We start from the raw sequence: 111,884 nt of genomic DNA on the forward strand, positions 1-111,884 counted from the left end.
GGCCTCCGCGGCCTCGGCCCGCATCCGGCCCACGCTCGCGCTCCCCAGTCCGCCCGGCGCCACGTCCCCCGGCTCCACCCGTCCACCGTCGAGCACTTCGACACGCCCCACGCCCGCCCCCGCCAGGACCGCCGCGACCACGGCTCCCACCCGGCCGCTCCCGCGCACCCGGACCCGTATCGCCCGGCGGGCGGCGATCCCCCGCAGGTCCCCACCGGGCTCCCGGTGGACCAGCGAAAGCGAACCCAGGTCCGGGCCCAGCCGCTCCAGGACCTCCGGATGGCTGCGCAGGGCCTGCGCCCGCGGGCCGCCCGCCGAGGCGTCGTCGAGCAGACCGGCCCCCGCCAGCCGTCTGACCAAGGCGTCGGCCAGGCCGTCCGGCAAGCCCATCCGCGCCGCCTCGCCGCGCAGCAGCTCCATCCCCCGCGTCCCGTCGATCCGGTCGATGAGCGCACCCGTCGCCGTGTCCACGGGACCCAGCACCACCGCATGCGCCGGTGTCACCCCGAACTGCACCGTCTGCAGATCCCGCCAGGCCCGCGCCAACGCCGGCTTCACCCTCGGAAACATGTCCGACCCCCTGCCTGTCCGTCCCTGTGAGTCCGCGAGCCGCGGCTTCACAACCGCCGCTCCTCCCGCTCCGGCCACAGTGCCCGTCCGCCGCGATCCGTGCAGGAGTTTGTCCACAGGTGGGAGGTATTCGGCATATGAGATGAAGAGTGATGCCGCGTCGGGACGGGCCGCGAACCGCCCGGGCCGGAAGCCCCGGCGCGCGGGACTTCCGCCACCGGCACCGGGTAACGTCGTGGCGTGTCCGCCGACCCCACGCAGCGCGCCGTCGAAGTCCGCCGGAGCGCGCGCCGCCGCAGGACCGTATCCGCCTACCGCGAGGGTGACCGTACGGTCGTCCTCATCCCTGCCCGGATGTCCGAGGCCGAGGAGCAGCGCTGGGTGGGCGTCATGCTGGAGAAGCTGGCCGCCCAGGAGAGCAGACGCACCCTCGGAGACGCGGAACTCACCGAACGCGCCGAGCGTTTGTCCGAGCAGTACTTCGACGGCCGCGCCCGCCCCCGCTCGGTCCGCTGGGTCACCAATCAGAACACCCGCTGGGGCTCCTGCACCCCGGCCGAAGGCAGCATCCGGCTCTCACACCGTCTGCAGGGCATGCCGGAGTACGTCGTCGACTACGTCCTCCTGCACGAGCTGGCCCACCTCCTCGTTCCCGGCCACGGACCCCGCTTCTGGGAACTGCTGGAGGCGTACCCGCGCACCGAGCGGGCCCGGGGCTACCTGGAGGGAGTGGTGGCCGCCGAGCGCCTGCCGCAGGTGCCCGCCGCCCGCGAGGAATGACCACGCCAACCGGCCTGGCCGGGCCGCCCCGGCCCGGCCCGCCGCCCGATGTATCACACAGCGTGATGTGTACCGGCTTGGTACCGGCTTGGCCGGATGTCGGCAGATGCCGTTAGCCTGTGCGGCACGAATGCTCAGTCGGGATGGGGGACGTCGTTACGCATGGCAAGGGAATTCCAACGCGGCCACAAGGCCAAGGTCAGTGATCTCACGGCGGGCACCGATCTGTACGTAGGCGTCCAGATCGCCGCCCCCGGGCTCACCTTCGACATCAGCTGTTTCGGCCTCGACGCCAACGAGCAGCTCTCGGACGACCGCTACTTCGTCTTCTTCAACCAGCCGAAGTCGCCGGAGGAGTCCATCCAGCTACTCGGCCCGCAGGCCGGTGACACGGAATCCTTCCGGGTGACCCTGGACCGCGTTCCGCCGTCCATCCACAAGCTGTCCTTCACCGCCACCATCGACGGCGCCGGACAGATGTCGCAGATCGGCCCGGGCCACATCCGAATCGTGGCCGGCGGCGAAGAGGTCGTCCGCTACGCCTTCACCGGCGCGGAGTTCAGCACCGAGCGGGCCGTCATGCTCGGCGACTTCTACCTGAAGGACGTATGGCGCTTCGCCGCCGTCGGCCAGGGCTTCGACGGAGGCCTCGACGCCCTCCTGAAGAACTTCGGCGGCGAGGTCGCCGAGGAGGAGCAGCCGCAGCAGCAGGCCCCGGCGGCCGGCGCCCCCGGCTTCGCCCCGCCGCCGCAGGCGGCCGCCCCGGCCCCGTCCTTCGGTGCCCCCGCGCCCGCCCCGCAGGCGGCCGCCCCGGCCCCGTCCTTCGGTGCCCCCGCGCCCGCCCCGCAGGCCCCGGCCCCCGCCCCGTCCTTCGGCGCGCCTGCTCCGGCACCCGCGCCGGCCGCCCCCCAGCCGCAGTACCAGCAGCCCGCGCCGGCCGCCCCGGTGCACGCCGCGCCCACCATGGCGGCGCCCCTGGCCCCGCAGGCCCCCGCGCCCTACGGCCAGCCGCCGCAGCAGCCCTCCTACGGCCAGGTCCCCGGGCAGTACCCGGGCCAGGTGCCGCCGCCCGCCCCCGGCGGCTACGGGCAGCAGACCCCCTTCGGGCAGGTCCCGGGCCAGATGCCGGGGCAGGCCCCCGGCCAGCAGCCCGGCTACGCCCCGCAGGCCGCGGCCCCCGCGGCCGGCCTCGCCGCGGCCCTCCAGCCGTACAAGGAGGCCCCGACCGGCTCCCGCTGGACCCCGCAGAACCAGCAGCTCATGCGGGTCGACCTGGCGATGGGCGGCCAGGCCGTCCTCGCCCGCCAGGGCAGCATGGTCCTGTACCAGGGCAAGGTCGACTTCAGCTACAAGGGCGCCGGCTTCGCCGGCCGCATCGTCGGCAACGCCACCGGCCAGGAGATGCAGCTCATGCGCTGCACCGGACGCGGCCAGGTCTTCCTCGCGGAGAACGGCGCGCACCTGCACGCCATCGAGCTCCAGGGCGACGCCATCTGCGTCTCCGCGGAGAACGTCCTCGCCTTCGACGAGTCCCTCCAGCACGAGGTCCGCCGGATCGAGGGCCACGGCATCCCCGGCGGCGCCCTGTTCACCATGCAGTTCCAGGGAACCGGCACGGTGATCGTCAAGACCCACGGCGTCCCGGTCGTGCTGCCCGTCACCCCGACGACCTTCGCGGACAGCAATGCCATCGTGGCGTGGTCCGCCGCCTCGCAGGTGATCCTTTCCAGCCAGGTCCGACTGCGGCGCAACGCCTACCCCGGCCACAGCGGGGAGACCGTGAACCTCCAGTTCCGCGGCGCCCCCGGCAACTTCATCGTCGTCCAGCCGTACGAGGTCTGAGGGAGCCCGACATGAACGCAATGAACCAGCAGCTCGCGGGCTTCGCCCCGACCCCCGTCACGGCCCGCATGGAGAACCACGGGCGGTCCATGCTCAAGGTCGCCATGCAGAGCGGCCAGGACCTCTTCGCCCGCACCGGCTCGATGGTCGCCTACGAGGGCTTCGTGCAGTACGAGCCCAACCCGCCGGCCGTCCGCCAGATGGCCTCGCAGTGGGCCACGGGCGAGGGCGCACCCCTGATGAAGTGCACCGGCGACGGCCTCCTGTACCTCGCCGACTACGGCGCCGATGTCGTCGTCATCAACCTCAACAACGACTCGCTGTCGGTCAACGGCACCAACCTCCTCGCCTTCGACGCGCACCTCCAGTGGGGCGTCGAGCGGGTCAAGGGCCTGGCGAAGTTCGCCGGCCAGGGCCTGTTCAACGTCCAGGTCGCGGGCACCGGCTGGGTCGCCCTGACCTCGCGCGGCACCCCGATCGTGGTCGACTGCGGCCGCGGCGAGGACGAGACGTACGTCGACCCCGACGCGCTCGTCGCCTGGTCGCCGAACCTGAAGGTCAAGGGCAAGCGCAGCTTCAAGGCCTCGTCGATGCTCGGCCGGGGCAGCGGGGAGGCCTACCAGATGGCCTTCTCCGGCCAGGGCATCGTCGTCGTACAGCCCAGCGAGGACAGCACCGACCGGCTCCGGGTCCGGGGCTGAGGGGGAGCGGACACATCATGCAGAGCGCACTTTTCGCCTACGCCGAGGCGCAGTCCCAGGACCGGTACACCGTCCAGAACCCGCAGCTGCTGCGGGTCTCGCTGACGGGCTCCGACGACGTACTCGCCCGCAAGGGCGCGATGGTCGCCTACCAGGGGATCATCGACTTCGACGGCGAGTACCAGACCACGAGCCAGCGCAACGCCCGCCGCCGCACCGGCGAGGGCCTGGACCTCATGCGCTGCTCCGGGCAGGGCACGGTCTACTTCGCCAACCTGGCCCAGTACGTCCACGTGGTGGACGTGGACCAGGAGGGCCTCACCGTCGACAGCAGCTACGTCCTGGCCCTGGACTCCACCCTGCACACCGAGGTCATCGCGGTGGACAGCCAGTACGGGATCTCCGGCTCCGGCAAGTACCAGCTCAACATCTCCGGCCGCGGCAAGGTCGCCCTGATGACCTCCGGGCAGCCGCTGATGATGCACGTCACGCCCGACAAGTACGTCAACGTCGACGCGGACGCCATCGTCGCCTGGTCCACCTCGCTGCGAGTGCAGATGCAGGCCCAGACGCACTCCACCGGCGTCTGGCGGCGGCGCGGCAACACCGGCGAGGGCTGGGAGCTGAGCTTCCTCGGCACCGGTATCGCGCTGGTGCAGCCCAGCGAGGCACTGCCGCCGCAGAACGCCCAGATCGGACAGGGCGTCGCCGCGCAGTTCGGCGTGGGACAGCACGGCGCCCACGCCCAGAACCAGAACAACGCCTGGAACTGATCCGGCACGGCGAAGGGGCGGCCCCGCGAGGGACCGCCCCTTCGTCATGCACTTCCGTCACGCCCCCGCGCTGCCCCTCGCCGACGCAGCCAGAGGCGCCTCAGCCCGCAGCGGCGAGCCGCGCCAGGGTCGCCTCCAGCAGCAGGACCACCGAGGTGTCGGCCACCGAGGACACCTCCTCGTACGGGAACCAGCGCAGGTCCAGGGACTCGTCGCTGATCGCCGCCACGGCCCCGGCCGGGGCCAGCGCGGCGTACTGCACGTCCAGGTGCCAGTTGCAGGGTGCCGGAATGGGATGCCGGTCCAGGCGCACCGGGCCGCCGGGCAGCAGGGTCAGCCCCTCCTCGATCCCCGACTCCTCGCGGCCCTCGCGCAGGGCCACCTCCGCCAGCGTCGCGTCACCGTCCTCGCAGTGCCCGCCCATCTGCAGCCACATGCCCAGCTTCCGGTGCAGGGTCAGCAGGACCCGCTCCCGCACCGGGTCGATCACCAGCGCGCTCGCCGTCAGGTGGCCCGCCTCGCACGGCTTGTAGACCCCGTCCGGGTGGGAGGCCAGGTGCTCCAGGTACAGATCGCGCAGCTCGGCCTGGTCCTCGTAGCCCTTCAGGACCAGGGCCGCGTCGTCGTGCAGGCTCACTTCGTCCCGTCGCCTTCGTCGTCGCCCTGCTGCTCCCGCTTCTGGGCGGCTTCGCCGAGCATCTTGTCGATCTCGGAGAAGTCCAGCTGCTCGCGGTGCACGAAGCCGTCCGGGTCGTCCAGGTCGGAAGCCGTCGGCAGCATGTCCGGGTGCTCCCACAGCCCGTCGCGCCCGTCCACACCGCGCGCGTCGGTGAGCGAGGCCCACAGCCGCGAGGCGTCCCGCAGCCTGCGCGGACGCAGCTCCAGGCCGATCAGCGTCGCGAAGGTCTGCTCCGCCGGGCCGCCCGAGGCGCGCCGCCGGCGCATGGTCTCGCGCATGGCGTCCGCCGAGGTCAGCCGCGGCTTGGCGGCCTCGTGCACCACCGCGTCGACCCAGCCCTCGACCAGCGCGAGCGCCGTCTCCAGACGGGCCAGGGCCGCCTTCTGCTCGGGGGTGTCCTCCGGCTGGAACATGCCGCCCTGAAGGGCCTCCTGGAGCTGCTCCGGGTTGGACGGGTCCAGCTGCCCGACCACGTCCTCCAGCTTCGAGGTGTCCACCTTGATGCCGCGGGCATAACCCTCGACGGCCCCGAACAGGTGCGAGCGCAGCCACGGGACGTGCGCGAACAGCCGGGCGTGGGCGGCCTCGCGCAGCGCCAGGTACAGCCGAACCTCGTCCGAGGGAACGCCCAGGTCCTTGCCGAAGCCCGCGATGTTCAGCGGGAGCAGCGCGGCCTTGCCCGCCGGACCCAGCGGCAGGCCGATGTCGGTCGAGCCGACGACCTCGCCGGCGAGCGTGCCCACGGCCTGGCCGATCTGCTGGCCGAACATGGCACCGCCCATGGAGCGCATCATGCCGAGCAGCGGGCCCGCCATGGCCTGCATCTCCTCGGGCAGGACACCGCCCATGGCCGCGCCGACGCGCTCGGCGACCGGGTCCACGAGCTCCTTCCACACCGGGAGGGTGGCCTCCACCCACTCGGCGCGGCTCCACGCCACCGCCGTGGTGGCACCCGAGGGCAGCGAGGTCACGCCGTCCAGCCAGTGGTCGGCCAGGCGCACGGCCTCCTCGACGGCCGACTTCTCGGCGATGCCGACGCTGGTGTCCTTCACACCGTCCGCCGTGCCCTGCGCGACGGTCTGGCGGGCGATGTTCTTGGCCATGTCCCAGTTCACGGGACCGCCCTCGTAGCTGAGCATCTGGCCGAGCTGCTGGAAGGCGGCACCGAGGTCGTTGGGGTTCATCGAACCGAACATCGCGGCGAACGGATTGTCCGCACCGCCGGGGCCGCCCGCGCCCGGCAGCCCCATGCCCGGGAACCCGAAGGGATTCGCGGGGCCGCCCTGACCGCCCGCGCCCTGGTCGCCCTTCTTCCTGCCTTCGTCGCCGTTGTCCGGCTCCTCGGGCGGAAGGCCGAATCCGAATGGGGTGTCGCTCACGGGTTTCCTCGGCTCTTAGGGCCGCCGGCGGGCGCCGGCGGGCAACGGTCGGACATCACCACCCAGCCTAGACACCGCAGCCCGCATCCGGGCTCGGTGCTCCGCCCGCTCCTGGGCTGCGGCAGGATGGACATCACCTGGTGGGGTACGCGTCACGGCGCGTCCCTACTGAAGACAACCGCTGGAGACGCCCGGTGAGTTCCCCAGATCCGCACGTTTCGGATAAGCGCAGCCGCGCGACGCAGGACGCAGACCGCCCCGAGCACGGTGACGGCGCCCCCGGCGTTCGCCAGCCGCGAAACCCCGAAGGCCCCCGCCGGCCCAGCCCCGTGATCGCCGTGACCGGCGCCGCCACGGGCGTCGGCGCCGCCCTCGTGAGCCGGCTCGCCGCCTCCGACGAGGTCAGGCAGGTCGTCGCCATCGACGAGCGGCGTGGGGACTGCGCCGCCGCACAGTGGCACGTCCTCGACGTACGCGACCCCGCGATCGCCGAGAAGCTGCGCGGGGCGGACGTCGTGGTCCACCTCGCCCTCGACCTCGACCTGGAGACGGACCCGGCGGCCCGCACCGCCTACAACGTGCGCGGGACCCAGACCGTCCTCACGGCGGCCGCCGCGGCCGGCGTGCACCGGGTCGTGCTCTGTACCTCCGCGATGGTCTACGGGGCCCTGGCCGACAACGACATCCCGCTGTCGGAGGACTCCGAGCTGCGGGCCACCGCCGAGGCGACCGGCGTCGGCGACCTCCTGGAGATCGAACGGCTCGGCCGCAGGGCCCCCCGCGCCCACCCGGGCCTGAACGTCACCGTGGTGCGCCCCGCGGTCCTGGTCGGCGGCACCGACACCGCCCTGACCCGGTACTTCGAGTCCCCGCGCCTGCTCGTGGTCGCCGGCTCCCGCCCCACCTGGCAGTTCTGCCACGTGGAGGACCTGGTCAGCGCCCTGGAGTACGCGGCGCTGGAGAAGGCGGAGGGCGAGCTGGCCGTCGGCTGCGAGGGGTGGCTGGAGCAGGAGGAGGTCGAGGAGCTGAGCGGCATCCGCCGCATGGAGCTGCCCTCGGCCGTGGCGCTCGGCGCCGCGGCCCGCCTGCACCGCATCGGCCTGACCCCGTCCCCGGCCGGCGACCTCGCGTACACGATGCACCCCTGGGTGGTGAGCGTCAGCGGGCTGCACGCGGCGGGCTGGCGGCCGCGCTGGACCAACGAGGAGGTCCTGGCCGAGCTCCTGCAGGAGGTCGCGGGCCGCCACACGGTCGCGGGCCGCCGGCTCGGGCGCAGGGACGCCGCCACGGCCGCCGGCGCGGCGGGCGCGACCGTCGCCCTGCTGGGCGCGGCCGCCGCGGTACGCCTCGCCCGGAAGCGGCGCGGCCTCTGAGCCCGGCCGTGTGCCGGGGCGGTCCGATCCTGTAGGAGGCTCCCAAGGCGGGGGCCGCGGGCCGGGCGAATCAGCTATTTCGCCGTGTCGGCGGCTAGGGCACGATGGACGGTATGGCACCGCACTTCGACCACCCCGGCGAGCAGGCCGCCCAGGACCCCGTCCGGCTGCTCGAAATCCGTGACACCCCGCTCTCGATCGACGAGGTCTTCAAGGCCGTCGGCGACGACGCCACGGGCGGCACGACGCTGTTCGTCGGCACGGTGCGCAACCACGACGGCGGGGCGGACGTCGACTCGCTCGGCTACTCCTGCCACCCCACGGCCGAGGCCGAGATGCGCAGGATCGCCGAACGCGTCGTGGCCAAGTACCCGGTCCGCGCCCTGGCCGCCGTGCACCGCGTGGGCGACCTCGCCGTCGGCGACCTGGCCGTGGTCGTGGCCGTCTCCTGCCCGCACCGCGGGGAGGCCTTCGAGGCGTGCCGGATGCTGATCGACGACCTCAAGCACGAGGTCCCCATCTGGAAGCACCAGACGTTCTCCGACGGCTCCGAGGAGTGGGTCGGCGCCTGCTGAGCCCGCGGCCACGACCGGCCGGCGGACGGAGTCCGACGCAGTCCCGCGCGGCCTGTGAGGCGCCCCGGCGCCGAGCAGTGCAAGGGGGACCATGGGGGAGGTGACGTTCTCCGACGGCTCCGAGGAGTGGGTCGGCGCCTGCTGACCCCGGCTGCGGGGCGGCGGCGGCCGACGGGTAGCCTCACACCCGTTCGGCCGCGCAACACGCCCTCGATTTGCGTAACCCCCCCACGGGCACGAGCGTTGAAGCCACCAACGAAACGCACTTCGGGGTAGGGAGGCGCGCCCATGGCATCTCTGGCGTGGTTGCTGATTCCGCTGTTCGCCGCGATCGGAGCGGCGATATGGGGCAGCTGGGCGGCTCGCGACCGCACGCAGGGCGACATATCCGAGCTCGCGGGCTACGCACGGTTCCGCGAGGCCATGGGCAACGGCCAGGGTCTCGGCCCTGCCGACCGGACGGGCGCGAAGGCCGAGGCGGCCTCCGCCTCCGACGCCGTCTGAGATTCCGCTGAGTTTCCGCTGAGAGTTTCGCGTACGAACCCCGTACGGACCGGCCCCGAGGGCCGCGCGCCGGGGCAGTCCCGTACTGTCGGAACCATGCCACGCCGCACCGCGACGATGCTCGCCTCCACCCTGGTGCTGTTCGCGCTGCTCTGCGCAGGGGTGTTCATCAAGGTCCCGTACTCCGAGATGAGCCCCGGCCCGACCGTGAACACGCTCGGTGACTCGCACGGCGAGCCCGTTCTGAACATCTCGGGACGCAAGACGTACCCGACCAGCGGCCACCTCAACATGACGACGGTCCGCGTCACGGGCGCCGACTACGAGATGAACCTGGTGGAGGCCGTCTACGGATGGCTGGCCGGCGACAACATCGTCGTCCCCCACGAGAACCTCTACCCCAACGGCAAGACCGACGCGGAGTCCACCCAGGAGAACGCCGAGGAGTTCAGCCAGTCGCAGCAGAGCGCCAAGGTCGCGGCCCTCAAGCAGATCGGCATCCCGGTCACCGCCCGCGTGATCGTCTCCACGGTCGTCAAGGGAAGCCCCTCCGAGGGCAAGCTGCACGCCGGTGACGTGGTCAAGGCCGTCGACGGCGCTCCCGTGACCGCCCCCGAGGACGTGGCCAAGCTCGTCACCAAGCACAAGCCCGGCGAACCGGTCGAGTTCACCGTCGTGCCCGCGGCCGACGCCGCCGCGGCGGCGAAGGCCGGCCGGGAGCCCGCCGGCACCTCCAAGGTCACGATCACCGCGGGCAAGGCGGAGGGCGACGGCCGTGCCATCGTCGGCATCCGGGCCGGCAGCGACCACACCTTCCCGTTCGCGATCGACATCAAGCTCGCCGACGTCGGCGGCCCGAGCGCGGGGCTGATGTTCGCCCTCGGCATCGTCGACAAGCTCACACCGGAGGACCTGACCGGCGGGAAGTTCGTCGCGGGCACCGGAACCATCGACGACGCCGGCAAGGTCGGCCCGATCGGCGGCATCCAGATGAAGACCATAGGCGCCCGCAAGGCCGGCGCCGAGTACTTCCTGACGCCCGCCGACAACTGCGCCTCCGCCGCCTCCAACGTGCCCGACGGGCTGACGCTGGTGAAGGTCTCCACCATCGACGACGCCATGGAGTCGCTGCAGAAGATCAGCAAGGGGGACACGGCCGGGCTGCCGCAGTGCAGCGCCAAGCCCTGACCGGTCCGCCCGGGACAGCCCTCAGGCGAAGGTCGCGGCCAGCGCCTCGGCCAGGCCGGGCACCAGGCCCCCGCCGGTCAGGACCTCCGTCGAGGAGTCCTTCTCGCGCAGCCGTACGGCCGACTCGCGCGAACCGTCGCGCAGCACCGCCACGGTGATGCGGACCTCCTGCCGCTCCGGGTGTCCGGCGACCCACTTCGCCAGCTGCTTGTCGCTCAGACCCTCCGGTACGGAGGCCTCCGCGGACGGCGGCAGCATCAGGCGCTCCACGGTCAGGGCGCACCCCGCGACGGCGTCGGGCCAGGCGATGGTGCCGAGGAACTTGTCGAGCGGGGTCCCCGCCGGGACGGTGTCCTGCTCGATGGGGGTGAAGGAGCTCTTGCCGGCGTCGTCCTGGTCGAGGCCGAGCTGCGAGGCGAGGCGTGGCTCCTGCTTCTTGAGCCGGGCGGTGTCGACCAGCGCGAACAGCCGCGCGGGCTTGTCCCAGCCGAGGCCTGCCGCGTACTCGTCGATCTCAAGGCAGGCGCGGGTCAGCGGGCTGGCCGCCATGGGGCCCGCCGACGGAGTCGGCTTGTCGGGCGGCGTGGGGGAAGGCGAAACGTTGGACATGGACAACATCCTGCCTCCTTTCCCCCGCATACCGGGAACTGACCGGAGCCTCAGTAAGTTGCATGAATGGGCTCTACGATCGGGGGTCCGTTCAATACCAGTACTCAGCGACTTTCGAGGTGCGCACCTTGGCTTTCCAGATGCCGGACCGCGGCGGAGGCCCTTCCGGGCCACGGATGAGAGTCGGACGCCCCTCCCGGCGTGCACGCACTCTCCTTATGACTTTGGGCGTGCTGGCCGTCCTGGGCATGCTCTTCATCATGTTCGCCGGCTTCTGGACGGACTGGCTCTGGTTCCGCTCCGTGAAGTACTCCACGGTCTTCACCACCACACTGTGGACCAAGATCGGTCTCTTCGCCGTCTTCGGCCTGCTGATGACGGGCGCCGTCGGGCTGAACATCTGGCTGGCGCACCGGCTGCGGCCGCCGCTCAGCGCGATGTCGATGGAGCAGCAGAGCCTCGACCGCTACCGGATGAGCATCGCCCCGTACAAGAAGTGGCTGCTGCTGGGCATCTCGGTGCTCGTCGGCCTGATCGCCGGAGCCTCGGCGGCGGGCCAGTGGAAGACCTGGCTCATGTACGTGAACGGGGTGCCCTTCGGCACGAAGGACCCCCAGTTCCACATGGACGTGTCCTTCTACACCTTCGACCTGCCCTGGTACCGCTTCCTGCTCGGCTTCGGCTTCGCCGCCGTCGTCCTGTCGGTGATCGCCGCGACCGTCGTGCACTACCTGTACGGCGGACTGCGCGTGACCAGCCCGGGCGCCCGGGCCACCGCCGCCGCGACCGGGCACCTCTCGGTGCTGCTCGGCCTCTTCGTGACGCTCAAGGCGGTCGCGTACTGGCTCGACCGGTACGGGCTGGCCGTCAAGTCCAGCGACTTCAAGGCCGCCGACAACTGGACGGGCCTGCGGTACGTCGACGCCAACGCCTACCTGCCGGCGAAGACGATCCTCGTGGCCATCGCCGCGATCTGCGCCGTGCTGTTCTTCGCGACGCTGTGGCGCCGCACCTGGCAGCTGCCGGTGATCGGCTTCGGCCTGATGGTGCTCTCCGCGATCCTGATCGGCGGGCTCTACCCGGCGATCGTGCAGAAGTTCCAGGTCCAGCCGAACGAGCAGGCCAAGGAATCCCCGTACGTCCAGAAGAACATCAAGGCCACGCGTGACGCCTACGGGATCGCCGGCTCCGAGGTCACGGACTACCCGGGGGCCCCGCAGACGGAGGACCGGAGCAAGCTGCGGCCGCAGGCCGACACCACGGCCAGCATCCGCATCCTCGACCCCAACATCGTCTCGCCGGCCTTCCAGCAGCTCCAGCAGGTCAAGGGCTACTACGCCTTCCCGTCCACGCTCGCCGTGGACCGGTACAGCGGCCAGGACACGGTGATCGGGCTGCGCGAGCTGAACATCGGCGGCATCCCGAAGAACAACTGGATCAACGACCACTTCAAGTACACGCACGGCTACGGCGTGGTCGCGGCCAAGGGCACCACGGTCAAGGACGGCGCCCCCGACTTCACCCAGTCCGACCTCCCCTCCAAGGGGATGTTCGGCACGGACTTCGAGCAGCGCATCTACTACGGCGAGCAGACGAAGCAGTACTCGATCGTCGGCGGCCCGCAGAAGGAGCTCGACTACTCCGACGACAAGGGCGAGAAGGAGACCAGCTACCAGGGCAACTCCGGCGTCAACCTCGCCAACCCGGTCAACCGGGCCGCCTACGCGCTGACCTTCAGCGAGCCGCAGATCCTCTACTCGGGCGCCATCGGCGACGGCTCGCGGATCCTCTACAACCGCACGCCCAAGCAGCGCGTCGAGGCCGTCGCGCCGTGGCTGACGATCGACGGGGCTCCGTACCCGGCCGTGGTCGACGGGCGGATCAAGTGGATCGTCGACGCCTACACGACCACCAACGGCTACCCGTACGCCTCGCGCACCACGCTGGGCCAGAGCACCGCGGACTCGCTGACCAACAGCCAGCGCGCGGTGGTCGCCCAGGAGAACCAGGTCAACTACATCCGCAACTCGGTGAAGGCCACCGTCGACGCCTACGACGGCTCGGTCGACCTGTACCAGTGGGACACCCAGGACCCGGTCCTGAAGACCTGGATGAAGGCGTTCCCGGGCACGGTGAAGCCCAAGAGCGAGATCGCCAAGCCGCTCATGGACCACCTCCGCTACCCGCAGGACCTCTTCAAGGTCCAGCGCGAGCTGCTGACCCGGTACCACGTCACCGACCCGCAGACCTTCCTCAGCGGCAGCGAGGCCTGGGCCGTCCCCGACGACCCGACGACCAAGGCCGGTACGGCCGTTCCGCCGTACTACCTGTCGATGAAGATGCCGGGCCAGAAGGAGAAGGACCAGGTCTTCTCCCTCACCACGACGTTCACGCCGAACGAGCGGCCCAACCTCAGCGCCTTCATGTCGGTCAACGCCGATCCGGGCACCGCGGACTACGGCAAGATCAGAATCCTGAAGATGCCGACCAGCAAGCCGCCGGACGGCCCGGGCCAGGTGCAGAGCAAGTTCCAGTCCGAACCGAAGATCGCCGAGTCCATCCGCCTGCTCCGCGGCGGCGACTCGGAGATCGAGTACGGCAACCTGCTCGCCGTGCCGCTCGACGGCGGGATGCTCTACGTCGAGCCGGTGTACGTCCGCAGCTCCGGGCTGAAGTACCCGCTGCTGCGCAAGGTGCTGGTGACCTACGGCAACCAGACCGCCTTCGAGGACACCCTGGAGAAGGCGCTGAACGTGGTCTTCGGAGCCGAGGCCCCGACCACGCCGGTGCCGCCGGCGCAGCCGCCGGGCGAAGGCACCGTCACGCCGCCGACCAACCAGGATCCGACGGTCAAGGCGGCCCTCGCCGACGCGCAGAAGGCCGTCGAGGACGCCGAGAAGGCCCGGCAGTCCGGCGACTGGGCGGCCTACGGCAAGGCACAGGACGAGATCAAGGCCGCGCTGAAGCGGGCGATCGAGGCCGAGGCGAAGGCCACGCCCCCTCCGTCGGGCGGCTGATGATCAATCCGTGAGGGCTCCGTCCCGCGTCGTGATACTGTGGTTTCACCGACGCGGGGTGGAGCAGCTCGGTAGCTCGCTGGGCTCATAACCCAGAGGTCGCAGGTTCAAATCCTGTCCCCGCTACTGAAGACGAAGGCCCGGATCCATGGGATCCGGGCCTTCGTCATGTCCGAACCGGACACGCGGTAGCTGGGGAGGGTGAGTTGGGGTAGGAGCGTGTTTGACTTACCTCACTGTGGGCATGTCGACAAAACGCTGTAGTGACCTCACTGACTGCGACATACCAGGTGTACGCGGGTAGCAGGTGATGCGACGATGGGATTTATGGGGGACAGGTCAACTCTGCTGGAGACAGGGCGGTTTGTGAGGGCGCAGGCCGAAGCGGGCACAGGAGCCAACGAGTCGGCACCGGTTGCCGACACGCAGACCGCACTGACCGATGCGGATTTCGCGCAGGAGATGTTCGCCGAGACCGACGCGGCGAGCGACGCCGAACTGGAGGCCCGGCACCGGGTGGCCGCCGACAAGGGCGACCCCGGTGCCATGAGCGTGCTCGGCGCGCTCCTGCTGCGCCGCGGGGACCTGGACGGCGCCGAGCCGTACCTGCGAGGGGCCACCGCCGAGGGTGACCGCGCCGCCGCCAACAACCTGGGCGTCCTGCTGCTCCAGCGCGGCTACCCCGAGGAGGCCGCGGGCTGGTGGCGGGTCGCCGCCGTGGCCGGGTCCGCCCCCGCCGCGCACGCCCTGGGCCGCCACTTCCGCGAGCGCGGAGACGAGCCGGCCGCCGAGTACTGGCTGCGCCAGGCGGCGGAGTCCGGCCATGCACTGGGCGCCTTCGGACTGGCCGACCTGCTGGAACACCGCGGGGACAAGGGAGTGGAGCGGTGGTTCCGGGCCGCCGCCGAACAGGGCCACCGCGAGGCCGCCTACCGGCTGGCACGGCACCTGCGCAAGGGCGACCCCGCCGAGGCCGAGCAGTGGTACCGGCAGGCCGCCGCGCGCGGGCACCGGCGCGCCGCCCTGCACCTGGGCGCGCTGCTGGAGGCGCGCGGGGAGCTGAAGGAGGCGGGGCGCTGGTACCTGACCTCCGCCAAGCAGGGCGAGGCGCGGGCCGCGTGCGCGCTCGGCTTCCTGCTGCGCGACGCCGGCGACGAGGACAGCGCGGCCGCGTGGTGGCACAGAGCGGCGCAGGACGGCGACGGCAACGCCGCGAACGCCCTGGGCGCGCTGCACGCCGCGCGGGGCGAGACCCAGACCGCCGAGCGCTGGTACCGGACCGCCATGGACGCCGGCGATCAAAACGGGGCGTACAACCTTGCTCTGCTGTGTGCGGCACAGGACCGGACCGCGCAGGCCGAGCAGTGGTACCGGCGCGCCGCCTACGCCGGACACCGCGAGGCGGCCAACGCGCTGGCCATCATGCTGCTCCAGGTCGGGGACGCTGCGGGCGCCGAGCCGTGGTTCTCGAAGGCCGCCGAGGCGGGCAGCGTGGACGCCGCGTTCAACCTCGGGATCCTCTTCGCCAGCCGCGACGAGGACCGTACGGCGCTGAAGTGGTACGAGCGGGCCGCCTCGGCCGGACACACCGACGCGGCGCTCCAGGTCGGGATCGCCCTGGTCCGGGACGGGGAGGAGCGGGCCGCCGAGCGACACCTGCGCTGTGCGGCGGGCGGGGGCAGTGCGGAGGCGGCGTTCCGCCTGGCCGCGCTGCTGGAGTCCCTGGCTCCGCCGCCGGAGCCGCCGGCGCTGGGCGAGCCGGTGGGCAGCGCCCCCCGTACCGAGAGCGAGGAGTGGTACGAGCGGGCTGCCGAGCTGGGGCACCGCCGGGCCCAGGTGCGCGTCGGGATGCTGGCCGCCGCCCGCGGTGACATGGAGGCGGCCGCCCGCTGGTACCGGGAGGCGGCGGAGGCCGGCTCCCGCAACGGCGCGTTCAACCTGGGGCTGCTGCTGGCCCGCGAGGGCAGCGAGCCGGAGGCCGCCCTGTGGTGGACCCGCGCCGCGGTGGCCGGCCACGGCCGCGCCGCCCTGCGCCTGGGCCTGCTGGCGGCCCGCCACGGCGACCTCGCGGAGGGCCAGAAGTGGTGCGCCCGCGCCATGGAGCTGGGCCCGGCGGAGGTCTCGGAGCGTGCCGCCCGGCTGCGCGAGGCGCTGGCTGAGGAACTTTCGGCGTGACCGTGGCCCGGGGGCTGTGGCCCCGGGCCACGGCCACGGGCCGCGCTCAGGCGATTTGCATCTGCCGGGGGCGTTCACGTAACGTTGGGTTCACCGACGCGGGGTGGAGCAGCTCGGTAGCTCGCTGGGCTCATAACCCAGAGGTCGCAGGTTCAAATCCTGTCCCCGCTACTGAAGGCTCAGGGCCCGGATCCAGTGGATCCGGGCCCTGAGTCGTTTCCGGGGTCGTTTCCACCGGCGAAGCGTCCCGATACGCGCAGCGGCCCGGACCCCGAAGGGTCCGGGCCGCTCCCGTTGTCCGGGCCTCAGGCGCAGGCGAGCAGGTGCTCAGGCGCCCGCGCAGGTCGGGCAGACGCCGCGGTAGGTCACCTCGACCGCCGAGACGGAGAAGCCGAAGCGCTCCGAGTCCGGCAGGTCGGCCAGCGGGTTGCCCGCCGGGTGCACGTCCCGGATGGCGCCGCACCGGGCGCAGACCAGGTGCTGGTGGGGCCGGTGGGCGTTGGGGTCGTACCGCTTGGCGCGCCGGTCCGTGGCGACTTCCAGGACCTCGCCGAGGGAGACGAGCTCGCCCAGGGTGTTGTAGACGGTCGCGCGCGAGATCTCGGGCAGCTTGGCCACGGCGCGTGCGTGCACCTCGTCGGCTGTCAGGTGCACGTGGTCACCGTCGAGCACCTCGGCCACGACGCGCCGCTGGGCCGTCATGCGCCAGCCGCGTCCGCGAAGTCGTTCCAGCAGGTCACTCATGGACACCAGCCTAACAGTGAGGGGATTCGGTGTAACTCCCGAACAGGTGTGGACTTGGATGCTTGCTTGACTTGGACTAAGTCCATTGTAGGATCGAGTACGGCGAAGGCCGAGGCAGGACACAGCACAGGACGCAGCGATGACGCAGGAGGCGCACGTGACGCAGGGACCGCTCACCACGGAGGCCGGAGCGCCGGTGGCCGACAACCAGAACAGCGAGACGGCCGGTATCGGCGGTCCCGTTCTGGTCCAGGACCAGCTCCTGCTGGAGAAGCTCGCGCACTTCAACCGCGAGCGCATCCCGGAGCGCGTGGTCCACGCCCGCGGCGCCGGTGCGTACGGCACCTTCACCCTGACCCGCGACGTCTCGCAGTGGACGCGCGCCAAGTTCCTCTCCGAGGTCGGCAAGCAGACCGAGACCTTCCTGCGCTTCTCGACCGTCGCGGGCAGCCTCGGCAGCGCAGACGCGGTGCGCGACCCCCGCGGCTGGGCGCTGAAGTTCTACACCGAGGAGGGCAACTACGACCTCGTCGGCAACAACACCCCGGTGTTCTTCATCAGGGACGCCGTCAAGTTCCCCGACTTCATCCACACCCAGAAGCGCGACCCGTACACCGGCTCGCAGGAGGCGGACAACGTCTGGGACTTCTGGGGCCTGTCGCCCGAGTCCACCCACCAGGTGACCTGGCTGTTCGGCGACCGTGGCATCCCGGCCTCCTACCGCCACATGAACGGCTACGGCTCGCACACGTTCCAGTGGAACAACGAGGCCGGCGAGGTCTTCTGGGTCAAGTACCACTTCAAGACCGACCAGGGCATCAGGAACCTCACCCAGGCCGAGGCCAACCGGCTCGCCGGCGAGGACCCCGACAGCCACCAGCGCGACCTGCGCGAGGCCATCGAGCGCGGCGACTTCCCCACCTGGACCGTGCAGGTCCAGATCATGCCGGCGGCCGAGGCGGCGACCTACCGCTTCAACCCGTTCGACCTCACCAAGGTGTGGCCGCACGCGGACTACCCGCCGATCGAGATCGGCAAGCTGGAGCTCAACCGCAACCCCGAGAACGTCTTCGCCGAGGTCGAGCAGAGCATCTTCTCCCCGGCCCACTTCGTCCCCGGCATAGGCCCCTCCCCGGACAAGATGCTCCAGGGCCGCCTCTTCGGCTACGGCGACGCCCACCGCTACCGCGTCGGCATCAACGCCGACCACCTGCCGGTCAACCGTCCGCACGCCACCGAGGCGCGCACCAACTCCCGTGACGGCCACCTGTACGACGGCCGCCACAAGGGCGCGAAGAACTACGAGCCGAACAGCTTCGGCGGCCCGCACGAGACCGGCCGCCCGCTGTGGCAGCCGATCCCCGTCACCGGGGGCACGGGCAACCACGCCGCCGCGGTGCACAGCGAGGACAACGACTTCGTCCAGGCCGGCAACCTCTACCGCCTCTACTCCGAGGACGAGAAGGCCCGCCTGATCGAGAACCTGTCCGGCTTCATCGCCAAGGTCTCCCGCGACGACATCGTCGAGCGCGCGATCGACAACTTCCGCCAGGCGGACGGCGACTTCGGCAAGCGGCTCGACGCCGCGGTCCAGGCCCTCCGCGGCTGACGGACACCGCCTGCCGGAGCGGGGCGCCGGGCCGCAGTCCTCTCGGGAGGACCGCGGCCCGGCGCCGTCTCACGCGGGCACGCTGCGCCGCGCGGGAACCCAGCAGCGGATGACGTCGCGCACGGACACGATGCCCACCGGCCCGCCGTGCTCCAGCACGATCAGGTGCCGGAAGCCGCCGTGCGCCATGGCCTCGGCGGCTTCCTGCAGCGTGGCGTCGGGCGTGCAGAAGACGACGTTGTTGGTGGTGTGCGCGCCCACCGACTCCCGGTCGGGATCGTGGCCGGCGCCGACCGAGTTGAGTATGTCGCGCTCGGTCAGGATGCCGATTCCGCTGTGGTCGGGGTCGAGGACGACGGCCGCGCCGACGCGCCGGCCGGACATCAGGCAGGCCGCCTGCCGGAGGGTGTGTGCGGGTCCGAGGGTGAGGATCACGGTGCTCATTGCGTCACGGACGAGCATGAAGAGAGCCACCTCCTGGGGTGATTCCGCCCGCTTGGGTGGGTGCGCAGCGCGAAGCCGCCTCCAGTGAAACGCTTCACAAGGGCACAAGCGGGGGGATTCTCAGATTCCCACGGACCGGGAGGGCCAGCAAGGAGGCGTACGAAAGGAGCGTGCCCGGCGCCCCCGGCAACGCCCCGCGCGCCCCGGGCATCCGGTGCGTCAGGCGCGCGGGCGGAGCAGGTCCAGCATCTCCTCGTGGAGCAGGCCGTTGGACGCCGCCGCGTTCCCGCCGTGCACGCCGTCGACCCCGTCCAGGCTGGTGAAGCGGCCGCCCGCCTCCTGGACGACCACCGCGATGGCCGCCATGTCCCACAGGTTCAGCTCCGGCTCCGCGCACAGGTCCACAGAGCCCTCCGCCACCATCATGTACGGCCAGAAGTCGCCGTAGCCGCGGGTGCGCCAGCACGCCCGCGTCAGGTCCAGGAAGCCCGGCAGCCGCCCCTGCTCCTCCCAGCCGCTCAGCGAGGAGTACGCGAACGAGGCGTCGCCCAGCCCCGATACGCGGGACACGCCGATCGTGGTGGTCTCGCCGAGCGCGCCGCCCGAGTACGCGCCGCCGCCCTGCGAAGCCCACCAGCGGCGGCCCAGCGCCGGCGCGGACACCACGCCGACCACGGGCCGGAACACGCCGTCCTCGCCCTCGGCCATCAGCGAGATCAGGGTCGCCCAGACGGGGACCCCGCGCACGTAGTTCTTCGTACCGTCGATCGGGTCCACGACCCAGCGGCGCGGCCCGCTGCCCTTGAGCCCGTACTCCTCGCCCAGGATCGCGTCGTCGGGCCGGGCCGCCGTGATGCCCGCCCGGACGACCTCCTCCGCGGCCTGGTCCGCCTCGCTCACCGGGGTCATGTCCGGCTTCGTCTCGACCTTCAGGTCGAGGGCGCGGAACCGCTCCATCGTGGTGGCGTCCGCCGCGTCGGCGAGTTCGAGGGCGAGGCGCAGGTCATCGTCATACTCGGGCATGCCCGAACAGTATCGGGGCCCCCGGACCCCGGCCAACGGCGTCCACAGTGCGGCCGGACCCGCCCCTTGACGGCGGACGCGCCCTTGACAGCGCCTGTCGCCCCGTCAACTCTGGCCGGAGAGCCGAGCGGGGAGGCGCGGATGCCGGCAGCCCGGGATTCCTTGCTGGACGCGGCGGCAGCGGCGCTGGCGGCGCGCCCCTGGCCCGACGTGCGGATGGTCGACGTGGCCGCCGCGGCCGGTGTGTCCCGGCAGACCCTCTACAACGAGTTCGGCGGCAAGGCGGGTCTGGGCCGCGCCCTCGTGCGGAGCGCGGCCGACCGGTACCTGGAGGGGGTGGACCGGGCCCTGTCCGCCCCGGCCCGCGCCCCCGAGCGGCTCGCCGCGGTCGCGGAGTGGACCGTACGGGCGGCCCGCGCGTACCCCCTCGTACGGGCCCTGCTCACCGGCAGCTGGGAACCGGGCCTGCCCGCCGCGGGCCGGCGCGAACCGGGCCCCGGCGAACTCGCCCGGGCCGTGCGCGACCGGGCGGCCGCCGCGCTCACCCCGGGGGAGGGTCCGCAGCGGTGCGAGCTGGCGGTACGGCTCGCCCTCTCCTACGTGATCGCCCCGGGGGAGGAGCCGGGGCCGGGGGAGCTGATCGGGCTGCTCAGTGCGCCGACCCCGACAGCTGGAGCCCGACGACCCCCAGGATCACCAGCGTGATCGAGACGATTTTGAGCGTGGAGACCAGGTCGCCGAGGAAGACCATGCCGTAGATCGCCGTACCGGCCGCGCCGATGCCCGTCCAGACCGCGTACGCCGGACCCACGTCCAGCTTCTTCAGGGCCAGCGTCAGCAGACCGAAGCTGCCGAGCGCGAAGCACGCGAAGGCGATGGTCGGCCACAGCCGGGTGAATCCGTGGGAGAGCTTGAGGCAGACCGCGAAACCGGTCTCCAGGATTCCCGCGACCACGACCAGCAGCCACGCCATGGCGATGCCTCCCCGCGTCATGTGACATCACGTCACTTGGTGCGATTATGCACTTGTCCAGACAGGTCCTCCGACAAACACGGCAAACCCGCCGGGGCGGTCAGTCGCCCTCGCGGCGCTCCCGGGTCTGCAGCAGCCGTCGCAGCGAGTACAGCCGCGCCGGATCCGCGTGGCCCTCCTCCACCCACCTGTCGAGTGCGCAGTCCTGCTCGTCGTGGCTGCACGCGCGCGGGCAGTCCTCCGTGCCGGGCACCAGGTCCGGGAAGGCCAGGATCACCCGGGACGGGTCCACGTGGTGCAGGCCGAAGGAGCGCACACCGGGAGTGTCGATGACCCAGCCGTCGCCCGAGGGCAGCGGCAGCGCCAGCGCGGAGGTGGTCGTGTGCCGGCCGCGGCCGGTGACCGCGTTCACGTGCCCCGTGGCGCGCTGGCGGCCCTCGGCGACCAGCGAGTTCACCAGGGTGGTCTTGCCGACGCCGGAGTGGCCCACGAAGGCGGTGATCCGGCCGGTCAGGCGCTCGCGCACCCGGTCGGCCGCGCCGCCGGCGGCCAGCTCCTCGCGGTTGGTCACCACGTAGTCCAGGCCGAAGGTGGAGTAGATCTCCAGGATCTTGTCCGCCGAGGTGAGATCCGACTTGGTGAGCACCAGCAGCGGCTCCAGCCCGGCGTCGTACGCCGCCACCAGGCAGCGGTCGATCATCCGGGGCCGCGGCTCCGGATCGGCCAGGGCCGTGACGATCGCCAGCTGGTCGGCGTTGGCGACGACCACCCGTTCGTACGGGTCGTCGTCGTCCGCGGTGCGCCGCAGGACGGACTTGCGCTCCTCGATCCGCACGATCCGCGCCAGGGTGTCCTTCCTGCCGGAGAGGTCACCGACGATCCAGACCCGGTCGCCCACGACCGCGGCCTTGCGGCCCAGCTCCCGGGACTTCATCGCGGTGATCGTGCGGCCGTCGACCAGGCAGGTCAGCCGGCCGCGGTCGACGGTCAGGACGAAGCCCTCGGAAGCGTCCTCGTGCTTGGGCCGGATGTTCGTCCGCGGCCGGTTGCCCTTGGGGTTCGGGCGCTGGCGGATGTCGTCCTCGTCGGTGTGCTTGCCGTACCTGCGCATGACGGGCCCTACGCTCCCGCACCCGCTTCGGGTCCCGCGTCCCCGGCCAGCATGTCCGTCCACATCTTCGGGAAGTCCGGCAGGGTCTTCGCGGTCGTGGCCACGTTCTCGATCTGAACGCCCTCCACCGCCAGGCCGATCACCGCGCCCGCGGTGGCCATCCGGTGGTCCTCGTACGTGTGGAACACCCCGCCGTGCATCCGGCGCGGCCGGATGCGCAGGCCGTCCTCGGTCTCGGTGACGTCACCGCCGAGCGCGTTGATCTCCTTGGTCAGCGCGGCCAGCCGGTCCGTCTCGTGCAGCCGCAGGTGGGCGACACCGCGCAGCACGGACTCCGAGTCGGCCAGGGCCGCCACCGCCGCGATGCCCGGCGTGAGCTCGCCGACCTCGCTCAGGTCCACGTCGATGCCGTGGATCTTGCCGGTGCCGGTGAAGACCAGGCCCGCGTCCGTCAGCTCGCAGGACCCGCCCATCTCCGTGAAGATCCGGCGCAGCGCGTCTCCGGGCTGCGTGGTGCGGCGCGGCCAGTCCGGGACGGTGACCGTGCCGCCGGTGATCAGGGCCGCGGCCAGGAACGGCTGCGCGTTGGACAGGTCGGGCTCCACGATCATGTCGCGGCCCAGCAGGGCGCCGGGGGCGACCCGCCACACGTTCTTCTCGCCGCCGGCCTCGGGGGTGTCCACCTGGGCGCCCGCCGCACGCAGCATCTCCACCGTCATCCGGATGTGCGGCATCGACGGCAGCTTGCCGCCCACGTGCCGGACCTCGACACCCTGGTTGAAGCGCGGGGCGGAGAGCAGCAGCGCGGAGACGAACTGCGAGGAGTTGCCGGCGTCGATCTCGACCGTGCCGCCCTCCAGCGCCCCGCCGCCCTGGACGGTCATGGGCAGCGCGCCGCGGCCGTCGTCGTCGATGCGGGCGCCGAGCGTGCGCAGGGCGGTGATGACCTGGCCGAGCGGGCGCTCGTAGGAGCGCGGGTCGCCGTCGAAGCGGATGTCGCCGTCGGCGAGGGTGGCGACGGGCGGCAGGAAGCGCATGACCGTACCCGCGTTGCCGACGTCCACCGTCGTCGGGCCGTGCAGGGCCGCCGGGATGACCCGCCAGGCCTCACCGCTCGCGGCGGCGCCGGCGGAGCTGGAGGAGACGGTCTCCTCGATGCCCACGCCCATCGCGCGCAGCGCGTCCGACATCAGCTGGGAGTCGCGCGAGCGCAGCGGGCGCCGCACCCAGCCGGGCTCGGAGGCGAGCGCGGCGAGTACCAGGGCGCGGTTGGTGACCGATTTGGACCCCGGCACCGTGACGGTGGCGTGGACGGTCCCATCGGCGAGCGGAGCGGGCCAGAGGGCAGTGGCGGGGGTCTCGGTCATGGCCACCACTTTAGTGGCTTCCTCCGGACCCGGATCTTGATCGCTGTCCGGTCTCAGAGGGTGGTCACAGGCCGAGCAGCCAGCGGCCGCCGCCGACCAGCGAGCAGAGCGCGACCACGTGGAAGAAGAGCAGCCACACCACGGGGTGCAAGTGGGTGAGGCGCCCCAGCTGGTCGGCGTCGGAATCGGGCGCCCCGCCGTTCCTGCGCTTGGCGCCCAGCTCGAACACCGGCCGGACGCCGCCGAGCAGCAGGAACCACACGACGAGGTAGGCGAAGCCCGCCTGGACCTCCGCCGAGGTCAGCCACGACACCAGCAGGAAGGTTCCGCCGGTCAGGATCACCGTCAGCGCCCCGTACGCGTTCCGGATCATCACGAGCATCACCACCAGCAGGGCCGTGGCCGCCCACAGCAGCAGCGTGATCCGGTGCGCCGACAGCAGGGCCGCCCCGCCGAGCCCGAGCAGCGAGGGCGCCGTGTACCCGCCGGCCGCGGTCAGGATCATCCCCAGGCCCGTCGGCCTGCCCCGGCTGACGGTGACCCCGCTGGTGTCCGAGTGCAGCCGTATCCCGCTCAGCCGCCGCCCGGTGAGCAGCGCCAGCAGGCCGTGCCCGCCCTCGTGCGCGATGGTGATGGCGTTGCGCGAGAGCCGCCACAGCGGGCGGGGTCCCACGGCGGCCAGCGCCACCAGACCGGTCGCGATCACCAGCCACCGGTCCGGTGCGGTCTGTATGCCCGTGAGCCGGTCCCACAGGCCGGCCGTCGTGCTGCTGTCCATGAGGTGGCGGACTCCTTGCGGTGGTTTGCGGTGGACATGGCAGTGTGACAGCCATGTGCGGACGGTATGCAGCGAGTCGTGGACCGCAGGACCTCGTGGAGGCCTTCGGCATCGAGAAGTGGGAACCCGAGGAGGCCCTGGCACCCGACTTCAACGTGGCGCCGACCAAGGAGGTCCACGTCGTCCTCGACCGCCCCCTGAAGGACGCTCCGGATCCGCGTCCGGTTCGCCAGCTGCGCGTCCTGAAATGGGGGCTCGTGCCCTCGTGGGCAAAGAACCCCGACGGCGCCGCCCGGATGATCAACGCCCGGTCGGAGACCCTGCACGAGAAGCCGTCCTTCCGCCGGGCCTTCGCCCAGCGCCGCTGCATCATCCCCGCCGACGGGTACTACGAGTGGGTCACCGCGCACGACGAGCGGCAGCTGGAGGTGGAGGGCAGGAAGAAGCGGGCCCGCAAGCAGCCCTACTTCGTGCTTCCCTCCGACGGCTCCCCCTTCGCCATGGCCGGCATATACGAGTTCTGGCGCGACCGGACCCTGCCCGACGAGCACCCCCTCGCCTGGTGGGTGACCTGCTCGGTGATCACCACCGAGGCCGAGACCGGGCCCCTGGGCGTGGCCCCCGCCGAAGGGCCGCGCTCCCTCGCCGACATCCACCCGCGGATGCCGCTGATGCTCACCCCCGACCGCTGGGACGCCTGGCTGGACCCCGCGAACACCGACACCGAGGGCTCCCTGCGGGAGCTGCTGGCACCCCCGCCGGGCGGCCTGATGCGCGCCTACCCGGTCTCGACCGCCGTGAGCAACGTACGCAACAACGGGCCCGAGCTGCTGACGGAGCTGGCCGCCCCGGAGGAGGGCACGCTCTTCTGAGGCCTGCCGCCGGTGGCGGGGACGGCACGATGGACCCATGACCACGCGCACCGAGAGTGTCGACACCCCCGCGGGCGAGGCCCGCGTCACCTGGCACACCGCGCCCCGGGCCCGGCTCGTCCTCGCCCTGGGCCACGGCGCGGGCGGCGGCATCGAGGCCCGGGACCTCCAGGCACTGGCCGCCGCGCTCCCCGCCCGCCGGATCACGGTGGCGCTCGTCGAACAGCCCTGGCGGGTCGCCGGGAAGAAGGTCGCCGCCGCGCCCAAGACGCTGGACGAGGGCTGGCGCGGGCTGTGGCCGGCCCTGACCCGGCCCGGACTGCCGGTCGTCGCCGGCGGGCGCAGCGCCGGCGCCCGCGTGGCCTGCCGCACCGCCGGGGAACTGGACGCCGCCGGGGTGCTGGCCCTCGCCTTCCCGCTGCACCCGCCCGGCCGGCCCGAGAAGTCCCGGGCCTCGGAGCTCACCGGAGCCGGACGGCCGGCCCTCGTGGTCCAGGGCGGCCGTGACCCCTTCGGCCGCCCCGACGAGTTCCCGCCGCCGGCCGGGCGGCACCCGTACGAACTCGTCGAGGTGGCCCACGGCGATCACGGCTTCGCGGTGCCGAAGAAGGCCGCCACCACCCAGGAGGAGGCACTGCGGACGATCACCGAGGCGGTCGGCGGATGGCTCGACCGGCTCCCCGCGTGAGCCCGGCCACACCCCGCCCCCCACGGCTCGGAAAAGGCCGAAAACCCTTGGCGCAGGGGGAATGCGCCGCCCCGCCCCCGGCGTTGTCCCGGATGTCGGTACACACGGAACGTCGGAGGAGAGGGAGCGAATGACCCAGGTCATCAGCCAGAACCGTCCGCAGGCCGCTGACCTGGACTGGACGGTGCTGCCCGCGCCCAAGCGCAGCCCGCTTCGGGCGGCGGGGGGCCGGGAAGGTCGACTATTCTCCGATTCGAGCGGATCCGCTTTCGGAGCCGCCACGCAGTCGGAGGAGGTGGGTCCTGTCGCTGGGACCGACGAAGGCCACGCGGAGGAGACGACCCTGGAGCGCAACGCGCGCTTCGAACGGGACGCCCTCGGCTACCTCGACCAGATGTACTCGGCCGCGCTGCGTATGACGCGCAATCCGGCCGACGCCGAGGACCTGGTCCAGGAGACGTACGCGAAGGCGTACGCGTCCTTCCACCAGTTCCGCGAGGGCACCAACCTGAAGGCGTGGCTGTACCGCATCCTGACCAACACGTTCATCAACTCCTACCGCAAGAAGCAGCGCGAGCCCCAGCGCAGTGCCGCGGAGGAGATCGAGGACTGGCAGCTGGCCCGCGCCGAGTCGCACATGTCGACCGGACTGCGCTCGGCCGAGTCGCAGGCGCTCGACCACCTGCCCGACTCGGATGTGAAGGAAGCCCTGCAGGCCATTCCGGAAGAGTTCCGTATCGCGGTCTATCTTGCCGACGTAGAGGGCTTTGCGTACAAGGAGATCGCGGACATCATGGGTACACCCATCGGAACGGTCATGTCGCGACTGCACCGTGGCCGCCGTCAACTCCGCGGAATGCTGGAGGACTACGCCCGTGAGCGCGGGCTGGTTCCCGCGGGCGCTGGCGAGGCGAACGACCGGAAAGGCTCGGGCTCATGAGTTGCGGAGAGCCGCACGAGACAGAGTGCTCTGAGGTCCTGGACCACCTGTACGAGTTCCTCGACCATGAGATGCCCGACAGCGACTGCACGAAGTTCGAGACCCACTTCGGCGAGTGCAATCCCTGTCTGGAGAAGTACGGGCTGGAACAGGCCGTGAAGAAGCTGGTCAAGCGGTGCTGCGGGTCGGACGACGTGCCGAGCGACCTGCGGTCGAAGGTGATGGGCCGGATCGAGCTGATCCGGTCCGGTCAGGCGGTCCCCGACCACGACGTCACCGCCGACAATCCCGCTCCCGGCTGACCACTCCGAAAACAGTCGAACAGCTGAACAACCGCCCCCGGAAGATCAGTTCATTCACCCGAATGTGCTAATCCGGGGGCGTCCGCATGGCGCAATACGAAAATGTGGCCCGCCCCGCTCGGAGCCCCACCTATTCTCCCCAGTCGGTACCGATCGGATTCGGCACCCGGCTTGCCCGGCCCAGGGGGAGGAGAGCGCCATGCGGGACCTTCCGCCGGCCGCGCGCGGATTCGTCCTCTGCGCCGTCCTGGCCACGCTCGCCTGCACCGCCCCTGCCCTCACGGATTCCGCTTCCCGGCCGGCCGTGATCCTGCTCGCCGGGCTCTACCTCGGCTGCGAGCTGGCGAAGAGCTGTCCCCTGCCGGGCCTGCGGGTGCCCGAGGGCACCGGCCCCTTCCTCCCCGTGGTGCTCGCCGCCGTCTACCTGCTGCCTCCCGCGGCCGCCGCCCTCGTCGCGCTGCCCGGAGCCTTCGCCGCCCCCGCGGCCCGGCCGGCCGCCCTGCTCCGGCGGATGTGGCACGCCGCCCAGCAGTCCATCGGAGCCTGGACCGCAGGACAGGTCTTCGCACTGCTCGCCGGCCCGGACGCACTCGGCGCGGGGGCCTCCGGCGGACCAGGAGCCGCAGCCGGCGCCGGGCCCTCCGCATGGCCGGCCGACTTCCCCTACGCGCTGCTCCCCGCCACGGCGGCGGCCGCCGCCCTCTGCCTTGTGGTCACCGCGCTCGACGGGGCCATCCTGGCCGCCGCCGAGGCCAGGCTCCTCTCTTTCAGGCTCGGTTCGCCTGCGGGGCGCTTGTTGCCGGCTCGTGGGGTCGTGCGTGCTCGTAAACCGCTCGTTCCTCGCGGTTTCCTCCGCGCGCTCGCCCCCACTCCCCGGCGCGCCCCTTCGGCTCACTCGCGCTTTCTTTCGTGGCTCGGTTCGCCTGCGGGGCGCTTGTTGCCGGCTCGTGGGGTCGTGCGTGCTCGTAAACCGCTCGTTCCTCGCGGTTTCCTCCGCGCGCTCGCCCCCGCTCCCCGGCGCGCCCCTTCGGCTCACTCGCCCGTGACCCGCGCCCTCGGCCCGTACTGCGTCCACGGGCTCGCCGGTCTGATGACGGCCGTCATGTGGCGCAGCCCGTACGGACTGCCGGCCGCGCTGCTCGTCCTGCTGCCGACGTACGTCTCCTGCCGGGTCTTCGCCCAGTACCACCGCGAGCGCGCCGCCCACCAGGCCACCATCCGCGCCCTCGTCCAGGCCGTCGACATCAAGGACCGCTACACGCGCGGCCACAGCGAACGCGTCGGCCAGGCCTCCACGATGATCGCCCGCGAGCTGGGCATGGCCGAGGAGCGGCTGGAGGTGGTGCGCATGGCCGGCGTCCTCCACGATGTCGGCAAACTCGGCGTCCCGACCCGGCTGCTGCGCAAGGACGGCCCCCTGACCCCGCAGGAGCGCCGGATCATCGAGCTGCACCCCGAGTACGGGCACGAGATGGTGCGCGGCATCGGCTTCCTGGGAGAGGCCAGGTCCGCGATCCTGCACCACCACGAACGGGTCGACGGCTCCGGCTACCCCTACGGGCTGACCGGCGAGCAGATCCCGGTGCTGGCCCGGGTGGTGGCGGTGGCCGACGCCTTCGACGCGATGACCTCCACCCGCTCCTACAGCCGGGCCCGGCCGGTGCCCACCGCCCTCGCCGAGCTGAACCGGTGCGCGGGCGCCCAGTTCGACCCGGCGATGGTACGGGCCCTCGCCGACGCCATCGCCCGGCACGGCTGGCATCCCGCTGCCACCACCGACGACGACCTCCAGGTGATCAGCGCGGAGGCCCCCGCCCCTGCCACCGCCCCCGCCGCGGTACCGACGGGCCGGGGCCCGGTCGCACCGCCGCCTCCGCCCGGCAACGGCGGCCTCCTGCCCGAGGGGGCCCGCACCGGCGGCGGGAGGCAGGCACCGCACGTCGACGCCCGGCGCGGCCAGGGCGCGGACGGCGCCGGGGCGGGCGGATGAGGGGCGCAGCCGGGTGGGCGGTGCGGGCAACCGCTGCCGTGCTGACCGCCGTGGCCCTCGCCCACACCCTGTGGCACGGACTGGCCGAGCCCGGCGCCGCCCTGGCCTTCGGCACCCTCGTCGCCGTAGGCGAACTCGCCCGCGCGGACGGGCCGGACACCCCCGGGGAGCAGCCCGCACCGCTCGGCTCGGCCGGCGCCCTCGCCTACGCCCTGTTCGGCCAGAACGCAGGCCACCCGACCCACCACGGCGCGCTGGAGACCGTCGCCGTCGTCGTCGCGGCCGCCCTCGCGGGGATCGTCCCGCACGTCGCCCGCGGCCGCGGCCCCGCCCTGGACCACCTCGCCCGCCGGGTGCTCACCGTCGCCTTCGCCGCGGCCTGCTTCCGGCCGCTCCACCACCCCGGAGGACTGGAAGAGCGGTTCGGTCAGGGCCCCTACCTCGTCGTCCTCCTGCTGCTCCTGCTGGTCCTCACCACCCTGTGCGACGCCGTCCTCGCCGCCACCCTCGCCCGCGCCCGCACGGGCTCGGCGTACGGGCCCCTGTTGCGCGACGGGATGCACGCCCAGCTCGGCATCGGCTCCGCGGTGTGCGCCACCGGCGTCGTCATGGCGCTCGGCACAGCCGCCGCTGGCCTGTGGGCCGTCCCCGTCCTCGGCGTGCCCCTGCTGCTGACCCAGCTCTCCTGCCACCGGATCACCGCGATCCGCACCACCTGCCGCGAGACGGTCACCTCCCTGGCCCGGGCCACCGAGATCGCCGGGTACACGCGGCCGGGCCACTCCCGCCGGGTCGCGGCCCTGAGCTGCGCCGTCGGCCGGGAGCTGGGTCTGTCCGAGCGGGACCTCACCGTGCTGGAGTACGCCGCCCTGATGCACGACATCGGCCAGCTCTCCCTGGTCGACCCGGTGCCCGGCGGGGCGACCGCCGAGCTGCCCGCCGCCGAGGCCCGCCGGATCGCCGGGCTGGGCGGCGAGGTGGCCCGGCAGGCCGGGGTGCCCGCCGAGGTCGCCGTGGTGGTGGAACGGCAGGCGGACCCGTACCGGGAGCAGCCGCCACTGGCCCGGATCGTGCGCGCGGTGAACGCCTACGACGACCTGGCGGGCGGCGGCCGTCACCCGGGCGGCGCACTGGCCGCCCTGGAACAGCTGCGCCTGGGCACCGGGAAGGATTACCAGCCGGAGGTCGTGGAATGCCTGGCGAGGGTTCTGGCCAGGGGCGGACGTGGCAGAGTGGTGCCCGTTCCACCTGGGTAACCCATGGGTAATGAGCGGCCGTCCGAGTGGGCATGGTTGGATGCCAGTAAGAGTGTCCGCAAGGCTGCACCGTAGTCCCCAGCCACCCGCTGGGAGGTGCCCCCAGGCAGGCGGGAATCGTGAGGATCTTCGGGAAGGTACGGCATCGGCCCTCCGCCTCGTGGCGGCAGGCCACCGACCGCGCGTTCACGCTGATCGGCGACGGGCGGTACGAGGACGCGGGCGCGCTGCTGACCAGAGCCGCCGACCTGGAGCCGTGGCTCTCCGAGTCCTGGTTCAACCTGGCCCTGCTGCACAAGTTCCGGCACGACTGGGAGCAGGCGCGGGCCGCCGGGCTGCGCGCCGTGGCCCTGCTCGACCGCGAGACCGGGGCGCCCGACTGGTGGAACGTAGGGATCGCCGCCACCGCGCTCCAGGACTGGCCGCTCGCCCGGCGGGCCTGGCAGGCGTACGGGCTGAAGGTGCCCGGGGACTCCCACGGGGCCAACGGCGCCGGCGGGAACGGCGAGCCGGTCGGCATGGAGCTGGGCAGCGCCGCCGTGCGGCTGTCGCCCGAGGGCGAGGCTGAGGTGGTCTGGGGCCGCCGGCTCGATCCGGCCAGGCTGGAGGTCCTGTCGATCCCCCTGCCCTCCTCGGGACGGCGCTGGGGCGAGGTCGTCCTCCACGACGGTGTCCCGCACGGCGAACGGGTGACCGCGGCCGGACCCTCGTACCCGGTGTTCGACGAGATCGAGCTGTGGGCGCCGTCGCCCGTGCCGACCTGGGTGGTGCTGCTGGAGGCGGCCTCCGAGGCCGACCGCGACGCGCTGGAGCAGCTGGCCTCGGACGCCGGCTTCGCCGCCGAGGACTGGTCCTCGTCGGTACGGCTGCTGTGCCGGACCTGCTCGGAGAGCGAGATGCCGAGCGACGAGGGCGACGGGGAGCACCTGGACCCGCACGACCACAGCGAGCCGGGGCACCCCGGACCGCTGGGGCACCGGACGGCGGGCTCCGGCTCCCTGTGGGTGCCCGAGCGCGAGTGCGGCATCGCGGCACCGGCCGGGCTGGTGCGCGGGCTCCTCGACGGGTGGGTCGCCGACAGCCCTGACAGCCGCGAGTGGCGGGATCTCGAAGAAGTCTGCTGAGCCGGGGCCGTAGGCTGTACGGGCACATCGGTGGCCATCGGCGACCACCGGTGACCGGGACTTACGGAAGGCGTACGGCGGACATGGCGCAGCAGGAGAACCAGGTTGTCGATGGCGGCGAGGTCGTGAACGACGGTTACGTCGTGGACACCGAGGACTGTGAGGCGCGCGAGCTGGCCCACCGGGAGCGCGGCACCGCCCGCCCCATCACGGTCGTCGGCAACCCGGTCCTGCACAGTGAGTGCAAGGACGTCACCGAGTTCGGTGACGAGCTGGCCCAGCTGATCGACGACATGTTCGCCAGCCAGAAGGCGGCCGAGGGCGTGGGCCTGGCCGCGAACCAGATCGGCGTGGACGCCAAGGTCTTCGTCTACGACTGCCCGGACGACGAGGGCGTGCGCCACACCGGTGTCGTGGTCAACCCCAGGCTCGTCGAGCTCCCGGCCGGCTCGCGGGTGCTGGACGACTCCAACGAGGGCTGCCTGTCCGTCCCGACGGCGTACGCCTCGCTGGCCCGCCCGGACTACGCCGAGGTCGAGGGCCAGGACGCCCAGGGCAACCCGATCAAGGTCCGTGGCACCGGCTACTTCGCCCGCTGCCTGCAGCACGAGACCGACCACCTGTACGGCTACCTGTACATCGACCGGCTCTCGAAGCGGGACCGCAAGGACGCCCTGCGCCAGATGGCGGAGGGCACCCCGCGCTACGAGACCGTCCCGAACGACTGACCCGCGACCCCGGTCACGCCTCACGCCTCACGCCTACGCCGCCTGCGGGCCCCGGAAGGCACGCCTGAAGGAGTTCGGCGTGGTGCCCAGGGTCCGCAGGAAGTGGTGGCGCAGCGCGGCCGCGTTGCCGAAGCCGGAGCGGCCCGCGATCGCGTCGACCGTGTCGTCGGTGGACTCCAGCAACTCCTGCGCCAGCATCACCCGCTGGCGCAGCACCCACTTGTACGGCGTCGTGCCGGTCTCCTGGAGGAAGCGGCGGGCGAACGTGCGCGGTGACATGTGCGCGCGCTCCGCGAGTTGCTCGACGGTGATCTCCTCCGCCAGGTGGCGGGCCATCCACTCGATCACCTCACCCACCGTGTCGCAGGACGTGCGCGGCAGCGGCCGCTGGATGTACTGCGCCTGCCCGCCGTCCCGGTGCGGCGGGACGACCATCCGCCGCGCGATCGCGTTGGCCACCTCCGCGCCGTGCTCCTGGCGGACCACGTGCAGGCAGGCGTCGATGCCCGAGGCGGTGCCGGCCGAGGTGATCACCGGGCCCTCGTCGACGTAGAGCACGTCCGGGTCGACCAGCGCCCGCGGGAAGCGCCGCGTCAGGGCCTGGGCGTGCATCCAGTGGGTGGTGCAGCGCCGGCCGTCCAGCAGACCCGCCGCGCCGAGCACGTAGGCCCCGCTGCACACGCTGAGCACCCGCGCGCCGCGCTCCACCCCGCGCCGCAGGGCAGCCAGGAGCGGCTCCGGGAAATCGCGCTCGGAGGCGTTGCGGAAGGCGGGCACGCAGATCAGGTCGGCGCTCTCCAGCCGCTCCGGCCCGTGGGCCGGGGTGAACCCGAAACCGGTGCCGGACATGGCCAGCGGCCCGTCCTGCCCCGCGCAGACGGCGAAGTCGTACACCGGCAGTCCGTGGTCGCTGCGGTCGATCCCGAAGACCTCGCAGAAGATCCCGAACTCGAAGGGGGCCACGTCGTCGAGGAGGGCCACGGCCACATTGGTCAACATGCACCCAGTGTGGCAGTAATTCGCTCTTCCATGGCAGTCCTGCCAGTGGCCGGGTCGTGTGAACGGAGCGACAGTGGATACATGAACACGTTCCTGAGCTACCTCGCCGTCCTCGCCGTCGCCGCCCTGCTGCTCGCCCCCAGCCTCTACGGGGCCCTGCGCGAACGGCGGATCGACCGGCAGATCCGGGCCGTCGAGACCCGGCTCGTGTGGCTGCCCCGGCAGAAGGCGGGCGGCATGCCGCCCACCCCGCGCCGCCGGCACGGCCCGCAGCCCGCCGGCGCGCGCCCGGGACGCCTCGCCCACTGAGCCGCGACGGCGCCCGCCACCGCCCCGGGACGCGAAGAGCCGGGACGCGATTCGTTCGCGTCCCGGCTCTCGGTGCTTTCCGGCCTAGAAGTCCTCGTCCAGGTCGACCGTGCCCTCGACCGCGACCTGGTAGGCCGACGGACGGCGCTCGAAGAAGTTCGTCAGCTCCTGGACGCCCTGCAGCTCCATGAACGAGAACGGGTTCTGCGAGCCGTACACCGGCGGGAAGCCGAGGCGGACCAGGCGCTGGTCCGCGACGCACTCCAGGTACTCGCGCATCGACTCGGTGTTCATGCCCGGCAGGCCGTCACCACACAGGTCGCGGCCGAACTGCAGCTCCGCCTCCACGGCCTCCTTCAGCATGTCGGTGACCTGCTGCTGGAGCTCGTCGTCGAAGAGCTCGGGCTCCTCCTTGCGGACGGTGTCCACGACCTCGAAGGCGAAGTTCATGTGCATCGTCTCGTCACGGAACACCCAGTTGGTGCCGGTGGCCAGACCGTGCAGCAGACCGCGGGAGCGGAACCAGTACACGTACGCGAAGGCGCCGTAGAAGAAGAGGCCCTCGATGCACGCGGCGAAGCAGATCAGGTTCAGCAGGAAGCGGCGGCGGTCGGCCTGCGTCTCCAGCCGCTCGATCTTCTCGACCGAGTCCATCCACTTGAAGCAGAACTGCGCCTTCTCACGGATGGAGGGGATCTCCTCCACCGCGTCGAACGCCGCCGCGCGGTCGTCCGGGTCGGGCAGGTAGGTGTCGAGCAGCGTCAGATAGAACTGGACGTGCACGGCCTCCTCGAACAGCTGGCGCGACAGGTACAGACGCGCCTCAGGGGAGTTGATGTGCTTGTAGAGCGTCAGCACCAGGTTGTTCGAGACGATCGAGTCGCCCGTCGCGAAGAACGCGACCAGCCGGCCGATCATGTGCTGCTCGGCGGGCGTCAGCTTCGCGAGGTCCGCGACGTCCGAGTGGAGGTCGACCTCCTCCACCGTCCACGTGTTCTTGATCGCGTCCCGGTAGCGCTCGTAGAAGTCCGGGTAGCGCATCGGACGGAGCGTGAGCTCGAAGCCCGGGTCCAGGAGGTTCTTGACTTCGGAGGTGTCGGCACGAAGTGCCGTCGTTGAGGGGCGGTGGTCGGGTGACGGGTGGGGGGAGCTCATTACTGGCACGCCTCGCAGGACTCGGGGTTCTCAAGGGAGCAGGCCAGCGCCTCGGCGTCGACGGCCTGCGGGAGGGCCACCGGAGCGGCGGTGGCGGCCTGGGCGGCGCGGGCGATCTTCGTCGCCGGGCGCGAGCGCAGGTAGTAGGTGGTCTTCAGGCCCTGCTTCCAGGCGTACGCGTACATCGAGCTGAGCTTGCCGATGGTCGGCGTCTCCAGGAACAGGTTCAGCGACTGCGACTGGTCCAGGAACGGCGTGCGGGCCGCCGCCATGTCGATCAGACCGCGCTGCGGGATCTCCCACGCCGTGCGGTACAGCTCGCGCACCTCGGCCGGGATCCAGCCGAAGCCCTGCACCGAGCCCGAGGAGTCGCGCAGCGCCTCACGGGTCTGGGCGTCCCACACGCCGAGCTGCTTCAGCTCCTCCACCAGATAGCCGTTGACCTGGAGGAACTCGCCCGACAGCGTCTCGCGCTTGAACAGGTTGGAGACCTGCGGCTCGATGCACTCGTACACGCCGGCGATCGAGGCGATCGTCGCAGTCGGCGCGATGGCCAGCAGCAGGGAGTTGCGCATGCCGGTCTCGGCGACCCGGGCGCGCAGCGCGTCCCAGCGCTCCGGCCAGTTCAGCTCGGTGTCGTAGTGGTCCGGGTGCAGGACGCCACGCGCGGTACGGGTCTGCTCCCAGGCCGGCAGCGGGCCGCTGCGCTCGGCGAGGTCGCAGGAGGCCTCGTACGCGGCCAGCATGATGCGCTCGGAGAGCTTGGTCGACAGGGCCTTCGCCTCGGGGGAGTCGAAGGGCAGCTTCAGCTTGAAGAAGACGTCCTGGAGGCCCATCGCGCCCAGGCCCACCGGACGCCAGCGGGCGTTGGAGCGGCCGGCCTGCTCGGTCGGGTAGAAGTTGATGTCCACCACGCGGTCGAGGAAGGTCACCGCCGTGCGGACGGTCTCGTCCAGGCGCTCCCAGTCGATCTCGCCGGTCTCCGGGAGCACGAAGGCGCCCAGGTTGACCGAGCCGAGGTTGCAGACGGCCGTCTCTCCGTCGTTGGTGACCTCGATGATCTCGGTGCACAGGTTCGAGGAGTGGACGACGGTGCCCGGCTCGGCGGTCTGGTTGGCCGTGCGGTTGGACGCGTCCTTGAAGGTCATCCAGCCCTGGCCGGTCTGCGCGAGGGTGCGCATCATCCGGCCGTACAGGTCGCGGGCGGGCATGGTCTTGCGGGCCAGGCCGTCGGCCTCGGCCTTGCGGTAGGCGGCGTCGAACTCGTCGCCCCACAGGTCGACCAGCTCGGGCACGTCGGCCGGGGAGAACAGCGACCACTCGGCGTCGGCGTTCACGCGGCGCATGAACTCGTCCGGCACCCAGTGGGCCAGGTTCAGGTTGTGGGTGCGGCGCTGGTCCTCACCGGTGTTGTCGCGGAGCTCCAGGAACTCCTCGATGTCCGCGTGCCAGGTCTCCAGGTAGACGGCGGCGGCGCCCTTGCGGCGGCCGCCCTGGTTCACGGCGGCGACGGAGGCGTCGAGGGTCTTCAGGAACGGCACGATGCCGTTGGAGTGGCCGTTGGTGCCGCGGATCAGCGAACCGCGGGCGCGGATGCGGGAGTACGACAGGCCGATGCCGCCCGCGTGCTTCGACAGGCGCGCGACCTGGTGGTAGCGGTCGTAGATCGAGTCCAGCTCGTCCAGCGGGGAGTCCAGCAGGTAGCAGGAGGACATCTGCGGGTGCCGGGTGCCGGAGTTGAAGAGCGTGGGGGAGGACGGCAGGTAGTCGAGGCGGCTCATCAGCCGGTACAGCGAGGCCACCTCCTCGACGGCCTGGACGCTCTCGTCCGCGGCGAGGCCGCAGGCCACGCGCAGCATGAAGTACTGCGGGGTCTCGATGACCTGACGGGTGATGGGGTGGCGCAGCAGGTAGCGGCTGTGCAGGGTGCGCAGGCCGAAGAAGCCGAAGCGGTCGTCGGCGCCCTCGGCGAGGGTGTGCTCGACCAGTGCGTCCAGGCGGCTCGCGTGCGCGCGTACGAACTCGGCGGTGCGGTCGGCGATGAGGCCCTCGCGGTGGCCGACCTCGACGGAGGCGGAGAAGGAGGTGGATCCCTGGCTCGCGGCCTCGTCCCGCACGGCCAGCGTCAGCAGGCGGGCGGCGAGCTTCGAGTAGGCGGGGTCCTCGGAGATCAGACCGGCGGCGGACTCGGTGGCCAGACCCCGCAGTTCGGCGTCGTCGGCGGCGGAGCTGCGGCCGCGGAGCGCGGCGGCGGCGACGCGGCCCGGGTCGGTGTCGGGGAGGTCCGCCGTCAGTTCGGTGAGGGTACGCAGCAGCGTGGCCCCCGGGCCCTCGGTGTTGTCGCCAGAAACGGACTCGGCGCGCGGTGCGGAAGGCGCGATGGTCACGGCGGGAGCTCTCCCTCGCTCGGCCCGGTCAACGGCGGGCGGGCGCGGGCGCATGCGGGCGTGGCAGGAACGGGCACACCGCATGGCGTCCACCGGCCCAACCGCGAGGCCCGGACGTGTCGGCACCCGGGTCGGTCGATCCGGGCGCGCTGACGGCAGGTCATCGGACTTGGCGTCCGGATGTCGGACACTTCATACCGTTGCGGGACAGTTCCGGATTCCCACCGGATTCCCCTGCGGCGACAGCAGGCATGAGCATACATGTGGGGGCGGCCTCATGCGGCAGCCCCCACATGTAGTGTCGGCGCGGCTACAGCTTGAGTCGGTACGTCAGGAGTTTCAGGCCCTCGATGGGCGCCCAGTCCCGCTCCGGAGTGCGTACGAAACCCAGCCGTACGTAGATCCGGTGGGCCCCGGCCATGCTGCGCTGGGTGGAGAGCACCAGGCCCGTGACGCCCTCGATCGCCCGCGCCCGCTCGACGCACGCCCGCACCAGGGCCTCGCCGGCGCCCTGGCCCCGGGCCGCGTGGGCCACCGCCAGCATCCGGAACTCCGCCTCGTCCGGGCCGGCTATGTCGGCGAGCGGGCTGCCGGGTGCGGCGAAGGTCACCCCGCCGAGCACCCGCCCGTCACGCTCGGCGACGAGCACCTCGGCCCGGGCGGCCCGGCCGGCCACGTCGCGCAGCACGTGCAGGTACGCGTCGTCCTCGTTGAAGTCCAGGTGCCCGTCGGCGAGGTAGGCCTGCGCCGTCATCTCGCCCAGCTCGGCGTGGTCGGCGTCCCGTACCGCTCTGATCGTGATGTCCATGCGGTCGAGTGTGCAGGACGCCTGTCGGCGCCCGGCGCTATCGTCGGAGACAGCACCGTCGAGGAAGGTGAGCGAGGCATGACCGTGATGACCGACAGGCCCCACATGCTGACCGAGGACTTCGAGGCTGTCGCGCGTATAGCCGCCAGAGAGGTCGAAGGTCTGCGGCTGGAGTTCATCGACGGGGTCATCAGGAGCAAGGCAGTGCCGGACGGAGATCACGACCGCATCGTTCTGTGGCTCGCACGCATCTGCATGCAGCACCGGCCCGAGCTGTGGCTTCACGTGGAGCGGGGGTTGGCTGTGGGGGACTACCGCTCGGGTCGCGCCCGTCCCGATGCCGCTCTCGCGGTCGATGACGCGTTTGTCGGCCAGGGCGAGTGGGCCGACCCCGCTCCGGTCCTGATGGTCGTAGAGGTCACCTCGTACGACACCGACACGGACCGGCGTGACCGCGTGGAGAAGCCCCTCGCCTACGCCCAGACGGGCATCCCTGTGTACCTGCTCATCGACCGGGAGGCGTGCGACGTGACCGTGTTCAGTGAACCGGACGGCCGCAGGTATGCGAACACCCGTACGGTGGAGTTCGGGAACGACGTTGAGCTCCCCGATCCGGTCAACATCACCCTTCAGACCGAAGTCCTCAAGGACTGGGTGCGCTGAGGAACGCCTAGGGCCCCGCCGCAGGACGCGGCGGGGCCCCCTCCCCACGTGTCAGCAGCAGCGGAAGCCCTCGCGGGGGTCCGCCTCGCGGGCGTCGGTGCGGGCGCGTTCGAAGGCGCGCCGGGTGGGGACCTCCGCGTCCGGGTCGTGCGAGCGGGCGTGGGCCACGTACCGGTCGTAGGCTGCCTCCCCGGAGAACTCCCGTACGTAGTACCTGGCCCGGGCCAGCACGGCGCGTACGCCGCTCATCCCACCGGCTCCTTGACCTGCCCGCCGCCGGAGTCGCGGTCCGCCGCCGCGGCGAGCTGCGCCCGCTCCTCGGCGGTCGCGATCAGACCGGCCGGGGCGACGATCTTCGACTCGGTCCACGGGACCTCGGACAGCGACGCCGACCCCGGGTCGCGGACGGCCTTGAGGCAGGTCCGCAGCGCGTCGGCGAGGACCACGATGATCAGGACGGCGAACAGGGCGCACAGCACGCCGTCGACCGTGGCGTTGGTGACGATCGTGTGCATGTCGTCCATGTTCTTCGCCGGGGCCAGAACCTTGTCGGCGTCGATGCCCGCCTGGTACTTGTCGCGCTGGGCGAAGAAGCCGACCTTGACGTCCTCGGAGAAGACCTTCTGGTAGCTGGCGGTGAGGGTCACCGTCGCGTCCCAGACCAGCGGGACGCCCGTCACCCAGGCCCACTTCAGCCGGCCGGACTTGACCAGCAGCGTGGTGCAGACGGCCAGCGCGACCGCGGCGAGCAGCTGGTTGGCGATGCCGAAGAGCGGGAAGAGCTGGTTGATGCCGCCCAGCGGGTCCTTGATGCCGACCCACAGGAAGTAGCCCCACGCGCCGACGACGATCGCGCTCGCGAACCACACGCCGGGCTTCCAGCTGACGTCCTTGAAGGACTTGTGGACGTTGCCGAGGGTGTCCTGGAGCATGAAGCGGCCCACGCGGGTGCCCGCGTCGAGCGTCGTCAGGATGAAGAGCGCTTCGAACATGATCGCGAAGTGGTACCAGAAGGCCTTCATCCCCGCGCCGCCCACGACGGCGGAGAAGATCTCCGACATTCCGAGTGCGAAGGTCGGCGCGCCGCCGGTGCGCGACAGCAGGCTGGATTCCTCGACGTCCTTGGCGGCCTGGGTGAGCGCTTCGGGCGAGATGGCGAAGCCGAAGTTCGTCACCGCCTGCGAGGCGGACTCGACCGTGGTGCCGATGACCCCGCCGGGGGAGTTGACGGCGAAGAAGAGGCCGGGCTCGATGATGCAGGCCGCGATGATGGCCATGACGGCGACGAACGACTCGGTCAGCATGGCGCCGTAGCCGATCATGCGGACCTGGGTCTCCTTCTGGATCATCTTCGGGGTGGTGCCCGAGGAGACCAGGGCGTGGAAGCCCGAGAGCGCGCCGCACGCGATGGTGATGAAGACGAAGGGGAACATCGACCCGGCGAAGACCGGGCCGTCGCCGCGGGCCGCGAAGTCGGTGATGGACGGCATCTTCAGGGTCGGCATCGCGACGACCACGCCGATCGCGAGAAGCGCGATGGTGCCGACCTTCATGAAGGTGGACAGGTAGTCGCGGGGCGCGAGCAGCATCCAGACCGGCAGGACGGACGCCAGGAAGCCGTACACCACCATCCAGATGACGAGCGTCTCCTTCTCCAGGGTGAAGGTCCCGGCGAAGGAGGACTCGGCGACCCAGCCGCCCGCGACGATGGCGAGCAGCAGCAGGGCGACACCGATGAGGGAGACCTCGGTGACCCGGCCCGGCCGCAGGACGCGCAGGTAGAAGCCCATGAAGACGGCGATCGGGATGGTCATGCCGATGGAGAAGACGCCCCAGGGGGAGTGGGCGAGGGCGTTGACGATGACCAGCGCCAGCACCGCCAGCAGGATGATCATGATGGCGAACACGGCGACCAGGGCGGCGGCTCCGCCCACGGGGCCGATCTCGTCCCGCGCCATCTGGCCGAGCGAACGGCCGTCGCGGCGGGTGGAGAAGAACAGCGTCACCATGTCCTGGACGGCGCCCGCGAAGATCACGCCCGCGACGATCCAGATGGTCCCGGGCAGGTAGCCCATCTGCGCGGCGAGCACGGGGCCGACGAGCGGGCCGGCGCCGGCGACGGCGGCGAAGTGGTGGCCGAAGAGCACCCGGCGGTCGGTGGGATGGAAGTCGACACCGTTGTCGAGGCGTTCGGCGGGGGTGGCCCGCGTCGCGTCGACCTTCAGTACGCGGTGCGCGATGAAGCGGGCGTAGAAGCGGTAGGCGATGGCGTACGAGCCCAGTGCGGCGGCGAGCAGCCAGGCCGCGGAGATCTCCTCGCCGCGCGAGAGCGCGAGCACGCCCCAGCCGATGGCGCCGACGAGCCCGACGAGCACCCACACGGCGATGGACTTGGGGGAGGGCGGGCCCGATGGGGTTCCCGGACCCGCCGTGTCCCGTTGTGTCCTTGTTGCTTCCGGTTCAGGCATGATCTCTCGTCCCCTCGTCGATCATCTGCGTAAGCAGGCGGAATCTACGGGGGATCACCTGGTGAACGTAAGACCCCGTCCGCATTCCGGTCGGGGAATTCCGGTACGCGGGGCGGGGTCCGGCCGTGTCAGACGGCGGGGCGCTTGAGCCTGGCGACGAACTTGTAGCGGTCGCCGCGGTACACCGAGCGCACCCACTCCACCGGTTCGCCGTCGGCGTCCAGGGAGTGCCGGGAGAGCATCAGCATCGGCAGGCCGACGTCCGTGCCGAGCAGGCCGGCCTCGCGGGGGGTGGCCAGGGAGGTCTCGATGGTCTCCTCGGCCTCCGCGAGGTGGACGTCGTACACCTCGGCGAGGGCGGTGTAGAGGGAGGTGTACTTGGCGAGCGAGCGGCGCAGCGCGGGGAAGCGCTTGGCCGACAGGTGGGTGGTCTCGATGGCCATCGGCTCGCCGCTGGCGAGGCGCAGCCGCTCGATGCGCAGCACCCGCCCACCGGTGTTGATCTTCAGCAGGCCGGCGAGGGTGTCGTCGGCGGTCACGTAGCCGATGTCGAGGAGCTGTGAGGTCGGCTCCAGGCCCTGGGCCCGCATGTCCTCCGTGTAGGAGGTCAGTTGCAGGGCCTGCGAGACCTTGGGCTTGGCGACGAAGGTGCCTTTGCCCTGGATCCGCTCCAGTCGTCCCTCGACGACCAGTTCCTGCAGGGCCTGGCGGACCGTGGTGCGCGAGGTGTCGAATTCGGCCGCGAGCGTGCGCTCCGGCGGTACCGGGGTGCCGGGCGGCAGGGTCTCGGTCATGTCGAGCAAGTGCCGCTTGAGTCGGTAGTACTTGGGTACACGCGCCGTGCGAGTGGCTGCCCCGCCGTCCGGCTCCGTGAGTGCCCCTTCGGTGGCCATCGCCGCCCGCCTTCCCGACTCCAGTTTCGCTGCCGTCACCGGCTCCTCCGATATGTGCGGTCACATGGTGACACGAGTGGGGGTACAGGCCTTCTCTCTCCCCAGGTGTCGGTCCGATAACGGACCGGGCACCCGCTCATTAGACCCTTGACACCCCTAAAGGTCTAGGCCAAGCTCCAGCTACTGGTCTACACCAATATGGATCAGATCCCAGCCCCACGGCAGTACTTCGCGTATGTCACCGCGGCGGGCAAGGGAAGTGCAGGCAGGCATCCCTGAGGAGGGTGGCGTGAAGCGCAAGCTCATCGCGGCGGTCGGTGTCGCGGGCATGATGGTCGGACTCGCGGCGTGTGGCAATGGGGACGACGACAAGGCCAAGGCCGACGCGGGTCCCAAGGAGATCACCGTCTGGGTCATGGACGGCTCCGCGCCGAAGGCCTGGATCGACGAGGTCAACAAGGAGTTCTCGGCCAAGCACCCCGGTGTGACGGTCAAGGTCGAGGAGCAGAAGTGGACCGGCATCCAGGAGAAGGTCACCACGGCCCTCTCCGAGAACAACCCTCCGGACGTCCTTGAGCTCGGCAACACCCAGACCGCCGGCTACGCGGTCACCGGCGGGCTCGCCGACCTGACGAAGGACAAGGCCGCCCTCGGCGCCAACGCCTGGCAGAAGAGCATGCTCGCCTCGGCCGAGGTCGACGGCAAGCTCTACTCCGCCCCCTGGTACGCCGCCAACCGCGTCGTCATCTACGACAAGAAGGCCTTCGCGAAGGCCGGCGTCACCCCGCCCACCACCCGCGACGAGTGGGTCGCCGGCCTGGAGAAGCTGAAGGCGGCCGACCCGTCCACCCAGCCCATCTACCTGCCCGGCCAGAGCTGGTACGTCCTCGCGGGCCTCATCTGGGACGAGGGCGGTGACCTCGCCGTCAAGGACGGCTCCAAGTGGAAGGGCGCCCTCGGCACCCCGCAGGCCGGCGCCGCGATGGAGTTCTACAAGAAGATCCAGTCCTACTCCACCGCCCCCAAGGACAAGGACGAGGCCAACCCGCAGCAGTCCACCGACATCATCCCCAAGGGCGGCGTCGCCTCCTGGATCGGTCTCGGCTGGGAGGCCGGCGGTGCCGAGAAGGCCCTGAAGGACGCGGGCAAGGAAGCCGACTTCGGCTACTTCCCGATCCCGGGCAAGACCGCCGACAAGACCAGCACCGTCTTCCTCGGCGGCTCGAACCTCGCCGTCGCCGAGCGCTCCAAGAACAAGGAGCTCGCCAAGGAGTGGCTGGCCCTCGCCGCCGGCAAGGACCAGATGACCAAGTACGCCGCCGAGACCAAGGGCGCGCTGCTGCCGAACCAGGCCGCCGCCAACTTCACCCCGGCCGCGGGCTCCTTCGCCGAGGCCATGGGCAAGGCCGGCGTCAACGGCAGGATCACCCCGGTCACCGCGGGCTGGGCGAACGTCGAGACCGAGCCGAACCCCATCAAGGAGTTCATGACCAAGGTCCTGAAGGGCGAGGACGCGGCCAAGGCCGGCGCCGAGGCGGACGCCGAGATCGCCAAGCGCATCAACAAGTAGTCCCGCGCCGCAACACCCGCAGCACCCGCTGCACCCCGTAGGACCCGCAGGACCCGCACGACCCAGCAGTGTGCACGCACCGGGGAGTGCGGCAGGTGCCCGGACACCCGCCGCGCCCCCGGTCGCGCATTTGACTCCACAGTCAACCGCGAGGAAGCCAAGCCATGACCGTGCACTCCCAGGGAGCGGTGACCAGCGCTCCACAGGACGCACCACCGAAGTCCGTCGGACTGCCCGAGACACCGGCCCCAGCAGCCGGCCCCGGCACCAGCCCGCCTCGCGCGGGCGGCAGGTCGCTCCCCACCGGGTGGCTGCCCTACCTGCTGGTCGCGCCCGCGGTGCTCGCCCTCGCGACGCTCCTGCTGTACCCGCTGATCAAGAACGTGATCCTGTCCCTCCAGGACATCAACAAGGTCGAGTTCATCCAGCGGAAGTACCCCTTCGCGGGATTCGACAACTACACCGAGCTGCTCGGCGACCCGGACTTCTGGACCGTCGTCGTCCGCAGCTTCGCCTTCACCCTGGCCAACGTCGCGCTGATCATGGCGCTCGGCAGCCTCATAGGCATCCTGCTCAACAAGCTCGGCAAGAAGATGCGCCTGGTCCTCTCGATGGCGCTGGTCATGGCGTGGGCCATGCCGATCGTCGCCTCGGTACAGGTCTTCCGGTGGCTCTTCGACGAGCAGTTCGGCGTCATGAACTGGGTCATGCGCACCGCCGGCTTCTCCGGCTACGAACAGCACAACTGGATGGAGACCGGCCTCTCCACCATGGTGATCGTCACCATCCTGGTGGTCTGGGGCTCCATCCCCTTCGTCGCCCTCAACATGTACGCCGGCCTCACCACCGTCGGCGCCGAGCTGTACGAGGCCGCCCGCATGGACGGCGCCAACGGCTGGCAGACCTTCTGGAAGATCGTCTTCCCGAACCTGAAGCCCTTCTTCCTCATCACCACCTTCCTTGAGGTGATCTGGGTCTTCAAGGCCTTCACCCAGGTCTACGCGATGAACAAGGGCGGCCCGGACCGCGCCTCCGAGATCCTGCCCGTCTTCGCCTACGTCGAGGGTCAGAGCCAGGCCCACTACGGCCTCGCCGCAGCGATCTCCGTCCTGACGATCGTCATCCTCGTCGTCGTCATGTCCTTCTACTTCCGCCTGATCCTGAAGCAGGAGGAGGAGCAGTGAGCACGACCACCGCCCCGAAGCCCGCGGCGCCCGAGAGGCCCGCACAGCAGCTGCGCACCCGCCGCCCGGTGCGCCCCGCGGCCGTGGCCAAGAACCTCGGCGCACTCCTGCTGGCCCTGATCTTCGTCTTCCCCGTGTACTGGATGTTCTCGTCGGCCCTCAAGCCGTCCGACCAGATGCTCACGAAGGACCCCGTCTTCGTCTTCACCCCGACGCTGGACAACTTCGACAAGGCCACCGGCGTACAGAACTTCTGGACGTACGTCACCAACAGCGTCCTGGTCACCCTCGGCGCCGTCCTGCTGGCCCTGCTCGTCGCCCTCGCCGCGAGCTTCGCCATCGCCCGGATGCGCTTCAGGGGCCGCAAGGGCCTCGTCCTGACCGTGATGATGGCCCAGATGGCTCCCTGGGAGGTCATGGTCATCGCGATGTACATGATCGCCCGCGACGGCGAGATGCTGAACAGCCTCCCGCTGCTCACCGCCATCTACTTCGTGATGATCCTCCCCTTCACCATCTGGACGCTGCGCGGCTTCATCGCCGCCGTCCCGGTGACCCTGGAGGAGGCGGCACAGATCGACGGCTGCACCCGCGGCCAGGCCTTCCGCAAGGTGATCTTCCCGCTGCTGGCCCCCGGCCTGATGTCCACCTCGCTCTTCGGCTTCATCACGGCCTGGAACGAGTTCGCCATGGTCCTGATCCTCAACAAGGAGAAGACCGCGCAGACCCTGCCCCTGTGGCTGACCGAGTTCATGTCGGCCTTCGGCAACGACTGGGGCGCCACCATGGCCGCGTCCTCGCTCTTCGCCGTACCGGTCCTGCTGATCTTCATCTTCCTCCAGCGCAAGGCCGTCGGCGGCATGACCGCCGGCGCCGTGAAGGGATGACGCCCTCATGACCGTCCTTGCGCACCGCGCCACCGCCTCCGACGAGGTGACCCGCGACGCCCTCGCCGTCCTCCAGCCCGGCTTCGAGGGCACCACCGCCCCCGCCTGGCTGCTCCGCAGGATCGGCGAAGGCCTCACCTCCGTGGGCCTCTTCGGCCGCAACATCACCTCGCCCGGCCAGCTCGCCGCACTGACCGCGCAGCTGCGCGCCGAACGCGACGACGTCCTCGTCGCCATCGACGAGGAGGGCGGCGACGTCACCCGCCTGGAAGTCCGGGGCGGTTCGTCCTTCCCCGGCAACCTGGCCCTCGGCGCCGTCGACGACACCGGCCTGACCCGGGACGTCGCCCGCGAGCTCGGCCGCCGCCTCGCCGAGTGCGGGGTCAACCTCAACTGGGCCCCCTCCGCCGACGTCAACTCCAACCCGGACAACCCGGTCATCGGCGTCCGCTCCTTCGGCGCCGACACCCACCTCGCCGCCCGGCACACCGCCGCCTACGTCGAAGGCCTCCAGGCCGCCGGCGTCGCCGCCTGCACCAAGCACTTCCCGGGCCACGGCGACACCAACGTCGACTCCCATCACGCCCTGCCGCGTATCGACGTCGACCTCGACACCCTCGCCGCACGGGAACTCGTACCGTTCAGGGCGGCCATCGAGGCCGGGACGAAGGCCGTGATGAGCGCGCACATCCTGGTGCCCGCGCTCGACCCGACCCGCCCGGCCACGCTCAGCCCGCAGATCCTGACCGGCCTGCTGCGCAAGGAGCTCGGCTACGACGGCCTGATCGTCACCGACGGCATGGAGATGCACGCCATCGCCGGGACGTACGGCATCGAGCGCGGCTCGGTCCTGGCCATCGCGGCGGGCGCCGACGCCATCTGCGTCGGCGGCGGACTCGCCGACGAGGCCACCGTGCTGCGGCTGCGCGACGCCCTCGTGGCCGCCGTGCGGGAGGGCGCGCTCCCCCAGGAGCGCCTCGCCGACGCGGCCGCCCGGGTCCGCGCGCTGGCCGCGTGGACCGCGGGGGCCCGGCCCGACGCGCGGCCGGAGGGGAGCCGCGCGTCCGGCATCGGCCTGACCGCCGCCCGCCGGGCCCTCGCCGTCACCGGTACGGCGAGCCCGCTCAGCGGCCCGTACGTCGCGACCCTGACCCCGGTCGCGAACATCGCGGTAGGCGACGAGACGCCCTGGGGCCCGGCCGCCGAGCTGGCCGAGCTGCTCCCGGGCACCGCCTCGGGTCTCTACCCGCAGGGCGCCACCGCCGCGGAGATCCTTGCGGCGGCAGGGGAGCGCACCGTCGTCGCGGTGGTCCGCGACGCGCACCGCCACCCGTGGATGGCCGAGGTGCTGGACACGCTCGTCGAGGCCCGGCCGGACACGGTCGTGATCGAGATGGGACTGCCGCGCGCCGAGCCGCGCGGCGCCCTGCACATCGCCACGCACGGCGCCGCCCGCGTCTGCGGACGGGCCGCCGCCGAGGTCGTGGCGGGGGCCGCCGCAGGGGCCGTCACGGTCATGTGACGCGCCGCGGTACCGGAGCCGGGCACCCGACCAGGGGTGGTGCCCGGCTCCGCCGCTCACGACGCAGGGCCGGGCTCCCCTTGGGGGGAGCCCGGCCCTGCGTCCGTCGTGGGGGCTACAGCCCCTGCCAGGACGGCTTGTCGGCGTAGGTGTGGCGGAAGTAGTCGGCCAGCTTGAGCTTCGAGGCCGCGGCCTCGTCCACGACGACGGTGGCGTGGCGGTGCAGTTGCAGCGCGGAAGCCGGCACGAGCGCGGACAGCGGGCCCTCGACGGTCTGCGCGACGGCCTCGGCCTTGCCCTCGCCGGTGGCCAGCAGCACCAGGTGGCGGGCGTCGAGGATGGTGCCGATGCCCTGGGTGATGACGTGGTGCGGCACCTGCTCCAGGTCGTCGTCGAAGAAGCGCGCGTTGTCCACGCGGGTCTGCTGCGTCAGCGTCTTGATGCGGGTGCGGGAGGACAGGGACGAGCAGGGCTCGTTGAAGCCGATGTGCCCGTCCGTGCCGATGCCCAGCAGCTGCAGGTCGACGCCGCCGGCCTCGGCGAGGGCCCGGTCGTAGGCCTCGCACGCGGCGGCGACGTCCTCGGCCGAGCCGTCGGGGCCCATGAAGGAGGCCTCGGTCAGCCCCAGGGGCTCGACGACCTCGCGCAGGACGACGGCGCGGTAGGACTCGGGGTGCCCGGCCGGCAGGCCGACGTACTCGTCGAGCTGGCATATCCGGGCGGCGGAGACGTCGACCTCACCCGCTCCGGCCTTGCGCGCGAGCGCCTCGTAGACGGGCAGCGGGGTAGAGCCGGTCGCCACGCCGAGCAGGGCGTCGGGCTTGCGGCGTACCAGGGCGGCCATGGCCTCCGCGATGAGCTCGCCGCCTGCCTTGGCGTCCGGGACGATGACAACTTCCACGCGTGGCCTGCCGATCTGGAGAGGTGATGTGGTATAGACCAATCTAGCAGAGCGGGCCGGGTACGCGGGGGGTCCCGCCACTTTCCATGGTGATCCCGATCCGCGCCCAGGGCCTCCCGGAAAGCCGCCCGCGACCGGTGCCGGCTCCATCCCCTCCAGCGCCGTGACCCGGCACTGGGTGGGTGTCGTCGAAGTAGCGTCGGCCGCCCGTGAGGGCGTGCGTGCCGGGCCCCTCCACCCGGACGGGACTTCGACGACACCCCTAGATCAGGGCCAACTGCAGGCCGCCGGTGGCGTCCAGGTGCTGGCCCGTGACCCAGCGGGAGTCCGCCGAGGCCAGGAAGGCCACCACGTCCGCCACCTCCTCCGCCGTGCCCACCCGGTGGAAGACCGAGCGGGCGGCCAGGTGGGCCCGGGTCGCGGGGTCGCCGAGCAGGGCCGCGTTCAGGTCCGTCTCGGTGATCCCGGGTCCCACCGAGTTCACGGTGATCCCCCGCGGCGCCAGCTCGGCGGCGAGTGAGCGCGTCATCGCGTTCACCGCGCCCTTCGCCATGACCGTCGCGAGGATCGCCGGCAGTGCGAGATCCGGGGTGCCGGTGACGTTCACGATCCGGCCTCCGTCGCGCAGCCGCGCCAGCCCGTGCCGGATCACGAAGAACGGCGCCTTGGCGTTCAGCGCGTGGGCCCGGTCGTAGGCCTCCTCGTCGGTGTCCGCGATCCCCGCGAAGGTCGCCGCCCCCGCGTTGTTGACGAGGATGTCCACGGACCCGGTGTGCGCCGGGTGGGCCTCGTACGCCGCCCAGAGGGCCTGCGCGTCCCCCGGGACCCCCAGCTCGGCCCCGATGGCGAAGGCCCGCCCGCCGGCCGCGCCGATCGCCGCGACGGTCTCCTCGGCTGCCGCCGCGTTGCGGCCGTAGTGCACGGCCACCAGGGCGCCGTCCCGCGCCAGCCGCTGCGCCACGGCCCGGCCGATGCCCCGGCTGCCGCCCGTGACCAGCGCGGTCTTCCCTTCGAGCACGCCCATGACGCGCCCCCCTCCACATCGATAACGGTCGCTACAGAAAGGACCGTACCAGATTCCTTAGCGCCCGCTATAGAATGCGGGGATGGTGACCGGACAGCGCGGCAGGCCGCGCTCCTTCGACCGTGACGCCGCCCTGGAGAAGGCGATGACGGCCTTCTGGGAGCGCGGCTACGAGGCGACCTCGATCTCCGACCTGACCGCCTCGATCGGCATCGGCGCCCCCAGCCTCTATGCGGCCTTCGGTGACAAGCGGAAGCTCTTCGACGAGGTCGTCGAGGTGTACGGCAGCCGGTACGGCGACTTCGCCGCCGTGGCGCTGGCCGAGGAGCCCACCGCCCGCGCCGCCGTCGGGCGCATCCTGCGCGAGGCGGCCGAGGTCTACACCGACCCGGCCCACCCGCGGGGCTGCATGGTGATCAGCGCGGCGATCAACACCACCTCCCACGAGGTGGCCCAGGCGCTGTGCGAGCGCCGCAACGCCAACCTGGAGCTCTTCGAGAGCCGGATCCGCGCCGACATCGCCAACGGCGAACTGCCCGCGGACACGGACGCGCGGGCGCTGGCCCGGTACGCCGGAGCGGTGCTTCAGGGGATGTCCCAGCAGTCGCGCGACGGGGCGACCCGGGAGGAACTGGAGGCGGTGGCGGAGCGGGCCCTGCTGGCCTGGCCGTGAAAGAGCCCCGGACATTCCTCTGGGCCACGGTGCAGGACGGGACCCTCAACCCGTCCGGCACCGTAGCCCGGAGTACTTACGGCCGTCAGGTGTGCGGTTCCCGGCGGCCGGTGAGAGGTGCCTGCGCGGTCAGGGCAGAGCGCGCGGCTACCTCGATCCGTCCTCCTGTGCGGGGAGGGCGGAGACTCTGAGTCAATTCTGGACTAGACCAATCTGATCTGTCCATCCAATGACGGTAGCGGGAAACCCGTCACTTCCTCCAACACTACGCGGCCGGTGCCCCTCCTGGATACTCCTGAGTACCGTCGTGGGGAAAGTCATCGTGCGTACCCGGGGTACGCTCGCAACGTGCCCTCCATGAACGACCTCGTACGCCAGCACACCGCTCTCGGAGAAACCGACCTGGAGTGGCTCCACCTGCTGGTCTCGGAGTGGCAGCTGCTCTCCGACCTGTCCTTCGCCGACCTCGTGCTGTGGGTGCCCACCCTCGACGGCACGCGGTACGTCTCGGTCGCCCAGATGCGCCCCAACACCGGCCCCACCTCCTACCAGGACGACATGGTCGGCCACCTGGTGCCGCGCGGCCGCCGCCCGCTGCTCGACGCCGCGCTCGACGAGGGCCGCATCGTGCGCGAGGGCGACCCCGAGTGGCGCGAGGAGGTGCCGGTCCGCGTCGAGTCGATCCCCGTCCGCCGCGAGGGCCGTGTACTGGGAGTGATCGCGCGCAACACCAACCTGCTCACTGTGCGTACACCCAGCCGGTTGGAGCTGACCTACCTCCAGTCCGCCTCGGACCTCGCGCAGATGATCGCGGCCGGCTCCTTCCCCTTCCCCGGCCAGCAGGTCGACATGGACGCCTCGCCACGCGTGGGCGACGGCCTGATCCGGCTCGACGCCGACGGAGTGGTCACCTACGCCTCCCCGAACGCGCTCTCCGCCTACCACCGCCTCGGCCTCGCCTCCGACCTGGTCGGCCAGGACCTCGGAGCCACCACCGCCGAACTCGCCCCCTCCCGCGGCCCGGTCGACGAGGCACTGGTCAAGCTCGCCAGCGGCTGGGCCCCCCGCGAGACCGAGGTCGAGGGCAACGGCGGCGTCATCCAGCTGCGCGCCATCCCGCTCAAGCCGAAGGGCACCCGGATCGGCTCCCTGGTGCTCTGCCGCGACGTCACGGAACTGCGCCGTCGCGAACGTGAACTGATCACCAAGGACGCGACCATCCGGGAGATCCACCACCGGGTGAAGAACAACCTCCAGACCGTGGCCGCCCTGTTGCGGCTCCAGTCCCGCCGCATGGATTCCCCGCAGGGCCGCGAAGCGCTCAACGAGGCGGTCCGCCGCGTCGGATCGATCGCGATCGTGCACGAGACGCTGTCTCAGAACCTCGACGAGCGCGTCGAGTTCGACGAGATCGCCGACCGCGTCATCGCGATGGTCTCGGAGATCTCGCCGGGCAAGGTCGACTGCCGGCGCACCGGCCGCTTCGGGATCCTCGACGCGGAGGTCGCCACCCCGCTGTCGATGGTGCTGACCGAGATCCTGCAGAACGCCCTGGAACACGCCTTCCCCCACGGGGAGCGCGGCACCGTGGAGGTGGCCGCGCTGCGCAGCGGGACCGGCCGCAAGGACGGCCGGCTGCTGATCACCGTGCTCGACGACGGCGACGGCCTGCCCGAGGGCTTCGACCCTCAGCGGGCCGGGAACCTCGGACTGCAGATCGTACGGACCCTCGTGGAGGGGGAACTCGGCGGCACCTTCGACATGGTCCGGGCCGAGCCACGCGGCACCAAGGTCGTCCTGGACCTGCCGTCCAGCCCGCAGAAGTAGCAGCCGTACGATGACGCAGCGTGATCGGGGACCCGCGGGTCCTGGTCTACGCAGCGTAGTCGCGGCACAGCACTGAGCCCCGGACCGAATACTTCGGTCCGGGGCTCAAGAGCACGTTGCTGAGCGCTTTTCGGTTACTGCGCGCTGCGCGTCGAGGCTCGAAAGTCGTTTGTCAGGCGCTGGCGTTGCGCGCCCGGTTGCGAGCGGCGCGGCGCTTCATGGCGCGGCGCTCGTCCTCGCTGAGACCGCCCCAGACGCCGGAGTCCTGACCGGACTCAAGCGCCCACTGCAGGCACTGCTCCATGACGGGGCAACGGCGGCAGACGGCCTTGGCTTCCTCGATCTGCAGCAGCGCAGGACCGGTGTTGCCGATGGGGAAGAAGAGTTCCGGGTCTTCCTCGCGGCAAACGGCGTTGTGACGCCAGTCCATGGCTGCTCCATCTCCTTGTATTGCGGGCACTTTGCTTGTGAATGTGAACGCTTTCACGAATCCCCCCGTGAGGGAAGGGCGACCGCCCGGTTTCACGCGGGTGATCAGTCTGAGATTCGTGGAGGGGTTCTGGCGGTCTGTGTGGGTGCCGGGTCCTGCGGGCTGTCCCGATCGCCATGAAGAGATTCGCAAACCTCGGACGGGGATACAACCCCTTCCGGAAAGTTTTTTTTGATTCGTCGGTGTCTACTAGGTCACAGCCCTACATCGTGAGGGTGGACCGGCGTGTAAACGTTCGAGTGAAAGGCCTGGGGGCCCTTCTACTCACACAATCACACGCAGTGCACGGCGTACGCCTGTGAACCGAACGCTGGTGCGCAGTCCGAGGTGATCGCCGTCCATCTGGAACGGGAGGGGAACCTTCGAATGCAAGGTGAAGTCGGTCAGATCGTGCAGAGACACCGCGTGCTTGCCGTGCGGACCCCGCTCAGGAGTGGAGGTCAGGAGCTGTGTGGCGTAGCGCGCGACGGCCGGAGTTGACAAACGGTTGAGTGCCAATACGTCAAGCGCAGTATCGAACGACGCCTCCGGAGAGGCGTAAAGCGGACGATTCCCCAGATACGTCCAGGGTGACGTGTTGCACACTATCGACAGCACCAGGTCCGTCACCGGATCCGCGCCGGGGCGCTCCAGCGTCACCGTCCCGTGCCGGCGGTTGGGCTCCTCCCAGAACTGGCGCATCAGCTGTCGTACATACAGTGCGTGCGTCGAACGCTTGCCGCGCTCCCGCTGCTGCTCCACCCGTCCCACGACACCCGCGTCGAAACCGAAGCCCGCGCAGAAGGTGAACCAGCGCGCCGGGACCGACTCGTCCTCCGTCCCCGGAGTCCCCGCCGCCAGTCCGAGGCCGACCGTCCGCTCGCGTTCCTCGCGCAGCGCGTCCAGCAGTGCGCCCGTCGCCTCGACCGCGTCGTTGGGCAGCCCCAGGGCGCGGGCGAACACGTTGGTGGAGCCGCCGGGGACCACCGCCAGCCGCGGGAGCCGGTCCGGGTCGGGCCCGTCGTGCAGCAGCCCGTTCACCACCTCGTTGACCGTGCCGTCGCCGCCCAGGGCGACCACCAGGTCCAGCCCCTCGTGCACGGCCTTGCGCCCCAGGTCCCGGGCGTGCCCGCGGTACTCGGTGGTGACCGCCTCCAGCTTCATCTCGCTGGCCAGGGCATGGATCAGGACGTCGCGCGTGCGCGCACTGGTGGTCGTCGCTGCTGGGTTGGCCACGAGAAGTGCACGCATGTGCGCCAGACTACCCACCCCCTCGCGGGCCGACCCTACTGCCCGTCCCCTCCGGCTCCCGCCGGGGCGCCGCTACCCTGCATGGGTGAGTAAGAAGCAGCCCGCGAAGGCCCCCGCCCCCACCGTCGAAGCGCCCACCGCGCTGCCCCGCCGGCTGACCGCCGCAGCCGCGCTCACCGCCCTGGAGGGCCTGGCGCTCGCCGGCCTCGGCGTGTACATGCTGTTCGTCGGCATCGCCGGCGACCCCGACTCCCCGCAGCAGGCCGAGACGGGCGGCATCACCCTGCTCGCGCTCGCCGCGCTGCCGCTGATCGCGGCCCGCGGCCTGCGCCTGGGCCGCCGCTGGAGCCGCGGCCCGGCACTGATCACCCAGCTGATGGCGCTGCCGGTGGCCTGGACGCTCTACACCACCGGCGGTGCCATGACCGCCGCCGCAGCGGCGCTCGCGGTGGCCGCGGTGGCCGTCGTCGCACTCCTCGTGAACCCGACGGCGACCGAGGCCCTCGGCATCGGAGGGCCGTCCTCCTCCTGACCCCGGTCCCGGCGCACGCCCCGGCCCGGCGCACGGCCGGGCCGGGCTCACTCCTCGACGAGCAGCTTCTCGCGGAGCTGGGCCAGGGTGCGGGCCAGCAGACGGGAGACGTGCATCTGGGAGATGCCGACCTCCTGCGCGATCTGCGACTGCGTCATGTTGCCGAAGAACCTCAGCAGCAGGATCCGCTTCTCCCGCGGGGGCAGTCCCTCCAGCAGCGGCTTGAGCGACTCGCGGTACTCGACGCCCTCCAGGGCCTCGTCCTCCGCACCCAGCGTGTCCGCGACCGCCGGCGACTCGTCGTCGGTGTCGGGGACGTCCAGGGAGAGCGTGCTGTAGGCATTGGCCGATTCCAGCCCCTCCAGCACCTCCTCCTCGGAGATGCCCAGCCGCTCGGCCAGCTCGTGCACCGTCGGGGAGCGGCCGTGCTGCTGGGAGAGCTCGGCGGTGGCGGTCGTCAGCGAGAGCCGGAGCTCCTGCAGGCGCCGCGGCACCCGCACCGCCCAGCCCTTGTCGCGGAAGTGCCGCTTGATCTCGCCGACCACCGTGGGCGTGGCGTACGTGGAGAACTCGACCCCGCGGTCCGGGTCGAACCGGTCCACCGACTTGATCAGGCCGATCGTCGCGACCTGGGTCAGGTCGTCCAGGGGCTCACCGCGGTTGCGGAACCGCCGCGCCAGATGCTCGACCAGCGGCAGGTGCATCCGTACCAGCCGGTTGCGCAGCTCCGCCTTCTCCGCCGAGCCGTCGGGCAGCGCCCGCAGCTCGACGAACAGGGCCCGCGCGCTGCTGCGGTCGCGCGGATCGGGCAGCGCCGCGGGCGCCGGAGATCCCGGGAACGCCGCCGGGGCCGGCGCAGCGGCCTCCGGTGGCTGTACCGGCTGTGCCTGGTCGTGCTGGTTCTCGCTCATAGGGCCCGCCCGTCGCTCCGCCGAGTCCAAAAAGCCGTCTTCCGCATCCGCGTCAGCCGGGTGCGGCCGGGCGTGCTGCTGCTCCGGGATGCCGCCGTCGACCTCGTGCCGTACCCGGGGCCGATCCCCGCCCCGCACCGGGATCTCCCCGCCGCTCACGCCGGGCCTGGCCCCGCGCCGCGTTGTTTGTAAAGGCTGATGCTCACCGTCCGGTTCTCCTCGACCGTGGCCTCGACCTTGCCGGCCAGTGCCGACAGGACCGTCCACGCGAACGTGTCCCGCTCCGGCGCGCGCCCGTCCGTGGTCGGCGCCGAGACGGTCACTTCCAGCGAATCGTCGATCAGCCGGAAGACGCAACTGAGGACGGAGCCCGGCACGGCCTGCTGGAGCAGGATCGCGCAGGCCTCGTCCACCGCGATGCGGAGGTCCTCGATCTCGTCGAGGGTGAAGTCCAAACGTGCCGCGAGGCCGGCCGTGGCCGTCCGCAGCACCGACAGGTAGGCACCCGCAGCGGGCAGCCGGACTTCCACGAAGTCCTGAGTCCCGGGCTCGCCTGCGATCTGGGACACCCTCACCTCCAAGGTGGTACGAGCTCTTTTCGCCGGTGACGCTACCGCGATCCGGGCGATCGTGTCGCGGCACCCCTCGTGACGCCCGCTCTGAGCACCCTGTCCTGCGCCCAGTGACTGATGGTAAGCCCATGGGTACGCACAGTGGCTAGGGGTCTGCGGGGATCAAATCAGGGGAACCGGCGGAGGGTTGAACTACCCCGCCTCACACGATCGAACCGTCGACAAAACACCATCGCCAGGTCTCGCCCGGCTCGAAGCTCCGCATCACCGGATGGCCGCTCTCGTGGTGGTGCGCCGTGGCGTGCCGGAGCGGCGAGGAATCGCAGCACGCCACATGCCCGCAGCCCAGGCACATCCGCAGCTGCACCGGGTGGCTGCCGAGCGCCAGACATTCGGCGCAGGTCTGAGCAGACGGGACCGGCTCGGGGCGCGGCAGTTCGGCAACGTGCGTGCACTCGCTCATGATGGCCAGCGTACGGCCAGGGTGCGGGCGCGCGACGAAGGAGGACCGATCCTCGATGGACGTATTGCAGCTGGTGGCGCTGGTCGCGGGCAGCGCGGCCGTGGCGGGGCTCGCGCGGCGCACACCGGTACCCGCGCCGCTCCTGCTCGTCGCCGCCGGGCTGGCGGCCTCGTACGTCCCCGGCGTGCCCGCCTACACCCTCGACCCGCACATCGTGCTGCCGCTGCTGCTCCCGCCGCTGCTGTACACCGCCTCCGTGGACAGCTCGTACCTGGACCTGCGCGCGAACATCAGGCCCATCGCGATGCTGTCGGTCGGCTACGTGCTCTTCGCGACCGTCGTCGTCGGGTACGCGGCGTACCTGCTGGTGCCGGGGCTGTCCCTGCCGGTGGCGCTGGTGCTGGGTGCGGTGATCGCGCCGCCCGACGCGGTCGCGGCGACGGCCATCGCCCGCAAGCTGGGGCTGCCGAACCGGCTGACGACCATCCTTCAGGGCGAGTCCCTGGTCAACGACGCCACCGCGATCACCGCGTACAAGGTGGCGCTGGCGGCGGCGGTCGGGGTGAGCGCCGGCTGGGCGGGCGGCATCGCGGAGTTCCTGCTTGCCTCGGTGGGCGGGGTCGGTGTCGGCCTGCTGCTGATGGTGCCGATCCACCAGCTGCGCAAGCGGATGAGGGAGCCGCTGCTGCAGAACACCCTCTCGCTGCTGATCCCCTTCGTGGCCTACGCGGTGGCAGAGCGGGTGCACGCGTCGGGGGTGCTGGCCGTGGTCGTGGTCGCGCTGTACCTCGGGCACCGCAACTGGCAGGTCGACTTCGCCACCCGGTTGCAGGAGGAGGCGGTGTGGAAGATGGTCGCCTTCGTCCTGGAGTCGGTCGTCTTCGCGCTGATCGGCCTCCAGCTGCCGGTGGTCCTCAGGGGGCTGGGGGAGTACGAGGGCGCCGCCGTGGGCTGGTACGCGGTCGCGGTGTTCGCCGTGGTGGTGGTGGCCCGCTACGTGTGGGTGTTCCCGGCGACCTTCGTACCGCGTTGGCTGTCGCCCCGGGTGCGGGCGCGCGAGCCGGAGACGGACTGGAAGTCCCCGGTGATCGTGGGCTGGGCCGGGATGCGCGGTGTGGTCTCGCTGGCCATCGCCTTCTCCGTGCCGGTCTCGGTGCCGCACCGGAACCTGATCCTCTTCCTGACCTTCACGACGGTCATCGGGACGCTGGTGGTGCAGGGGCTGACGCTGCCGCCGCTGATCAAGGTGCTGAAGCTGCCGCCGAAGGACGTGCGGGCCGAGACGCTGGCGGAGGCGCAGGCGCAGAGCGAGGCCTCGCGGGCGGCGGAGGAACGGCTGGCGGAGCTGCTGGAGGAACCGGAGAACGCCACGCTGCCGCCGCCGCTGGCGGACCGGCTGCGGACGGTGCTGGAACGGCGGCGCAACGCCGTGTGGGAACGGCTCGGCGAGGTCAATCCGCTGACGGGGGAGTCCGCGGACGACATCTACCGGCGGCTCGCCGGGGAGATGATCGAGGCGGAGCGGGAGGTGTTCGTCGCGCTGCGGGACGGCCGGCGGATCGACGACGAGATGATGCGGGCGCTGCTGCGCAGGCTGGACCTGGAGGAGGCGGCGGCTTACCGGGAGTCGACGTAGCCCCTGCGGTTCCCCTGCGGGGGGCTCGGCGGGTGGGGTGGCTTTGCCGGGGCGGGGCGGGGCGGGGGGGGGGGGGGCGGGGCCGGGGTGGGGGGACGTCCGGGACTCATGATTTATGGCGCCCGGTCCGGGTCCGGTCGTGCGGGCTGCGTGGACGCCACAACACGTTTCACGTCCCGGAGATCCCTCCGTCCCCGTCCCCTACGGGCGGCCGGTGATGATCGCGGTGACGGTCGTGCCGGGCCGGAAGGCGCCGGCGGCGGTGAGGGTGGTCAGGGCCCAGAGGAGCTTGGCCACGTAGATCCGCTCCACCGGGAAGCCGTGCCGGGAGGCGAAGTCGGCGGCGAAGGACTCCAGGGCGGCGGGGACGCGGGCGTAGCCGCCGTGGTGGAAGTCCTCGGCCAGGGACCAGCGCCCGGCCGGACCACCGTACGCCTCGGTCTGGAGGGAACGTATCTCCTCGGACAGGAAGCCGCCGGCGAGGACCGGGACGCCCAGCGCGCGCTGCCCGGGCGCCAGGCCGGCGGCCAGGCCCGCCAGGGTGCCGCCGGTACCGCAGGCCACCGCCGCCACGTCGGTGACGCCACGGAGCTCACGGCCCAGCTCGGCGCAGCCCGCGAGGGCGAGTGCGTTGCTGCCGCCCTCGGGGACGACGTACGCCCCGACCGCGCCCGCCTCCTCCAGCAGCAGGGGCAGTGCCCGCGGGTCGGCCTTGCCGCGGTAGCGGGAGCGGGAGACGAAGTGCAGCCGCATGCCGTCCGCCGCGCACCGGGCGAGGGAGTCGTTCAGCGGCCGGCCGGCCAGCTCGTCGCCGCGCACGACGCCGACCGTCTCGATGCCGAGCAGCCGCCCGGCGGCCGCGGTGGCCCGCAGGTGGTTCGAGTACGCCCCGCCGAAGGTGACCAACCGGTCGTGCCCCGCCTCCAGGGCGGCCCGCAGGTTCGGCGCGAGCTTGCGCCACTTGTTGCCGGGAGGGTACAGGTCCACTGGTCCAAACAGATCCGTGTCCCACGGAATGGTGGTGTGGATCAGGTCGTCCCGCTTCAGCAGCAGGCGGACTCCGTGTCGCTCGAACCGCTCGTCATGGATCTCCTGCAACGGGGACGGCGGGCGGGGCTGCAAGAGCACGTCAAGGTTCGCGGGGCGGTTCACCCGTCCATTGTGGGGCGCGCCCGTCCTCGCCGTCGCACGTCAGAGCCCCGCCCGCACGGTTCGGGTCGTGTGAGCGGGGCCGAAGCCGGCGCGCTGGACTGCCTTGCTCGCCGTCGCCCAGCGGGCCGGGGTCTACGCGTCGCGGCTGACCCGGGCGTGATCGGTGAACACGCGCCGGAACAGGTCGTGCCCGGTCCGCCCGGCGTGCCGTAGCGCCCAGTCCTGCGGCCCTTCCTGTTCGACGTGCGCGCCCGACTCGGCTCCGCAGCCTTCGGCGACGCAGAACGCCTCGTAGGTCACCCCGCCCTCTGGGGCGTGCCGGATGGTGTGGGGGACGTAGCGCAGCACGGCGCGGGTCGTCGGCTCCCGCCTGAACGAATTCCTTCGGGAACGTGCGGCGGACGGCTGCACGGTCCGGATCGCCATCGGTGACGCGGACAGCGAGAACGTCCGGCAGCGTGGACAGGAAGAGAGATTCGGGCACGGCATCGAATCCCGCTGCCGTCTCGCCCTCATGCACTACCGACCCTTGGCCGACGTTCCCGGCATCGCGCTTCGAACGCACGACACGACGCTCTACAACAGCGTGTACCGGGCGGACGACGAAGCCTTGGTCAACGCCCACGTGTGGGGCGTGAACGCGTACGGTGCGCCCGTGTGGCACCTGCGCCGCCACGACGCCGGGGGCCTGTTCGACACCTACGCCGACAGCTTCGACGCGGTGTGGGAGACGGCCCGTCCCGTGGAGGAGTGACCCGATGGCCCGCACCGAGTACTACGACGATCCCCACGCGCCCGCACCCAACAGCATGGTCGTGGCAGCGTCCGCCGTCGTCACGGACGACCAGGGCCGCATCCTGCTGCAACGGCGCCGCGACAACGACCTGTGGGCCCTCCCCGGAGGCGGGATGGACCTCACGGACTCCCTCCCCGGTACGGCTGTCAGAGAGGTCAAGGAGGAGACCGGCCTCGACGTGGAGATCACGGGACTGGTCGGCACCTACACGGACCCGAAGCACATCATCGAGTACAGCGACGGCGAGGTCCGCCGCCAGTTCAACGTCTGCTTCACGGCCCGCATCACCGGGGGCGCGCCGGCGATCTCGGACGAGAGCACGGAACTGCGGTTCGTGGCACCGGCCGACCTCGACCCGCTGCCCATGCACCACACCCAACGGCTTCGCATCCGGCACTTCTTGGAACACCGGCCTACGCCCCACCTCGGCTGAGCGGCGGCCAGGACCACGGCGCCGCCGGCGGGCCAGCCGTCAGAGGGCTGTCCAGGGGACGGTGCAGGTGTGGGGGCCCTCGGGGCAGAGGGAGGTGAGCACCGTGCGGCGGAGGGATCGCCAGGTGCGCAGGGAGCAGGTCAGGCGGACGCGGAGTTCGACCGGTCGGCGGGTGCCGCTGTCGTGGCCGGGGTTCTCCACGGCCCACTGCTGCTCCAGGAAGTCGTACGGGCAGGGGTCCACGACGGTCACGCCGACGATCCGGGCGCTCCGGGCGGCCACGGCAGTTTCGACGAGCTTCGTCACGCCGGCCAGTCCCTGGTCGTCCGCGTACAGGCCGAAGGCCAGGTCTCGTGTCATGTCCCCACCCTGTCAGGCGTGTTCCCGAGCCCGGCACCGGGAAAGGGCTTCCCGGTGCCGGGGCCGGGGGCTACCGGGACTATTCGCAGTGCACCGGGCTTCAGCCCGGTGGTGAAGCGAATCTGAGGGCTGCTCTGACCTCAGCTGCGTGCACGGATCCGCATTGTTCCCCTCAGCCCAGGTCAGAGCGGCCGGTTCTGCTGCTCGATGTACTGCTTCACGATGCTGAGCGGTGCGCCGCCGACGGAACCGGCGAAGTACGAGCCGGACCACAGGCGTTGTGCCCGCCAGTAGTGGCGGACGAGGTCGGGGAACTCCTGGCGCAGCCGCCGGGAAGAGACGCCCTTGAGGCTGTTGACCAGCTTGGACACGGCGACCTTCGGCGGGAAGTTCACAAGGAGGTGGACGTGGTTGTTCTCGCCGTTGAACTCGACCAGCTCGGCCTCGAAGTCCTCGCACACGGCCCGCATGATCTCCTCGCACCGCGTCAGGTGCCGGTCAGCGAAGACTTTGTGTCGGTACTTTGTCACGAAAACCAAGTGGACGTGCATGCGGAAGACACAGTGACGACCAGGACGAACGTTCTCATCGATGCTCATAAACCAATTGTGTATCGTGATCCGCGTGCAGCTTCGGTACAGCTTCCGCCTGTACCCGAGCGCCGGTCAGCGCAGCGTGTTGGCGAGGGCGTTCGGGTGTGCGCGGGTGGTCTACAACGACGCGCTCCGCGCTCGGGAGACCGCCCGCAGCGAAGGCATGCCGTTCCCGAAGACCGCAGACCTGTCCAAGGCGCTGATCACCGAGGCGAAGAACACCCCGGAACGGGCCTGGCTCGGCGAGGTCTCGGCGGTCGTCCTCCAGCAGTCCCTGCGCGACCTGGACACCGCGTACCGGAACTTCTTCGACGGGCTCAAGGGCAAGCGCCCCCGTATGGGCGCACCCCGGTACAAGTCGAAACGGGACACCCGGCAGGCCGTCCGCTTCACCGCGAACGCCCGCTGGTCGATCACGACCGGCGGGAAGCTGCGCCTGCCGAAGATCGGCGACGTCAAGGTCAAGTGGTCCCGCAGTCTGCCCTCCGCGCCGTCGACGGTGACGGTGGTCAAGGACAGCGCGGACAGGTACTTTGCGAGCTTCGTCGTGGAGACCGGCCCGGAGGAAGTCCTTCCCGAGGTCACACCCGAGTTGGGCATCGATCTCGGGCTCGGGCACTTCGCGGTCCTCTCCGACGGGACGAAGGTCGACAGCCCGCGCTTCCTGCGCCGCGCCGAGAAGCGCCTGAAGAAGGCACAGCGCGCCCTCTCCCGCAAGGAGAAGGGCTCCAGCAACCGGAACAAGGCCCGGATCAAGGTCGCCCGCGCACACGCGAAGGTGGCCGACGCGCGCCGCGAGTTCCACCACCAGCTCTCCACGAAGCTGATCCGCGAGAACCAAGCGGTCGCCGTGGAGGACCTGGCGGTGAAGGGACTCGCCCGCACGCGCCTGGCCAAGTCCGTCCACGACGCCGGATGGTCGGCGTTCGTGAACATGCTGGAGTACAAAGCCGCCCGGTACGGGCGCACCTTCGTGAAGATCGGCCGCTTCGAGCCGACCTCCCAGGTGTGCTCGCAGTGTGGCGTGAAGGACGGCCCGAAGCCGCTGCACGTCCGTGTGTGGACGTGTGGGGCGTGCGGGGCGGTCCTGGACCGGGACATCAACGCGGCGGTCAACGTCGCCAAGGCGGCCGGACTGGCCGTGCCAGCCTGTGGAGCGCAGGTAAGACCGGGACTCGTCCCGGCACCGCGCAGCGAACCAGGAACCCACCCGACACCGCAGCCTTCAACGGCGCGGTAGGCGGGAATCGCCGTCCACCAGGGCGGCGAGGATGTCAATTCAGGCGTTCCGCGATGCGGTTGCGGAGGGAGTCCATCGTGAAGCCGCGGGGGTCGACCTTGCCCGGCTGCCATTCGCGGTGGCCGATGACCGAGCGGGCCGTCCAGCGGTGGACCCGGCACACGGCCGCCGCCGCGCGGGCGATGGCGTCGATCTGGGCCGGGGGCCAGGGGTCCGCGCCGTCGCCGAGGTTCACGCACTCGAAGCCGTAGAAGTGGCGGTTGCCGTCGGTGGTCGCCTCGTTGTCCGGCGGGAGCCGCCGTTCCGCGATCACCGCCGCCAGGACGTCGGGGTCGCCCAGGCCGGCGTGGTTGGCGCGGCCGTAGCCGACCAGGTGGACGCGGCCGTCCTTGCCGATCACGCCGTGGCACAGAGGTCCCGGGAGGGCGCTGTGGCCGTCGCGGCAGAGCTCGACGGAGTAGGCGGTGCCGCGGGTGACGGTGTGGTGGATCATCACCCCGTGCAGGGGGCCCCAGGGGCCCTTGTGGTTGCGGTTGTGAGTGCGCCAGGCGCCGACCTCGACGACGGTCAGCCCTTCGTTCCTCAGTGCGTTGACGAACCGGTCCGCGGACATGGGTGCGGCCATGGCCGCCTCCTTCGTGGCGGTGCGGGTCGGACACCCTTTGTGTCCGACCCATCACTCTCCGGTTTAGTGGAGGCGAGCCTTCCGCGGCTAGTGTTTTCGTACGCCGAGCGAGCCGATCCGGACAGGGCTCAAGCGGAAGCGAGCCACAGGTCCGGGCCGAACACCTCGTAGTGGATGTCGCTCGCCGGCACGCCCTTGGCGAGCAGCTGCTCGCGCACGGACCGCATGAAGGGCAGCGGTCCGCACAGGTAGGCGCTGGTGCCCGGGGCGACCGCGACGTCGGTCAGGTCCATGAGGCCCGTGCCGTCGCCCGGTTCGGCGTCCTGCTCGTACCAGAAGCGGGCCGAGGCGTCGGCGAGCTTGTGGGTGAGGGCCCGGTGGTCGGCCCGCAGGGGGTGGTCCGCGGGGGAGCGGTCGGCGTGCAGGACCGTGACCGGGGCGGCGTATCCGGTGTCGGCCAGGTGCTCCAGCATCGAGAGCATCGGCGTGCAGCCGATGCCCGCCGACGCGAGCAGGACCGGAGCGCCGGAGTCCGCCAGGACCAGGTCTCCGTACGGGGCGGAGACGCGCAGGGTGTCGCCGGGCCGGACGTGGGCGTGCAGGTGGTTGGAGACCTCGCCGTCGGGGCCTCCCGCGGCCGGTCCGTGGACCCGCTTCACGGTGATCGCGCGGACCGCGGAGCCGGGCGGGGAGGACAGGCTGTACTGGCGGATCTGGCGGGCGCCGTCCGGCAGTTCGACCTGCACCGAGACGTACTGGCCGGGCAGGTGCGCGGGAGCGGCGGCGCCGTCCGCGGGGACCATGTGGAAGGTGGCGCAGTCGGCCGTCTCCTCCGACCGGCCGGTGACCGTCCACTCGCGCCACACGTCGCCGGCGGCGATCCGGTGCCCGGCGTAGAGGCGCTCCTCGATGGCCACGAGGGCGTTCGCCATCAGCCAGTAGACCTCGTCCCAGGCCCGGGCGACCTCGGGCGTCACGGCCCCGCCGAGAACTTCGGCGATCGCGGCGAAGAGGTGCCGGTGGACGACGGTGTACTGCTCCCGGGTGACGCCGAGGCTGGCGTGCTTGTGCGCGATGCGGCCGAGCATCACGTCGGGGCGGGTGTCCGGGTGCGCGACGAGGTGGGTGGCGAAGGCGGCGATGGAACCGGCGAGCGCCTGCTTCTGCAGGCCCGCCGCCTGGTTGCCCCGGTTGAAGAGGTCGCGGAGCAGCTCCGGGTGGGCCGCGAAGAGCTTGGTGTAGAAGAGCTCTGTTATGTCCCCGATGGCCGCTCCGACGGCGGGCAGAGTGGCTCGGACGGTCGCGGTCGACTGCTCGGACAGCATGTGGAACTCCTTGCGTGGTGGAACTGGTCCAAATTGGCATCTGAGATGCGTATTTTTGAGTGCAGAGGCCCGCCAGAGTGCGGACTTCCGTTCGAGATCCCGTCGGGGAGAGGCTATGGCGCCCGACGGGTAGCGGTAACCGGCCATTCGGCCCTGCGGGTCAGGGACCTTCGGCCTTCGTGGGCGCCCGGCTCGAAATGCCCAGCAGGAGCGGCCCGGTCGGCGCAGCCACCAGGTCGTCCACCGTCAGCGGGTCCAGGGCGGCGAAGAACGCCTCCTGGGCGCGGCGCAGCGCACCGCGCAGCACGCACGCCCCGCGCAGCGGGCAGGGGGCCGTTCCGTCGCAGTCCACGACGTCGCCGTCGCCCTCCAGTTCGCGCACCACCGCACCCACCGAGGCGGCCCGTCCCGCGGTGGTCAGGGTGAGCCCTCCGCCGCGCCCGCGCCGCGCCTCGACAAGGCCGAGGTGCTGGAGCCTGGCGACCACCTTGGCCGTGTGGGTGTAAGGGACCTCCATCGTCGCCGCCACGTCGCGCGTGGTCGGCAAGTCCGTCTCCTCGACCACGGCCAGGCGCATCAGGGTGCGCAGGGCCAGGTCGGTGAATCGCGTCAGCCGCATGAGGTCACCGTAGAAAATTCGCATCTCACATACAAATTAAGGCTCGGGTGCGATCGCGGCTTGGCCGAAAACAATCGCCGGCCCGGACTCCCCGCCCCTCGTGGTAGGGAGTTCGGTCCGAGAGGGTGCCCAGTCCGGAGCGGCTGTAGTCCCACCCTTTTGTGTAATGGTCCAACCACGCTGCGTACTGAAAGGCTGCCTTCGCAGATCCATGGAGTGATCGAAAGGGAAAGACATGTCGGTCCAGGCAGGTTCCGAGTCCGAGGCCCAGACACCGCAGCGCAGTCTGGGTACGGCGGCCGCACGGAACTTGGCAACCACGACCAAGTCCGCGCCGCAGATGCAGGAGATCACTTCGCGGTGGCTGCTGAAGATGCTGCCGTGGGTGTCGGTGCAGGGTGGCACCTACCGGGTCAACCGCCGGCTGACCTACTCGGTCGGCAACGGCATCGTGGAATTCGTCAAGACCGGGACCCAGGTGCAGGTCATCCCGGCCGAGCTCGGCGAACTCCCGCTGCTGCGCGACTACGAGGACCTCGACGTCCTCGGCGAGCTCGCCCAGCGGTGCCGCCAGATCGACTTCGAGGCCGGCCAGGAGCTCACCTCCTTCGGCAGCCCCTCCGGCGAGGTCTTCCTGCTCGCGCACGGCCGCATCGACCAGATCGGCCCCGGCCCCTACGGGGACGACGCCGTCCTGCGGACCGTCGCCGACGGCGCCTACTTCGGCGAGGATTCGCTCGTCGATGAAGAATCGATTTGGGAGTACACCGCCCGCGCCGCCACCCCCGGCACCGCGCTCGCCCTCTCCCGGCAGGACTTCCAGCTGCTGGCCGACCGGGTCCCCTCGCTGCGCGAGCACCTGGACCGCGTGTGCTCCATGCCCGCCCAGCGCACCAACAAGTACGGCGAGGCGGAGATCGACCTCTCGGCCGGACACATGGGCGAAGCCGTTCTGCCCGGCACCTTCGTGGACTACGAGGCCCGCCCGCGCGAGTACGAGCTGTCCATCGCCCAGACGGTCCTGCGCGTGCACACCCGCGTCGCCGACCTCTACAACCAGCCGATGAACCAGACCGAGCAGCAGCTGCGGCTCACGGTCGAGGCGCTGCGCGAGCGCCAGGAGCACGAGATGCTCAACAACCGCGACTTCGGCCTCCTCCACAACACCGACTACGACCAGCGCATCCAGCCGCACGACGGCGGCCCCGGCCCCGACGACATGGACCAGCTGCTCAGCATGCGGCGGGGCTCCAAGCTCTTCCTCGCGCACCCCGAGGCCATCGCCGCCTTCGGCCGTGAGTGCAACAAGCGCGGGATCCACCCGGGCACGGTGGACGTCGACGGCACCCGGGTGACGACCTGGCGCGGGGTGCCGATCTTCCCGAGCAACAAGATCCCGATCAGCGACGCCCGCACCACCTCCATCCTGTGCATGCGCACCGGCGAGGACGAGCAGGGCGTGGTCGGCCTGCACCAGCCGGGCATCCCGGACGAGATCGAGCCGAGCATGTCGGTCCGCTTCATGGGGATCAGCGAGCAGGCGATCATCTCGTACCTGGTCACCGCCTACTTCTCCGCCGCGGTGCTGGTACCGGACGCGATCGGCGTACTGGAGAACGTCGAGATCGGCCGCCGGCGCTGAGCGAGGTGAACACCATCGCGACCGGCGAGGGCCAGGAGGCCGCGGCCCTGCTGGAACGTACGAGAGAGGCGGTCGACCCGGAACTGCGCCGCACCGTCGAGAGCCTGCCGGGCGGCATGCGGCGCGTGGCGATGTACCACTTCGGCTGGGAGCACGCGGACGGCACCCCGGCCGAGGGCAGCGCCGGCAAGGCCATCCGGCCGGCCCTGGTACTGGCCGCGGCCCAGGCCCTGCAGGACCACGGCCTCGGCCCCGTCGACCACGCCGTACGGGCGGCCGTCGCCGTGGAGCTGGCACACAACTTCACGCTGCTCCACGACGACGTCATCGACAAGGACGTCCGCCGGCGGGGCCGGGCCACCGCGTGGACCGTCTTCGGCACACCGGACGCGATCGTCACGGGCGACGCCATGATGGCGCTCGCGCTGAGACTGCTCGCGCAGGACCCGCACCCCGCCGCGGCGGCGGCCTCGGCCCGGCTCTCCGCCTGCACCATCGAGCTGTGCGCCGGCCAGCAGGCCGACTGCGCCTTCGAGCAGCGCCCGGACGTCTCGCTCGACGAGTGCCTGACCATGGCGACGGCCAAGACGGGGGCGCTGCTGGGCTGCGCGTGCGCGCTGGGCGCGCTGTACGCGGGGGCCGGACCGGACGAGGTCGACGCCATGGACGCCTTCGGCCGGGAGGCGGGCCTGGCCTTCCAGCTGATCGACGACCTGATCGGCATCTGGGGGGATCCGGGGCACACCGGCAAGGCGGCCGGGGCCGACCTGATCGCCCGCAAGAAGTCCCTGCCGGTGGTGGCGGCCCTCACCTCGGGCACCCGGGCGGGCCAGGAGCTGGCCGAGCTGTACGCCGGCCCCATGACCGGGGACGACGTCCGCAGGGCGGCCGACGCCGTGGACCGGGCCGGCGGCCGCGACTGGGCGCAGGCCCACGCCGCCGACCGGATGGGCCGGGCGGTCCAGCAGCTGTCCCGGGCCGTTCCGGACCTCGGGGCGGCGGGCGGGCTGCTGGCGCTGGCGGAGTTCGTGACGCGCCGTACGAGGTGAGCGCCACGGCGTGGTGACGCATCCCCGCACGGGGGAGGCCCGTTTCCGGTACCGCACGGTGCCGGAACGGGCCTTACCGCATCCGGGCGCCAACTCTAGGATCGCTGACGGTTGTTGACACGTGAGCGAAGGGTGAGGCCAGTGGCGCTGGAGATACGTCGGGCGGATCAGTCGGACCGGGACGCGGTGGCGCGGCTGCTCGACCAGGCCTTTCGCACCGACCCGGTGAGCAGCTGGGTCTTCCCGGACCCGGTCCACCGGGCGGCCGTGCACGAGAGGTTCCTCGGCGTCTTCGTGGACGTCGCGCTGGCCGAGGGCCGGATCGACTACGCCGCGGACGGCTCGGCGGCCGCCCTGTGGCTGCGGATCCCGGCGGGCGAGCCGGAGGGGGAGGACGACGTACCGGCGCGGATGCGGGCCGTGGCGGACCCGGACAACGAGCGGTGCGAGCTGGTGGGGCGGCTGACGGGCGCCGTACATCCGACCTCGGAGGAGCACGAGTACCTGCTGATGATCGCGGTCGCCCCGGACCGGCAGGGGGAGGGGCTGGGCACCGAGCTGATGCGGCCGGTGCTGGAGCGCTGCGACCGTGAGGGCGTGCCGGCGTACCTGGAGGCGAGCAGCGAGCGCAGCAGGGGCCTGTACGAGCGGCTGGGCTGGGAGCTCACCGGTGAGGCGGTACGGCTGCCGGACGGGCCCCTGATGTGGCCGATGTGGCGCAAGCCGAGGGGCTGAGAGCCCGCAGACCCTCGGCGGCGGCCGGATCGTGAGCACCTACCTCCGCAAGGACTTACCCGCCAAACGTGCGAAAACCGGCCTACCGTGTAGGTATGGCCGGTGAGCAGCAGCACGAACACGAGCGGGTGGCCCCGCAGGCCGGGCACGAACAGCAGACGTGCCCGGCCTGCGGGCTCCGCGTCGACACGGTGGTCAGGCGGCGCAAGTCCCTCGGGGTCTTCATCCCGGTGTGGAGCCGGGGTCCCTGCCGGAACCCCGACTGCACGGCATACGCGGGCGCGGAGCACGAGGAGCGGTGACTCAGCCGGTGGGCGCGAGCTCCTTCGCGCCCAGGCCGGAGGCGAAGCCGTTGGCCCAGAGCTGGTTGACGCGTGCCCGCTCGGCGGAGTTCGGGGTGGCGTTCTGGCACGAGGTGCCCGGGCCGCCGCCCGACATCAGCTCGCTGCACGGGCCCGAGTAGTGGTCCGGCAGGCCCAGCACGTGGCCGGTCTCGTGCGAGGTCACCCGGGTGGAGTTGTACTGCTGGTTCTGCCGGTAGTCGAGGAAGATGTAGCCCCGGCCGTGCCCGTCGGTGCTCGCGTACGAGCCCCGTGAGTCGTTGCCCTCGCGGTAGGAGAAGTTCCCGCCGGAAGACACCTCCTGCAGCCTCACGTTGCTCACCGAGCTGTTCCAGATGCGGGTGGAGGCGGCTATCTGGGAGCGGAAGCTCGGCGCGTTGCGGGTGTTGTACGTGACGGTGACGGCGAGGGCGCCCGGGTTCGCGGCACGCTGTTCGGCGACCGAGCGCTGCACGGCCTCGAAGAAGGCGCGGTTGGCGGCCGCGTTCTCCGGCGAGCGCTCGTACGCCGCGAAGCTCGCGGCATTGCCGACGGGGGCGGGAGCGGCGGCGGCGGTGGGGACGGCGCCGAGCGCGGCGGCGAGACCGATGCCGACGGCGGTCGACAGAACGGCCTTACGGGAGTGGCGCATGTGGGGGAGCTCCTACTCATCCGGTGCGGTGGGGGGTGGGTCTTTCGGTACCGGAGTCTGCGGGAGCGGAACTGGCCGGCGGATGATGTCACTGCCCGATAGCGCCGGCCTATCGGGAAGATTTCGACAGCCCAACTAGCGTGAGAATGGCGGGATTCGGGGGGCTATCGGTGGCTGGTGCGGTCCCCGGGCCCGGCCTACCCTCGGGGCATGGAGCTTGAGGTCAGGCACCTGCGCGCGCTGTGCGCCATCGCCGACGCCGGAAGTCTGCACAAGGCTGCCCGGCAACTCGGCGTGAGCCAGCCCTCGTTGACCACGCAGTTACGCCGCATCGAACGCGCCCTGGACGGCGAGCTGTTCCTGCGCGAACGGACCGGCTGCCGGCCCACCCCTTTCGGCCGCACCGTCCTGGGCCGGGCCCGGCCCTTGCTCGCCGACATGGCCGCCCTGGTGGCGGAGGCCCGCGCACAGGCCCACGGCCCGCGGCTGCGCATCGGATCGACGGCCAGCCGGGCACTGCCGGGATGGCTGCGCCGGCTCCACCGGCGGCTCCCGGACACCGAGACCTCCCTCCTGGTGGACGTCTCCGCGAACGCGCTGCTCAGGATGGTGGCGGCGGGGCAGCTGGACGTGGCGTTCGTGCACGAGGTGGAGGGCAGCCCGCTGCGGGTGCCCGAGGGGCTTCAGACGCACGTGCTGATGGAACGTGAGCCGCAGTTCGTCTCGATGCCGAGGGACCATCCCGCGGCGGGGCAGGAGATCGTCTCCTTACGGGATCTGGCGGCCGACCGCTGGGCGGTGGACCCCTCCGTCGACGGTGAATGGGACGGCCTGCGGCGGGTCTTCGCCGGGGCCGGGCTCGACCCGCCGGTGCTGCACACGGACTACCACACGGCGACCTCGCTGATCATCTCCGGCGAGGCGGTCGCCCCCTGCCAGCCCACCTCCGGGCCGCGCGAGGACATGGCCATCCGGCCGCTGTGCGGGGACCCCCTCGCCGTGCGGCTGCTGCTGGCGACCCGCCCCGGCGCACACGCCGAGGTCTACGAGGACCTGCGCGACGCCTACCGCGAGGCCGCCCTGCGCACACCCCCGTACCGGGCGTGGCTGCACCACCACGCGAGCCCCCTGCTGGAGGCGGCCTGACCCCGGCCGATCCCGGTCGGGGGCGGGGAGTGACGGTGGTCAATCCCGGGCGCGGGCCCGGTCGTAGGCCAGTGAGAGGGCCCCCTGGGCCAGCAGGAGCGCGCCCGCCGCGGCCCATCCGGGGCTTCGCCGCCGGGCCGCCCACAGCAGCAGCGGGGCCGCCGCCGCGACCTGCGCCGCGCCGAGCCGGCGGGCCTTCGGGCCGCGGAGCCAGGGGCCCAGCGGGCCCGCCTCCACCGCGTCGAGCTCGGCCCGTACGGCGTCGGGCCAGCCCGACCACTCCACCGTCTCGACCCCCGGAGCCACCCGGGCCGCCCCCCGCAGCCGGTCGGCCGGTTCGCCCGGCGCCAGGCCGGGCGGCAGGGCCAGTCCGGCGCGCGTCAGCAGGGCGACCAGCCCGCGCAGCCGCGCCCCGCCGTCCACGCCCGGCTCGGTGTCGGGGCGGGTGAGCCGTTCCAGCTCCTCCAGGTCGAGTACGGGATCCAGCCCGAGCCGCGCCGCCAGGGTCCGCATCGCGTCGGCTTCCCCCGCCGGCCCGCCGGCCGCGTCCCATTCCTGGGCGACGGTCCGCCGCAGGCCCCCGGCCAGCGAGAAGCCGGCGCGGCCGCCCTCCCACCACAGTGCCAGCACGGGCCAGCTGGTACCGGCGGAGATCGCCGAGGCCCAGGCGGAGAAGGCCTCGGACACGCTCACCCCGCCGTCCAGCCACGGCTTGGCCTCGGGAACGAGCACGGTCCAGGTGCCCGCCGGGGCGAGCAGCAGGCGCACGCGCAGCAGGTGCGCGGGGGAGCGGGCGGCGAGGGGTTCGGTGCGGCAGAGCAGCATCCCGCCGGTCGGGGTCCTGGAAATTGACATGCTCACACGCTAAGGCAAAACGCCCCCAAATGGCGGATTTCGGCACCACTCTTGACTTCCCGAGACCGCGATATATCGTGTCTGGAGAAGACGCGATATGTTGCGTGCGTCGAGCCCGGTCCGTGAACGCACGAGAGGATCAGCACCATGGCAGAGCAGCCGTCACAGGCGCCCCAGGCATCCCAGCCGTCGCGGTCGACGTGGCACCTCGCCGAACCGCGCAAGCTCACCTTCGACGAGCCGGTGACCGAGCTCCGCGTCCGCGTCGTCAGCGGCACGGTGAACGTCGTCGCCACCGAGGAGGGCCCCGCCCGCCTGGAGGTCACCGAGGTCGACGGACCGCCGCTGTACGTCGTACAGGAGGACGGCATCCTCACCGTCTCCTACGAGGACCTGCCCTGGAACGGCACGCACGGCCTCAAGCAGTGGTTCGAGGACAAGCCCTGGAAGTCCTGGTCCGCTTCCTCGTCCGGCCGCAAGGTGTGGGAGCGCCGCGCGGTGGTCACCCTCACCGTGCCCGCCGCCACCCGCGTCCACGTGGCCACGGTCGACGCGGGCGCCTTCGTCTCCGGCATCCGCGCCGCCACCGACGTCAAGGGGGTCTCCGGCGACGCCACGCTCGTCGGGCTGTCCGGCCGGGTCAAGGCGCACACCGTCTCCGGCAGCGTCGAGGCCCAGTCCGTCACCGGCGACCTCGGCTTCCACTCCGTCTCCGGCGGCCTGACCGTCGTCGACGGCGCGGGGGCGAGCGTACGGGCCGACTCGGTCAGCGGCGACATGCTGATCGACCTCGACCCCGGCCAGGACGCCGCACGCCCCGTGGACATCGCCCTGAACTCCGTCTCCGGCGAGGTGGCGATCCGCCTCCCGCACCCCGCGGACGCCCGCGTGGAGGCCAACACCGCCACCGGCGGCGTCTCCAACGCCTTCGAGGACCTGCGGGTCTCCGGCCAGCTCGGCGCCAAGCGGATCACCGGCACCCTCGGTTCCGGCGCCGGCACCCTGCGGGCCACCACGGTCTCCGGCGCCATCGCGCTGCTGCGCCGCCCGCCGGCCGACGCCGCCGCCCCCGCCGCTCCGCTCGCGCTCGACAAGAAGGTGCTCTGACATGCCGCCCGTCTTCGCCCACGGCCGCCTCCGCCTCTACCTCCTCAAGCTGCTGGACGAGGCGCCGCGCCACGGGTACGAGGTGATCCGGCTGCTGGAGGAGCGCTTCCAGGGCCTCTACGCCCCCTCCGCGGGCACGGTCTACCCGCGCCTGGCCAAGCTGGAGGCGGAGGGTCTGGTCACCCACGCCACCGAGGGCGGGCGCAAGGTGTACTCCATCACCGAGGCGGGCCGCGCCGAGCTGGCGGACCGCAGCGGCGAACTGGCCGACCTGGAGCTGGAGATCCGCGACTCGGTCACCGAACTGGCCGCCGAGATCCGCAGCGACGTCCGCGGCGCCGCGGGGGACCTGCGGCGCGAGATGCGGGCGGCGGCCTCGGCGTCGGCGACCCGGGTGGGCGAGGACGACTCCTGGCAGGCGGCCAAGGAGGAGCTGCGCAAGGCCAGGCAGGAGTGGAAGGAGCAGGCCCGTCGGGCGAAGGACGAGAGCCGCCGGGCCCGCGAGGAGGCGCAGACGGCCCGCCGCCAGGCCAAGGAGGCCCAGGACCGGGCCCGCGAGGAGGTCCAGCGCATCGCGGCCCAGCTCCAGGAGCAGTTCGCCAAGTCCGGCGGTGTGCTGGGCAGTCTCGCCGGAGCCTGGCTCGGCGGCACGCACGGACCGGGCGCGGCAGGCAAGGCCGGCGCGGCGCCGGGCGAGGACCGGCCCTCGGACCGGGCCGGCGACCGGGCTCCGGACCGGGCCGCGGACTGGGCCGCCGACCTGGCGCCCACCGGTGACCCGGCCCGCGACCTCGACCGGCTGCTGGACCGCTTCCGCGACGAGGTGCGGGACGCCGCGCGGGACCACGGGGTGACCGCGGCCCGGGTGGCCGAGGCCCGCGACCACCTCGCGGCCGCCGCCGCCCGTCTGGGTACGACCTTCGGCTCCCGCCCGTAGCTCCGGGGCGGCGGGCCGGTCAGGCCGCCAGGGTCGCTTCCGCTGCCTCGTAGGTGATGCCGTGGTCCGTCAGGACCTCGGAGGGCGCGCCGGGGCGGGAGAGCAGGGCCAGGAGGAGGTGCAGGGTGCCGATGTGGCCGTCCTTGCGGCCCAGGGCGATGCGCAGGGACTGTTCCAGGACCTTCTTCGAGCCCTCGGTGAAGGGGAGGTGGCGGCTGCCGCCCCGGCCGCCCGGCTCCGTACGCCCCAGGGCCGAGCGGATCGAGGAGCCCAGGGTGCGGCGCCTCGGCGCGGGGGCCGCGAGGGCGCCCTCGCCGTGGGCCTCCTCGATCCGCGAGACGATCTCGGTGAGGTCGATGCCCAGTCCGGCCAGTGCCTCCTCGTCCGCCCGGGACATGCCGCCGCGGCGGCGGGCCGCCGCGAGGTCGGCGGCCACCACCTCCCGGTCCACGCCGAGGGGCTCCAGAACGCCCAGGGCCAGCAGGGACAGCAGCAGGTGTTCCTCGGTGACCGTGGCCGCCCCGGCCTGCCGGGCCTCGGCCACCGCCCCGGTAACGGTCGACCGGGCGTCCCGGGTGAAGCGTTCGAACATCAGAGCCTCCCGTACTTCTTGTGCACGGCCTGCCGGCTCACGCCCAGCTCGGCCGCGATCTCCTGCCAGGACCACCCCTGCGCGCGGGCGCTGCGTACCTGTACGGCCTCCAGCTGCTCCAGCAGCCTGCGGAGGGCGGCCACGGCACGCAGGCCCACGCGGGGGTCCCGGTCACCTGCCCGTTCGGCGAGATCGGTCGCTTCCGTCATGCATGTCAATGTAGGTTGACGCGGGAGGTGTCGTCAACCCTGATTGACATGCGGGGTCGCGGCGGGCGGGTTGGGCAGGTGTCAGGGCTTGAGGACGATCTTGCCGAAGAGGTCGCCCGACGCGAGCTTCTCGAATCCCTCCCTCGCCCGGTCCAGCGGCAGCACCTCGTCGATCACCGGTCGCAGGCCGGTCGTGGCGCAGAAGGCGAGGAGGTCCTCCAGCTCGTCCTTGGAGCCCATGGTCGAGCCGACCACCTTGAGCTCCAGGAAGAAGATCCGGGTCAGCTCGGCGTGCGCCGGCCGGTCGCCGCTCGTGGCGCCCGAGATCACCAGGGTGCCGCCGGGGCGCAGGGACTTCACCGAGTGGGACCAGGTGGCCGCACCCACGGTCTCGATCACCGCGTCCACCCGCTGCGGCAGCCGCGCGCCCGGCTCGAAGGCCTCCACCGCGCCCAGCTCCACGGCCCGCTTGCGCTTGGCCTCGTCCCGGCTGGTGGCGAAGACCCGCAGGCCCGCCGCCTTGCCGAGGGCGATCGCGGCGGTCGCGACACCCCCGCCGGCGCCCTGTACCAGGACGGAGTCCCCGGGGCGTACCCCGGCGTTGGTGAAGAGCATCCGGTAGGCGGTCAGCCAGGCCGTCGGCAGGCAGGCGGCCTCCTCGAAGGACAGCTCGGCGGGCTTGCGCAGGACGTTCCAGGCGGGGACGGTCACCTGTTCGGCGAAGGTCCCCTGGTAGCGCTCGGTCAGGATCGAGCGGGGCTCGTCCGGGCCGACCCCGTGGCCGCTCTGGCCGATCACGGAGTGCAGGACGACCTCGTTGCCGTCCTGGTCGGTCCCGGCCGCGTCACAGCCGAGGATCATCGGGAGGCTTTCCTCGCCGAGACCCACCCCGCGCAGCGACCACAGGTCGTGGTGGTTGAGGGAGGCGGCCTTGACGTTCACGGTCACCCAGCCGGGGCGGGCCTGCGGCGCGGGGCGGTCGCCCAGCACAAGGCCGTTCAGCGGCTGGTCACGGTCGATTCGGGCGGCATAGGCAGCGAACATGCCGTGACGCTACCGCTCGGTAGGGCCCGGTTCCAGACCTCCCGCGACCGTGCGGGTGAGGCCTTCGTCGCACCCCGCACCCCACACCCGCACCCGCGGCGCCCGGAAGACGAGAGGCCCGGCCGGAAGGATCCGGTCGGGCCTCTTCGCGCACCTGCTCGGTACCGGTCAGGCCAGGCGGGCCACGCCGTCCGCCTTCGCGGCGGCGGCGACCGCCGCGGCCACGGCCGTCGCGACGCGCTCGTCGAACGGCGAGGGGATCACGTAGTCGGCGGCCAGCTCGTCACCCACGACACCGGCGATGGCGTCGGCGGCGGCGATCTTCATGCCCTCGGTGATCCGGGTGGCACGCACCTTGAAGGCGCCCGCGAAGATGCCCGGGAACGCCAGCACGTTGTTGATCTGGTTCGGGAAGTCCGAACGGCCCGTGGCCACGACCGCCGCGTACTTGTGCGCGACGTCCGGGTGGACCTCCGGGTTCGGGTTGGCCATGGCGAAGACGAACGCGTCCTTCGCCATCGTCGCCACCGCCTCCTCGGCGACGGAGCCGCCGGAGACACCGATGAACACGTCCGCGCCGGCCAGGGCCTGCTCCAGCGAGCCGGTCCGGCCCGTCTTGTTGGTCAGGCCCGCGATCTCCGCCTTGACGTCCGTCAGGTCGGAGCGGTCCGCCGACACGACGCCCTTGCGGTCGGTGACGCAGACGTCGCCGATGCCCGCGTCCACCAGGATCTTGGCGATGGCGATGCCCGCCGCGCCCGAGCCCGAGATCACGGCACGCAGGTCGCCGAGGGTGCGACCGGTCAGCTTGGCGGCGTTGCGCAGCGCGGCCAGCGTCACGATGGCCGTGCCGTGCTGGTCGTCGTGGAAGATCGGGATGTCCAGCGCCTCCTGGAGGCGCCGCTCGATCTCGAAGCAGCGGGGCGCGGAGATGTCCTCCAGGTTCACCCCGCCGAAGGACGGCGCCAGACGGATGACCGTCTCGACGATCTCGTCCGTGTCCTTGGTGGCGAGCGCGATCGGGACCGCGTCCACACCACCGAACTGCTTGAAGAGGATGGCCTTGCCCTCCATCACGGGGAGGGAGGCTTCCGGGCCGATGTCACCGAGGCCGAGCACGGCCGTACCGTCGGTGACGACGGCGACCACGTTCGACTTCCAGGTGTACTCGTTCACCAGCTCCGGCTGCTCGGCGATGGCGGTGCACACCTTCGCCACGCCCGGGGTGTACGCCAGGGACAGGTCGTCCTTGTCGTTGACCGGAACCGTGGCCTGGATGGCCATCTTGCCGCCCCGGTGCAGTGCGAACACCGCGTCGGGGTTGTTGTCCGTCGCACTGTCGCTGCGAGGGTTGACGATCTCCGCTGCCACTTCGTGTGACCCCTTAATTCCTTTTGTTCGTTGAGGGTGGCCACTCCTGGTTAAGGGGTGGGCGGGCACCGCGTCCGTACTCCGCATCGACGGTTGGCCCGTCTCCGCGAAGGGGAGGTTCGTACGCGCGGGCGCGCCGCACGCGCGCCCTGAGCCCCGGATGAGGGGTGTAAGGATCTGTTCTACCCGAAGAACGCCCGCTCAGACGAGTCGATTCCGGCTCAACCGTAGGTCACTTGCCCGCCTTTTGGTGAAAAGTCCAAACCTTGCCGTCCGGTGGGCGAGACGCCCCGGAGAAACTGCGCCCAAAAGGCCTGGTCACGGCAGTATCTGCGGCCACGACCCCCCTTGCCCGCAGTCCTGTTGGCCTACCCCGGGCGCCCGTTATGCGATTTTGACCTATCGGGCAGCCTGAATGTCTCAGTCCGAATGGCAAGATGCCGTAATCACACAAGGTCGCGACACTCGATGGTGCGTGTCCGACCGTTTTTCGATGCTTTTCCACCCCTGCCGGAGGAACGAAGCCATGACCGCAAGCACCACCCGTCGTACGACCGCCGCCCGGTCCCGGATCGCCGCGGTCGGCGCGATCGCGGTCGCCGGCGCCCTGATCCTCACCGGCTGTGGCGACCAGACCGACAAGGCGACCTCGACCCCGTCGGGTGCGGCGAACAACAGCAGCGCGCCGCTCTTCTCGAAGCTCCCGAAGAAGATCCAGGACGCCGGTGTGATCAAGGTCGGCACCGACGCGACCTACGCGCCGATGGAGTTCACCGAGGGCGGCAAGATCGTCGGCGTCGACCCCGACATCGCGGCGGCCCTGAGCAAGCAGCTCGGCGTCCAGTTCAAGTTCGAGTCGGGCACCTTCGACACGCTGATCGGCAGCATGCAGACCGGCCGCAGCGACCTGGTCATGTCCTCCCTGACCGACACCAAGGCCCGTCAGGAGGGCCTGGACGACAAGGGCGCCAAGACCGGTGCCGGTGTCGACTTCGTCGACTACTTCTCCGCCTCGACCGGCATCCTGGTCAAGAAGGGCAACCCGCAGGGCATCAAGACCCTCGACGACCTGTGCGGCAAGACGGTCGCCGTGCAGCGCGGCACCACGTACGAGGAGTCCGCGAAGACCCAGGCCGAGAAGTGCAAGACGGACGGCAAGGGCGAGCTGAAGATCGAGTCCTTCCCGACCGACGCCGAGGCCCAGACCCGCGTGAAGGCCGGCGGCGCCGCCGCTGACCTGAACGACTCCCCGGTCGCCGCCTACATCGCGCAGACCGCCGGCGGCGGCAACGACTTCGAGGCCATCGCCAACCCGACCGACGCCGGCCTCTTCGGCATCGCGGTGGACAAGAAGAACACCGAGCTGCGTGACGCGCTCAAGGAAGCCCTCGACGCGATCATCAAGGACGGCACCTACAAGGCCGCCCTGGACAAGTGGAACGCCGGTTCCGGCGCCGTGACCGAGGCCAAGATCAACGCAGGTTCCTGACCTCCGCGTACCACCGCAGCACACTGAAGGGCAGTCACTGTGACTGACAAGCTCGACAAGGACCCGGGTCCGGCGGACACCCCGCCGGCCGGGTCCGTCCCCCCCGAGGCGATCCGCGCCATCCCGGTCCGCCACTACGGCCGCTGGATCAGTGCCGTGGTCGTCATCGGCCTGGTCGCCGCGCTCATCGTCGCCTTCTCCCAGGGCAACGTGCGCTGGGCGACCGTGCCGGAGAAGCTGTTCGACCCCAGCATCCTGCGCGGTGTCCTCAACACGATCTGGATCAGCGTCACCGCCATGGCCCTGGGCCTGGCGCTGGGCGTCCTCTTCGCCGTGATGAGGCTCTCGAAGAACCCGGTGACCAGCACCATCGCCTGGTTCTACATCTGGCTCTTCCGCGGCACCCCGGTGTACGTGCAGCTCCTCATCTGGTTCAACCTCGCCCTGATCTTCCCGATCCTGAACCTCGGGTTCTACAAGGACGAGATGACCCAGGTCATGACGCCGTTCCTGGCCGCCCTGCTGGGCCTCGGCCTCAACGAGGGCGCGTACATGGCGGAGATCGTCCGAGCCGGCATCCAGTCGGTCGACGAGGGCCAGACCGAGGCCTCGCACGCCCTGGGTATGACCCGGACGCAGACCATGCGCCGCGTCGTCCTGCCCCAGGCCATGCGGGTGATCGTGCCGCCGACGGGCAACGAGTTCATCAACATGCTCAAGACGTCGTCGCTCGTCGTCGCCGTGCAGTACTTCGACCTGCTGCGCGCGGCCCAGGACATCGCCTCCACCTCGTTCGCGGTGATGGAGATGTTCTTCGTCGCCTCGATCTGGTACCTCGCCCTGACCAGTGTGTTCAGCGTCGGCCAGTACTACCTGGAGCGCCGCTACGCACGTGGCGCGCTCCGCACCCTGCCGCCCACGCCGCTGCAGAAGATCAAGGCGAAGCTGTCCAGCTTCTCGAACAGCAAGGCGGTGGCCTGATGACTGCCATGGTGAAGGCCGAGGGCGTCCACAAGTCCTACGGTGCGGCGCACATCCTCAAGGGCATCGACCTGGAGGTCGCCCCGCGTGAGGTCTTCTGCCTCGTCGGCCCGTCCGGCTCCGGCAAGTCGACCTTCCTGCGGTGCATCAACCACCTGGAGCAGATCAACGCCGGCCGGCTGTACGTCGACGGGGACCTCGTCGGCTACCGCCAGAAGGGCGACAAGCTCTACGAGCTGAAGGACAGCGAGGTCGCGGCGCAGCGCCGGGACATCGGCATGGTCTTCCAGCGCTTCAACCTGTTCCCGCACATGACGGCCATAGAGAACGTCATGGAAGCGCCCGTCATGGTGAAGGGCGAGTCCAAGGCGGTGGCGCGCGAGCGCGCCATCCGCCTCCTGGACCGGGTGGGCCTCGGCGAGAAGGGCGGGAACTACCCCTCCCAGCTCTCCGGCGGCCAGCAGCAGCGCGTGGCGATCGCCCGCGCGCTCGCCATGGAGCCGAAGCTGATGCTCTTCGACGAGCCCACCTCGGCCCTCGACCCGGAGCTGGTCGGTGACGTCCTGGACGTCATGCGGGACCTCGCCGAGTCGGGCATGACCATGATCGTGGTCACCCACGAGATGGGCTTCGCCCGCGAGGTCGGCGACAACCTCGTCTTCATGGACGGCGGCGTCGTCGTCGAGTCGGGCCACCCGCGCGACGTACTGGGCAACCCCCAGCACGACCGGACGAAGGCGTTCCTTTCCAAGGTGCTGTAGTCGGCGGCGCCGGGCGCCGCACGTGGACCCGCCGAGGGGCGGTACGGACTTCCGTACCGCCCCTCGGCCGTGCCGCCCGGCGCTTTCCGTCCGGGTCTGCGGATTCCCTACTTCAGACCTAGGACCAGCGCGTCCGAGGGCGAGCACCAGACCGTACGGGCCTCGGCGAAGCCCGCCGCGCGCAGCGTCTCGGCGTGCCAGGCCGCGGAGGGGGTGTCGCCGTCCGCGTGCTCCCCGTAGATCTCGAAGCGGCGGGCGGTGGGCTCGGCGAGCGCCGGCTCGGCGGCGGCCAGGGCCCACCACTCGCGCCAGTCCACCGCCCCGGCCGCCCTGGCCCGGTCCATGCCCGCGTGCCGGTGGGCGTGTTCGGCGGCGTTGAGGCGCGGGGTGGCCGGGTCGGGCATGTGGTCGGCGTTCATGAACACCCCGCCGGGGGCCAGCAGCGGCGCGAGCTGCGTGTACAGCACGGCCAGGTGCTCGCTGCGCAGCCAGTGCAGGGCGGTGGCGGTCAGCACCGCGTCGTAGGAGCCGTGGGGGAGGGCCGCACGCCAGTCGGGGTCCTTGAGGTCGGCGGTCACGAAGGTGACCCGCTCGTCGCCGGCGAAGTGGCCCCGGGCGATGGTCAACAGCGCGGGGTCGAGATCGACGCCCGTACTGGTGGCTCCCGGGAACCGCTTGAGGACGCGGTCCGTAATACTTCCCGTACCGCATGCGAGATCCAGCACCCGGGGGGTGGGTCCCACCAGTGCCTCGACCATGTCCAGCATCACCCGGAACCGCTCCTCGCGGTCGGGCATGTACCACTCCTGCTGCCGGTCCCAGCTGTCCTGCCAGGCCTGCCAGTCGGTACCGGCCCGTCCCGCCGCGTCGGTCGTGTCCGCCGTGCCCGTCGCATCAGCCATCCCGAACCCCTCCCTACGTAATACCCTCGAAGACGTCTCAGCTGTTACGAGAGACATTAATCCGCAGCCGTAAGGACTACAAGTGGAACTGGCCCATTACTCGGACTTCGCCGTGCGCCTGGTCAACACCGAGGAGCCGGCCCGCAACAAGGACGCGCTCACCTCGGTCGACGCCGTCCGCGCCCTGTTCGGCGCCAGCCAGCAGATGGCCCGCCGCGTCACCGACGGTGACGTCACCCGCTTCCGCAACGTCCGCGGCCGGCTGCGGGCCGTCTTCGAGGCCGCCGACGGCGGCGACCACGTCCTCGCCGTCGACCTGTTGAACTCCCTGCTCATGGAGTTCCCCGTCAGCCCCCAGGTCTCCGGCCACGAGACCCTCGACGACGACGGCCGCCCCGACTGGCACATCCACCTCGCCGAACACCCCTCGAACGCCTCGGCCGGCTACGCCGCCATGGCCGCCATGGGCCTGGCCTTCGCCCTCACCGAGCACGGCCCCGACCGCCTCGGCCTGTGCCAGGCCGCGCCCTGCCGCAACGCCTACCTCGACACCTCCACCAACCGCTCCCGGCGCTACTGCTCCGACCGCTGCGCCACCCGCGCGAACGTCGCCGCCTACCGCGCCCGCAAGCGGCTGGAGGCCGAGGCGTCGGCCCGCAGCACGCGCAGCGACGAGGCCGCCCAGGACAACCGGGCCCTCAGCGAACGCTGACCCTCCTCACGGGGCCGGAACCGCAGCACCGCCGTCGCCAGCACCAGCTCCCCGGGCACCGGCCCGTAGTCGGTGCTGTCGCCGGTCTCGTTGTACGGGTTGTCACCGAGCACCCACCACGCGCCGCCGGGCCGGCGCTCCACCGCACGCTTGACCACCAGCAGGTCCTGCTGGAAGGGATGGCGCAGCACCACGACGTCACCCGGCCGGACGGCGGCCCCGTACCGGACCACCAGCCGGTCCCCGTCCAGCAGCGTGGGCACCATCGACGGTCCCGTCACCTCCACCACCTCGAACCGCCTGCGCGGGCGCGCGCTCTCCACCATGGGTGTCCTCCTCGTCACTCCCGCATGCTGCCGCACGGCCCCGTACATTCGCTCACCGGTCCGGCCGCGACCCTGGACTTTTGTCCTAAGCCCATGGGGCCGCCCGCGAAATCCGGTTCTCCAGCGAGTAATGTCCCCCCTTGAGAAGACGATCACGAGGAGGACAACTCCATGCTTTCCCGCCTCTTCGCCCCCAAGGCGAAGGTCTCCGCCCACTGCGACCTGCCGTGCGGCGTGTACGACCCTGCCCAGGCCCGCATCGAGGCCGAGTCCGTCAAGGCCGTTCAGGAGAAGTACCAGGCCAACGACGACGCCGACTTCCGCGCGCGCGCCATCACCATCAAGGAGCAGCGCGCCGAGCTCGCCAAGCACCACGTCTCGGTGCTGTGGAGCGACTACTTCAAGCCGCCGCACTTTGAGAAGTACCCGCAGCTGCACACCCTGGTCAACGACACCCTGAAGGCCCTCTCGGCCGCCAAGGCGTCGAACGACCCGGCGACCGGCCAGAAGGCCCTCGACCTCATCGCCGAGATCGACCGCATCTTCTGGGAGACCAAGGCCGCCTGAGCCTTTCCTCCACGCGCAGAGGGGCCCGTCCGCGGTTGCGGACGGGCCCCTCTGCGTACCGGACCGGCCACCACCCCCGGGCCGGTCACCAGGCCGGCTCGGCCTACTCGTCCTCGTCGTCCTCGTCGTCCAGCCGGGCCAGCCAGGTGGCCAGGCGTTCCACCGGAACCTCGAAGTCCGGGTTCAGGTCGACGAAGGTGCGCAGCTGCTCGGCGAGCCACTCGAAGGTGACCTCCTCCTCGCCGCGCCGCTTCTCCAGCTCCTCGATGCCGCGATCGGTGAAGTACAAGTCGGGCTCCGTGCCGTGATGTGGATGTGCGGGGAATGTTTCCCGCCAGGATAATCCGCGGCGCCCGCGAGACCTCCCGTCCCCGGCACCGCCGACGCTAGCCTGGACCTCTCACCAGCGGGCGGGGGGCGCGGATGACCGACGGGCGCACGAGCGGGACGGCGCGCGCCTTCGAGCTCCTCGAACCCCTCGTCCAGGCGGCGACGGTACGCGTCCACGCCCCGCCGGGCGGGTATGACAACCCCGGCAGCCATCGGACCGGTCCCACCTGGGGGAGCGGTTTCTTCATCGCCCCCGGCTGGGTCCTGACGTGCGCGCACGTGGTCGGCGAAGGGGGTGCCGCCGTGCGTCTGACCGGTCGCGAGGTCGGCATCACCTTCCACTCCGGCAGACCCCGCCCCGGCGCCCCCGGCGCACCGGGCGCCGTCACCGGAACCGTCACCGGGCGCGTGGAGTGCGTCCTGCCCGAACGCCTGGAGGAGCGGCGGCCCGGCCGGCACGCCCTGTGGGACCTGCCCGACCTGGCACTGATCAGGGTCCTGGCCCCCGTCTCGCACACCTGCGTCTGGCTGACCGACCGCTCCCGGCCCCGCTTCGACGAGGTCGCCTACTTCGGCTGCACCGAAGACCTCGGCACCCCCGAGATCACCGGCCGCACCACCCGGCTGCGCGGCACCGCCGGCAACGGCGCCGCCATCCGGCTCGCCGACGACGACGAGATCGACCCCGGCATGTCCGGCGGGCCCGTCGTGGACCTGGCCCGCGGCGAGGTCGTCGGCGTCGTCAAGGCCCGCCGGCACACCGGAGGCGGCGGCCTCGCCGTGTCCGTCGTACAGCTGCGCACCCTGCCGACGGCCGTGCGCGGCCAGGTCGGGCTCTACCGCCGGATCACGCAGGCCCACGACCTGTACCACTACGACCAGCACCTCAGCGACCTCGACAACCGCCGCACCTGGACCGACGTCCACGGCGAACTCCCGCCGCGCGAACGCGACCCGTACGGCGGCCGCGGCCGGCTCACCCCCGGCGAACGCACCACCCTGTGCGGCCTCCTGGCCGAACTGCCCCCGCCGAGCTCCTCCGAGGCCGTACGCGCCCTCGTCGAGGCGGTCCGCGGCGAGGAACCGGACCCCCAGCCGCCGGCCCCCCTGAGCTGGCGCGACGGGCTGGGCCTGCTCTACGACCCGCCCGGCGGGACCGGCGAGGCAGCGGCCATGCTCCGCTACGCCACCGACGTCAGCGTCGCCGACTACCGCGAGCCCCCGCCGCCGGGCGCCGACGAGGAACTGTGGGACTGGGTACGGGCCACCGCCGAGCGGCTGTGGCGCCCCCTGCGGCGCGAACTCGGCGAACGCCACGAGCGCGGCCTCGCGGAGCGGGAGCGCCGCCGCCGGGCCTCGGCCGGGCGGGCGGCCGGCGGCCCCCCGCGACGGGACGGCGGACTGCCGCCCGGGGCGTCGGTCCTGCTGGAGGTGTGGGCGCACGGCTGGGAGCACCTCTACGACTGGCGGGTCTCCGTGCTGGCCGGCCCGGCCCACCCCGGGCGGCTGACCCCCGTCGACTCGGGCGTACGCGCCACCGTGGCGGGCCTGCCGCAGCGGTTACGGGCCCCGCTCGCCGAGGCCTTCCGCCGCTGCGACACCCACGTCGCGGCGGCCCTGCTCGAAGTGGCCGTGGCCCCCGAGCTGTTCGGACTGGCGGTGGAGGACTGGGTGGTGGCCGGCGGAGTACCCCTGGGCGTGCAGCGGCCGGTCGTGCTGCGCCACCCCGGAGGCCGGGGCTGCGGCCACGGCCCGGGCGGCCACCCCGGCGGTCCGGACGCCCACCCGCAAAGCCCGCAGGCACACCCGGCGGACCACGAGGCCGGCCGCGCCGCCGCCCGGTGGGCCCGCGTCCAGGCGGGGCCGCTCCAGGACGAACGGGCCGACTGCGCGGGCGGCCGGCCGCGCGCCCCCTCCGCCGAATGGCTGTCGGGCCTGCCGGACACCACCGTCCCCGTGCACTGCCGGGCCGCCGACCAGGAGCCCACGCTCGGATCGCTGCACGCCGTACGGGACGCCGGCTACGGCGTCGCCGTGACCCGCAGGCCGCCGCCGGACCCCGGAGTGTCGTGCGCGCCGTTCCACCGCGGGCTGCGGGAGGAACTGGCCGACGCGGGACGGGCGGAGGTGCTGCCGCTACGGCTGCAGACGCTGCGCGGCCGGGCGTACGCGGCGGACCCCGACGCGTACTGGGCGGCTGGGGCGGGGCTCGTGTGGGAGGACCCGGCACGGCCGCTGCCGGACGTCGAGCCGCTCCACGGCGACCTGTGACGGCGCCCGGCCCGGCGGATTCGAGGGAGGGACACGCACCATGAACGACGAGTGGCTCATCTACCGCGGGGTCGGCGAGCCCCACGACGGGATCGACGCCCTGCCCGACCCGCCGCCCTGGCGGGACTTCGACGGCGGGCCCGTCGTGGACCCGGGCCGCGCGGCCGCGGCCGCCGAGGGCAACGTCGCCCGGCGGCTCGGGGCGCACCGGCAGGCCGCCGAACTGCACCGGCCGGAACCGGAGGAACTGGAAGCCATCAACGCGGCGCTGTACCTGCGGCGCCCGCTGCTCGTCACCGGCTTTCCCGGAACCGGCAAGTCCACCCTCGCGCACTCCGTCGCCCACGAGCTGAAGCTGGGACGGGTGCTGCGCTGGCCGGTGGTGTCGCGGACCGTGCTGCAGGACGGGCTCTACCGCTACGACGCCCTCGCCCGGCTCCAGGACGTGCAACTCGCCGCCGGCGGCGCGGCGGCGGCCGCGAGGAACACGGGTGCGCCGGCCGCGGGCGCGGGTCCGGATGCGGCGGGGAACGAGGCCCCCGAAGGAACGGCCGCCACCGTCCCCGGCATCGGGAAGTACATCCGCCTCGGCCCCCTCGGCACCGCCTTGCTGCCCACGGCCCGGCCCCGCGTGCTCCTGATCGACGAACTCGACAAGAGCGACATCGACCTGCCCAACGACCTCCTGAACGTCCTGGAGGAAGGCGAGTTCGCCCTGCCCGAGCTGGAGCGGGTCGCCGACACCGAACCCGAGGTCGAGGTGCTCACCGACGACGGGACCAAGGTGACCGTACGCGGCGGCCGGATCCGCTGCCGCGCCTTTCCCTTCATCATCCTGACCAGCAACGGGGAACGGGACTTCCCCGCCGCCCTGCTGCGCCGCTGCATCCAGCTGGGGCTGGGCCAGCCCGGCGAGAGGCGGCTCGCCACCATGGTCCGCGCCCACCTCGGAGAGGAGGCCGCCCGGCTCGGCGGCGACCTCATCCGCGAGTTCCTGGGCCGCTCCCAGTCCGAGCTGGTCGCCGCCGACCAGCTCCTCAACGCCGTCTACCTCACGCACTATGCCTCCCCGGCCACCCGGGAGGACCTGGCGGACCTGCTCATCCAGCGCCTCGACCGCCCGAGGTGACGGACCGTGCCCGATCCCGCCGCCCCCGACCCGGCAGCCCCCGACCCGGCAGCCCCCGACCCGGCAGCCCCTGAACCGTCAGTGGCCGAACCGGCAGTGGGCGAGCCGGCCGCCACCGCCCCCGCCGCGCCCGGTGTCCGGGAACTCGCCGCGCTCCTGCGCACCGCCGGACTCGACCCGTCCGCCGAGGAGCTCGCCGACGCCCTGTGGCTCGCCGGGCACATCCGCGGCCCCCGGCCGGCCCCGCCCGGCAACCGGCGACCGGGCACCGAGCCGCCCGGCCCCGAAGACCCGGCCGCGGAACCAGCTGAACCCGTACGGGCCGACACGGACACCGAGGACCCCGTACGGCTCTACGCCCCCGGGGCACACCACCCCGGCGAAACCGAGGGCGGAACCGCGGAAGAGGCGCCCGAGGATTACGGGATACCCGTACGCGTACCCGGCGCCGCCGCCCTGCCCCGCATCCTCGACGTCCAACGGGCCCTGCGCGCCCTCCAGCGGCACCGCCCGCCCGCCCCGCCCACCCGGCTGGTCATCGACGAGGGCGCCACCGCCGACGCCAGCGCCCGCGCCCTCGGGCTGCTCATCCCGGTGCTCCGGCCGGAGAGCCGGCGCGAGGCGACCGTACGGCTCGTGATGGACGCCTCGCCCTCCATGGCCGTGTGGCAGGACATGTTCGAGGAACTACGGTCCGTCTGCGAACGGTTGGGAGCCTTCCGGGACGTCCAGGTCCACTACCTGCACCGCCGCCCGGACGGCACGGCGGCGCTCGGCCGCGGCCCCCTGCCGGGCACGGGGCTGCGCTCCGGGGAGCAGCTGCGGGACCCGACCGGCCGCGCCCTGACCATGATGGTCTCCGACTGCGCCGGACCGCTGTGGCGCGAAGGGGCGGCGCAACGGCTGCTGTACCGCTGGGCCGAGTGCACACCGTGCATGGTGGTCCAGCCCCTGCCGCAGCGGCTGTGGGGACGCAGCTGGCTGCCGACCGAGCGCGGCACCCTCGCCCGCCTGGAAGGCGCCGGGCAGAAGCTGCGCTTCCGGCCCGACCGCCCCTCGATGCCCGGGCGGCCCACAGGCGGACTCGCCGTTCCGGTGCTGCCGCCGAGCCCGACCGCCCTCGGGGCGTGGGCCCGGCTCGTAGCCGGCCTCGGCACCGGCCCCGTGGCCGCCGAGGTGGGCCGCGTACTGGCCGACCACCCGGCGGCCCCCGTGCCGCCGCCGCCCGCCGTCCGCCCGCCCCGCGAACTCGTCGCGCGGTTCCGCTCCTCGGCCGCGCCCCGCGCCGTACAACTGGCCGTGTACCTGTCGGCGGCCCCGCTGACCCTGCCCGTGATGCGGCTGGTGCAGCGCACCATGCTGCCCGACTCCGAACCCTCCGACCTGGCCGAGGTGCTGCTCAGCGGACTGCTGAGGCGCAGCGGACCGGGACCGGGGCACTGGTACGAATTCGTTCCCGGAGTACAGGACGTGCTGCTGGGGCCGCTGGGGCGGGACGAGGCGGCGCTCGTGCTCAAACACTGCTCGGAGTACGTACGCACCCACTTCGGCTCGGGCGTACGCAACTTCCCCGCGCTCGCGGTCGCCCAGCTGACGGGCGTGGCACCCGCCGCGACGGCCCAGGGCCCCACGGCCGACGAGGAGGAACGCGACCCGGAGGGCCGGCTCCCGCAGGCCTTCGCACAGGTTTCGGCCAAAGTCGTACGGCGCTACCTGCCCGGGATGCCGCAGGACGGGCAGACAGTACGGGATACCCGGACGGCGCCGCTGATCGCACGCGCCGGGGCGGTACGCGCCGCCCGCGACCGGCTCGCCGACGCGGACGCCGACGGCGACGCGGGAGCCCGGGCCCTGCACGAGGCCGTGGCGGTCCTGCGGCGGGCCGTGACGGCCCCCGCAGGGCCCGCCGACCCACCGGAGGAGGCCGAAACCGAACTGGCCGGAGCACTGCTCCGGCTGTGGGCGGCCGAGCGGGACCCCGAACTCCTCACCGAGGCGGAGCGCGCCCTGGCCGGGCTGCGGACGCCCGCCGCATGGGCGGTGCGCGGGCGGGTGCTGTACGAGCGGGCGCTGGCCGCCGGCCCGGACCCCGAACTGCTCGCGGCGGCGGACCGCGAGTTCGCGGCGGCGGCCGCGGCCACGGCCGAACCGGAGCTGCGGCGCGACTGCGCGGTCCGGCGCGCCGAGACCCTGATCCGGCTCGGAGTCCTGCACGACGACCCGGGCGCGCTCCGGGAGGCCCGCGCCGCCCTCGAACCCCTGGCCGGGCCCCTGCCCGGAGGCGACCCCGACCCGGAGGCGGATCCGGCGGACACCGCCGCGCCGTACCCCGAACTGCACCTGGCCCTCGGCCGCGTCCTGCTGGCCCTCCTGCCCCGCACCCCCGACCCGGCCGAGCGCACAACCCTGGCCGAACAGGCCGCGGCCCGCCTCACCGCCACCCTGGACGCCACCCCACCGGGCAGCCCGCAGGTACGCGTGGAACTGGCCGACGCGCTCCGCCACCTGCCCGCCCGGCTGGATGACGCCGCCGCCCAACTGGCCGCCGCCCTGGACGACACGGGCGGCGAACCGGAGCTGCGGGTGGCCGCCCTGCTCTGCCTGGCCCGCGTGCACCGCGAACGGTACGCGCGGGACGCCGACCCGGCGGCCCTGGAGGACGCGGCCGAGGCGTACGGCCGCGCCCGGCGGCTCGTACCCCGCGACGGGGAGGCCTTCGGGGAACTCCTGCCCGAGTGGGGCGACGTACTCCTGGACCGCGCCCGCAGCGCCGGCGGACGCCGCTTCACCGGCGCGGCCGTGCGCGTCCTGCGCGAGAGCCGGGCGGCGGTCCCGCAGTCCGACCCCGGAGCCGCGCACCGGCTGATGCGGCTGGCCACCGGGCTGCGCCTGCGGCACACCTACGAGAACGACGCGGTGGACCTGCGAGAGGCGGAGTACCTGCTGGAACAGGCCGTCCGCAACAGCCGCGGCCCGCTGGAACGCGCCCGGGCCTGGCGTGACCACGGCGACGTGCAGCAGGAGATCCACGCCCACTCACGGGCCGCGGACCGCCTCGACCGGGCCGCCGAGTCCTACCGGCTGTCCTGGCGCGCCGCCCTGGAGGCCGACCGTGAGGGCCGCGACGACCACGAGGGCCGCGAGGAGCACCGCGGCCACCCCGGCCGGGAGCACACCGCCCTGCGCCTGGCCGCGCACGTACAGGAGGCCCGGGGGGAGGTGCTGGAACGGCTCGCACGGCCCCGGGCCGCCCTGGAGGAGTACCGCGCGGCACTCCAGCTCTGGAAGCGGATCGGCACCGACCCCGACGGGCGCTGCGAGGGGCTGCGCGCGCGGGTACGGGCCCTGGAGACGGGACGGTGACCGCGGCACCGCGGCTGTTTCCGCCGGCCGGGAGGAGGGCAAAGGGCAGGGGACCGTCCGGAATCCGACACGACAGGGGGAACGGCGGCACATGGTGACGAAACGTCGGGACACGGCCCCGGCCACCGCCCCGGGATGCCCCGGCCGGCTCCCGGACCTCTCCGGCCTCGATCTGGCCGCCCTGCGCGGGATCGACCACCCCGTACTGGCCCAGGTGATCGAGGGCCTCGTCGAACGCGTGACCCACCCGGCGGAGATCCTGAACGCCTTCGACTCCAGCGCGACCTGACCCCCGGGGGGCTGCCGCCGCTTCTCCTGGGGCTCTGCCCGTGTGCGGGCCGGTGTCCTGGGGCTCTGCCCCAGACCCCGCGCCTCAATCGCCGGCGGGGCTTGGGTGGTGTGGGGCGGTGCCCCGCCGGAATGTCTCCTCGGCTCGCGCGGTACCCAGGATTGCGGAGGCGGGCCGGTGGTGCGCGCTCGTCCTGCGGGGACACTCCACCGTGTCCCCACCCCACGGTGTGGCTCCGCCAGTACTCGGTAGCCGCCGAGGGGGCTTTGGGGACACCCCCTCGTCGCGGTTGGAGCGGGGACGGGGAGGGGTGTCCCCGCAGGACGAGGCGTCACCGCCGGGCACCGTGGTGATCGCTCGCGCTCGCCGAGCCGAGGAGACACCCCTGCCCGGCCCCGCGACCGCCCGCACCACACCAGCCCCGCCGGCGCTTGAGGCGCGGGGCCTGGGGCAGAGCCCCAGCACCACCGGCCCGGGGGCCACCCCGAAACCGCCACCCCCGCGGAAGCGAAAGGGCGCGGGCCCTGGGGCAGAGCCCCAGCACACGGCCCGGGGGCCACCCCCAAACCGCCACCCCCGCGGGAGCGGAAGGGCGCGGGGCCTGGGGCAGCGCCCCAGCACACCGGCCCGGGGGCCACCCCCAAACCGCCACCCGCCGCGGGAGCGGAAGGGCCCCGCGACCGCCCGCCCCCCACCAGCCCCACCGGCGGCAGCCGAGACGCGGGCCCTGGGGCGGAGGTCCAGCACCACCGGCCCGGGCCGGCGCCCGAACCGCCACCCGCCGCGGGAGCGGAGGGGTTGACCACTTTCCGCCGTTAGCCGGCACCGGCAAAAGGGCAGGGATGGACCGTCCGCCGGGGCGCCCCGGCGGTGGGGCGGGGAGGAGTGCGGCGATGCGGCGTGCGATCACAAGCGGCCCCCCGCTGCCCACCGCGCACGCGGCCCGCCACGCCCGCCACGCCCCCTGGCCGTACACCCGGCTCGATGTCGCCGCCGCGCGGGCCGCAGGCCATCCGCCCCATCCCATCCGGCAGTTCGTGCTCAAGACCCGCAGTCGCTGCAACCTCGCCTGCACCTACTGCTACGTCTACGAGATGGCCGACCAGGGCTGGCGCGACCAGCCCGTCGCCATGGCCCCCGCCACCGCCGCCCGCGCCGCCGAGCGGATCGCCGAGCACGCCGCCGCCCACGACCTGCCCCGCGTCGACCTGGTCCTGCACGGCGGCGAGCCCCTTCTCACCGCCCCCGCCGCCTTGGCCGCGCCCGTCGAAGCCGTACGGGCCGCCCTCGCCGCCACCGCCCCCCGCACCAGGATCACCGCCACCGTCCAGACCAACGGCACGCTGATCACCCGCGGCCGCCTCGCGGCCCTGGCCGCCGCCGGGATCCGCGTCGGCGTCAGCCTGGACGGAGGGCTGCCCGCGCACAACACCCGCCGCGTGGACCACGCCGGACGCCCCGGATTCGGCGCCGCCGCCCGCGGCCTGCGCCTGCTGGCACGGCACCCGGACAGCTACGCCGGGGTGCTGTGCGTCGTCGACCTCGAACACGACCCGGTGGAGACCTACGAGTCCCTGCTCGCCTTCGCCCCGCCCACCGTCGGTCTCCTGCTGCCGCTCGCCAACTGGACCGCACCGCCGCCCCCCGGCCCGCGCCGCCGCCCCGGTGGAACCCCGTACGCCGACTGGCTGCTCGCCGTGTTCGAGCGCTGGTGGCACGACGGGACGCACCGCACCCGCATCCGGCTCTTCGAGGAGATCATCGCCCTGCTGCTCGGCCTGCCCGCCACCACCGAGACCCTCGGGCTCGCGCCCGCCGCCACCGCCGTCATCGAGACCGACGGCTCCATCGAACAGGCCGATTCGCTGAAATCCGCGTACGAGGGGGCCGCCGCCACCGGCATGGCCCTCGACACCCACAGCTTCGACCAGCTCCTCGACCACCCCGGCTTCGCCGCCCGCCAGCTCGGACGTGACGCGCTCGCCGCCGGATGCCGCGCCTGCGAACTGGTCGGGGTGTGCGGCGGCGGACACTACCCCCACCGCTACCGGGCGGGCGAGGGCTTCCGGCAGCCGTCCGTCTACTGCGCCGACCTCCAGGTCCTCATCCGGCACATCGCCACCGCCGTACAGCACGCCGCCACCGCCCGCCCGCCGGCGGCCGCCTCATGACCGCCGCACTCACCGCCTTCTCCGTGTCGTCCCACACCCTGCGCGCCCTCGCCTCCACCGAGCCCTCCCCGGAGGGCACCCGCCTGGTCCGCGACGTACGCCGCTCCAAGCGCCTGGTCCTGCTCCGCGCCGTCCTCGACGCCGCGCCCTGCGGCCGGTCCGGGCAGACCGCCGACCACTGGGCCCTGCTGGAGGAGGCCGAACGCCACGACCCGGCCGCCGTACGCGACGTACTGCACTACCCGGCCACCGGCGTGTGGGCCGAGGAAACCCTGCGCCGACTGCACGACCCCGACGGTCCGCCGCCGGACCTCGCTCACCTCGGCGCCCTCGCCGCGGCCGCGGCCCTGCGCTCCGGAATCTCCTTCACGCACACTCTGAGGCCCGTGCACGGCCGCCTCGTCCTGCCCACCCTCGGCCTGCTGCGCCCGGCCCGCCCCGGCCCGCTCGTCCTCACCGAACGCTCATGGGATCCCGACGACCCCGCGACGCTGCCCCTGCACGCACTGCCCGCGGGCCGTACCGCCCTCGACGACCTCGACCCCTACCGGGCCCCCGGCCCCGCACACCCGGCCCCGCTGCGCCCCGCCCGCCGGCTCACCCCCAAGGGCCACAAACGCTGGGACACCCAGTGGTCCGGCGCCCTCACGCTGCTCCAGCGCTACGACACCGTCCGCGCGGAGGAGACCGTACAGCTGCTGCGCTCCCTCGTACCGCTCGCCGGCGGCTCCCGCTCCAGCGGCGCCACCCTCCCCGCGGCCGCGGGCTCCGTACTGGCCCGCGCGCAGGCCCCGCCCGCGCTCGCCGCGACCCTCGTCCACGAGGTCCAGCACGGCAAACTCACCGCGCTCGCCGACGTCCTGACCCTGCACACCGCCGACGCGACGCCCCGCCACTGGGCCCCCTGGCGCAGCGACCCGCGTCCGCTGGAAGGGCTCCTGCACGGCGTCTACGCCCACCTGGCCCTCGCCGGGTACTGGCAGCGCGCCGCCCTGTACGGCGCCCGCGGCGCCTGGGCGCAGCACGCCCGGATCCGGGCGCAGGTCTCCGCCGTACTGCCCGTCCTGCGTGCGCACGAGCAGCTGACCAACGCGGGGCGGGAGTTCACGGACGCGATGGCCGCCGCGGAACGGGCCATGGACGACCTGCCGCCGCCCGGCGACCAGCATGCGGCGGCCCGCCGGGCCGTCGACCGCGAACGCCGAGCCTGGTGCGAGGCGCACCCCGGACTCGCCCCGTTCGCGCAGGTCTGACGGGCCGTCCGCTGCGGTACCTTTTCAGTCCCGTCCACTGCCCGCAGCCCAGGGAGACGGCCGCATGACCACCGGTAGCCGGCAGGACCGCGAACGTGAATCGGCGCAACAGCCCCCACTGGCGCCCCAGCAGCCGCAGCGTTTCGTCATCAGCTTCGCGGGCTTCAACCGGCCCTGGGCCGTGTGGATCGCCCACCGCCTGGAGGAACACGGCCACCGCGTGACCCTCCAGCGCTGGGACCCGCAGAACAGCCCCGGCATCACACAGGCCCTCGACGACCTCGCCCGCTCCGGCAGCCGCGTCCTCCTCGTCCTCAGCGAACGCTACTTCTCCGCCGGCACCCACACCGACCAGGAGTGGAACACCGCCCTGCGTGCCGTCACCGACGACCACCCCGACCGGTTCGCCGCCGTCTGCCTCACCGACGCCCCCCTGCCCAGCGCCGTCGCCGTCCTGGAGAAGACCGACCTGTGGGGCCTGGACGCGTACGAGGCCGAATACCGCGTGCTGCGCCGCCTCGAACTGCCCACCGACCGCATCGGCACCGAAACCGGCCGCCGCGGACCCCGCTTCCCCAACGACCCGCCCGAGATCTGGGGCCGCGTACCGCGCCGCAACCCCCGCTTCACCGGCCGCAACGACGTCATCGGCACCCTGCGCCAAGCCCTCGCCGAAGCCCCGCCCGGCGCATCCACCGTCACCCTCCTCGGCCTCTCCGGCGTCGGCAAGACACAGGTCGCCACCGAGTACGCCTACCGCTTCGCCTCCGAGTACGACGTCGTCTGGTGGGTCCCCGCCGAGGACCGGCCCACCCTGCGCGAACGCCTCGCCGACCTGGCCCCCGCCCTCGGCCTCCCTCGCGGCGCCGGCAGCTACGGCGAGCAGATCCGGGCCGTCCTCGAAGCGCTGCGCCGCGGAACCCCGTACGGGCGCTGGCTGATGGTCTTCGACGGCTGCGACAACCCCGACGACCTCATCGACCTGCTGCCCTCCGGCGGCGGCGACGTCATCATCACCTCCCGCAACCGCGAATGGGCCGCCCGGCACACCAGCCTCGTCGAGGTCCCCCTCTACGCCCGCCCCGAGTCGATCACCTTCATCCGCCGCCGCGCCCTGCGCCTGACCGCCGACGAGGCCGACCAGCTCGCCGAGGCCCTGGAGGACTACCCCCTCGCCCTCGACCAGACCGCCGGCTGGCTCGCCGACTCACCGCTGCCCGTAGGCGACTACCTCGCCCTCCTCCAGCGCCGTATGGACTCCCGCGAGGCCGTCACGCTCTCCGAGGACTACCCGCTGCCCTTCCCCACGGCCCTCGCCATACTCCTCAACAACGTCCGGGAGAACTTCCCCGACGCCCTCGCCCTCCTGCGGCTCTTCGTCTTCTTCGCCCCCGGCCCCGTCCCGCTGCGCCTGCTGCGCGAGTTCCCCGCCGACGACGTACCGGAACAGCTCGCCGGACTCATCAACGACCAGATCCGCTGGAACGCCGCCCTCAACAAGCTCGTCCAGTTCTCCGTCGTACGGCTGGAGTACTCCGACCTGCCCGTGGAGGAGGGCGGCGGCGGCCTGGAGACCGTGCAACTGCACCGCATGGTCCACGGCATCGTCCGCGAGGACCTCTCCGAGGACGAGGCCGAACCTCTCGCCCGGGCCGTCCGCCAGGTCCTCGCCGCCGCCGACCCCGGCCGGCCCTCCGACTCCCGGCTCTGGCCCCGCTACGCCGAACTCGTCCCCCACCTCACCCCCTCCGGGGTGATCACCAGCAGCAATCCGCGCATCCAGAACTTCCTGCTGCACTGCCTGCGCTACCTGATCCTGGCGGGGGAGTACCGCACCTGCCTGCGCCTGTGCGAGGAGACCGACCAGATCTGGCGGGCCCGGCTCGGCGACGACCACCCCAAGGTCCGCGAGCTCAGCTACCAGTACGGCAACTCGCTGCGCAACCTCGGCCTGTTCCGCCGCGCCGAGATCCTCACCAGGACGGTCGCCGACCGCCTCACCGGCGAACGCGGCGACCAGGACCTGGAGAGCCTGCGCGCCACCAGCGCCTACGGCGGCGTGCTGCTGTGCATCGCCAAGTTCGAACCGGCCCGCGAGATCTTCGAGCACTGCCTGGCCACCTACCGCGAACTCCTCGGCGAGGACGACTCCATCACCCTCGACGCCCAGAACAACCTGGCCGCCACCTACCGGCTGCTCGGCCGCTACCAGGACGCCTACGACCTCGACCTGGACACCCTTCGGCGCCGCGAACGCGTCCTGATGCCCCTGCACATCTCCACCCTCGCCTCCGGCATCGCCTGCGCCATGGGGCTACGCCTCATGGGCCGCTACCGCGAGGCCCAGACCCGGCAGGAGCAGGGCGTCAAGCTCAACACCCAGGTCCTCGGACTCGGCCACCCCCAGACCCTGCGCGCCGAGCACAACCTCGGCCTGTGCCTGCGCCGCTCCGGCGACATCCCCGGCGCCGGCCTGCGGCTGCGGACCGTCTGGGAGCGGGCGACGCGCGTCTTCGGCGTGGACTACCCCTGGACGCTGATGGTCGCCTCCGACTACGCCACGTACCTCAGGGAGTACGGGGACATCGGCGAGGCCCGCCGCATCTCCGAGGACGTCGTACGCGGCTACCAGTCGCAGCTCGGCCTCGCCCACCCGTACAGCATCGGCACCGTCGGCAACCTCGGCCTGGTCCTGCGCGCCCAGGGCGAACGGGCGGAGGGCCTGTCCCTCGCGGAACAGGCCCTCGTCGGCATGCGGGGCGCCCTCGGCGGCCGGCACCCCTGGACCCTGGGCTGCGCCCTCAACGCCACCGGCCACCGCAACATCACCGGCCGGCTGGAGGACGCGCTGGACCTGAGCCGCGAGACACTGCGCACGGCCGAGCAGGTCCTGGGACCGGACCACCCGATGACTCTGAGCGCCCAGATCGCCCTGGCGGCGGACCTTCGCTCGGTACGGGAGGACACGGAGGCGGGCAAGCACGAGGAGGCGGGCATCAAGGGCCTGACCCGCACCCTGGGCCCGCAACACGTCCACACGGTCTCGGCGAAACAGCGGGCGAGGCCGTACTGGGACTTCGAACCCCAGCCGTAGGGGGTCAGTGGCCCCAGGTGACGTCGGTGGGGTCCTGGTTGTCGCCCTGGGGGCCCAGCGGAACGGTCACCGAGCCGAAGTCGATGGCGGAGGCGGTGACGGAGGAGTGGGGGGACTGCGGCGGCTCCGCCGGGGTGAAGGCGTGCGCCGCGCCCAGCGCGCCGGCGAGGACAGCCGCGGCCGCGGTCTTGGCGATGCGAGTGGCGAGCGTGGACATCGGTTTCCCCCTGGGAGCGCAATTTCTTCTGTGGAGTGCCCGGGCACCTTCCCGGTTCCCGGTTCCGGCCGGTTCCCCCTGCCGATGCCCCTACTCTGCGGTCCCGTCAGAACGGGTGGAAGAGGTTCCTGGTGGACGGATCCTGCATCTGCATATCCCGTCCATCGGACTGCAGGAGGGCGTTCCAGTGCTGGGGGACCAGCGCCGCCCCGAAGGACACCACGGTCCACGCGGCGAACGCGGCGTGCGCGAGGAGCGTGCGGTGGCAGAGCGCCGACGCGGCCCGCTCCGCGAGGGCGAGCGAGGGCGCGGTCAGATAGAAGCCGACGACCGGACCGCCCGCCGCGTCGCCGTGCGCACTGACGTGTTCCAGGCCCTCCCCGTCGAGGGCGCACCCCAGGAACAGCTGTGCCGCGTCCGGGGGGAGTGAGGTCTGATCCGGGGCTCGAAGTCGGACATGCACGAGATACATACGGCCATCCTGGGCAGCGCCCGCGCCCGCAGTACAGACCGGCACAGGGGACTGTTTATGCCAAAACAGGAAGTGACCAGGGAGCACTTGGCGTCTTCTTATGGTTCCCTACTGGCGCACGTGTACTAATATCCGGGGGTATCGCCATGCTTGAACTGCTCGGGCTCGACGCCGAGGCCGAACGCGTCTACCGGGCACTGCTCGCCCACCCCAAGGACGGGGTGACGGCGCTCGCCCAGCGGCTGGCGCTTCCCGAGAGCGACCTGCGCGCCTGCCTCGACCGGCTCAGCCGTCTCGCCCTGGTCCAGCCCTCCTCCCGAGAGGGCGTCGGGTTCCGTGCGCTGAATCCCGAAGACGCCATGGAACTGCTGCTGGCCCGCCAGCAGGCCGAACTGGCCGCCCACCAGCAGAAGGTGGAGGCGTCCCGGGCCGCCGCCGCGCAGCTCATCGCCGAATGCTCGGCGATGCGTCCGCCGGGCGCCACCGCCGGCGCCGAGAGCCTGCAAGGGCCGGAGGAGATACGCGACCGCCTCGCACGGCTGGCCGCCAACACCCGCCACGAGATCATGACGTTCGCGCCCGGCGGGGCCCACAGCGCCGCCGACCTCGAAGCCAGCCGCGGTCCCAACGCCGCGCTCCTGGACCGGGGGATCACCATGCGCACCGTCTACCTCGACAGCGTCCGCAACCACCAGCCCACGCTCGATCACGTGGACTGGCTGCACCGCCACGGTGGACAGGTCCGCACCGCTCCCACCCTGCCGGTGCGGATGATCATCTCGGATCGACGCGAGGTCGTCCTCCCTCTCGACACGAACGACGCCCAGACCGGCGCGGTCGTCCTGACCTACGACGGGACCATCGCCGCGCTGTGTGCCCTGTTCGAGAGCGTCTGGCAGAGCGCCAACCCGCTGGGCACCGCCGTCGAACGCAACATGGACGGGCTGACCCGCCAGCACCGGGAGTCCCTCCACCTGCTCCTCCAGGGCCTCACGGACGAGGCCATCGCCAAACGCCTCGGGGTCTCCCCGCGCACCGCCCGCCGCATCGCCGCCGAACTCATGGAAGCCCTGGAGGCCCGCAGCCGCTTCCAGGCCGGCGCGCACGCCGTCCAGAACGGCTGGCTCCCCGCCACGCGCGTCTGAGGCCCGCCCGGCCCCCCTTCCACCCTCTATGAAAGCCGCGTCCTGCCGGGACGCGGCTTTTCGTCGTTCAGCGGCCCGTTCTTCCCTTGCCGTGGCAGGTGGAGGTGGACGGGTTATGCCAGTGCAGAATCCGTCCACCGGAAAGGACTTCCAGTGATCGCCGGGGACCGGCACAGTAGAGACATCGGCAGGGAGAACCGGCCGAGGACGGTGAAGTCGGGAATTCCTTCACGGGAATCCGGAAAACTTCGCTCCGTCATATGTCATATGCGGCAAGGAGGTGAAAGAAATGATCGACATCCAGGACATCGAGGTCGTGGCCGAGGCGCTGACCTGCGGCAGCTACAACAGGGTCTGAGCCTGCGCAGGGTGATCCCTGCCCGGTGCGTGTGCGGCTGACACAACGAACAAAGGCGAGGAGGTGAAGGAAATGATCGACATCCAGGACATCGAGGTCGTGGCCGAGGCGCTGACCTGCGGCAGCTACAACAGGGTCTGAGTCATCGTGAGGGCGCGCTCCGGATACGGAGCGCGCCCCCGCCGTACGGGGAATCCGGGGGGAGAGGAAGAGAAATGCAAGCGACGGTTCAGCCGGTTCACGACGACTTCCTGCGCGTGGGTGGGGCGTTCACTCCGGGGTTTCTCGACCCCGACCCGGACAGGAGGCTCGCCCTCGTCGGCGAAAGCCCCTTCCTGGAGTTCGGATTCAACGAATGGCGGAAATGGGAAAGCCTTGAGGAAGTGCCGAACATCCCGGAATTCTCCCTCCACCTGGGGCGTACGGCGATCTGCGAGGGCCCGCGCGAACAGGCCCGCTACATCGACTACGTGATGGACCAGTCGGCCACCCGCCGCAACAAGCCGACCTCCATCGGAGTGCACGTCACCGGAGAAAGGGCCCTGGGCGGCGGCTCCTTCGGACTCCACTCGTACTTCACCGGCACCAAGGAGGAAGAGCAACGCGCCGTCCGCTTCCTCACCGACCTCCACAAGGCCTCCGGCCTGCCCGTCTGGGTGGAGAACGCCAACTGCTACTCCGCCTCCGCCCGGGGCATCCTGGACGCCTGGCAGGCGGTGACGCGCATCTGCGAGAACACCGGGTCCGGCCTCATCGTCGACCTCGCCCACCTCTACATCGACGCCGTCAACTGCGGTGTCCCCGTAGAGGTGCTCCTCGGCGCGGTCCCCTGGTCCCAGGTGGTCGAACTGCACCTGTCGGGCGTCCGCACGGGACGGGACGGAACGCTCCACGACGGCCACTCCGAGGCGGTCCACGAAGGCGTGTGGTCGCTGCTGGACACCGTGGTGAGCCAGCGGCTGATCACCGAAACGGAGCCCATCACCGTGATCGTCGAACACGCGGACCTCACCTGGACGGACCGCGCGGAGCAGTACTACGCCGACTTCGCCCGAGCGGCGTCGTTCCAGGAACGGCACCGCCAGGCGGCCCTCGCGGGAGCCACGGACGCCCAGCCGCACGACTACGGCGTCCCCTACTGCCGCGCCTACCTCCGCCAGCTCTGCAAGGGCTGGATCCCGGGCCTCGCGGAGGCCTCCGAACAGCGCGGCCTGCCGTACGCCGACCTGTTCGACCAGTGGGTGGACGACGTCCGCGCCCGTGGCAAGCGCATCGTCCTCAACCTCGACGAGATCCCCCCGGCCGAACGGCCCGGAGCGGTCAGCGCCCCCCAGGACCTGCTGGCCTACGCCAAGGAGAAGCTGCGCTGATGCTGATCGGTGTCAATGTGACCTCGCCGGACACCCTGGAGATGGCGTGCCGGCTGCGCGACTCGGGACACGTCGACTTCGTCGAGGTCCTGATCGACGGCTTCGCGCACCTCGACCCGCAGGAGTTCCGCCGCACGGTCGGTGACCTCCCGGTCGGCTGCCACATCATGCTCTCCCGGTTCCTGGATCCGGACCGGGCACGCCTCGACCACTACCTGGGCCTGGTGAACCAGTGGCAGGCGGACTGCGGCCTGCTCTACGTCAGCGACCACATCGCCCACTTCTCCCACAACGGCCAGCCGCTGCCCGTCGCCCTGGAGGTCGACTACACCGACTGGCAGCCGGTGATCGACTCCGTGCGCGCCTGGCAGGACCAGCTCGGCACCATCCTCGCCGTGGAAAACTTCCCGTCGCAGCGGGCGAGCGACATTCCTCAGGCCCGCGCCTATGCCGAGCTCACCGCGGCGACCGGATGCGAAGTCCTCATGGACGTGTCCAACGCCATGGTCGCCCAGCTCAACACCGGGCAACCCGCCGCCGCATGGACCGAGGTCCCGGGCGTGGGCCGCAGGTTCCACCTGGCAGGCTACAGCCCCTCCCCGGCGGCCCCCTCCCTCATCGTCGACAGCCACGACGCTCCGGTCAGCGACGACACCCTCGACCTGGTGGCCCTGTTCGCCGGCCGCGCCGCACCGGACGCCACGCTCGTCGTCGAACGCGACGCCAACCACGACCTGGACGAATGGAGAACGGACCTTGACCGCACGCGCGCCGCAGTCGTCGCGGCTCAACGCCTGCATCAGCCCCACCGCCCGTGACGTGCTCACCCCGGGCTCCCGGGACCGGCTGATCGCCCAGGAATCGCTCCGCATCCGCTGGCACCAGCTCTTCGACCGCATCCCGCAGCTGGCCGAACGCCTGCCGGACACCACCGACCTCTACGAGGCCTTCCTGGAATGGGCCCTGGCCGCGGGCAGGCGGCTCGACTGGCGCATGCACCTGCACTTCCTCGAATTCCTGGACGCCGAAGGCATCGCCCTTCAGCCGCAGGACCACATCGAACTGCTCGCCGCCTCGGCCGCACGCTGGTTCGCCTCACCCGACCACCGGCAACGGGGCATGGCCCTCACCACCGCAGCCACCGCCCCCCGCGTCGTCGTGGCACTGAAGGGGCAATCGCCCTTGGAACGCGGCCGCGTGAAGCTCGCCGCTGTGCCGGGCCTGGAGCCGGAACCGGGCATCCGGTGGTCGCTCTCCCGTTCCGGCGACTTCGCCACCCTCGCCTGGAGCCCGCTGTGACCGCCGCGACCAAGGCCGCCCCCGACACCACCGCCACCCCCTCGCTGGGCCGACGGGTCCTCGCCCTGATGGGCCCCATGATGGTGGCGTCCGTCATGGGCCAGGCCATCGCCCAGACCGATCTGTGGGTGATCAGCACGCTGGGCGAGGAGGCGGTGGCCGCCGCCGCGGTGCCGCAGCGCCTGCTCCTCCTCGACGCGATCACCGCCATGGCCATGGGACCTGTCGTCGGGCTGTCCGTGGCCGGGGCCGTGTCCGCCCACGCCCGGCGGCGCGCCGTCCAGGGCGGGCTGATCGGTGCCACGGCCGCCGGGCTGCTCATCGCGGCACTCGGCCTGGCCGTGCTGCCGTACCTCGTGGACGCCCTGGTCGCCGCACCGGCCATCCGCGACAACACGCAGTCGGCCCTGGTGTGGCTGTTGATCGCCACCCCGGTCCGCCTCGCGCAGTTCGTCGGCGCCATGGCCCTCTTCGCACTCCGGCGCTCCCGCCCCCTCCTCGTCCTGTACGCCGTCGCCGTCCTGGCCAACGCTGCGCTCGACCTGCTCCTCGTACACGGAGCCGGAATGGGCTTCGCCGGCGCCTACGCCGCCACGTCTGTCATCGCCGCCATCGAATGCGCCGTCACCGTATGGCTGTTGCGTGATCACCTCCGCGTCCCCCTCCGGATACGCGACAGCGCGCGCTGGCTGCGCCAGGTGGCGCGCAGCATGCTCACCGAGTGGGGCCACATGCTCTCCGTGATCGGCTTCGAACTGCTCCTGGTCCTCACCCTGACCCTGCACGCCTCCTGGGCGGACCGGCTCGCCGCGTTCTCCGCAGGCGCCGTGCTCACGGCGACGCTGCACATCCCGATCACGGCGCTGGTCAACGCGACCGGCATGGTCCACAAGGGCGCGGCCCCCTCCCCCCGGGAGTGGCGTCACCTGCGCCGATGGGTCCTGGGCGTGTCCGCGGGCGTCGGCGTCCTCGTCACGATCACCGCCTGGACGGTGCTGCCCGGGCTCTACGGCCTGCACGGCCCGGCGGCGACCTGGTTCACCTGGCTGATGGCCGGACAGGCCGCCGCCTTCCCCTTCCGGCTCCTGGCCGCCACCGCCGAGGGCCGGCACAAGGCCGCCGACCGCTTCGGCGTGGTGCTGCGCCTGCGTCTGCTCCAGGAGTTCGCCATATCCCTGCCGGTCTTCCTCGTGGGCCTGCTGACGGACAACGCGCCGCTCGCCTGGTCGGGCATCGCACTGGGCTGCGCGGTCAACTACTGGCTGCTGCACACAGCCGACCCGCACCGCGTCAGCCGCTCCCGGAGCCTTCCTGCTCCGGGCTCGCCCTGACCGGGCTCTCCTCTTCCGCCGTCCTGTGCGGCACCTGATCCCGCCCGCCCGTCCGGTACGTACAGCCGCCCGCTCCGCCCCACCGCGCCTCCCCCGCTGGGGGTGTCGGCCATGCCGAGAGCCTGCCCGCGCACGCCGACGGAAACTCCCGCGGGGCCGCGTCCCCGCGCCGGCTACGCGGGGGCGCTCTCCGCGGCGACCCACGCCAGGTAGGCGTCCGAGCCGCCGTCCACCGCCACCACGATCCACTCGGGCACCTCGTAGCCGTGCACCCGCTCGATCCAGGCGCCGAGGGCGGGCAGCCGGTCCCGTGTCGTCTTGTAGGAGACGCGCCACTCGGTGGCCGTCTCCACGGTCCCCTGCCAGCGGTAGACGGCGGTGACGGGCCCCTCGACGTGCGCGCAGGCCGCCAGGCGGCCCTCCACCGCGCCCCGGGCCAGCTCCCTCGCCCGGTCTTCGCCGTCGACGGTGGTCTGCGCGATCACGATGCCGTTCGCCATGGCGGTCCTCCCGCAGTGTCGGATTCCGCGAGGACACTACCCGGACCACGCCGGAAGGCCCGGCCCCCATGTGGGGGCCGGGCCTTCCGGCTTGGTGCTCGGGGCGGTTACGCCTCGAAGACCTCGTTGATCAGCTGCTGCTGCTCCGCCTGGTGGCGCTTCGCGGAGCCCACCGCCGGGGACGAGCCGTGCGGGCGCGAGATGCGCCGCAGGCGCTCGCCCGCCGGGACCTCCGCGCCGACCGCCAGGTCGAGGTGGTCGATCAGGTTCAGCGCGATGAACGGCCACGCGCCCTGGTTCGCCGGCTCCTCCTGCGCCCAGATGTACTTCGCCGCGTTCGGGAACTTGGCGATCTCGGCCTGGAGCTCCGCACCCGGGAGCGGGTACAGGCGCTCGATGCGGATGATCGCGGTGTCCGTGATGCCGCGCTTCTCGCGCTCGGCCTCCAGGTCGTAGTAGACCTTGCCGGCGCAGAAGACGACCTTGCGGACCGCGTTCGGGTCCACCGTGCTGTCGCCGATGACCGGACGGAACGAACCGCTCGTGAACTCCTCCGCCTTCGACGCCGCGGCCTTCAGACGCAGCATCGACTTCGGGGTGAAGACGATGAGCGGCTTGTGGTGCGGGTTGTGGACCTGCCAGCGCAGCAGGTGGAAGTAGTTCGACGGCAGGGTCGGCATCGCGACCGTCATGTTGTCCTGCGCGCACATCTGGAGGAAGCGCTCCGGGCGGGCGGACGAGTGGTCCGGGCCCTGGCCCTCGTAGCCGTGCGGCAGCAGCAGCGTGACGCCGGAGGTCTGGCCCCACTTCTGCTCGGCCGAGGAGATGAACTCGTCGACGACGGTCTGGGCGCCGTTGACGAAGTCACCGAACTGCGCCTCCCACAGCACCAGCGCGTCCGGACGGGCCAGCGAGTAGCCGTACTCGAAGCCCATCGCCGCGTACTCCGAGAGCAGCGAGTCGTAGACGTTGTAGCGGGCCTGGTCGTCCGACAGGTAGAGCAGCGGGGTGTAGTCCTCGCCGGTCTCCCGGTCGATGAGGACCGCGTGGCGCTGGCCGAAGGTGCCGCGGCGGGAGTCCTGGCCGGACAGCCGGACCGGGGTGCCCTCCATCAGCAGCGAACCGAAGGCCAGGGTCTCGCCCATGCCCCAGTCGATGGTGCCCTCGTCGATCATCGCCGCGCGGCGCTGCAGCTGCGGCAGCAGACGCGGGTGGACGGTGACGCCCTCGGGGATGGAGACCTGGGACTCGGCGATCCGCTTGACGACGTCCTGGGAGATCGCGGTGTTCACGGCGACCGGGAAGACGGCGGACGTGCCGGGGGCGGCCGGCGAGGCGGCCGCGGGCTGCGTGGCGGCCTCGCGGACCTCCGCGAAGACCTTCTCCAGCTGGCCCTGGAAGTCCTGGAGCGCCTGCTCGGCCTCTTCCAGCGTGATGTCGCCGCGACCGATGAGGGACTCGGTGTACAGCTTGCGCACCGAGCGCTTCTTGTCGATCAGGTCGTACATCAGCGGCTGCGTGAAGGCCGGGTTGTCGGACTCGTTGTGGCCGCGGCGGCGGTAGCAGATGAGGTCGATGACCACGTCCTTGTTGAACGCCTGGCGGAACTCGAAGGCCAGCCGCGCGACGCGGACGACGGCCTCGGGGTCGTCGCCGTTCACGTGGAAGATCGGCGCCTCGATCATGCGGGCCACGTCGGTGGCGTACATGGAGGAGCGCGAGGACTCCGGGGCGGCGGTGAAGCCGACCTGGTTGTTGATGACCACGTGCACGGTGCCGCCGGTGCGGTAGCCGCGCAGCTGCGACATGTTCAGCGTCTCGGCGACGACGCCCTGGCCGGCGAAGGCCGCGTCGCCGTGCAGGGCGACGGGCAGGACGGTGAAGTCCGTGCCGCCCTTGTTGATGATGTCCTGCTTGGCGCGGGCCACACCCTCCAGGACCGGGTCGACGGCCTCCAGGTGGGAGGGGTTCGCGACGAGCGAGACCTTGATCTGCTCGCCGTCCAGGCCGGTGAAGGTGCCCTCGGCGCCCAGGTGGTACTTGACGTCGCCGGAGCCGTGCATGGACTTCGGGTCGAGGTTGCCCTCGAACTCGCGGAAGATCTGCGCGTACGACTTGCCGACGATGTTCGCGAGGACGTTCAGGCGGCCGCGGTGGGCCATGCCGATGACGACCTCTTCGAGGCGGGCCTCGGCGGCCGAGTCGATGACGGCGTCGAGCAGCGGGATGACGGACTCGCCGCCCTCCAGGGAGAAGCGCTTCTGGCCGACGTACTTCGTCTGCAGGAAGGTCTCGAAGGCCTCGGCGGCGTTCAGGCGGCGCAGGATGCGCAGCTGCTCCTCGCGCTCCGGCTTGGTGTGCGGGCGCTCGATGCGGTCCTGGATCCAGCGGCGCTGCTTGGGGTCCTGGATGTGCATGAACTCGACGCCGGTGGTGCGGCAGTACGAGTCGCGCAGCACGCCGAGGATGTCGCGCAGCTTCATCATGGACTTGCCGGAGAAGCCGCCGACGGCGAACTCGCGCTCCAGGTCCCACAGGGTGAGGCCGTGCTCGGTGATGTCGAGGTCGGGGTGCTTGCGCTGCTTGTACTCCAGCGGGTCGGTGTCGGCCATGACGTGGCCGCGGACCCGGTAGGAGTGGATCAGCTCGAAGACGCGGGCGGCCTTGGTGACGTCGTCGTCGTGGCTGGCGTCGATGTCGCGGTTCCAGCGGACCGGCTCGTACGGGATGCGCAGCGACTCGAAGACGGCGTCGTAGAAGCCCTCCTCGCCGAGGAGCAGGTTCGCGACGATGCGCAGGAACTCGCCGGAGGCCGCGCCCTGGATGACCCGGTGGTCGTAGGTCGAGGTCAGGGTCATGACCTTGGAGATGCCCAGCTTGTTCAGGGTGTCCTGCGAGGTGCCCTGGAACTCGGCGGGGTAGTCCATGGAGCCGACGCCCATGATGACCGACTGTCCGGGCATCAGGCGGGGCACGGAGTGGACGGTGCCCAGGCCGCCGGGGTTGGTGAGGGAGCAGGTCACGCCGGTGAAGTCGTCCATCGTCAGCTTGCCGACGCGGGCGCGGCGGACGATGTCCTCGTAGGCCTGCCAGAACTCGAAGAAGTTGAGGGTCTCGGCCTTCTTGATGCCGGCGACGACGAGCTGGCGGTCGCCGTTGGGCTTCACGAGGTCGATGGCGAGGCCGAAGTTGACGTGGTCGGGCTTGACCAGGGTCGGCTTGCCGTCCTTCTCCGCGAAGGAGTGGTTCATCGAGGGCATGGCCTTGATGGCCTGCACCATCGCGTAGCCGATGAGGTGCGTGAAGGAGATCTTCCCGCCCCGGGCCCGCTTGAGGTGGTTGTTGATGACGATGCGGTTGTCGAACAGCAGCTTCACCGGGACGGCGCGGACGGACGTGGCCGTCGGGACGTCGAGGGAGGCGTTCATGTTCTTGGCCACGGCAGCCGCCGGGCCGCGGAGCGTCACCAGCTCGGGGCCCGCGGGGGCCTCAGCGGTGGGCGCGGCCTTCTGCGGGGCTACGGAGGCGGGGGCGGGCGCGGCCGGTGCGGCGGCCGGAGCCTGGGAGGTGACAGTCACAGCAGGGGCACCAGAGGGGATGGCAGGAGCAGGGGCAGGAGCTGACACAGGCGGAGGAGTCGGCGTCGCGGAGGGCGCGGGCGCGGCGTCCGCCGCCCCCGTGGCGGCGTCGGCGGCCTGCGGGGTCCCGGCGGCGGCGGTGGCGGCCTGTGCGGAGGCGCCGTCCGTCGGCGTGGACTTCTCGGGACCGGCCGACGTCACCGGAGCGGCAGCGCCCCCCGGCTTGTAGTCGGCGAAGAAGTCCCACCAGGCGCGGTCGACCGACTGCGGGTCCTGGAGGTACTGCTGATAGATCTCGTCGACGAGCCACTCATTCGCGCCGAAGCCTGAGGCAGGGTTCTTCCCGCCCTCTGCTGCGTCGGTCGTGGTGCTCGAATTACTGGGGGACTGTGGCGACACGGCGGCAACCGCCCTCTTCCGCTTCACAAGGTATGGACAGCGGGAATAAAGGCTACGCCTCCTCGGCCGCTGCATGCAGGCCGGGCGGGACTTACGTCGCGTAGGTCACATCGAACGGCGGGTTTCGGGACGTGGAATGGCGGGAAACCAGCCTGGTTCGGGTAGGGGGCACCGAGGTTGCGGCCCCCTTGGCTTCGCACCCCTGACGGACCCCGGGTACGTGTGGCCGAGATCATGTCCTTCCCAGTCGAACCCTACGTCAACACGGCACCTACGAGCTGCCCGGAAGCGTGACGAGGATGCGGCAGCCACGTGACGATTCGGCCACCCCGATCCGGCCGCCGTGCAGCTCCACGGCCCAGCGCGCGATCGCCAGGCCCAGTCCGGTGCCTCCGTCGCCGCCGCGGGCGCTGCCCCGGTTGAACCGCTCGAAGACCCGGTGGCGCTCCGCCTCCGGGATCCCGGGGCCCTCGTCGCGGACCTCCAGCACCAGGCTGCCGGGCACCTCGCCGGCCCGCGCCCGGACCGTGACCCGGCCGTGCGGGGGGCTGTGCTTGACCGCGTTGTCGATCAGATTGGCCACCACCTGGTGCAGGCGTTCGGCGTCGGCGTAGGCGCACAGTTCCGGCGGGAACACGTCCAGGTGCAGGTGCACGTCGTTGCGGGTGTGCCCGCCGGAGCCGGAGAGCAGCCCCGGCCGGCCCGCGGCGGCCAGCCCCGACTCCTTCAGCACCCCGGACAGGTACGGCCACACCTCGAAGCGGCGGGCCCTCAGCGGCACCACGCCGTTGTCCACCCGGGACAGGTCCAGCAGGGTCTCCACGAGCCGGCCGAGGCGCTCGGTCTGCTTCAGCATGGTGCGCATGGTCTCGGGGTCGGCGGCCGAGACGCCGTCGACGACGTTCTCCAGTACCGCCCGCAGCGCGGCGATCGGTGTGCGCAGCTCGTGCGACACGTTGGCGACGAGCTCCTTGCGGTGCCGGTCCACGGCCTCCAGGTCGTCCGCCATGAGGTTGATCGTGGAGGCCAGGTCGCCCAGCTCGTCGCGGCGTCCGGCGCCCCGCACCCGACGCGTGAAGTCGCCGTGGGAGATCGCCCGGGCCACCGTGGTCATGTCGTCCAGCGGGGCCGTCAGGCTGTGCGCCACGAACTGGGTGATCAGCATCGAGGCGATCACCGAGAAGACGGTGATGAAGCGCAGCTCGGTGTCGGTGCGCAGGGCCACCAGCAGCAGGCCGGTGGTGATGAAGACCGAGACGACCACGAGGGTGCCGAGCTTGGTCTTGATCGAGAACGGTGAGAAGGGCCGCAGCCCTCCGGTGGGCCGGTGGCGCGGGTGCGGGCCCTCCGCCCGGCCGTTCACGGCTGGGCCGGGGTCTCCAGGGCGTACCCGACGCCGTGGACCGTGCGGATCCGCTCGGCGCCGATCTTGCGCCGCAGGGCCTTGATGTGGCTGTCGACCGTACGGGTCCCGGACGCGTCGGCCCAGTCCCAGACCTCGGCGAGCAGCTGCTCCCGGGAGAGCACCGCCCGCGGGGTCCCGGCCAGGCACACCAGCAGGTCGAACTCGGTCGGGGTCAGGTGGACGTCCTCGGTCTGCACCCGGACCCGGCGCTGCGCGTGGTCGATCTCCAGGTCGCCCAGGCGCAGCGTGGCGCCGCGCGGGGTGTGCGCGGCGATGGTGGCCCGCTCCACCCGCCGCAGCAGTACGTGGACGCGTGCGGCCAGCTCGCGCATGGAGAACGGCTTGGTCATGTAGTCGTCGGCGCCGACGCCCAGCCCGACCAGCATGTCCGTCTCGTCGTCCCGGGCGGTGAGCATCAGCACCGGGACCGGGCGCTGCGCCTGGACCCGGCGGCAGACCTCCAGCCCGTCGAAGCCGGGCAGCATGACGTCGAGGACCAGCAGCTCGGGCAGCCAGCTCTCGGCCGCGGCGACGGCCGCGGGACCGTCGGTGGCCGTCTGCACCTGGAAGCCCTCGGCGCGCAGCCGGGCCGCGATGGCCTCGGCGATGGTGCGGTCGTCCTCGACGACGAGCACACGCCGCTGGGCGCCGGGCGTTGCCGCGGCGCCGGTGTGGGTGGTGTGTGTCTGTTCCATGTCCGCCCCTGAAGATCCCGCTGAATGGGGTGCAGCGTAGAGGAGGCTCGGGCCTGCGGCTACGTGGGGTTCGGACACGGCATATGCGCTGGACCTGAGCAAATGGAATGGGATGTACCGGGTGTCGGACCCCTCGCGGGGCCGGTGTCCGGCGGGCGCGGCGGTCAGCTGCCCCACCGGCTGCGACCTCGTCGGATCCCTCTTGGAGGGGACCTACAAGGCCGGTCCGCGGCCGGGCGGGAAGACCGGGGTGTGAGTGTCGTTCGGCACATCCGGCCGCGCGTACGGCGATCTCCGCCCGTGCCGGGCCGGCAGGCCGGCCGCTCCCGGACCGGCCGGCAAGGGGGCTCAGCGCTCCGTGAACGGCGGCAGAGCGCTCGCCACCCGCTCCAGGGCCGGCGGCAGTGATCCCTGCTCGCCGGCGACCTCGTACCCGCCGTGCGTGAAGGTGTAGACGAAGCCGTCGTAGATCTTGGGGCCGCCCGTCGCCACCTTGGGCAGACGGGCGAAGTCCGCCTCCCGGAGCGCCGTGCGCAGGGCCGCCAGCTCCTGCTCGGACAGCTTTCCGGTGCCCTCCGGCCGCGCCTTCCCGTCCAGCCGGGACCACGAGCCGTCGCCCTTCACGACGAGGGTGTGGGTCTCGCCGGCGAAGCCCCCGCTGCGGGTGACCCGGACCAGGGTCTCGCCGGGGGCGGGGACCGGGCTCGCGCCGGTGCCCGTGCCGGGAGTGCTGCCGCCGGGGCTCGGGCTCGCCGCGGGGCCGGCGCCCGTGCCCGGGTCCGTACTCGCACTCGTGCTCGTGGCCGGTTCCGCGGAGCCCTTCGGCGGCGCGTCGCCACCACCGCCGGAACCGGACGATCCGCATCCGGTCAGGAGCGTCGCGCTCAGAACCACCGCCGCCACCGCCCGGAACGCGCGCACACCCACCTCCGCGGACACTCACTCGGGTCCACCCCCGAGTATGGAGTCCGCACGCCCGATCCGACAGCTCCACGACAGCTTCAGGAGGCCGCCATCCGCCGCATCGCGCCATGGCGCCCGCTCCCGCCGCTGCTCGCCGCCGTCCTCGGCCTCTGGGGACTGGAGCGCGGCGGCAGCATGTGGCGCGACGAGTCCGTCACCTGGCAGGTGGCGCACCGGTCGCTCGGCGGGATACGGGACCTCCTCGGACAGGTCGACGCCGTGCACGGCCTCTACTACCTCCTCATGCACGGTGTGTTCCAGGCCTGGGACGGCGGCCTGTGGGCGCTGCGGCTGCCCTCCGTCGCCGCCACCGCCCTCGCCGCCGCCGGGGTGGCCGCCGTCGCGCACCGGCTCGTGGGGGAGCGGGCCGCGCTCGTCGCCGGCTGCGTGTACGCCGTGCTGCCCCCCGTCCAGATGTACGCCCAGGAGGGCCGCTCGTACGCGCTGGTCGCGGCCGCCGTGGTGTGGGCGACGTATTTCATGCTGTGCGAGCGGTGGGCCGCCTACACCGTCGTGCTCCTGATCGGCTGCTGGCTGCACGAGTTCGCCGCGCTCGCCCTGCTCGCCCACGCCTTCACCGCCCGGCACACCCGCGGCTGGCGGGCCGGCGCCGCGACCGTCGTCGCCCTGCTGCTGCCGCTCGCCGTGGTGAGCGCGCGCCAGGCGCACCAGCAGCTCGGCTGGCTGGGCCGGCCCAGCTGGCAGGACTGGACCGCGTACGCGGTGGTCGGCGGCGCCTCCCTGCTGCTCGCGCGCGGCGCCCCGCGGGACCTCGTACGGGTGGCGCTGCCGCTGGTGCTGCTGCCGCCCGGCCTGCTGATGGCGATCTCGCTGGTCAACCCCTGGTACGTCGACCGGTACGTGCTCTACGCCCTCGCCGGACCCGCCCTGCTGGCCGGCGCACGGGCGGCCGCCGCCCGCGGATGGCGCCCGTGGGCCGCGGCGGTCGCCCTCCTCATGCCGCTCGGCCTGTGGTCGGCGTGGCTGCGCACCCCGGAGAGCCGCAAGGACGACGTGGTCGCGGTGGCCTCCGCGGTACGGGAGCGGGCCCGCCCGGGGGACGCGGTCGTGTTCATGCCCTCCCGCAGGCGTGAGTGGCTGCTGTCTGCGCCGGACGTCTACGACGGGCTGCGGGACACCGCCCTGGCGGCCTCCCCGGCCGCTTCCCACAGCCTCCAGGGCACCGAGCTGCCCCCGGAGCGGATCCGCGCGGCCCTGCTCACCTCACCCCGGGTGATCGCCCTGCTGGACCCGGCGGACCAGCCGCTGGACCCCTACCGGCACGAGGAGGTCAAGCGCGAGGTGCTGGCGGGCGCGTTCGACCTCTGCTCGGTCACCGCGGTACGAGGCGCCCGGATCGCCGTCTACGCCCGCCCCGGCGGCTGCCCCGCCGGCTGACGGGCGCTCGCGGCGACCACGGCGACCACGGGTGAACCGGCCCCACGGCAGGGGCGGTTGCCGGCCCGCGCGGGTCGCGCCGGAGGATGGGGACGACCGCTTCGTACAGCCGGCGGGCCGCGCCGCACAGTGGAAGGGACGCGGCACGCCGATCCCAGGAGGTGCCGCATGCCCGTCTCCGACCACCCCGCGTCCCGAGAGCCCGGGCCCGCCGTCCCCGGACCGCTGGTCGGGGCCGACTGGCTGGCCGCCCGGCTGGACACCCCCGGACTGGTCGTCCTCGACGCCTCCGTCGGCGCCCACCGCGCCGCGGGCCACCGCATCCCCGGCGCCCGCCCCTTCGACCTCGACGGAGCCCTCTCCGACCACACGGCGCCCGCCCCGCACACCATGCCCGGGCCCGCCGAGTTCACCGCGGCGCTGCGGTCCCTAGGCGTCGACGACACCGACACCGTCGTCGTCTACGACGGCGCCGGCGTCTACTCCAGCGCCCGCGCCTGGTGGATGCTCCGCGCCATGGGCTTCGACCGGGCCGCCGTCCTCGACGGGGGACTGCCCGCCTGGACGGCCGCCGCCCTCCCCGTCGAGGCCGCCGCCCCGGAGTACGGGGGCCCGCGCGGCACCTTCACCGCCCGGCCGCGCCCCGGACTGCTCGTCGACGCCGAGACCGTGGCCGCGGCCCTCTCCGACCCGGCCGCGGCCGTCCTCGACGCCCGTACCCGCGAACGCTTCGAAGGCACCGCCCCCGAACCCCGCCCGGGCCTGCGCGGCGGCCACATGCCGGGCGCGGTCAGCCTGCCCTTCGGCGAACTCCAGCGCCCCGGCGGGCTGATGCGCCCGGCCGGGGAACTCCGCGCCGCCTTCGAGGCGGCGGCGGGCGGGCGTGAACGCCTCCGCTTCAGCTGCGGCTCCGGGGTGACCGCGTGCGTACTGGCACTGGGCGCCGAACTCGCCGGCTACCGGGACCTGGCGGTGTACGACGGCTCCTGGAGCGAGTGGGGCCTGCCCTCCGCGCAGCGCCCGGTCGCGACCGGGCCGGGCGCCGGCCTGCGGTCAGCCGAAGACGACCGACCGCACCTTCAGGCGCTCTGACGCC

Annotated in this window: 107 protein-coding genes, 2 tRNA genes, 1 pseudogene and 1 riboswitch (2 of these 111 cut by a window edge); of the genes and pseudogenes, 61 read left to right on the plus strand and 49 right to left on the minus strand. The window is 72.1% G+C overall.

All coding sequences use genetic code 11. The annotated features are described in order from the left end of the window. Positions 1-570, minus strand: the 5' end (the start) of a protein-coding gene (locus BSL84_RS22140) for a TOMM precursor leader peptide-binding protein (RefSeq protein ID WP_075972185.1). Its footprint begins 585 nt before the window's first position; only the first 570 of its 1,155 coding nucleotides appear in the window; its start codon is at positions 568-570; the stop codon falls past the left edge of the window. A gap of 240 nt (positions 571-810) precedes the next feature. Between BSL84_RS22140 and BSL84_RS22145 the strand changes: the two genes are divergently transcribed. The 4 genes from BSL84_RS22145 to BSL84_RS22160 all read left to right on the plus strand — a co-directional run bounded on the left by BSL84_RS22145 (position 811) and on the right by BSL84_RS22160 (position 4,666). Next, a complete protein-coding gene (locus tag BSL84_RS22145; protein WP_030029447.1) occupies positions 811-1,350 on the plus strand; it encodes a M48 family metallopeptidase in 540 nt (179 codons plus the stop codon). 162 nt (positions 1,351-1,512) lie between these two features. Beyond that, positions 1,513-3,192, plus strand: a complete 1,680-nt coding sequence (locus BSL84_RS22150) for a TerD family protein (RefSeq protein WP_075970982.1) — start codon at positions 1,513-1,515, stop codon at positions 3,190-3,192. A gap of 20 nt (positions 3,193-3,212) precedes the next feature. Further along, positions 3,213-3,893 carry an AIM24 family protein gene (locus BSL84_RS22155; protein WP_030029890.1) on the plus strand — a complete coding sequence of 227 codons (681 nt, stop codon included), beginning with the start codon at positions 3,213-3,215 and terminating at the stop codon, positions 3,891-3,893. A 17-nt stretch (positions 3,894-3,910) separates the two neighbouring features. Then, positions 3,911-4,666 (plus strand): AIM24 family protein, encoded by a 756-nt coding sequence (locus tag BSL84_RS22160; RefSeq protein WP_030029892.1) that lies wholly within the window; start codon positions 3,911-3,913, stop codon positions 4,664-4,666. 100 nt (positions 4,667-4,766) lie between these two features. Here BSL84_RS22160 and BSL84_RS22165 read toward each other — a convergent pair whose 3' ends face one another. Further along, positions 4,767-5,303 carry an NUDIX hydrolase gene (locus BSL84_RS22165; RefSeq protein ID WP_030029894.1) on the minus strand — a complete coding sequence of 179 codons (537 nt, stop codon included), beginning with the start codon at positions 5,301-5,303 and terminating at the stop codon, positions 4,767-4,769. Then, positions 5,300-6,724 carry a zinc-dependent metalloprotease gene (locus BSL84_RS22170; protein WP_030029896.1) on the minus strand — a complete coding sequence of 475 codons (1,425 nt, stop codon included), beginning with the start codon at positions 6,722-6,724 and terminating at the stop codon, positions 5,300-5,302. Before BSL84_RS22170 ends, BSL84_RS22165 begins: the two co-directional genes overlap by 4 nt. 194 nt (positions 6,725-6,918) lie before the next feature. Between BSL84_RS22170 and BSL84_RS22175 the strand changes: the two genes are divergently transcribed. From BSL84_RS22175 to BSL84_RS22190, 4 genes are all read left to right on the plus strand, one after another. Then, positions 6,919-8,097 carry an SDR family oxidoreductase gene (locus BSL84_RS22175; protein ID WP_075970983.1) on the plus strand — a complete coding sequence of 393 codons (1,179 nt, stop codon included), beginning with the start codon at positions 6,919-6,921 and terminating at the stop codon, positions 8,095-8,097. Between the two features lie 113 nt (positions 8,098-8,210). Further along, positions 8,211-8,672, plus strand: a complete 462-nt coding sequence (locus BSL84_RS22180) for a molybdenum cofactor biosynthesis protein MoaE (protein WP_030037206.1) — start codon at positions 8,211-8,213, stop codon at positions 8,670-8,672. Between the two features lie 288 nt (positions 8,673-8,960). Further along, positions 8,961-9,176: a hypothetical protein gene (locus BSL84_RS22185; RefSeq protein ID WP_030037204.1), complete on the plus strand. Its 216-nt coding sequence runs from the start codon at positions 8,961-8,963 to the stop codon at positions 9,174-9,176. A 96-nt stretch (positions 9,177-9,272) separates the two neighbouring features. Continuing rightward, entirely contained in the window at positions 9,273-10,364 is a 1,092-nt protein-coding gene (locus BSL84_RS22190; protein WP_030037202.1) for a PDZ domain-containing protein, read from the plus strand. Between the two features lie 21 nt (positions 10,365-10,385). On the opposite strand, the gene BSL84_RS22195 is transcribed toward BSL84_RS22190, so the two are convergent. Then, positions 10,386-10,973, minus strand: a complete 588-nt coding sequence (locus tag BSL84_RS22195; RefSeq protein WP_045323353.1) for a PPA1309 family protein — start codon at positions 10,971-10,973, stop codon at positions 10,386-10,388. A 140-nt stretch (positions 10,974-11,113) separates the two neighbouring features. Between BSL84_RS22195 and BSL84_RS22200 the strand changes: the two genes are divergently transcribed. From BSL84_RS22200 to BSL84_RS22215, 4 genes are all read left to right on the plus strand, one after another. Continuing rightward, entirely contained in the window at positions 11,114-13,990 is a 2,877-nt protein-coding gene (locus BSL84_RS22200; RefSeq protein WP_045323352.1) for a UPF0182 family protein, read from the plus strand. Between the two features lie 52 nt (positions 13,991-14,042). After that, positions 14,043-14,116: transfer RNA gene (locus BSL84_RS22205), tRNA-Met, on the plus strand. Positions 14,117-14,308: 192 nt separating this feature from the next. Then, the gene (locus tag BSL84_RS22210) at positions 14,309-16,165 is read left to right on the plus strand and encodes a tetratricopeptide repeat protein (RefSeq protein ID WP_107069691.1); all 1,857 of its coding nucleotides are present in this window, start codon (positions 14,309-14,311) and stop codon (positions 16,163-16,165) included. 97 nt (positions 16,166-16,262) lie between these two features. Further along, positions 16,263-16,336 (plus strand) — tRNA-Met (locus BSL84_RS22215). Between the two features lie 156 nt (positions 16,337-16,492). On the opposite strand, the gene BSL84_RS22220 is transcribed toward BSL84_RS22215, so the two are convergent. Then, entirely contained in the window at positions 16,493-16,909 is a 417-nt protein-coding gene (locus BSL84_RS22220; RefSeq protein WP_030030883.1) for a Fur family transcriptional regulator, read from the minus strand. A gap of 139 nt (positions 16,910-17,048) precedes the next feature. Here BSL84_RS22220 and BSL84_RS22225 point away from each other — a divergent pair, with 139 nt between their 5' ends. Then, positions 17,049-18,518: a catalase gene (locus tag BSL84_RS22225; protein ID WP_030030882.1), complete on the plus strand. Its 1,470-nt coding sequence runs from the start codon at positions 17,049-17,051 to the stop codon at positions 18,516-18,518. Between the two features lie 69 nt (positions 18,519-18,587). Here BSL84_RS22225 and BSL84_RS22230 read toward each other — a convergent pair whose 3' ends face one another. Both BSL84_RS22230 and hisN read right to left on the minus strand, forming a co-directional pair. Then, positions 18,588-18,980, minus strand: coding sequence for a cyclic nucleotide-binding/CBS domain-containing protein (locus tag BSL84_RS22230; RefSeq protein WP_030030881.1), 393 nt, complete (start codon positions 18,978-18,980; stop codon positions 18,588-18,590). A gap of 201 nt (positions 18,981-19,181) precedes the next feature. Then, positions 19,182-19,985, minus strand: coding sequence for a histidinol-phosphatase (gene hisN, locus BSL84_RS22235; protein WP_075970984.1), 804 nt, complete (start codon positions 19,983-19,985; stop codon positions 19,182-19,184). 141 nt (positions 19,986-20,126) lie between these two features. On the opposite strand from hisN, the gene BSL84_RS22240 reads away from it, so the two are divergent. Continuing rightward, positions 20,127-20,690, plus strand: a complete 564-nt coding sequence (locus BSL84_RS22240; RefSeq protein ID WP_075970985.1) for a TetR/AcrR family transcriptional regulator — start codon at positions 20,127-20,129, stop codon at positions 20,688-20,690. Here the strand turns inward: BSL84_RS22240 and BSL84_RS22245 are convergent. The 4 genes from BSL84_RS22245 to BSL84_RS22260 form a co-directional block, all read right to left on the minus strand. After that, positions 20,635-20,958, minus strand: coding sequence for a DMT family transporter (locus tag BSL84_RS22245; protein ID WP_030030536.1), 324 nt, complete (start codon positions 20,956-20,958; stop codon positions 20,635-20,637). The two genes, BSL84_RS22240 and BSL84_RS22245, sit on opposite strands and share 56 nt — an antisense overlap. 100 nt (positions 20,959-21,058) lie before the next feature. Then, complete coding sequence (gene rsgA / locus BSL84_RS22250; RefSeq protein ID WP_030030537.1) at positions 21,059-22,069, minus strand: ribosome small subunit-dependent GTPase A; 1,011 nt, start codon at positions 22,067-22,069, stop codon at positions 21,059-21,061. 8 nt (positions 22,070-22,077) lie between these two features. Beyond that, entirely contained in the window at positions 22,078-23,436 is a 1,359-nt protein-coding gene (gene aroA, locus BSL84_RS22255; protein ID WP_030030538.1) for a 3-phosphoshikimate 1-carboxyvinyltransferase, read from the minus strand. A 64-nt stretch (positions 23,437-23,500) separates the two neighbouring features. Continuing rightward, positions 23,501-24,214, minus strand: coding sequence for a M50 family metallopeptidase (locus tag BSL84_RS22260; RefSeq protein WP_030030539.1), 714 nt, complete (start codon positions 24,212-24,214; stop codon positions 23,501-23,503). A 53-nt stretch (positions 24,215-24,267) separates the two neighbouring features. Between BSL84_RS22260 and BSL84_RS22265 the strand changes: the two genes are divergently transcribed. From BSL84_RS22265 to def, 8 genes are all read left to right on the plus strand, one after another. Further along, on the plus strand, positions 24,268-25,086 hold the full coding sequence (locus BSL84_RS22265; protein ID WP_030030540.1) for an SOS response-associated peptidase: 819 nt from the start codon (positions 24,268-24,270) through the stop codon (positions 25,084-25,086). A gap of 37 nt (positions 25,087-25,123) precedes the next feature. Then, positions 25,124-25,774, plus strand: coding sequence for an alpha/beta family hydrolase (locus BSL84_RS22270; RefSeq protein WP_075970986.1), 651 nt, complete (start codon positions 25,124-25,126; stop codon positions 25,772-25,774). A 295-nt stretch (positions 25,775-26,069) separates the two neighbouring features. Continuing rightward, positions 26,070-26,714 carry a sigma-70 family RNA polymerase sigma factor gene (locus BSL84_RS22275; protein ID WP_030032333.1) on the plus strand — a complete coding sequence of 215 codons (645 nt, stop codon included), beginning with the start codon at positions 26,070-26,072 and terminating at the stop codon, positions 26,712-26,714. Further along, positions 26,711-27,016, plus strand: a complete 306-nt coding sequence (rsrA, locus tag BSL84_RS22280; protein WP_030032336.1) for a mycothiol system anti-sigma-R factor — start codon at positions 26,711-26,713, stop codon at positions 27,014-27,016. Before BSL84_RS22275 ends, rsrA begins: the two co-directional genes overlap by 4 nt. Positions 27,017-27,215: 199 nt before the next feature. Next, positions 27,216-29,006, plus strand: coding sequence for an HD-GYP domain-containing protein (locus BSL84_RS34865; protein ID WP_234363496.1), 1,791 nt, complete (start codon positions 27,216-27,218; stop codon positions 29,004-29,006). Then, entirely contained in the window at positions 29,003-30,262 is a 1,260-nt protein-coding gene (locus BSL84_RS22290) for an HD-GYP domain-containing protein (protein ID WP_045323500.1), read from the plus strand. Before BSL84_RS34865 ends, BSL84_RS22290 begins: the two co-directional genes overlap by 4 nt. A gap of 119 nt (positions 30,263-30,381) precedes the next feature. Further along, positions 30,382-31,386, plus strand: a complete 1,005-nt coding sequence (locus BSL84_RS22295; RefSeq protein WP_030026762.1) for a tetratricopeptide repeat protein — start codon at positions 30,382-30,384, stop codon at positions 31,384-31,386. Positions 31,387-31,469: 83 nt separating this feature from the next. Continuing rightward, complete coding sequence (gene def / locus BSL84_RS22300; protein WP_030026764.1) at positions 31,470-32,114, plus strand: peptide deformylase; 645 nt, start codon at positions 31,470-31,472, stop codon at positions 32,112-32,114. Positions 32,115-32,147: 33 nt separating this feature from the next. Here the strand turns inward: def and BSL84_RS22305 are convergent, their stop codons facing one another. After that, complete coding sequence (locus BSL84_RS22305) at positions 32,148-33,113, minus strand: helix-turn-helix domain-containing protein (protein ID WP_075970988.1); 966 nt, start codon at positions 33,111-33,113, stop codon at positions 32,148-32,150. A gap of 81 nt (positions 33,114-33,194) precedes the next feature. Here BSL84_RS22305 and BSL84_RS22310 point away from each other — a divergent pair, with 81 nt between their 5' ends. After that, positions 33,195-33,422 carry a hypothetical protein gene (locus BSL84_RS22310; protein WP_037660861.1) on the plus strand — a complete coding sequence of 76 codons (228 nt, stop codon included), beginning with the start codon at positions 33,195-33,197 and terminating at the stop codon, positions 33,420-33,422. An 84-nt stretch (positions 33,423-33,506) separates the two neighbouring features. Here the strand turns inward: BSL84_RS22310 and BSL84_RS22315 are convergent, their stop codons facing one another. The 3 genes from BSL84_RS22315 to BSL84_RS22325 form a co-directional block, all read right to left on the minus strand. Beyond that, positions 33,507-34,577 (minus strand): ribonucleotide-diphosphate reductase subunit beta, encoded by a 1,071-nt coding sequence (locus BSL84_RS22315; RefSeq protein ID WP_037660864.1) that lies wholly within the window; start codon positions 34,575-34,577, stop codon positions 33,507-33,509. Beyond that, a complete protein-coding gene (locus tag BSL84_RS22320) occupies positions 34,577-36,964 on the minus strand; it encodes a ribonucleoside-diphosphate reductase subunit alpha (RefSeq protein ID WP_030026767.1) in 2,388 nt (795 codons plus the stop codon). Before BSL84_RS22320 ends, BSL84_RS22315 begins: the two co-directional genes overlap by 1 nt. Before the next feature lie 136 nt (positions 36,965-37,100). Next, positions 37,101-37,230, minus strand: a riboswitch (cobalamin riboswitch). A 44-nt stretch (positions 37,231-37,274) separates the two neighbouring features. Next, on the minus strand, positions 37,275-37,772 hold the full coding sequence (locus BSL84_RS22325; protein WP_075970989.1) for a GNAT family N-acetyltransferase: 498 nt from the start codon (positions 37,770-37,772) through the stop codon (positions 37,275-37,277). A gap of 78 nt (positions 37,773-37,850) precedes the next feature. Between BSL84_RS22325 and BSL84_RS22330 the strand changes: the two genes are divergently transcribed. Next, positions 37,851-38,435 carry a Uma2 family endonuclease gene (locus BSL84_RS22330; protein WP_030026769.1) on the plus strand — a complete coding sequence of 195 codons (585 nt, stop codon included), beginning with the start codon at positions 37,851-37,853 and terminating at the stop codon, positions 38,433-38,435. Positions 38,436-38,486: 51 nt separating this feature from the next. Here BSL84_RS22330 and BSL84_RS22335 read toward each other — a convergent pair whose 3' ends face one another. From BSL84_RS22335 to BSL84_RS22345, 3 genes are all read right to left on the minus strand, one after another. Next, a complete protein-coding gene (locus BSL84_RS22335) occupies positions 38,487-38,684 on the minus strand; it encodes a YbdD/YjiX family protein (RefSeq protein WP_030026770.1) in 198 nt (65 codons plus the stop codon). Continuing rightward, a complete protein-coding gene (locus BSL84_RS22340; RefSeq protein ID WP_199816303.1) occupies positions 38,681-40,903 on the minus strand; it encodes a carbon starvation CstA family protein in 2,223 nt (740 codons plus the stop codon). Before BSL84_RS22340 ends, BSL84_RS22335 begins: the two co-directional genes overlap by 4 nt. 128 nt (positions 40,904-41,031) lie before the next feature. Next, positions 41,032-41,796 carry a GntR family transcriptional regulator gene (locus tag BSL84_RS22345; protein ID WP_030026774.1) on the minus strand — a complete coding sequence of 255 codons (765 nt, stop codon included), beginning with the start codon at positions 41,794-41,796 and terminating at the stop codon, positions 41,032-41,034. Between the two features lie 289 nt (positions 41,797-42,085). Here BSL84_RS22345 and BSL84_RS22350 point away from each other — a divergent pair, with 289 nt between their 5' ends. From BSL84_RS22350 to BSL84_RS22365, 4 genes are all read left to right on the plus strand, one after another. Beyond that, positions 42,086-43,366 (plus strand): extracellular solute-binding protein, encoded by a 1,281-nt coding sequence (locus BSL84_RS22350; RefSeq protein ID WP_075970990.1) that lies wholly within the window; start codon positions 42,086-42,088, stop codon positions 43,364-43,366. A gap of 164 nt (positions 43,367-43,530) precedes the next feature. Further along, on the plus strand, positions 43,531-44,550 hold the full coding sequence (locus BSL84_RS22355; protein ID WP_075970991.1) for a carbohydrate ABC transporter permease: 1,020 nt from the start codon (positions 43,531-43,533) through the stop codon (positions 44,548-44,550). A gap of 50 nt (positions 44,551-44,600) precedes the next feature. Next, positions 44,601-45,437, plus strand: a complete 837-nt coding sequence (locus BSL84_RS22360; RefSeq protein WP_075972187.1) for a carbohydrate ABC transporter permease — start codon at positions 44,601-44,603, stop codon at positions 45,435-45,437. A 7-nt stretch (positions 45,438-45,444) separates the two neighbouring features. Continuing rightward, complete coding sequence (locus BSL84_RS22365; RefSeq protein WP_045323495.1) at positions 45,445-46,959, plus strand: glycoside hydrolase family 3 protein; 1,515 nt, start codon at positions 45,445-45,447, stop codon at positions 46,957-46,959. A 115-nt stretch (positions 46,960-47,074) separates the two neighbouring features. Here the strand turns inward: BSL84_RS22365 and nagB are convergent, their stop codons facing one another. Both nagB and BSL84_RS22375 read right to left on the minus strand, forming a co-directional pair. After that, complete coding sequence (nagB, locus tag BSL84_RS22370) at positions 47,075-47,860, minus strand: glucosamine-6-phosphate deaminase (protein WP_075970992.1); 786 nt, start codon at positions 47,858-47,860, stop codon at positions 47,075-47,077. Positions 47,861-48,122: 262 nt separating this feature from the next. Further along, positions 48,123-48,884 (minus strand): SDR family oxidoreductase, encoded by a 762-nt coding sequence (locus BSL84_RS22375; protein ID WP_030026312.1) that lies wholly within the window; start codon positions 48,882-48,884, stop codon positions 48,123-48,125. An 82-nt stretch (positions 48,885-48,966) separates the two neighbouring features. Between BSL84_RS22375 and BSL84_RS22380 the strand changes: the two genes are divergently transcribed. Continuing rightward, complete coding sequence (locus BSL84_RS22380) at positions 48,967-49,557, plus strand: TetR/AcrR family transcriptional regulator (RefSeq protein WP_075970993.1); 591 nt, start codon at positions 48,967-48,969, stop codon at positions 49,555-49,557. A 357-nt stretch (positions 49,558-49,914) separates the two neighbouring features. Continuing rightward, positions 49,915-51,384 (plus strand): sensor histidine kinase, encoded by a 1,470-nt coding sequence (locus BSL84_RS22385; protein WP_199838798.1) that lies wholly within the window; start codon positions 49,915-49,917, stop codon positions 51,382-51,384. Between the two features lie 172 nt (positions 51,385-51,556). Here BSL84_RS22385 and BSL84_RS22390 read toward each other — a convergent pair whose 3' ends face one another. Next, positions 51,557-51,814 (minus strand): WhiB family transcriptional regulator, encoded by a 258-nt coding sequence (locus tag BSL84_RS22390; RefSeq protein ID WP_003953983.1) that lies wholly within the window; start codon positions 51,812-51,814, stop codon positions 51,557-51,559. Positions 51,815-52,138: 324 nt separating this feature from the next. Further along, on the minus strand, positions 52,139-53,104 hold the full coding sequence (locus tag BSL84_RS22395) for a diacylglycerol/lipid kinase family protein (RefSeq protein ID WP_030026307.1): 966 nt from the start codon (positions 53,102-53,104) through the stop codon (positions 52,139-52,141). An 85-nt stretch (positions 53,105-53,189) separates the two neighbouring features. Between BSL84_RS22395 and BSL84_RS22400 the strand changes: the two genes are divergently transcribed. Beyond that, the gene (locus tag BSL84_RS22400) at positions 53,190-53,636 is read left to right on the plus strand and encodes a hypothetical protein (protein WP_037632507.1); all 447 of its coding nucleotides are present in this window, start codon (positions 53,190-53,192) and stop codon (positions 53,634-53,636) included. A gap of 47 nt (positions 53,637-53,683) precedes the next feature. Here the strand turns inward: BSL84_RS22400 and BSL84_RS22405 are convergent, their stop codons facing one another. The 3 genes from BSL84_RS22405 to BSL84_RS22415 form a co-directional block, all read right to left on the minus strand. Further along, entirely contained in the window at positions 53,684-54,691 is a 1,008-nt protein-coding gene (locus tag BSL84_RS22405; protein ID WP_234363636.1) for an RNA polymerase sigma factor SigF, read from the minus strand. Between the two features lie 11 nt (positions 54,692-54,702). Continuing rightward, on the minus strand, positions 54,703-55,116 hold the full coding sequence (locus tag BSL84_RS22410; RefSeq protein WP_030012703.1) for an anti-sigma regulatory factor: 414 nt from the start codon (positions 55,114-55,116) through the stop codon (positions 54,703-54,705). Positions 55,117-55,321: 205 nt separating this feature from the next. Next, the gene (locus BSL84_RS22415; RefSeq protein ID WP_075972188.1) at positions 55,322-55,582 is read right to left on the minus strand and encodes a UBP-type zinc finger domain-containing protein; all 261 of its coding nucleotides are present in this window, start codon (positions 55,580-55,582) and stop codon (positions 55,322-55,324) included. Between the two features lie 55 nt (positions 55,583-55,637). Here BSL84_RS22415 and BSL84_RS22420 point away from each other — a divergent pair, with 55 nt between their 5' ends. Next, complete coding sequence (locus BSL84_RS22420) at positions 55,638-57,218, plus strand: Na+/H+ antiporter (protein ID WP_030026302.1); 1,581 nt, start codon at positions 55,638-55,640, stop codon at positions 57,216-57,218. A gap of 201 nt (positions 57,219-57,419) precedes the next feature. Here the strand turns inward: BSL84_RS22420 and BSL84_RS22425 are convergent, their stop codons facing one another. Beyond that, positions 57,420-58,370, minus strand: coding sequence for a 1-aminocyclopropane-1-carboxylate deaminase/D-cysteine desulfhydrase (locus tag BSL84_RS22425; RefSeq protein WP_075970996.1), 951 nt, complete (start codon positions 58,368-58,370; stop codon positions 57,420-57,422). Between the two features lie 132 nt (positions 58,371-58,502). Continuing rightward, entirely contained in the window at positions 58,503-58,718 is a 216-nt protein-coding gene (locus BSL84_RS22430) for a hypothetical protein (RefSeq protein WP_234363497.1), read from the minus strand. Between the two features lie 19 nt (positions 58,719-58,737). Between BSL84_RS22430 and BSL84_RS22435 the strand changes: the two are divergent. Both BSL84_RS22435 and BSL84_RS22440 read left to right on the plus strand, forming a co-directional pair. Next, positions 58,738-59,124: pseudogene (locus BSL84_RS22435) on the plus strand (DUF5919 domain-containing protein); the annotation flags it as partial. A 4-nt stretch (positions 59,125-59,128) separates the two neighbouring features. Continuing rightward, positions 59,129-59,599, plus strand: a complete 471-nt coding sequence (locus BSL84_RS22440) for an NUDIX domain-containing protein (protein ID WP_075970997.1) — start codon at positions 59,129-59,131, stop codon at positions 59,597-59,599. 39 nt (positions 59,600-59,638) lie between these two features. On the opposite strand, the gene BSL84_RS22445 is transcribed toward BSL84_RS22440, so the two are convergent. Together BSL84_RS22445 and tnpA are read right to left on the minus strand one after the other, a co-directional pair. Continuing rightward, positions 59,639-59,959 (minus strand): hypothetical protein, encoded by a 321-nt coding sequence (locus tag BSL84_RS22445; protein WP_030026296.1) that lies wholly within the window; start codon positions 59,957-59,959, stop codon positions 59,639-59,641. 182 nt (positions 59,960-60,141) lie between these two features. Beyond that, positions 60,142-60,558, minus strand: coding sequence for an IS200/IS605 family transposase (gene tnpA, locus BSL84_RS22450; protein ID WP_075970998.1), 417 nt, complete (start codon positions 60,556-60,558; stop codon positions 60,142-60,144). Positions 60,559-60,583: 25 nt separating this feature from the next. Between tnpA and BSL84_RS22455 the strand changes: the two genes are divergently transcribed. Beyond that, positions 60,584-61,792, plus strand: coding sequence for an RNA-guided endonuclease InsQ/TnpB family protein (locus BSL84_RS22455; RefSeq protein WP_079273473.1), 1,209 nt, complete (start codon positions 60,584-60,586; stop codon positions 61,790-61,792). Positions 61,793-61,826: 34 nt separating this feature from the next. Here the strand turns inward: BSL84_RS22455 and BSL84_RS22460 are convergent, their stop codons facing one another. The 3 genes from BSL84_RS22460 to BSL84_RS22470 form a co-directional block, all read right to left on the minus strand. Then, entirely contained in the window at positions 61,827-62,417 is a 591-nt protein-coding gene (locus BSL84_RS22460) for an N-acetylmuramoyl-L-alanine amidase (protein WP_030026294.1), read from the minus strand. Positions 62,418-62,545: 128 nt separating this feature from the next. Next, complete coding sequence (locus BSL84_RS22465; protein ID WP_030026293.1) at positions 62,546-63,742, minus strand: globin domain-containing protein; 1,197 nt, start codon at positions 63,740-63,742, stop codon at positions 62,546-62,548. Positions 63,743-63,902: 160 nt separating this feature from the next. Then, on the minus strand, positions 63,903-64,361 hold the full coding sequence (locus BSL84_RS22470; protein WP_075971000.1) for an RrF2 family transcriptional regulator: 459 nt from the start codon (positions 64,359-64,361) through the stop codon (positions 63,903-63,905). Between the two features lie 235 nt (positions 64,362-64,596). Between BSL84_RS22470 and BSL84_RS22475 the strand changes: the two genes are divergently transcribed. From BSL84_RS22475 to BSL84_RS22490, 4 genes are all read left to right on the plus strand, one after another. After that, positions 64,597-66,003, plus strand: a complete 1,407-nt coding sequence (locus BSL84_RS22475) for a family 2B encapsulin nanocompartment shell protein (protein WP_030026290.1) — start codon at positions 64,597-64,599, stop codon at positions 66,001-66,003. After that, a complete protein-coding gene (locus tag BSL84_RS22480) occupies positions 66,000-67,052 on the plus strand; it encodes a family 2 encapsulin nanocompartment cargo protein polyprenyl transferase (RefSeq protein WP_045323489.1) in 1,053 nt (350 codons plus the stop codon). Before BSL84_RS22475 ends, BSL84_RS22480 begins: the two co-directional genes overlap by 4 nt. A gap of 141 nt (positions 67,053-67,193) precedes the next feature. Further along, positions 67,194-67,787, plus strand: coding sequence for a GNAT family N-acetyltransferase (locus BSL84_RS22485; protein WP_030031410.1), 594 nt, complete (start codon positions 67,194-67,196; stop codon positions 67,785-67,787). Positions 67,788-67,882: 95 nt separating this feature from the next. Further along, positions 67,883-68,089: a hypothetical protein gene (locus tag BSL84_RS22490; RefSeq protein WP_075971001.1), complete on the plus strand. Its 207-nt coding sequence runs from the start codon at positions 67,883-67,885 to the stop codon at positions 68,087-68,089. A gap of 1 nt (position 68,090) precedes the next feature. Here BSL84_RS22490 and snpA read toward each other — a convergent pair whose 3' ends face one another. Further along, on the minus strand, positions 68,091-68,759 hold the full coding sequence (gene snpA / locus BSL84_RS22495; protein WP_030031409.1) for a snapalysin: 669 nt from the start codon (positions 68,757-68,759) through the stop codon (positions 68,091-68,093). Positions 68,760-68,969: 210 nt separating this feature from the next. Here snpA and BSL84_RS22500 point away from each other — a divergent pair, with 210 nt between their 5' ends. Next, the gene (locus BSL84_RS22500) at positions 68,970-69,905 is read left to right on the plus strand and encodes a LysR family transcriptional regulator (protein ID WP_030031407.1); all 936 of its coding nucleotides are present in this window, start codon (positions 68,970-68,972) and stop codon (positions 69,903-69,905) included. 39 nt (positions 69,906-69,944) lie between these two features. Here BSL84_RS22500 and BSL84_RS36180 read toward each other — a convergent pair whose 3' ends face one another. Continuing rightward, positions 69,945-70,754: a hypothetical protein gene (locus BSL84_RS36180; protein WP_234308538.1), complete on the minus strand. Its 810-nt coding sequence runs from the start codon at positions 70,752-70,754 to the stop codon at positions 69,945-69,947. A 153-nt stretch (positions 70,755-70,907) separates the two neighbouring features. On the opposite strand from BSL84_RS36180, the gene BSL84_RS22510 reads away from it, so the two are divergent. Together BSL84_RS22510 and BSL84_RS22515 are read left to right on the plus strand one after the other, a co-directional pair. Then, positions 70,908-71,867, plus strand: coding sequence for a DUF4097 family beta strand repeat-containing protein (locus tag BSL84_RS22510; RefSeq protein WP_045323480.1), 960 nt, complete (start codon positions 70,908-70,910; stop codon positions 71,865-71,867). A gap of 1 nt (position 71,868) precedes the next feature. Next, positions 71,869-72,804, plus strand: coding sequence for a PadR family transcriptional regulator (locus BSL84_RS22515; RefSeq protein ID WP_075971002.1), 936 nt, complete (start codon positions 71,869-71,871; stop codon positions 72,802-72,804). A 19-nt stretch (positions 72,805-72,823) separates the two neighbouring features. Here the strand turns inward: BSL84_RS22515 and BSL84_RS22520 are convergent, their stop codons facing one another. From BSL84_RS22520 to BSL84_RS22535, 4 genes are all read right to left on the minus strand, one after another. Further along, positions 72,824-73,396, minus strand: a complete 573-nt coding sequence (locus BSL84_RS22520) for a Clp protease N-terminal domain-containing protein (RefSeq protein ID WP_045323478.1) — start codon at positions 73,394-73,396, stop codon at positions 72,824-72,826. Next, complete coding sequence (locus BSL84_RS22525; RefSeq protein ID WP_030013034.1) at positions 73,396-73,605, minus strand: helix-turn-helix domain-containing protein; 210 nt, start codon at positions 73,603-73,605, stop codon at positions 73,396-73,398. The genes BSL84_RS22520 and BSL84_RS22525 overlap by 1 nt, the downstream gene beginning before the upstream one ends. 81 nt (positions 73,606-73,686) lie before the next feature. Continuing rightward, complete coding sequence (locus BSL84_RS22530; RefSeq protein WP_030658890.1) at positions 73,687-74,649, minus strand: zinc-binding dehydrogenase; 963 nt, start codon at positions 74,647-74,649, stop codon at positions 73,687-73,689. Positions 74,650-74,817: 168 nt separating this feature from the next. Then, on the minus strand, positions 74,818-76,020 hold the full coding sequence (locus BSL84_RS22535; RefSeq protein WP_030036774.1) for an NAD(P)-dependent malic enzyme: 1,203 nt from the start codon (positions 76,018-76,020) through the stop codon (positions 74,818-74,820). Positions 76,021-76,546: 526 nt separating this feature from the next. On the opposite strand from BSL84_RS22535, the gene BSL84_RS22545 reads away from it, so the two are divergent. Genes BSL84_RS22545 through BSL84_RS22555 form a run of 3 tightly spaced genes read left to right on the plus strand, consistent with a single transcriptional unit; the run spans position 76,547 to position 79,251 of the window. Then, positions 76,547-77,509, plus strand: coding sequence for an ABC transporter substrate-binding protein (locus tag BSL84_RS22545; protein ID WP_030036772.1), 963 nt, complete (start codon positions 76,547-76,549; stop codon positions 77,507-77,509). Between the two features lie 39 nt (positions 77,510-77,548). Next, positions 77,549-78,490 (plus strand): amino acid ABC transporter permease, encoded by a 942-nt coding sequence (locus BSL84_RS22550; protein WP_030036771.1) that lies wholly within the window; start codon positions 77,549-77,551, stop codon positions 78,488-78,490. Next, positions 78,490-79,251 (plus strand): amino acid ABC transporter ATP-binding protein, encoded by a 762-nt coding sequence (locus BSL84_RS22555; RefSeq protein WP_030036769.1) that lies wholly within the window; start codon positions 78,490-78,492, stop codon positions 79,249-79,251. The genes BSL84_RS22550 and BSL84_RS22555 overlap by 1 nt, the downstream gene beginning before the upstream one ends. A gap of 107 nt (positions 79,252-79,358) precedes the next feature. Here the strand turns inward: BSL84_RS22555 and BSL84_RS22560 are convergent, their stop codons facing one another. Next, entirely contained in the window at positions 79,359-80,153 is a 795-nt protein-coding gene (locus BSL84_RS22560; protein WP_075971004.1) for a class I SAM-dependent methyltransferase, read from the minus strand. 82 nt (positions 80,154-80,235) lie between these two features. Between BSL84_RS22560 and BSL84_RS22565 the strand changes: the two genes are divergently transcribed. After that, complete coding sequence (locus BSL84_RS22565; RefSeq protein ID WP_030036764.1) at positions 80,236-80,865, plus strand: CGNR zinc finger domain-containing protein; 630 nt, start codon at positions 80,236-80,238, stop codon at positions 80,863-80,865. On the opposite strand, the gene sodX is transcribed toward BSL84_RS22565, so the two are convergent. After that, positions 80,769-81,191: a nickel-type superoxide dismutase maturation protease gene (sodX, locus tag BSL84_RS22570; protein ID WP_030036762.1), complete on the minus strand. Its 423-nt coding sequence runs from the start codon at positions 81,189-81,191 to the stop codon at positions 80,769-80,771. The two genes, BSL84_RS22565 and sodX, sit on opposite strands and share 97 nt — an antisense overlap. Before the next feature lie 171 nt (positions 81,192-81,362). On the opposite strand from sodX, the gene sodN reads away from it, so the two are divergent. Beyond that, a complete protein-coding gene (gene sodN, locus BSL84_RS22575) occupies positions 81,363-81,758 on the plus strand; it encodes a superoxide dismutase, Ni (protein WP_030036761.1) in 396 nt (131 codons plus the stop codon). Positions 81,759-81,861: 103 nt separating this feature from the next. On the opposite strand, the gene BSL84_RS22580 is transcribed toward sodN, so the two are convergent. After that, a complete protein-coding gene (locus tag BSL84_RS22580) occupies positions 81,862-82,047 on the minus strand; it encodes a DUF6104 family protein (RefSeq protein ID WP_010061466.1) in 186 nt (61 codons plus the stop codon). Between the two features lie 134 nt (positions 82,048-82,181). Between BSL84_RS22580 and BSL84_RS22585 the strand changes: the two genes are divergently transcribed. From BSL84_RS22585 to fxsT, 7 genes are all read left to right on the plus strand, one after another. Beyond that, positions 82,182-84,359, plus strand: coding sequence for a trypsin-like peptidase domain-containing protein (locus tag BSL84_RS22585; RefSeq protein WP_075971005.1), 2,178 nt, complete (start codon positions 82,182-82,184; stop codon positions 84,357-84,359). Positions 84,360-84,399: 40 nt separating this feature from the next. Further along, complete coding sequence (locus tag BSL84_RS22590) at positions 84,400-85,488, plus strand: AAA family ATPase (RefSeq protein WP_045323471.1); 1,089 nt, start codon at positions 84,400-84,402, stop codon at positions 85,486-85,488. Between the two features lie 6 nt (positions 85,489-85,494). After that, positions 85,495-88,851, plus strand: coding sequence for an SAV_2336 N-terminal domain-related protein (locus tag BSL84_RS22595; protein WP_159393544.1), 3,357 nt, complete (start codon positions 85,495-85,497; stop codon positions 88,849-88,851). A gap of 91 nt (positions 88,852-88,942) precedes the next feature. Beyond that, on the plus strand, positions 88,943-89,140 hold the full coding sequence (fxsA, locus tag BSL84_RS22600; RefSeq protein WP_030033103.1) for an FxSxx-COOH cyclophane-containing RiPP peptide: 198 nt from the start codon (positions 88,943-88,945) through the stop codon (positions 89,138-89,140). A gap of 893 nt (positions 89,141-90,033) precedes the next feature. Continuing rightward, positions 90,034-91,311, plus strand: a complete 1,278-nt coding sequence (locus tag BSL84_RS22605; RefSeq protein WP_079273474.1) for an FxsB family cyclophane-forming radical SAM/SPASM peptide maturase — start codon at positions 90,034-90,036, stop codon at positions 91,309-91,311. Then, a complete protein-coding gene (locus BSL84_RS22610; protein WP_051873187.1) occupies positions 91,308-92,564 on the plus strand; it encodes an HEXXH motif domain-containing protein in 1,257 nt (418 codons plus the stop codon). The genes BSL84_RS22605 and BSL84_RS22610 overlap by 4 nt, the downstream gene beginning before the upstream one ends. 64 nt (positions 92,565-92,628) lie before the next feature. Then, the gene (gene fxsT, locus BSL84_RS22615; protein WP_078849216.1) at positions 92,629-95,658 is read left to right on the plus strand and encodes an FxSxx-COOH system tetratricopeptide repeat protein; all 3,030 of its coding nucleotides are present in this window, start codon (positions 92,629-92,631) and stop codon (positions 95,656-95,658) included. Between the two features lie 4 nt (positions 95,659-95,662). Here fxsT and BSL84_RS22620 read toward each other — a convergent pair whose 3' ends face one another. Both BSL84_RS22620 and BSL84_RS22625 read right to left on the minus strand, forming a co-directional pair. Then, positions 95,663-95,875 (minus strand): hypothetical protein, encoded by a 213-nt coding sequence (locus tag BSL84_RS22620; RefSeq protein WP_030028721.1) that lies wholly within the window; start codon positions 95,873-95,875, stop codon positions 95,663-95,665. A 106-nt stretch (positions 95,876-95,981) separates the two neighbouring features. Next, positions 95,982-96,347: a hypothetical protein gene (locus BSL84_RS22625; RefSeq protein WP_075971006.1), complete on the minus strand. Its 366-nt coding sequence runs from the start codon at positions 96,345-96,347 to the stop codon at positions 95,982-95,984. Between the two features lie 146 nt (positions 96,348-96,493). Between BSL84_RS22625 and BSL84_RS22630 the strand changes: the two genes are divergently transcribed. From BSL84_RS22630 to BSL84_RS22650, 5 genes are all read left to right on the plus strand, one after another. After that, positions 96,494-97,492 carry a helix-turn-helix transcriptional regulator gene (locus tag BSL84_RS22630; protein ID WP_030028724.1) on the plus strand — a complete coding sequence of 333 codons (999 nt, stop codon included), beginning with the start codon at positions 96,494-96,496 and terminating at the stop codon, positions 97,490-97,492. A 573-nt stretch (positions 97,493-98,065) separates the two neighbouring features. Continuing rightward, on the plus strand, positions 98,066-99,220 hold the full coding sequence (locus BSL84_RS22635; protein ID WP_075971007.1) for a DUF692 family multinuclear iron-containing protein: 1,155 nt from the start codon (positions 98,066-98,068) through the stop codon (positions 99,218-99,220). After that, on the plus strand, positions 99,220-100,038 hold the full coding sequence (locus tag BSL84_RS22640) for a DUF692 family multinuclear iron-containing protein (protein ID WP_045323671.1): 819 nt from the start codon (positions 99,220-99,222) through the stop codon (positions 100,036-100,038). The genes BSL84_RS22635 and BSL84_RS22640 overlap by 1 nt, the downstream gene beginning before the upstream one ends. Next, the gene (locus BSL84_RS36185; protein WP_051873172.1) at positions 99,977-100,519 is read left to right on the plus strand and encodes a hypothetical protein; all 543 of its coding nucleotides are present in this window, start codon (positions 99,977-99,979) and stop codon (positions 100,517-100,519) included. Before BSL84_RS22640 ends, BSL84_RS36185 begins: the two co-directional genes overlap by 62 nt. Further along, positions 100,516-101,850, plus strand: a complete 1,335-nt coding sequence (locus BSL84_RS22650) for an MATE family efflux transporter (RefSeq protein ID WP_075971008.1) — start codon at positions 100,516-100,518, stop codon at positions 101,848-101,850. The genes BSL84_RS36185 and BSL84_RS22650 overlap by 4 nt, the downstream gene beginning before the upstream one ends. A gap of 173 nt (positions 101,851-102,023) precedes the next feature. Here the strand turns inward: BSL84_RS22650 and cutA are convergent, their stop codons facing one another. From cutA to BSL84_RS35610, 5 genes are all read right to left on the minus strand, one after another. Beyond that, on the minus strand, positions 102,024-102,350 hold the full coding sequence (gene cutA, locus BSL84_RS22655; RefSeq protein ID WP_030028442.1) for a divalent-cation tolerance protein CutA: 327 nt from the start codon (positions 102,348-102,350) through the stop codon (positions 102,024-102,026). A 107-nt stretch (positions 102,351-102,457) separates the two neighbouring features. Then, positions 102,458-106,327 carry a multifunctional oxoglutarate decarboxylase/oxoglutarate dehydrogenase thiamine pyrophosphate-binding subunit/dihydrolipoyllysine-residue succinyltransferase subunit gene (locus BSL84_RS22660; protein WP_045323676.1) on the minus strand — a complete coding sequence of 1,290 codons (3,870 nt, stop codon included), beginning with the start codon at positions 106,325-106,327 and terminating at the stop codon, positions 102,458-102,460. A 271-nt stretch (positions 106,328-106,598) separates the two neighbouring features. After that, positions 106,599-107,690 carry a HAMP domain-containing sensor histidine kinase gene (locus BSL84_RS22665; RefSeq protein ID WP_045323673.1) on the minus strand — a complete coding sequence of 364 codons (1,092 nt, stop codon included), beginning with the start codon at positions 107,688-107,690 and terminating at the stop codon, positions 106,599-106,601. Continuing rightward, on the minus strand, positions 107,687-108,427 hold the full coding sequence (locus tag BSL84_RS22670; RefSeq protein ID WP_030028984.1) for a response regulator transcription factor: 741 nt from the start codon (positions 108,425-108,427) through the stop codon (positions 107,687-107,689). Before BSL84_RS22670 ends, BSL84_RS22665 begins: the two co-directional genes overlap by 4 nt. Positions 108,428-108,775: 348 nt before the next feature. Further along, positions 108,776-109,348: a hypothetical protein gene (locus BSL84_RS35610; RefSeq protein WP_159393545.1), complete on the minus strand. Its 573-nt coding sequence runs from the start codon at positions 109,346-109,348 to the stop codon at positions 108,776-108,778. A 177-nt stretch (positions 109,349-109,525) separates the two neighbouring features. Between BSL84_RS35610 and BSL84_RS22680 the strand changes: the two genes are divergently transcribed. Both BSL84_RS22680 and BSL84_RS22685 read left to right on the plus strand, forming a co-directional pair. After that, positions 109,526-110,788 carry a glycosyltransferase family 39 protein gene (locus tag BSL84_RS22680; protein WP_107484830.1) on the plus strand — a complete coding sequence of 421 codons (1,263 nt, stop codon included), beginning with the start codon at positions 109,526-109,528 and terminating at the stop codon, positions 110,786-110,788. A gap of 168 nt (positions 110,789-110,956) precedes the next feature. Continuing rightward, the gene (locus BSL84_RS22685; protein WP_075971010.1) at positions 110,957-111,880 is read left to right on the plus strand and encodes a sulfurtransferase; all 924 of its coding nucleotides are present in this window, start codon (positions 110,957-110,959) and stop codon (positions 111,878-111,880) included. On the opposite strand, the gene BSL84_RS22690 is transcribed toward BSL84_RS22685, so the two are convergent. Then, on the minus strand, positions 111,842-111,884 hold the end of the coding sequence (locus BSL84_RS22690) for a hypothetical protein (protein WP_030028225.1). Its footprint extends 302 nt past the window's final position; only the last 43 of its 345 coding nucleotides appear in the window; the start codon falls outside the window, past its right edge; its stop codon occupies positions 111,842-111,844. The genes BSL84_RS22685 and BSL84_RS22690 overlap by 39 nt on opposite strands.

Origin of the sequence: Streptomyces sp. TN58 (assembly GCF_001941845.1) — a bacterium.
In the GTDB taxonomy this organism is placed as follows: Bacteria; Actinomycetota; Actinomycetes; order Streptomycetales; family Streptomycetaceae; genus Streptomyces.

Excerpts from the sequence above, each read along its gene's own strand:
- BSL84_RS22150 (WP_075970982.1), top strand. The coding sequence starts at position 1,513 with ATGGCAAGGGAATTCCAACGCGGCCACAAGGCCAAGGTCAGTGATCTC.
- BSL84_RS22155 (WP_030029890.1), top strand. The coding sequence starts at position 3,213 with ATGAACCAGCAGCTCGCGGGCTTCGCCCCGACCCCCGTCACGGCCCGC.
- BSL84_RS22160 (WP_030029892.1), top strand. The coding sequence starts at position 3,911 with ATGCAGAGCGCACTTTTCGCCTACGCCGAGGCGCAGTCCCAGGACCGG.
- BSL84_RS22180 (WP_030037206.1), top strand. The coding sequence starts at position 8,211 with ATGGCACCGCACTTCGACCACCCCGGCGAGCAGGCCGCCCAGGACCCC.
- BSL84_RS22185 (WP_030037204.1), top strand. The coding sequence starts at position 8,961 with ATGGCATCTCTGGCGTGGTTGCTGATTCCGCTGTTCGCCGCGATCGGA.
- BSL84_RS22190 (WP_030037202.1), top strand. The coding sequence starts at position 9,273 with ATGCCACGCCGCACCGCGACGATGCTCGCCTCCACCCTGGTGCTGTTC.
- BSL84_RS22195 (WP_045323353.1), bottom strand. The coding sequence starts at position 10,973 with ATGTCCAACGTTTCGCCTTCCCCCACGCCGCCCGACAAGCCGACTCCG.
- BSL84_RS22200 (WP_045323352.1), top strand. The coding sequence starts at position 11,114 with ATGCCGGACCGCGGCGGAGGCCCTTCCGGGCCACGGATGAGAGTCGGA.
- BSL84_RS22210 (WP_107069691.1), top strand. The coding sequence starts at position 14,309 with ATGGGATTTATGGGGGACAGGTCAACTCTGCTGGAGACAGGGCGGTTT.
- BSL84_RS22220 (WP_030030883.1), bottom strand. The coding sequence starts at position 16,909 with ATGAGTGACCTGCTGGAACGACTTCGCGGACGCGGCTGGCGCATGACG.
- BSL84_RS22225 (WP_030030882.1), top strand. The coding sequence starts at position 17,049 with ATGACGCAGGAGGCGCACGTGACGCAGGGACCGCTCACCACGGAGGCC.
- BSL84_RS22230 (WP_030030881.1), bottom strand. The coding sequence starts at position 18,980 with ATGCTCGTCCGTGACGCAATGAGCACCGTGATCCTCACCCTCGGACCC.
- hisN (WP_075970984.1), bottom strand. The coding sequence starts at position 19,985 with ATGCCCGAGTATGACGATGACCTGCGCCTCGCCCTCGAACTCGCCGAC.
- BSL84_RS22240 (WP_075970985.1), top strand. The coding sequence starts at position 20,127 with ATGCCGGCAGCCCGGGATTCCTTGCTGGACGCGGCGGCAGCGGCGCTG.
- BSL84_RS22245 (WP_030030536.1), bottom strand. The coding sequence starts at position 20,958 with ATGGCGTGGCTGCTGGTCGTGGTCGCGGGAATCCTGGAGACCGGTTTC.
- rsgA (WP_030030537.1), bottom strand. The coding sequence starts at position 22,069 with ATGCGCAGGTACGGCAAGCACACCGACGAGGACGACATCCGCCAGCGC.
- aroA (WP_030030538.1), bottom strand. The coding sequence starts at position 23,436 with ATGACCGAGACCCCCGCCACTGCCCTCTGGCCCGCTCCGCTCGCCGAT.
- BSL84_RS22260 (WP_030030539.1), bottom strand. The coding sequence starts at position 24,214 with ATGGACAGCAGCACGACGGCCGGCCTGTGGGACCGGCTCACGGGCATA.
- BSL84_RS22265 (WP_030030540.1), top strand. The coding sequence starts at position 24,268 with ATGTGCGGACGGTATGCAGCGAGTCGTGGACCGCAGGACCTCGTGGAG.
- BSL84_RS22270 (WP_075970986.1), top strand. The coding sequence starts at position 25,124 with ATGACCACGCGCACCGAGAGTGTCGACACCCCCGCGGGCGAGGCCCGC.
- rsrA (WP_030032336.1), top strand. The coding sequence starts at position 26,711 with ATGAGTTGCGGAGAGCCGCACGAGACAGAGTGCTCTGAGGTCCTGGAC.
- BSL84_RS34865 (WP_234363496.1), top strand. The coding sequence starts at position 27,216 with ATGCGGGACCTTCCGCCGGCCGCGCGCGGATTCGTCCTCTGCGCCGTC.
- BSL84_RS22290 (WP_045323500.1), top strand. The coding sequence starts at position 29,003 with ATGAGGGGCGCAGCCGGGTGGGCGGTGCGGGCAACCGCTGCCGTGCTG.
- def (WP_030026764.1), top strand. The coding sequence starts at position 31,470 with ATGGCGCAGCAGGAGAACCAGGTTGTCGATGGCGGCGAGGTCGTGAAC.
- BSL84_RS22305 (WP_075970988.1), bottom strand. The coding sequence starts at position 33,113 with ATGTTGACCAATGTGGCCGTGGCCCTCCTCGACGACGTGGCCCCCTTC.
- BSL84_RS22310 (WP_037660861.1), top strand. The coding sequence starts at position 33,195 with ATGAACACGTTCCTGAGCTACCTCGCCGTCCTCGCCGTCGCCGCCCTG.
- BSL84_RS22315 (WP_037660864.1), bottom strand. The coding sequence starts at position 34,577 with ATGAGCTCCCCCCACCCGTCACCCGACCACCGCCCCTCAACGACGGCA.
- BSL84_RS22325 (WP_075970989.1), bottom strand. The coding sequence starts at position 37,772 with ATGGACATCACGATCAGAGCGGTACGGGACGCCGACCACGCCGAGCTG.
- BSL84_RS22330 (WP_030026769.1), top strand. The coding sequence starts at position 37,851 with ATGACCGTGATGACCGACAGGCCCCACATGCTGACCGAGGACTTCGAG.
- BSL84_RS22335 (WP_030026770.1), bottom strand. The coding sequence starts at position 38,684 with ATGAGCGGCGTACGCGCCGTGCTGGCCCGGGCCAGGTACTACGTACGG.
- BSL84_RS22340 (WP_199816303.1), bottom strand. The coding sequence starts at position 40,903 with ATGCCTGAACCGGAAGCAACAAGGACACAACGGGACACGGCGGGTCCG.
- BSL84_RS22345 (WP_030026774.1), bottom strand. The coding sequence starts at position 41,796 with ATGGCCACCGAAGGGGCACTCACGGAGCCGGACGGCGGGGCAGCCACT.
- BSL84_RS22355 (WP_075970991.1), top strand. The coding sequence starts at position 43,531 with ATGACCGTGCACTCCCAGGGAGCGGTGACCAGCGCTCCACAGGACGCA.
- BSL84_RS22365 (WP_045323495.1), top strand. The coding sequence starts at position 45,445 with ATGACCGTCCTTGCGCACCGCGCCACCGCCTCCGACGAGGTGACCCGC.
- BSL84_RS22375 (WP_030026312.1), bottom strand. The coding sequence starts at position 48,884 with ATGGGCGTGCTCGAAGGGAAGACCGCGCTGGTCACGGGCGGCAGCCGG.
- BSL84_RS22380 (WP_075970993.1), top strand. The coding sequence starts at position 48,967 with ATGGTGACCGGACAGCGCGGCAGGCCGCGCTCCTTCGACCGTGACGCC.
- BSL84_RS22385 (WP_199838798.1), top strand. The coding sequence starts at position 49,915 with ATGAACGACCTCGTACGCCAGCACACCGCTCTCGGAGAAACCGACCTG.
- BSL84_RS22390 (WP_003953983.1), bottom strand. The coding sequence starts at position 51,814 with ATGGACTGGCGTCACAACGCCGTTTGCCGCGAGGAAGACCCGGAACTC.
- BSL84_RS22395 (WP_030026307.1), bottom strand. The coding sequence starts at position 53,104 with ATGCGTGCACTTCTCGTGGCCAACCCAGCAGCGACGACCACCAGTGCG.
- BSL84_RS22415 (WP_075972188.1), bottom strand. The coding sequence starts at position 55,582 with ATGAGCGAGTGCACGCACGTTGCCGAACTGCCGCGCCCCGAGCCGGTC.
- BSL84_RS22420 (WP_030026302.1), top strand. The coding sequence starts at position 55,638 with ATGGACGTATTGCAGCTGGTGGCGCTGGTCGCGGGCAGCGCGGCCGTG.
- BSL84_RS22440 (WP_075970997.1), top strand. The coding sequence starts at position 59,129 with ATGGCCCGCACCGAGTACTACGACGATCCCCACGCGCCCGCACCCAAC.
- BSL84_RS22445 (WP_030026296.1), bottom strand. The coding sequence starts at position 59,959 with ATGACACGAGACCTGGCCTTCGGCCTGTACGCGGACGACCAGGGACTG.
- tnpA (WP_075970998.1), bottom strand. The coding sequence starts at position 60,558 with ATGAGCATCGATGAGAACGTTCGTCCTGGTCGTCACTGTGTCTTCCGC.
- BSL84_RS22460 (WP_030026294.1), bottom strand. The coding sequence starts at position 62,417 with ATGGCCGCACCCATGTCCGCGGACCGGTTCGTCAACGCACTGAGGAAC.
- BSL84_RS22465 (WP_030026293.1), bottom strand. The coding sequence starts at position 63,742 with ATGCTGTCCGAGCAGTCGACCGCGACCGTCCGAGCCACTCTGCCCGCC.
- BSL84_RS22470 (WP_075971000.1), bottom strand. The coding sequence starts at position 64,361 with ATGCGGCTGACGCGATTCACCGACCTGGCCCTGCGCACCCTGATGCGC.
- BSL84_RS22475 (WP_030026290.1), top strand. The coding sequence starts at position 64,597 with ATGTCGGTCCAGGCAGGTTCCGAGTCCGAGGCCCAGACACCGCAGCGC.
- BSL84_RS22490 (WP_075971001.1), top strand. The coding sequence starts at position 67,883 with ATGGCCGGTGAGCAGCAGCACGAACACGAGCGGGTGGCCCCGCAGGCC.
- snpA (WP_030031409.1), bottom strand. The coding sequence starts at position 68,759 with ATGCGCCACTCCCGTAAGGCCGTTCTGTCGACCGCCGTCGGCATCGGT.
- BSL84_RS22500 (WP_030031407.1), top strand. The coding sequence starts at position 68,970 with ATGGAGCTTGAGGTCAGGCACCTGCGCGCGCTGTGCGCCATCGCCGAC.
- BSL84_RS22510 (WP_045323480.1), top strand. The coding sequence starts at position 70,908 with ATGGCAGAGCAGCCGTCACAGGCGCCCCAGGCATCCCAGCCGTCGCGG.
- BSL84_RS22515 (WP_075971002.1), top strand. The coding sequence starts at position 71,869 with ATGCCGCCCGTCTTCGCCCACGGCCGCCTCCGCCTCTACCTCCTCAAG.
- BSL84_RS22520 (WP_045323478.1), bottom strand. The coding sequence starts at position 73,396 with ATGTTCGAACGCTTCACCCGGGACGCCCGGTCGACCGTTACCGGGGCG.
- BSL84_RS22525 (WP_030013034.1), bottom strand. The coding sequence starts at position 73,605 with ATGACGGAAGCGACCGATCTCGCCGAACGGGCAGGTGACCGGGACCCC.
- BSL84_RS22530 (WP_030658890.1), bottom strand. The coding sequence starts at position 74,649 with ATGTTCGCTGCCTATGCCGCCCGAATCGACCGTGACCAGCCGCTGAAC.
- BSL84_RS22545 (WP_030036772.1), top strand. The coding sequence starts at position 76,547 with ATGACCGCAAGCACCACCCGTCGTACGACCGCCGCCCGGTCCCGGATC.
- BSL84_RS22555 (WP_030036769.1), top strand. The coding sequence starts at position 78,490 with ATGACTGCCATGGTGAAGGCCGAGGGCGTCCACAAGTCCTACGGTGCG.
- BSL84_RS22560 (WP_075971004.1), bottom strand. The coding sequence starts at position 80,153 with ATGGCTGATGCGACGGGCACGGCGGACACGACCGACGCGGCGGGACGG.
- sodX (WP_030036762.1), bottom strand. The coding sequence starts at position 81,191 with ATGGTGGAGAGCGCGCGCCCGCGCAGGCGGTTCGAGGTGGTGGAGGTG.
- sodN (WP_030036761.1), top strand. The coding sequence starts at position 81,363 with ATGCTTTCCCGCCTCTTCGCCCCCAAGGCGAAGGTCTCCGCCCACTGC.
- BSL84_RS22585 (WP_075971005.1), top strand. The coding sequence starts at position 82,182 with ATGACCGACGGGCGCACGAGCGGGACGGCGCGCGCCTTCGAGCTCCTC.
- BSL84_RS22590 (WP_045323471.1), top strand. The coding sequence starts at position 84,400 with ATGAACGACGAGTGGCTCATCTACCGCGGGGTCGGCGAGCCCCACGAC.
- fxsA (WP_030033103.1), top strand. The coding sequence starts at position 88,943 with ATGGTGACGAAACGTCGGGACACGGCCCCGGCCACCGCCCCGGGATGC.
- BSL84_RS22605 (WP_079273474.1), top strand. The coding sequence starts at position 90,034 with ATGCGGCGTGCGATCACAAGCGGCCCCCCGCTGCCCACCGCGCACGCG.
- BSL84_RS22610 (WP_051873187.1), top strand. The coding sequence starts at position 91,308 with ATGACCGCCGCACTCACCGCCTTCTCCGTGTCGTCCCACACCCTGCGC.
- fxsT (WP_078849216.1), top strand. The coding sequence starts at position 92,629 with ATGACCACCGGTAGCCGGCAGGACCGCGAACGTGAATCGGCGCAACAG.
- BSL84_RS22620 (WP_030028721.1), bottom strand. The coding sequence starts at position 95,875 with ATGTCCACGCTCGCCACTCGCATCGCCAAGACCGCGGCCGCGGCTGTC.
- BSL84_RS22625 (WP_075971006.1), bottom strand. The coding sequence starts at position 96,347 with ATGTATCTCGTGCATGTCCGACTTCGAGCCCCGGATCAGACCTCACTC.
- BSL84_RS22630 (WP_030028724.1), top strand. The coding sequence starts at position 96,494 with ATGCTTGAACTGCTCGGGCTCGACGCCGAGGCCGAACGCGTCTACCGG.
- BSL84_RS22635 (WP_075971007.1), top strand. The coding sequence starts at position 98,066 with ATGCAAGCGACGGTTCAGCCGGTTCACGACGACTTCCTGCGCGTGGGT.
- BSL84_RS22640 (WP_045323671.1), top strand. The coding sequence starts at position 99,220 with ATGCTGATCGGTGTCAATGTGACCTCGCCGGACACCCTGGAGATGGCG.
- cutA (WP_030028442.1), bottom strand. The coding sequence starts at position 102,350 with ATGGCGAACGGCATCGTGATCGCGCAGACCACCGTCGACGGCGAAGAC.
- BSL84_RS22670 (WP_030028984.1), bottom strand. The coding sequence starts at position 108,427 with ATGGAACAGACACACACCACCCACACCGGCGCCGCGGCAACGCCCGGC.
- BSL84_RS22680 (WP_107484830.1), top strand. The coding sequence starts at position 109,526 with ATGTGGCGCGACGAGTCCGTCACCTGGCAGGTGGCGCACCGGTCGCTC.
- BSL84_RS22685 (WP_075971010.1), top strand. The coding sequence starts at position 110,957 with ATGCCCGTCTCCGACCACCCCGCGTCCCGAGAGCCCGGGCCCGCCGTC.